We start from the raw sequence: 115,343 nt of genomic DNA, 5'->3' as shown, positions 1-115,343 counted from the left end.
GTAATCTGGTCAAGTACTTACTAAGTAGGGGGTGTAAAGTTTGGATGGAGTCATCACTTCATATTAAAAGGAGTATGGGTCTAGTACGAGGCAAGACCGATAAGATTGATGCTGAGCGGATTGCAATGTTTGCCTATACACACCAAAAAGAGGCTAAATTGGTAACGATGACACACGCTACCCTAGACAGGCTCCAGTACTTAATGCGTACACGAGTGCGTTTGATGAAAGGATTGCAGAGCCAGGAGAAGGCCATTAATGAAATGGAATACTTTGATAAGAAAGCGGGACGTGAGATGCGCATGATGTGTCGTCAGGCGCTAGAAGGTCTGAATAAATCATTAGCTAAAGTAGAGGCAAAGATGTTGGAGCTGGTGAGTATCGATAGGGAAGTACGAGCACTTTACGAATTGATAACATCGGTAAAGAGTGTTGGTAAAGTATTGGCAATAGACTTGATAGTCTATACCCATGGGTTTACTAGAATGCTAGATGGTCGGAAGTTGGCCTGCTATTGTGGTGTGGCACCTTTTGAGTATCGGAGTGGTACAAGTATTCATTCCCCGTCAGGCACGTCACAATTTGCCAATAAGATATTGAAGAGTCATTTGCATATGGCTTCAATGAATGCCATTCGTTGTCATCAGGAACTTAGGGAATATTACCTGCGAAAAGTGGAAGAAGGAAAAGGGAAAATGAGTGCTATTAACGCTGTGAGAAATAAACTACTACATCGAATAGTGGCAGTGGTAAAACGAGGAACACCTTATGTAGAGAAATTGGATAAAAAGTAGACAAACTACTTGTTTTTATCATGGATATCGCCCCTGTAAGGCGCGTTTGTTTACTTGTTTTACAAGGCATAAAACTAGCACGATTTGGGTTTAGAACCTAGTTCCACAAAATGCAGATTGAAACACCCCGTCATTACAAGTAGTCCACAAGTTAAGAGATGAAAGTGGATGTGAAATGCCAACCCAAAACGTGCGAGCGAGCCGCACCCGAGCATTTAGGACTTCGCAAGGTGAAGTCCAAATGCGCTCTTACTCCATGTTGTAAAGCGTTTTTCTTTTATCATTTAGTGGTTGACTTTGCATATGGCAAAAGTTTTTCTGTCAGACAGAAGATATAAGTGATAGGTTTTGTCGAAATGGTTTTCAGTTATTGAAGATTTAGACATATTCAAAATGTCCAGATTATTTTCACTTAAGTAGTTGTCTAGTTCAATATTCAAATAGTAGCTACCTTCTGTGAATCTTTCACTCTTCACAATTGAATTTTCCAAGTTTTCAAAAGAAATCGAGTCAATTCTAAAAATGCCGAATTGCATTAATGGTTCCAGAAATCCACTTTCCTTTCCCGAATGAATTAGGGTTGGTTCGTAAACTCTGTCAAATTCAGCTATTTGATATACATCATCAAAAAGTTTAGAGGGTTCTTGCTGACAACTGCAAAGCAAAAAAGTGAATAGTATTGATAGAATTCTGCGCATTTACTATGCTTTACAACGCCCCTGTAAGGCGCGTTTGTTTACTTGTTTTACAGGGCATAAAACTAGCACGATTTGGGTTTAGAACCTAGTCGAGATACAAGCAGCTTAAGACGCCCCGTCCTTATAAATTGTCCACAAGTTAAGAGATGAAAGTGGCTATGAAATGCTAACCCAAAACGTGCGGGCCAGCCGCACCAAAGCATTTAGGACTTCGCACGGTGAAGTCCAAATGCGCTATTACAAAATGTTGCAGAGCGTTTTTAGTCAACAATCCGAAAAAGTCCTTCTTCAGTTAAATCGTTCAGTGGAACAAGTCTAAGTGTGTCATTACGAGTTGTTATTCTATAACCGACAGTATCATAGCCCCAATTAATAATTAAGGAATCATGCGTGACCCAGAATGGGAAAGTCTCATTTGCATGTAGATAAAATACAGAATCAGAAATATAAAAGTGTCCATTTTCCTTGGGGTCACTAAACCATGCGCCTTCAATTTCTTCTGGGGAATAATCGCGCTCGTAAACTATGATTTTGGAGCTATCAATTTTGATTACTTCAACTTTCTTCTCTGTTATTTTTTCCACCGACTCGGTTACAGTATTTGAAGAATTGTTATCAGGAGATTCTTCATTATTCTCTTGTGTGTTACTACCGCAGGCAGTTAATATTGCAATTAAAAAGGATAGAAAATATTTATTCTTCATGCTCTGCAACGCCCCTGTAAGGCGCGTTTGTTTACTTGTTTTACAGGGCATAAAACTAGCACGATTTGGGTTTAGAACCTAGTCGAGATACAAGCAGCTTAAGACACCCTGTCCTTATAAATTGTCCACAAGTTAAGAGATGAAAGTGGATGTGAAATGTTAACCCAAAACGTGCGGGTTAACCGCACCTGAGCAATTAGGACTTCGCACGGTGAAGTACAAATGCGCTCTTACAAAATGTTGTATGCTGTTTTTTTAATCTATGTACTTTTCAATAAATTCACCTACTTTATTGACGTCAATCTGTAGTTTTTGAGCCTCGCGATACATTTGATTGTCTTCAGTTATAAGAGGGCATTTTTCTTTCAGTGCTATTCCAACAAATATCATATCACCAGCCTTTAACTCGATCAGTTGTTGAGGAAAATAAGAATTTACGAATTCAGTATCAATCGGAATAGGTTTGAGATTTATAGAACTGTCAGCATCGAAGGATTCCATTAGTTCTAATGGCTGACCAACTTGATTTTTTTCCATTCGTGCAGCAGAAATAATTTCAAAATGAGCATGCATAGGGAACAATACTTCAAAATTTTCCTCTTTTATGAAGTCATAAATTCTTTTTGCTTGACTATGCCGTGGTCGATGACTAAAAAGCATATCAGCAAGGACTGAAGAGTCAATAACAATATTTGCCATAAATAAAGTCCTTCAATAGCATACAACGCCCCTGTAAGGCGCGTTTGTTTACTTGTTTTACAGGGCATAAAACTAGCACGATTTGGGTTTAGAACCTAGTTCCGCATAATGCAGCTTGAAACACCCCGTCCTTATAAATTGTCCGCAAGTTAAGAGATGAAAGTGGATGTGAAATGCTAACCCAAAACGTGCGGGCTAACCGCACCTGAGCATTTAGGACTTCGCATGGTGAAGTCCAAATGCGCTCTTACATCATGTTGTAGATAGTTTAGTTCTTGGTTCTAGACCTAATAGCAGCAAATGAAAATTCAACGTATTCCTTGAACTGTGATTCTGTCAGATCTTTTCGTTTATCACCATTGTTATGAAACATGCAGTCTAATTCCAATATATTATTTAGATGACCTAAATTTTCGAATTGTCCTCCCCACCAAATATCATCATAATTTGCTTCTTGAAATACACTGGGGATTAGGGATAATTCAATTTTCGAAAGCCTTTCTGGGTATCCATTTGAACGAAAGTAAGATAGTAATTTATTTAGAAGACTAAGCCTAAAAGAACCAATATCTGAGGAGTTTTTATATCCCTCGATTAGTGTCACTACTTCTTTTTCGAAATGCATATTAATTATCTACAACGCCCCTGTAAGGCGCGTTTGTTTTCTTGTTTTACGGGTATAAAACTAGCACGATTTGGGTTTAGAACCTAGTCGAGATACAAGCAGCTTAAGACACCCCGTCCTTATAAATTGTCCGTAAGTTAAGAGATGAAAGTGGATGTGAAATGCTAACCCAAAACGTGCGGGCGAGCCGCACCCGAGCATTTAGGACTTCGCACGGTGAAGTCCAAATGCGCTCTTACGGTATGTTACCAGCTGATTTATTTTTACGTCCAACCCAAACATTACCCACTTTTTTGGAATATATAATGTCCGTCTGTCCACCTATTGTTGTTTCCTCCGCTTCGTAACCGTCTTTGATTAAATCTGCTATTTCATCTTCCTCTAGGTCTTCTAAATTTTTGAATGATAGATTTTCATCTTTGTAAAGCTGAAAAGTGAATTGACTGAGGTCAAACAGTTCTGACTTCCATTTATTAGTAGGGAAATCAGCTTGATGTTCTGCAATTCTGTAATAGTTATTTCTTTGGTCACCGTCTTTATCCACTTGAGCGCAGACAACCTGACTTCTTATAAAATTTGGTTCGTTAATCCAGAGTTGCAAATCGTAAGGTTTATTTAGTTTCTGAAATTCTTTGTCCCAAAGGTTATATATGTCAATGAGTCTTTTTAGTATCAACTTTGAATACCACATTGGAGGGTTACGTTCTGAAAGTCGATTCCATGGGTCAATTCTTATCTTAACATAGTCTTCTAATCTGGATTCGAAATGATCGAAATCAGGCTTTTTTACTAATTCAAACCAGTGGTTAATTTTACGGACTTGCTTCTTCCAACCACGTATTTTCTTCTTATTTGGATCTATGCTCATCGCATATTTGCTGGTAACGGTTAGTATATGAAAAGTAGGCGATTTGGAAGCACTAAACTTTCGGTTTAGCACAAAGTTTGAAACGAGCCACAATCCTTTTTTTACCTCTGATTCGCCTATTTTTTATATACATTGTTAGCGGTTCGGCTTTACTATTTCATTCTGTTTTGTATCCATTCGAAAAATACTTTCAAGCTCCTTGACTATTTCAAATTCAGATTTGTTTTGATTGAAAATGCTTAAGTCAGGTTGAAAATTTCGGCTTCTTACTTTTTCATTTATCATATTTACCTGGTCATCCGATATGTTGATATGGATAGTCTGGTCTCTAGACTTAACTCTGTCTAGACAAAGATTGCTATCGGCATTTATACCAATCGTTGTTACTCTAAAATCCTTTCTTAAACTCAAAAGCATTCGGTCAAAATGTTCAGTTAAACCCGTTGATTCAAAGACAAGTTTATCCGTTTGATTTAAACAATCTCTGATTCCTTTTTCAATTTCTTGAAAAACTTGTTTAAGATACGCTTCATTATCAACTGCTCTTTCTTGCTTAATTTTTTTTGCCCAATCTTCTACGCGAACGAATCGTATCCCAAAGTGCTTGTCAAATATTGACCCGATGAAGGATTTTCCGCTTCCTTTTTGTCCGATTAATAGAAAAATTTCTTTCTGGTTCACTGTTGTTTCCTTTTTTACCTGACCGCTAACGCCTCTGTAAGGCGCGTTTGTTTACTTGTTTTACAGGGCATAAAACTAGCACGATTTGGGTTTAGAACCTAGTCGAGATACAAGCAGCTTAAGACACCCTGTCCTTATAAATTGTCCACAAGTTAAGAGATGAAAGGGGAGGTGAAATGCTAATCCAAAACGTGCGGGCTAACTGCACCAAAGCCATTTAAGGACTTCGCACGGTGAAGTCCAAATGCGTATTACAGTTTGTTATGTGTTTTTATTTTGTTCCACCCGTAGCTTATGAAATGACCTAATATTATGTACAAGGAGAAGGAGGCTGGCAAGCCAACTACATAGATTGCCTTGTCTCCATAAATTCTAATTGAAAGCCAACTGAGTAAACCTGCTAGTATAAATTTGACAGTTGTTATTTTCCAATTGATTCTTGATTTGTCAAATATGACATTGCACAGATGGTTGATGCTTGAGGTTAGAAAAAACATTAATCCAGCAACAATTGACATGAATACCGCACTATCATAAGAATATTCTCTACTTTGAGTTTCTTCCAAGTAAACATAATAAAATACAGGGAATGAAATTATGACAACTATCCATTGCCATTTTTCGTCCACTTTTCCTTTGTTCTTGCTCATTGAAATTACACATAACGGCCTGGCTTAAGCCAGACCTTAGTGGGCCTTATGTTTTGTTGTGTGTAGTTTTTCATTTCTTTCCTGAACAACGTATTTGAGCCATATTGCTTCAAGTTCCAAGTCAGGTAAACTTCCAACATTGGGACTTTTTTCCAATATATCGAAGGAAAGTTTGCCAATTCCAGTTCTTAAAAATCGTAAATACCCATCTTCCATGTGGATTTCAAAGAATTGCTCATTGAATTCACACTTTTCAACTTGCCAATTTTCTGGGATGTCAAGCTTCGCATTTCCAATCTTGTTCTCAAGGAAAATGTATTGTCCCATATTCAAGTATTCATTGTCCACTCGAATTTCCACCTTATTCTCCTCTTGCTTCCACAAAGAGCCAAATTCATCAGCTTCTTTTTGTACCTCATTACTCGTGCAGCCAAATAGAACTAGTATAAGTAAAATTATAATGTAGGGTTTCTTAGTCACTTGTTTCAGTTCAGGGCGAATCGCAATTACACATAACGGTCAAGTATAAGAGCAGTAGCGGATTTCGGAGCGATTACCTGTCCGCCACCACAAAAGTTTATTAAATGTACAGACCTTGATTTTACCACTGCACCCGCTATTGCTCTTATACAATGTTGTGCTTTCGTGCTTTTTCTTTTTCTGTCCTGCGGTGGCTGATAAGGATTGGATTTCTCATGTAGTTATCCCATTCAATTTCTTCCATACCTTCTTATAATCCTCTCCTGTAAGCCTTGAACCAGTTGGTCTTACTCGATTCCATGTTTCAGTTCCTTGTTGACCTATCCAATAGGAAACTGAACTTGAAGGTTGATCGAATATTTGACCACCTACAGATGCGCTATATAATTCACCAAGACGATTAGCAATGCTTCTTGGCACATTGTTTTTCCTCATCAAAACTCCTTCATCTGTGTTTACTCCATAGTGCAAATAAGCAGGAAGGTTCGCCATCCTTTTCTTCTCAATTTCAGAAAGACTTTCCCAATCCACGCCACTCGTTGGCATCTTTTGCAATGCAGCCAGACCCCAAGTAGCAGCATTAGCTACTACCTTGTATAATGCTTTGGTAGCTCTTTGAATTGCTGCATCAGCTTCTTCATTAGGATAAATTCTTGAAGCAATGCTGGCGATATCTTTTCCATTAACCCAGTCTATTACCAAACGGGCAATGCTTGAACGATCTAGTGGTTGTCCACCGGTATTCAACTCCTCAATAGATTTCTTGATCTCGTAGGTATTGAGCATTATTCCTACAAGTTTTTGCATACTCTGATTTTGCTCAGAAAATAGCTGGCTTTTATTCCAGTCTTGAGGTGAAAGGTTTGATGAAGCCATTCTACCTATCATTTGACGTACAGATAAAGATGAAAACCCCGTCTCATCAGACATTTTCGCTTCTGCAAGAGTAAGTGTGCTTGCATATCTACGGATGTTTTCCCTGAGAAATGTTTTCTTTTCTGACGGTAACTGACTGTATCCTAATGTTCCTTGCAATTTTTGCTCAAGCTGTGCAAGAAAAACATCTTGCTGTTGTGTTTGCCTCCTTAAATGTGATATAAATTGAAGAATGGCTGACCAGCGTTCGTCAACAAAAAGCCAACGGTCAAAATCGAATTCTGCATGACGTAAGGCACTATCAATAGCATTAACCAACTGCGAATGTAAGTCCTCGGATGCCCGTCTTACATAATTGCCAACTTCCAATAAATCTTCTTCATTTCTAACTGCCAGTCCAACCCAGCCCATAGTGTCTTGACCTGCACGTCCAACTCTTCCAGCTAGATTCCAAAAATCACGAACAGGCATTGGCCCAGAGAAAGGATAATTATATGATCCCATAATTACAGCAGAAATGGGAAAATTAATTCCTTGAGCAATTGTGGTAGTTGCTACTAAAGCTTGGAGCTTTTCATTGGACATTAGGTCTTCAATCAAAAAGCGAATTTCATCTGGTAGGGCAGAGCTATGAACAGCTATTCGTCTTTTTAAGAAGCGGGCTAACGGAAAATTTTCTCCCAACTCACTTTGCACAAGCCTAATCAAAAGTTCTACATCTTCATCGTTTTCAAGGTCATTTTGTGAACTTTCGTATATGTTTTCTGCAATAGTGTATGTTTCTCTAGGATTTGCTGCTAAAACAATAATTGGAGAATCTATACTTAATAACTTACCGGAAATGCAAGAAGCCACCTTTGATTTAGAATTACTAATTTCTGATTTTGTTTGTGACGCATTCTCAAATTGAGCAAGAGGTATCGCATCTCCAATTTCATAAGTACCTCTATCTGTATGTAGTGTTCTCAGCAGTAAATTATAATTCCTTCCTCTTCCATCTACCTGTACGGCTCCAACAACTCGTTCATTGGGTTGCCACCAATCTAATTCGAGATTGATAACATTTCCTCTATCACCAGCGAGCCAAGTTGCTACTTCATTTGAATTTGAAATATCAGGAGTCATTAGAAGAAAGTTGGCTTCTTCGCAATCATTCTTAATGGTAGACAATAAAAACTCCAGGTTCAATCCCCTATTGGTTTCCTCTAAATTATGGGCTTCATCCACAACCGTAAGCACCAATGGTCGCTCTGATGTCGTGCCAAGTCCCTGACGCACTAAAAGGTTCATTTTTTCATACGTGGTAACCAAAACATCAAATTCGGTTGTGTTGCCATTTTCTTCAACCAAATGCTGTTCAAATCCATCTAATTCAATAGCACCACTTGCTTTTTCTACCTGTATGCCAATGGGTCCCAAATCCCGATATAACTGTATATAGATTTGATTAACCAATGCTTTTGTAGGTACAACATAAGCAACCCAGCCACCCTGATTTTTAAATTGGTTTAATGCCTGAAGAATACGATACTCGGCAATCATAGTTTTGCCGCTTGACGTAGGCAAATTTACTACTATAGCTCTGTGAGCTGGATTCAATAATTCCCCTTCAATGATGGACTCTCTTTGAGGATACATCAATTCAAATAAACCTTTATCCTCTTTTCTTGAAATGAACTGGTTAAAACGAGTTACCCAGTTGTTAATACCTCTTGTGGTGTACCAAATGGTATTACGAACCATTTTGACTGCAAAGGCTTCAAAATACTGGTAAAGCAAGCTTAGGCTAATATTCCCTGATTTTTGGGCATAATCACCAGATAAATTAAGGTGATAATGCAATTGTGTCTCTGGTTCCAGCGGTCTACCTTCCATTAAATATTGCCCAAGTATTTCAATGCTTTTGGCGAAATGATATAGTGAAACTAATTCTGCTGCACCATAAGGACGGCTTTCTTCATTAACCTGATTGAGAAAATTATTCTCGAAATTATTTTGCTCTCTTCTGAGTTGGTTTATTAATTCTACTGCCTGTCCAACTTCATGCCAGGAGTCTTTTTTTACCAGATTAACAACCGCTTTAAAGGAAATGGTAAGTATTCTTTTGTTCCAATCTGCTCCGGCTTCCAAGTTATTAAAGACCGATTCACTTGTTTTAAGGTATTGTTTAACAAAATGCCAATGTTCACCTAAATACCCGAAAGTAATGAGTTTGAATTGCTCAAGGATGAAATATTCACTCTCTGGATTTATGGAAACTTGACTGGTAATATCGAAATAGACAGAGCAAAGAGCTTTAAATTCAGCTGAATCTCTTTCTTCCCAAAGTTCTATGATTCTAAGCTCGCATAGTTCCTTAGCTTTCTCAAGATGTGTTGAGTCTTCATTGGTTAAGCTAACTTCTCTAAATCGTTTTGATAGTTTCCCTTTTTGAATGAGCGCACCAATCCCGTCAAGCATATCAGGATATGCTCTTTCGAGATAGTTATATTTTATCTGAATGCTCATTAATCTCTATCGTTTATTATTTCTACCCAATCTTCTTTCCGTATGGGAAGATACATTGCCAAAAGCTTTATTCCTTTTGGTTCTAAAACATGCTCTTTCAATCTCTCATAACTAGATGAAATATCCCTTCCATCAGCCTCAACATCTCTAACCAGTACACCAAAAAGATGATAATATTCAATACCTGAATAGTATGCCCTTTGACTTGCTTCAAAGTCCCTTCTGAATTGGTGTCCTTCAGGGAAATGCCGCATTTTATTTTTGAGATAACTTATCAAAATCAGCCTCTTACTTCTGTCATTGTATAAATCTCTTAACTGGTTTTCCACACCCTTTGCACCTGTCATTACCTGTGGCGGTCTATTTGCCGTTTCAGAGGACGTTTTAACTTCACCGAAAAGAAAAAGCACTTGATCTTCTACTTCAATAAATCCGACTAAGTCTGCTCCTGTTTTATTACCCTTTGGATTTCTGGTATCTCTGTTTTCATTCCAGTGAAAGCGGCAAGAAAACTCTTGTTCCAGAATAACTTCAGCATAAGCCTCTCCCACTCGGAATTGTTGCACTTCGATTTCTTCATTTTCCAATGCCTGAATATCGGCTAATAAACCATCACTTGCTTCAAACCCTGTTTCATCCCTCAGTGCTCTTAATCTATCTAAAGAATCTTGCCATTCCTGACTATCTTTTAAATTATCCCGAACGGCATTCTGCAAGTGGTGGCGACACACCTGTTCATCAATACTCACTCCCTTATAGCATCTATTCGGGGATTCTATATGTTCAAACAGTACATTCATTTAATTCATAAGGCTTATTAGCTTATTTAAGTCAAGATGGTAAAAATAGTTACATTGTTCATCCATTATCAAGCTCTTTTGTTTTTAGTGATGGATTGTGTATTGGTAAAAAACAAATGTGCTTGAATTTGCATAGTCCTTTTTTTTGCATGAAGCACAACGCACAGCTATGATGAGTGGGGATTAGAAAGCACTAACCTCTCGTCTCGCACATAGCCACGCCTTGATTTAAATTTAAAAATTGTGGTGGACTTTCCAATCCCTACGAAAATATCCTGACCGATGAAACCCCATTCATTCATAGCACATGTTATCAGCTTCTTTAGATTACTTATACCAGTCAAGATTCGGCAGTGGGATGGGATTTTCTTGATTCTGAATTTCATGGTAAATGTTAATAAGGCTCATTGAAGGATCTCTAGTTGAATAGGCAACCCAGTATTTTTTGTCCTTACATTTATCATAGTGATATGCTAGTTTGCCTAGACGACTGTTCATAACCTCACGAGTGTATTTTATGTCATCAATATAATAGTAATAAACCATATAGGAATTAGCTGGATCTCCCCACCTGTCTACACTCTCCACTCCACCAATTGTAAGTTCGTAATCCTCCTTAATAAATTCCTTGTAGTTGTGGCTTTCAATCTGGGAATAAATGATGTAAATAACTGCAGCAATTATTACAATAGAAATGAATATTGATTCGCCAAGATTAGCATTTTTAACCTTTCTCTTCTTTGTTGACGAGGAAGGCGTTTCTGAATAATCAGCTGGTTCATTAGAGAGTTCCTTGTTATCGTTTTGAATGTTTTCAGTTGCTGACTCAATATTCGTTTCGAGTAGTCGATTTGCTTTTTGAAAATCTGAAGTTAAGATATGAATCTCATAAACGTCATCATACGCTCCTCCAACAATAGATGTTCCGATATTAGGCTGAATTTTCCTAAGTTCACATGTTATTTCATTCTCGTTGAGGAGTTCAATGAGGATGTAGGCTTGATCTAGATTGGTAAATCTTCTGTAGAATTTCAGTTCACTCATCTTGCGAATTGGAGTATTGCTGATAACGACCCCGGTAAGGCGCGTTTGTTTACTTGTTTTACAGGGTATAAACATAGCACGTTATTGGGTTTTAACCTAGTTCATGTGAAAGTAGCAAAGAAACACTGCGTCCTAGTTGATCATCCCCCGTGACAGATGAAAGTAGATGTGGAAAGCGACCCATAACGTGCGGCCAAGCCGCACCTAAGCGTTTAGGACTTCGCACGGTGAAGTCCAAATGCGCTCTTACGCTATGTTACCAGCATTTTATAGAGTCCAGCCATATTCTACTGATTCCACATAATATGTATTAGCTTCTTTTGAATATTTATAATTTACTCGATAAACAGCATTGTCATAAAATGTCAAATCACCTTTAGGCCGATGATAGAGGAGAACAGGAACCATCAAAATGTCATGACTAACCTGCAAAGGTTTTACTACCATATAAAGCTGTTCGGCTTTTACTTTGCTACGTTTTCCTTTATGAACTAAAACCGAGAGATTTTTGATTTTTTCTGGAGTTGGGATTGGAAGTTCTAAAGGAAGCTTAAGTGATAATTCAGTGAATTGATTAGTCTTTATTGAGTTGAGAACAGTATCAATTGAATTTAGATAAAGGTCAGAGTTAGTATGTATTTTTTGACCAAAAGACAATAAGCTTGAGGCTGAAAAAATGAAAAACATACATACTTTAAGATATTTCATATTGCTGGTAACGCCCGTGTAGAAAACGTATGCCACACGAGGCTATAAAAAGCTAAACGTAGCATTTTCTGCTAACTTTCTCAATCTAAGCAAGTCAAAAAAGCGCAGCACTTCCAAGTTCATGCTGCGTTCTGGTAAGTTGTTCTGCTATGAAATACAAGCAGAAAATGCGGTGCGAACTGCCCCGCCCGAAACTACAAGGTGCTTTAGCATATGTTTTTCTACACCATGTTGTGGGCCGCTTTAATTCTTACGTATCATAAGTGAAATTTTATCAGTTTCAGGTGTGTAGATTGCCTTAACCAAATCCCCACTTATTTTAGTTTCTGCTTTACCACCAGGGTTAATAAAAAGATTTCCGCTGAATTTAAAATGATATTGGTCACCGTATTTTCGTTCAATTTTCATGTGTGGAACAATACTTTCTGCCATATCAAGAGTATCACTTGCGATATCCATGTATCCGAGTTTCTTTAATTTCTGACTTTTCAATTCAAATAAGTCGATTCCTATTGAGTATTCGAATCCTTGTTCACAGGCAATAATAGTAGTGCTGTCCTTAAATTTGTAAAATGTGGGTTTATAGATATAGCTTTCTCCAGCATCTTGCGATATGAACTCAATTTCATTGTCAATTAAATACAATAATTTAAGACCTTCGAATTCAGTCGTTTCCCTTGTTATTTTAGAAGCAATAACAATTCTTTCCGTGTCATTTAATAAGTAAGAGTCCCGAACGTAATAACCTTCAAGCTCAAAATTCTTGTCATTTTTGAGTTCAATGACTTCTGGTGAGTCATCAGGAATTATCAAAAACAAGAGGATTGAGATTAATTGTAACATAGTCGATTAGTGGCCCACAACGCCAAGCTATGATGAGTGGGGATTAGAAAGCACTAATCTCTCGTCTCGCACATAGCCACGCCTTGATATAAATTTAAAACTTGTGGCGGACTTTCCAAGCCCCACATCAATTTCCTGACCGATGAAACCCCATTCATTCATAGCATATGTTAGCCACTTTTTTCACCCCAATGAAGAGTATGCAGTGCGTTATGAATTTCACGAATTTCGACATGAATATTCTCCAAATCTGATGTGTTAAACTGAGTCGTTTTATTCAGAATTCCTCCTTTGATTTTTTGATAGTTGTGAAACATGTGATTGTCACGATCCTCAACGTTTGTTAACACCAAACTATGAACGACTATATTTCTTTTCTTTCTTAGTTCATCGAGTTCATCAATCAATCCAATAAATTGATGTTTTTTAGGGAGTTCCGACTCTTCAAATTCCTTCCTAATTGATTGAAGTTTTTTCTCTGTTCGACTGTCAGCAAAGAAGTCAATTCGGTTTTCACGGAAACCTAGTTCCGACAGAATCTGTGAGAGAATAAACTCAGTTCTAACGAAACCACTGATAATATCTCCAATGAGACAATTAAGCTTTGACATCAGGAGAGGATTAGATTTTTATATTTCGCCCAACCGTAAATAAACTCTCTGATTTCTTGAACTCTTGATGAAGCATTAATCTTACCATTTCTGATTCCAACTGTCGCACTTAATCCTTGTAGATAGTTAAAAACTCCAAGGTTATCAAATTGAGGATGCTCATTCGAGTCTTGATAGCCAGGATTAAGCCATTGACAGTAGATTTGGTATTCACGTTCAACGAAATAATCAATGGTTTGTCTGACATCCTCGCGATACTGCATCGAGCATAAAACTATTTTTGGCTCATTAACAGTAATAAGTTTACCAACATATTTTTGTCTTTCTTCAGGACTTCCACTAACCAAGAAAACTTTAACATATTCAGTTGAGTTCAAGTACAGATCATGTTCGTAAATGCCTGTTTTTACAGTTCTTCCAAATAATTGGTTCCAAGTTGTTGATTTACCTGAATTACTATGTCCGAGTACGGCAATTAGAAGTTTGTCCATTTTCGTTTCGCTGAATTGTGGCTAACGCCACTGTATAAATTCGTGGCTGATTAAAAGTATAAAAATTTCAGTTAACTACCGAGGCAATCCGCAGGATTGGCTTATTAAATTAATTTTCACCAATAAGGCAATCCTGCGGATTGTCGGGCCTTCTACAAAGAACTGAAGCAACAATAACCTACTGAACAGCCATGATTTATACAGAATGTTGGCGATTCGTTATTTTCTAAAAACCCAAAGTTTAGCTCTCTTAGATAGCCAAAGTAACATGACTAAAAACATTACCACAACTCCAATCAACACAAATCCAATTATTTTTTTGACTTTCGTACCACTCTGATAGACAATCTGTCCATTTTTTTCAATTTGTCTAATGAGGCGAGTTATATTTTCATGTTCTGTAATGAGATTGTTATCGTAATGTACCTTCAAGTTATCATCTATTTTGAATTTATGATTCCAATGCTCACCTTCCCTAATTGCGTTTTCTCCTGAGCCTAGAAATATTCCAAAATACTGTTTTGTACTATTAAGCTTAAATACAAAAGTGTATCTGTAGTTATTGCCTCTGTATTGCTGTTTTATCACCTCCTTGGATGTTAATTTCCCCTTTGCAACCGCTAGGTCGTCCAATGTCTTGCTAGAGTTGGAGAGCATAAAGTAGGCAAGCACAGAGAATAAAATAATGGGAGCTAGAATAATATTCCTCCGATATTTAAAATCTGATTTGGTAATCGGTCCAGTAAGTCTGTGTTTAAAGTTGCTCAATCAGAATTTGCAGTTTAAAAGGTTTAATCGTACCGAAATGATCGCCAACGCCTGGCTAGAAACTGTGCCTTACCAGACTTAAAAGCTCCAAAGTAGCGAAATCTGCCTTTATGTTCAATCTTTCTTTTTCCTTAGATGAAAAAGAAACAAAAAATCAAGCCAGAATAATCCTTCCACCCTTCATGCCCGCCCGCACCCCGGTATTCTGGCAGGCCGCCCTCCAGCCGTGTTTTTTTTGAAACGTACCCGGCAGATGTAGCGGACCAAGTTTTGCAAACCAATGCAGACAGCTACTTACAGGCATAGTTTTATAGCCCTTGTTATAGTTAGTTTTCCTTTACCGCTCAGTCGCACGAGGGCTTACTTGCAGGTCAGTGGATAAGCCTGCGAAACACAAGTCTTTCGGACTAGAAAGCACGTGGGCGGCCGTGCGGGAGTGATCCGCCAGTGTAAGAGGCATGTGCGTGAGTGGCGTGGGCGAGAACAGAGAAAGGCTAGTGGCTAGTTGCACCTCGGACTTCTGGAGATGTAGGGGAGCCGTGAGGGTGTGAATTAGGGGTAGTGCAATAGCAGATAACCACTTACCGAAACGTCAGAGAAGATACAGGCTAATCTAAGTGACCACGAATAAACAGAGACTGGCACTATGAGACTGATATCCGTTCAAATCAAACTAGCTCAGAACCAGCAACTAATGAAAACCTATAAAATGAGAGGAGAGAATACCTGAAGAAATTAACTATAACGCCCCTGTAAGGCGCGTTTGTTTACTTGTTTTACGAAGCATAAACATAGCACGATTTGGGTTTAGAACCTAGTTCCACAAAATGCAGATTGAAACACTTCGTTCCAGTAGGTCGTCCACAAGTTAAGAGATGAAAGTGGATGTGAAATGCTAACCCAAAACGTGCGGGCCAGCCGCACCAAAGCATTTAGGGCTTAGCACGGTGAAGTCCAAATGCGCTATTACGGAATGTTACCAGCTTAGTTATTAATTTCCAGAGTGGTAAAAACCAAATTTTCACCATAGCCACTTCCTAAATAACCCAACAATTCGATTTCTATTTCCTCTTTAATAAAATGCTCAAAATGGTTAATCATATCAATATCTAACCAAGTCAAAGGAAACTCATAAATTAAAATAAATTCTTCACCACTAGGAGGGTTGTTATACGTAACTGGTTCTTTGGTAATTAGTAAATAGTCATACTTAATGTCTGGAGCTGGGCGTTTATTTCTCACAATTTGGCCCTTCATTTTGATAGGATCATGATCAGGAAAACTCCCATACATTATTGATTCAATAAGTGGTTTTCTATCAGTATTTCTTTCTTGATATGAGATTATTTCCAAACTATCAATAGTTAGAACTTCTGAATCAAATGCCCATTCATTATTTGGTAAAAGTTGTCCATAAATCCTTACGTACTTACCCCAACTATCCCTTGATACCTTGGCAGACTCTAGTAAATATCTATTTTCAGTATCAGTTAAAATGAATTCAGAATAATTAAGGTGTAGTTTTTCTTTAAAACTTTCAGGAAGTCCAGATGATTGAACAAAGCCCTCAACCACTAGTTGAGATTGAGCAAAAAGGCTGTAAGTTGAAATGAAGAGTATTAAATTAAGTGCAAATTTCATTCTTACGTACATTGCTGGTAACACCCGTGTAACAGGAACAAAAGGTGCTGTTATATTTTATTAATGGGACGAATCTAATGGATTTTTTATCGTGTTCATAGCCGTGTTAGCTACGTGCGTATATATCTCCGTGGTTTTTAAGCTGTTATGCCCCAATAAAATTTGTATACTTCGTAAATCTGTGCCCTGTTCTAATAAATGCGTAGCAAAAGAATGCCTTAAGGTATGCGGCTTTACATCTTTTCGTATTCCTGCCTTCGTGCAAGACCGTTTCAACACTTTTCGTATAGATGTAGGAGAATACTGATCGCCATTTTGTCCTTCAAAAAGGTATATTTTAGGCTTATACTCCTTATAATAGGCCCGTAATTCCTCCAATACTTTTTTGCTTAATAGTGAATATCTGTCCTTACCACCTTTGGCACCCTCAATACGTAACATCATGCGAGAGCTATCAATATCTTTTACCTTTAGGTTTATTAGTTCACTAATTCTTAGGCCGGCAGAATATATAGTGCTTAAAACACACTTATGTTTCAGATTATGTGTACAATTCAATATTCTTTGAACTTCTTCTTTTGATAATACTTCGGGTATTTTTTCACGCTTCATTGGCCGCTCTATTTCGTAAAACCTATTGGGCATGCCTAACACAACTTCATAGTAAAACTTAATACTATTAATAATCTGGTTGAGCATAGAGTCAGATCGGCCAAGCTTTACCTGGTAAGACAGATAGGCCCTTATCTCATCTTCACCAAGCTCAATTAATTGTTTATCAGGAAAATGATTCATAAAACCTTCAAAAAGTGTAGTATATACTCTGGCAGTGCTATCGCTATATTTTTTAAGCTCTAACTTTTGTAAAAATTCTATCGGACAGGTTCTGTAACCAGGCGTATATGCTTCCTTTTGCCCTTTATATGTATACCTGTATCTTTCATCAACAGGGTGGTGTAAAGGTTTGTTAATGTAAAAATAACGGGCATCTATAGTCGCCACACCCTTAAACGTTTGATAAATTTTGTTCAGGTTCGTTTTCGTATTGGGTAAATAGGTCATTCCAAAGCGATTACTCCATTTAATCCCATCCATACTTTTTAAAAGGCTCTGAATTACCTTGTCAGGATAGAATTTAATACCTATTTGTCGCTGTTCATTAATAATTAGGTGCCTGAGTGAAATGCGTCTGTTGATAGATATCATACTGCAACTACCAGAAATATAGTGCTATGTCAAAATTTAGTCGTATAATTAAACGTTTTTTAGACGTATAAATAAACGGTTATGAGGACATGTCCATCGTGTGGCAAAGAATTTACCGGCCGGGTAGATAAAAAATTTTGCAGTTCGTATTGCAAAACATCATTTCACTATGAAAAAAACAAAGAAAAAGAAGACAGTCGATATTTGACTATTGATAAAATACTGAAACAGAACAGACGAATCCTTAAAGAATATAACAAGGGTGGTAAGGTAATGGTAAGAAAGTCAGTAATGCTGGAAGAAGGTTTCAACCCTAACTATTTCACACATTATTGGAAAAACAAAAAAGGTCAGGTGTATCTGTTTTGTTACGAATATGGATTTTTATCTACTTCTGAAAATGGCTTAGATAAGTACTTATTGGTACATCATCAAGATTATATGGAAAAGAGCTAAGACCTTTTAACGATTAGCAATACTTCTTCCACCAATGCTGGAAAACAATTAACCCCCAAATTTGAGCATGCACATCTCCGGGGTTGGAAGAAAATAGCTTCTTTTTAAGCTGCCGCGTGGTGCGAACATCAAAAATTCCTTGTTCTGCTACAAAAGAGTCGGAGAGGAGTTCATTCTCAATCGTATGGCGCATTTCTTTTCTAAACCACTTGAGTAAAGGCACTTCAAACCCCTTCTTCGGGCGGTTATACAATTCTTCAGGCAATATATCCCGAAAGGTATCCTGCACAATTCGTTTTCTAATGGAGCCATTAATTTTAGAATCTACAGGCAGCTGAAACGCAAATTCTACCAGCTCATGATCCAAAAATGGCACACGCACTTCTAACGCATTGGCCATACTCATTCTATCCACTTTGGTGAGCATGTCATCGGGCAGCACCAACTGCATATCAGTATAGAGCAAGTCATTAATGGTTTCCTTGTCGGGAATATGCTTGAGCAGCTCAGATTTAAAATCAGTATACTGCTGTTGATCTAGCTTGTTTTTAGACCCATCGCTCAACAACTTCATCGCATTAGATTCATTCACAAACCCTGCCCACGTCCAGTAACGTTCTTTTGGTGTCATTTTCATGCCCTTGCTAAAGCGGTGCAGTTGCCTGAATGTGTTTGTAATGCTGCTGTTTCTTGATTTTGGCAGCAAATACCATAGCGGTTGTAAAGCACCCACCATATTGGCTGCACTTCCACCTTCCAAAATTCGGTGGAATGCCGCATGCTTATTATAGCCGGCAAAGAGTTCATCGGCACCATCGCCACTCAAGGCAACGGTGGCATGTTTTCTTGTCTCTTGAGATAATATATACACCGCAATGGCCGAAGAGTCAGCAAATGGCTCATCGATATAATCCAAAATGGAATGCACATGCTTGTATAAATCATCATTGGTAAGCGAAAATACGGTGTGATCAGTTCCTATCTTTTTAGCTACCGATCGGGCATATTCTGTTTCATCGAAGAACTTCTCATCTTGAAACCCTATTGAAAAGGTATGTAGATCATCTTTATGCCTTTTAGCCAACGCAGCAATAACTGATGAGTCTACCCCGCCACTGAGAAAAGAGCCCAGAGGCACATCGGCCACCAATCGTTTCTGAACAGAACTTTCCAGCAATTCAGCCAGCTTCTTTTTCTGCTCTTCGTAATTCAGTTCAGTTGTTTTTGAGCGATCATAAGGGATGGTATAGTAAGGCTCAATGGTAACTTCTCCATTCTTTACTTCGATGTAATTACCCGGAAGCAACTTTTTTACATGCTTGAATATCGTTTTCGGAGCAGGAATGTAATTGAGCTGCAGGTAAGTATGCAGGGCTGTGAAGTCCAGTTCCTTAGTAATACCGTATTCCATTATCGACTTCATTTCCGAAGCGAAAAGTAAGCGATCATCATCCAACAAATAATAGAGTGGCTTTATGCCCATTCTATCACGAGCGATAAAAAGGCTCTTTTCCTGATAATCGAATATCGCGAAAGCAAAAAAGCCATTGAGTTTATTCAGGCATGCCTTACCTTCATTTATGTAAAGATTAAGTAAAACTTCGGTATCAGTTTCTGACTGAAACTGCATGCCTTGCGCCAAAAGCTCTTTCTTAAGCTCTCGGTAATTATAAATTTCGCCATTGAATATAATTCCATAGCGTTTGCCCATATCCCACAAGGGCTGGTGACCTTCCGGAGTCGGGTCTATGATCGATAATCTTCTATGGCCCAGTGCCACAGTATTATCATTATAAATATCCTGAAAGTCAGGGCCCCGTTTTTCAAGTGCGGCAGTAGCATTGGCCACGTTGATCATGCTTACGCGGCCAATCATATTAAAGGCGTAAATCCCTGTTATTCCGCACATAAAAGTGAACTAGGCAAGTTTCTTATACCTGATTCTTTTAGGTCCTTCGTCACCCAATCGCTGCTTTCTGTTCTCCTCGTATTCAGTGAAGTTACCATCGAACCAATACGCTTGCGAGTTACCTTCAAAGGCTAGTATGTGTGTACAAACTCTGTCTAAGAACCATCTGTCGTGGGATATGATTACCGCACAACCTCCAAAATTCTCTAGTGCTTCTTCCAGCGCTCGCAATGTGTTTACGTCCAAATCGTTAGTAGGCTCATCTAATAGCAGCAGGTTAGCACCTTGTTTCAATGCAATGGCCAGGTGCACACGGTTACGCATACCACCAGAAAGTTCTTTTACTTTTTTCTGTTGATCGGAACCATTGAAATTGAATTTGCTCACATACGCACGGCTATTAATTTGCTTACCGCCCATTTCAATCAATTCATTTCCTCCGGTAATGGCCTCCCAAACAGTATGTTCAGGGTTTAAATCGTCATGCTCCTGATCTACATAAGCAGTCTCCACAGTAGGGCCTACTTCAAACGTTCCAGCATCAGGTTCTAGCTGTCCGGTAATCATTTTAAACAATGTAGTTTTACCCGCACCATTAGGGCCGATGATTCCTACAATACCGGCTTTAGGTAAAGAGAATTCAAGGTTTTCATATAGAAGCTTATCGCCAAAACCTTTGGCAACACCGTGAGCTTCAATCACTTTATCTCCTAATCGTGGGCCTGGTGGTATGAATAGCTCTAGTTTTTCTTCGCGTTCTTTCGTTTCTTGGCTTAATAACTTATCATAAGCACTTAAACGCGCTTTAGCTTTGGCATGTCTGCCTTTTGGCGACATTCGTGCCCATTCCAGCTCACGAGCAAGCGTCTTTTGTCTTTTGGATTCAGTTTTCTCTTCCTGAGATAATCGTTTTTGTTTTTGATCCAACCATGAAGAATAATTCCCTTTCCATGGAATACCTTCACCTCTGTCTAACTCTAATATCCAACCTGCCACATTATCAAGAAAGTAACGATCGTGAGTTACGGCTATTACTGTTCCTTCATACTGCCTTAAATGCTGCTCTAACCAGTGCACTGATTCGGCATCCAGGTGGTTGGTAGGCTCATCCAGTAATAAAACATCCGGTTCCTGAAGTAATAATCGGCAAAGTGCTACTCTTCTCTTCTCACCACCAGATAGGTGTTCAATCTTCGCATCTCCCGGAGGGGTTCTTAGCGCATCCATAGCCCGTTCCAACTTACTATCGAGTTCCCAGGCATTTAATTGGTCCAGCTTTTCCTGCACTTCTCCCTGCCTTTCAATGAGCTTTTCCATTTTATCCGGGTTCTCTAAAATGTCAGGATCAGCAAATTTCTCATTGATTTCTTCGAACTCCTTCAATAAAGCCACTGTCTTAGCGGCACCTTCTTCTACTACTTCTTTTACAGTTTTAGACTTATCTAACTGTGGTTCTTGCTCCAACAGCCCAACAGTAAAAGAGCCATCAAAAACCACCTCGCCCTGATATTCTTTGTCTATACCTGCAATGATTCTTAGTAATGAAGATTTACCGGAACCATTCAGACCCAAAACACCAATTTTGGCTCCATAGAAAAAAGAGAGGTAAATATTCTTAAGTACTTGTTTATTAGGCGGATAGACTTTGCTAACTCCCGCCATGGAGAAAATTATTTTTTCGTCACTCATGGGTTTATTTCTTTATTTTTTTCGTCATTGCGATGAGCTCGATGTAATCGTGCGAAGCGGCAATCTTACAAAAAATGAGATTACTTCGCCTGAAACGATCAGGCTCGTAATGACGATAATTGAAAACAAATTTATCGTTTTGAATAACAATGCATGAATTATGTGGCGAATATATTTGATAAGAAAAAAAACTAATTATATTAAACTTTTAGAAAAGGTCAAACGTTGGTCTGACAAATAGGCGAAAGCGTGACGATTGAAATAAATTGATATAAAGTTTGAATTGTCCTTTAAAATTTTACTTTTGCAAAAAATTTTAAAGGCTTTAATCAGGAGGATTAAACTATGTATTGGACACTAGAATTAGCATCGTACCTTGAAGATGCACCATGGCCAGCCACAAAAGATGAATTGATAGACTACTCAATTCGTACAGGAGCTCCTTTGGAAGTGGTTGAAAACTTGCAGGAATTAGAAGATGATGGGCAACCATTTGAAAATATAGAGGAGATTTGGCCGGATTATCCTACTAAAGAGGATTTCTTCTTCAATGAAGATGAATACTAAAAGAAATTGAAGAAGCTGTCATTTACCGACAGCTTTTTTTATTTGTTATTGATTAGTGCTTCGGCAATAATCAAATCCTCGGGTGTGGTAATCTTAATATTCGAATAACTGCCTTCAAAAAGCGATATCTTATGACCACTTCGCTCAGCTACACTCGCATCATCCGTTAAACTTGGTTCTTCCTTAATTTCATAGGCCTTTTTTATCAAAGCCAAATCAAATGTCTGTGGCGTTTGAATCATCCTAAAGTCAGAACGGTCAACGGCCTTTGTAGTATCCTGATCAGTAATTCGGATAGATTCTTTTAGTCGAACTGCTGCTACAGCACTTTGGTGTACCGCTGCCAGCCTATACGAGGCACCGATGATATCTTTACCCACCAAAGGTCTTACGCCATCATGAATTGCCACCAGGCCTTTTTCCTCTGAAATTATGTTTAAACCATTTTTCACGGATTGAAATCTGGAATCACCACCCGTTGTTACCGTAACTTCTGTGGAGAAATCGAATTTTCTGCACAGTTCTTCCCAGATGGCTATTTCATCTTTGGGCAGCACCAATATTATTTCAACATCATTTGAATAGGCCTTAAATGCATTAATGGTATGCATTAAGATAGGAAGGCCATTAAGCTCAATAAATTGCTTTGAAATGGTTTGCTTCATTCGGGTTCCTTTACCACCCGCTACTATTATGGCGTATTCTTTCATTTATGCACAAAAAAAAGTCATCCTGAGTTAAACGAATGATCTTTCTAAGTTAAGTAGATACAATAAACTTAGGAAGATTCTTCCTGCGTCAGAATGACTTCTTTAATTATATGCTTATATGATCAGCATAGCATCGCCATACGTAAGGAATCTGTATTTTTCCTTTTTGGCAACTTCATATGCTTCTCTTATTAACTCATAACCACCAAAAGCGCTGGCCATCATCAACAAAGTAGACTCTGGCATGTGGAAGTTAGTGATCATTGCACTGCAAATCTTGAATTCGTAAGGCGGGAAGATGAATTTATCTGTCCAACCTTCTTTCTCTTTTAATCGATCGCTGGCAGAAACTGCAGATTCCAATGAACGCATTACAGTTGTTCCGATAGCACACACTTTCTTTTTGCTGTTTATGGCATTGTTTACAATGTCAACAGTTGGTTGTGCTACTCTAAAGTTTTCAGAGTCCATTTTGTGTTTAGTCAAATCTTCCACATCAACAGGTCTGAATGTTCCCAAACCAATATGAAGTGTAATACTTGCCATGTCAACACCTTTAATTTCTAATCTCTTCAAGAGTTGAGGAGTGAAGTGCAAACCTGCTGTAGGCGCTGCAACAGCTCCTTTGTGCTTTGCATAAATTGTCTGAAAACGCTCTTTGTCAGACTCTTCGGCTTCTCTCTTAATGTATTTTGGAAGTGGAGTTTCTCCTAAATCTTCAATTGTTTTGTAAAACTCTTCATCTGTTCCATCGAAAAGGAAACGAATGGTTCTACCTCTAGAGGTGGTATTGTCAATCACTTCAGCTACTAAATCGCCTTCACCAAAGTATAATTTATTGCCAACACGAATTTTCCTTGCAGGATCAACCAAAACATCCCATAGGTGCATTTCCTGATTTAATTCTCTTAATAAGAAAACTTCAATCTTAGCGCCTGTTTTTTCTTTGTTACCATATAACCTTGCAGGAAACACCATGGTATCGTTATTTACCATCACATCTCCATCGTCAAAGTAGTTGATAACGTCTTTAAAAACTTTGTGTTCAATAGTTCCTGACTTACGATCAATCACCATTAAGCGAGATTCATCTCTGTTTTCTGCCGGATATAATGCTATTAAGCCAGTGGGTAGGTCGAACTTGAATTCTGATAATTTCATATTTAATATTACGGTATTAAATTAATTTAGAGTCAATCTCTAAAATAAGGACGCAAAGATAAATATATCCGCGACATTTGAGAGATTATTACTAAATACTTTTTAAAACTCACAACTACCAATTTGCAAGTACTACGTCTCATACTGGAAAGTTTTCGATTTGCATGGAATGCCTTGAAAATGAATTTGTTACGTACAACACTTTCTCTGCTGGGCGTTACCATTGGTATTTTTGCGATTATCTCGGTATTTACTATTGTTGATTCGCTGGAGAAGAACGTAAAGCAAAGTTTCGATTTTCTTGGTTCAGGTGTAATTTATGTGGCGAAATGGCCCTTTACTGCGGACTCTAACGGTGAGTACAGGTGGTGGGATTTTTGGCAGCGACCAAATCCTAGCTATCAGGAATTTAAATTTTTAGAGGCCAATTTAGATAACCGTTCGGCTATCGCCATTTATGCCGATATGGGAAACGTAGTGGTAAAAAGGAATAGTAACAGCTACTATGAAACAGAGCTTACGGGCGGTAGCTATGGCTATAAGGATATTATTGAACTGGATATTGACAAGGGCCGCTACTTTACTCAGAATGAAATAGCCTCAGGTAGAAATGTGGCAATTATTGGACATGAACTGGAGAAAGCACTATTTCCTAATGGAGAGAATCCGGTAGGCAAAGAGGTAAAGATCAGAAATAAGAAGCATTATGTGATAGGAACGTTGAAACGGGAAGGAGAGAGCTTCCTGGGTTTCGAAAGTAAAGACAGTTATTGTATTATTCCTTACGATGCTTTTAGAACGATGTACACAACAGGTACCGGTAATTATAATGAGCGCGGTAGCACTATTGCCATCAAGGGCATGGAAACAGATATAGGTTTGGTTGAGTTGGAAGGGGAATTAACAGGAATGCTAAGAACCAGAAGGGGTCTTCGCCCGAAAGAGGAGGATAACTTTGCACTGAACAGACCGGAAGCGATTGCCAATGTAATTAGCGGTGTGTTTGATGTGTTTGGTATAGCCGGCTGGATTATCGGTGGCTTCTCTATATTGGTGGGAGGTTTTGGGATAGCCAATATTATGTTCGTATCTGTGAAAGAACGTACCAATATTATAGGCATTCAAAAGTCTTTGGGCGCCAAAAACTACTTTATCCTATTCCAGTTTTTATTCGAATCTGTTTTCTTAAGTGTGATTGGCGGCTTGGGAGGCTTAGTGCTGGTGCTATTAATTACATTTATTCCCATGGGCTCACTGGAAGTCTCGCTTACCTTGAAAAACATTGTATTAGGCCTTGGAGTTTCCGCAATAATTGGTACCGTGTCGGGCATTGTGCCGGCAGCGCTAGCGGCCCGGCTAGATCCTGTAATTGCGATTAGGAGTTAGAGTTGTGAAGTCCAAATGCGCTATTACTCTATGTTACCAAACGTTTATTATTCTTCGGGTAGTTTGTCTATTGTGTTTCCAAGGTCTTGTCGACCAATGATAGTCATGATTTCAACAACCTCTTTTTTGATTCTGTAGTAGATGCTATCAGATCCACAAACACATCGTCTGTATCCAGGTCTAATAAAATCCACTGCCTCAAATGCATATGGTCTTTGAGATATTATCTCGAAATACTTAAAGAAGGATTCGAAATATTTATCTGCTTGTTGTTCTCCAAATCTTATTGTTCCGTAATGGTGAATTCTAATTAAGTCTTCCTTGGCTACTTTACTTAGTCGGTATTTAGCCATTCAATCGATACTTAGAATCAGCTAATATTTGATCCTTGTTATCTGTAGTAAAACCACTTTTCTCAGCTTTTTCAAGTTTCAATCTAACAAGATCAATATGCTGTTGCTGTTGTCTTGCTTGTCTTATAAGGTCGTTAACAAGTTCACTTTTACTAGAATATTCTTTGCTGCTAACTTGTGCTTTTAACCATTCATCATTTGGTTCGGTAAAGGAAATACTCTGTCTAGCCATAATTTATTTTTGGTGTAATAACGCACCAAAAGTAATATTAGTTTAGATGATATCAAAAATAGGGTAGAATGTTTAGCAACGTACGTGTATAGCATTTCGTGCCGCACCCGTACTTAATGGAGGTGAAAGTAATATTTTTTTGTGTTTTGAACCAAGTTGCAATGTCTTTGGCGAAGAGCTTTCTGCTTCTGCACAATAGCGAAGTTGACTGCCCGTCCGAACGGATTCATCCGGGCGGAAGCCTCCTTCTAAATAGCCTCAAGGAAGAACTACAGACCTTAGCAAAGAACACGAAACACAAGAAATATGGCCTAGTCGCACTAGCTCTATTAAAAGTGAGTAAAGGCTTTAATGCTATATGGTGTTGTGTGTTGTTTTATTTGTTGGTACGCCTAACTAAATCCCTAGCACCATGATGAACCATTAGGATGTCAACGGTCTTTTCATCGATAATACGGTAAATTATGCGATAATTCCCCTCTATTAATTCACGAATTTCCGGTTTGTTAATTTCTTCGACAACTTTACCCACTCTAAGTTGACTAGTTAGTATTTGAGTCCGCTCGAAGATTCGGTCAATTTGATGCTGAGCGTATCTTTTGGAATCTCTTGAGATATTCGAAAATGTCGTTTAAGTCAAGTTTGGCTTCGTTGAGCCATCTTATTTCGACCATTTTGAAATCTCGTCTTTTAATGTGTCATTAGAAATTGTTTTTCTGCCTTTTTCCGAGATCTTAATTCGCTGTTCAAGTTTTTCAATAAAAACCATCCTCTCAATTAATTCGTCAATTGAAATTTCCTCATCAGGGAATTTGTCAATCTGCTCTTTAAGTTTCTCTTTAGTTATCATATTGATCAGTTTAAATGAATATACGAAAATAGAGTTAAGTTAGTACAAATTTACGACCGGAAAGTGTATGACACACAACACCCATTTAACAAGACAAAAGATGTTGTTATATTTTATTACGAAGATAATTAAAAACTCACCCCAGCCTTATTAAACATCGCCTGTATCTCTGGGTCGATAGGGAAGGGCTTTAATGGAGGAACATTGGCTCCTCCTGGGTTGCCTACTGGCACTTTACCCACGAATGATTTAACACCGCCTACTAATAATCTGGGTATCTGGCCGATAACTTCTTTAGCACTTTTAATGCGTATGCCAAATAATAACATCTTCCAATGCACGTAACTATGCGCAAATGGATAACGCTGACCAATGATATGAGCTCGTTCTAAATGATACCACGCCTTCTGTAAATGACCAGCCATCAATTCTGCCTTATAGCTGCATAATTCATCATAATAATAAGGCCTCAGACTTCTTGGAAGTGTGGTATAGAGTTTCATTCTAACGGTATTAGGCTAGTGAAACTTCGTGTTCACCATGCCATTTCTCTAACCGTTTGTTCATCATGACGAACCATAAAGGTGGTATCATGGCGATGATTATCATGGTAGAATATCCGGCTGGTAATTGCGGACTTTCATCATAATGGTCTAACACCTGGTAACGTTTAATGGCATTAGCATGATGGTCTGAATGGCGCTGAAGTTGAAATAAAAAGAAGTTGCTCACCAAATGGCTGGCATTCCATGAGTGTATTGGCGTTACCCGTTCAAACCTTCCAGGGCTCACTTCTTTACGCTGAATACCATAGTGCTCTACATAGTTTACCAGTTCTAAAAGTGTAAAAGCAAAGAAGCTCTGGGCAAAGAAGAACACTGCAACACCCCATTCAATGGTTCCGGAAAAATAACTAAGAATAGCTGTCATTACACCTGCGAATAGTATGGGTAAGATAGCAAACCATATCATGTTGTTACTTAAGCTAAAAGCGGATTTCCCTTTTCTTTTCAGGCGGTTGTTTTCTATTTTCCAGGCATGTGCATAGCCTAGAAATACTGATCGTACCCAAAAAGCATAAAAACTCTCGTTCTTTCTTGAAGTGGCCGGATCGCCCATTGTGGCTACATGTACATGGTGCCCTTTATTATACTCTATATAAAAATGCATGTAACTCACAGTCATCAAAAGCACTTTACTGTAAAAACGTTCAATTGCCTCTTTTTTATGACCTAACTCATGAGCCACAGTAATACCAATGCCACCTGTTACAACTGCAAAGCCCAAAGTAAATCCTATTAACTCATACCAGCCGCTCCACTGGCCCATCGCAATTACGTAACAACCCCAAATTACGAATGCTACCTGTACATAAGTCCAGATAAAGGTGACAAAGCGGTAAAAGTATTCGGCAGAAACTTCTTTTACTTTGTCTTCAGGCACGTTAGATTTATCAATACCAAGTAGTTGATCGATAACAGGTAGTATAACAAACGCATGTGCCAGAGCCATATAATTCCACCATCCGCCTAAATAGTATCCACCAACAACTAGCGCAGGAAATACAAATGCGCTAAAGAATCCAAGTTTTTTGAAAAATCCCATGACATAAAAATAACAATTTTGGTAGATTTTAGTTGCTGCTCACCTAACCTTAATTTCTTTTAAAAGATTCTGAAACAAGTTCAGGGTGCCTCTCTTTTTTTGAGATACATAAGGCTTAAAGCTTGTAGCTTCTAGCTATCAGCTAAAGCGGCTTAAACTGTTCGAAAGTCTCCTGGCAAGAGTTGCAATGATGAATAGATCTGCAAGCTGTTGGCCCGAAAGGCGTTTTCATTACAGAGTCAGTGCTACCACAATTAGGACACTCGGCATGCTCCAAAATATCAATGTCAACAATAAGATTGTGCTTGGGTGGTGGCGAAAGGCCAAAGTCTTTAAGTGCTTTTCTTCCTTTCTCTGAAATCATATTGGAGTTCCATTGCGTGTCGAAGTTTACATTTACTTCCACTTTTTCTACTCCATGTTTAGTAAGCACGTCAACCACATCTTGTTTCATGTAATCGATGGCGGGGCAACCAACAAATGTGGGTGTCATATTTACTTTTACAGAATTTTGCCCTATATCTACACGTGTTATTACCCCAAGGTCTACCAGAGATAGAACAGGTATCTCAGGGTCTTTCACCTCATCTAACCAATCGTAAACTTGTGGTTCGGTAATCATAGTTTAATAACAGTATAACCGCTTATAGGGTTCAGTGCTACCATTCGGCAGTTGGGTCAATTCTAAATACTTCAGACATCTCATCTAATAGAGGCTGCAAATGTTCTGTGTGAGTTCCTTTTCTTCCACCCATTTTAGGTGTGATTGATAATAAATCCGGCAATAAAAGCTGTGTTTGACTTAACACTTCCTTCACCTTCACTAACCATTTTTCTTTTAAAGCCTGCTCACCAGCAAAAATGTTTTCCTTTATTAATTCTGTTTCAAATTCAGATTCCTCAAATAAGCCCAATGCATAAGGCATTGCTTCATCTAACGAGTTCTGAAGCCTGCTAATACTTTCTTCGGTGGCCGAACCCAATTGTTTTATCCAGGTGTTAGCATGCATGGTATGGTACCTTAATTCACCCTGGATTTTCTTCGCCAGTTTTGATAATGGTTCGTAAGAAGATTTTGTCAACATTTCAAAGCGTAATGCCTCAGCGGTATCAAACAGGAAATGCCTAATTAAACTAAAGTCATACTCACCATTAGGTAGTTCCACAAATTGGCTGTTGTGAAACTGATTTGCATTTCTCGTGAAAGCAACAGTATCCGGCTCTGCTTCGCCCAACTCATGCAGCATTTGATATAACGCCTGACTTTGTCCTACTTTATCCTGAGCCATAGAAGAAAAAGCAATGTCTTCTTCTAAAAGAGGGCCAAAACCCGTCCACTCAGAATTTCTATGACCAAGTATTAATTGATCATCCGCGATTTTGTACAATAATTCTTTAAGAGCTAGTGTATTCATGACTGTTGTCTCTCTTTAAATGCTTTAATCTTATCAGCAGCTTTGTAATCAGCGGCATCTCTAAATTTCTTTTCGTGAAGCGTATCCCACAGGATTTTATCTTCTTCCTCGGTAAATAGAATATCGGAAGTTTTTACTACCCAAACATTGTATACAGGAGGTCCATCAACAAATTCTGGTTTGGCCAGTGCCAATGCATGCTGATGATTTTTAGCTGGAACTGATCCAATATGATCGTGTTGCTTACCTCTCTTATTCAAATGAAACACTTCATATTGCTCAGTAAATCCATCTTCAGGGTATTCATCGGAAATATGATTATAGATACTGTCCTTATCCTCTGTAAAACCAGTAACAAATATGTTCCTCGTTTCAACTACAAAAAGGCCAACGCACGTATTTCTGCGACTAAATTGTTCTTTAGCAAAGAGGAAAGCCATCTCTCTGTTTGGGGCATGAACAATGCCTTCGTGGCGATATTCTTTACCTTCTTTTGCTTGTACAAACACTTCGAACGTTCCAAATTGATCTAACGGCACTTTGGGTACTAATTCGCCATCTGGAATGTTTAATCTATTAACTCTTGGGTCGAGTGATTTATTCATGAATGAGTATAAAAAAATGACATCTCAAAGATGCCATTTTTGTTGATGTTCTGCAATCGTTTGTTTTGTAACGATTAGGCCAGCGGAGTTACATATTCCGTTTTAGGAGCAAGAAGTGCTTTACGTACCCATCTGCCTCTTTCTTCTGCAGTTCTTCTAACTGCGAGACGCTCGGCATTACAAGGGCCATCTCCATTAATAACTCTTTTAAATTCTTCCCAATCAGGTTCAGTATATTCCCACTTACCTGTTTCAGTATTTTTCTTCAAATTCGGATCAGGAATTGTAAACCCTAACTCCCAAATTTTAGGAACATACATATCTAAGAATTGATTTCTTTGATCATCGTTAGACGACATTTTTACCTTCCAACGCATTAATATTTCACTGTGTACAGAGGCTTTATCCGGTGGGCCGAAGAAGTGCATCATGGGTCCCCACCATCTGTTAATAGCGGCCTGCATCATTTCACGCTGCTTTTCAGTTCCGGTAGCCAAATGTATCACACAATGGTGACCATACTTTAAGTGAAATGACTCTTCAGCGCAAATTCTATCTAAAGCCCTGCAATATGGGCCATAGCTGCCTCTTGCATTAGCAAGCTGGTTAACAATAGCGCCTGCATCTACTAGCCAAGAGATGAAACATGAATCTGCCCAGGTAAAAGCTGGGTAATTAAATATGTTTGAGTATTTCGATTTTCCACTCACCAGGTCGTCAAGCATTTGCTCTCTTGGTTTTCCTAGTGTTTCTGCTGCGCTGTAAAGTAATTGGGCATGGCCTACTTCGTCTTGAACTTTAGCCATGAGTGCAAGCTTTCTTTTAAAGCCAGGAGCTCTCGTGATCCAGGTACCTTCAGGTAATGCGCCAATTATTTCTGAGTGAGCGTGCTGCTCAATCATTCTTATTAACTGTTTTCTGTAAAGTTGAGGCATCCAATCATGTGGCTCAATTTTTTCGCCTCTTTCAATACGAGCTTCAAATTCAGCTAATTTTACGGGGTCTTCATTTTCTACACCCGTTGCTTTCATTGGCTCAAAAGTATTTCCTCCTCCGTACATAGTATCAGTTTTTATTTAGTAACAGCAAAATTACCTATTTGGTTTTGATTCCACCAATTAGCATATCTGCTAATTGATTACCCACATCTTTAGGGTTAGTTAATCCGGTAGGGTCAAACCAGTTGGGCATCCAGTTTAATGACGAAAATAGGGTCATTACTGCCAATTTTGTATCAATATTTTGGAATTCACCGGAAGCAATTCCGCCTTCAATAATCTTCTTAAATCTATTTATGTAATTGATTCTCAATAACAAAAAGTCCCTTAAATATGGCTGGCTCAAATATCTGTGTTCGTTCATGAAAACTGCAGATGCAGTTAAATCCTGCGCCATCACTTCTATGTGGCCGAGGATTCCCTGCCTCAATTTTTGACTATACGAAATATCAGAATTCTCCACTTTATCGAGTGAAGCCCTGAATTGTGCTGCCATGTCAAAACATAAACTTTGAAGAATCTCTTCTTTTGATTTGATATGAGAATATAAACTTGCCGCTTCAATTCCTAGTGCGTGCGCAAGATCACGCATTGATGTAGCAGAGTACCCGTTTTTTTGAAACAGGGCAGCAGCAGCTCTGATAACTTGTTCTTTTCTGCTTAAATTTTCCACCTCTACCATCATGCAAAAATAACCATTATTGTTTCTCAAAGAAGTATTTTATTAGTTTTGAACGCCTAATGAGAAAAGTAAATTTTAAATCCCCCGAAGAATTCCATACAAAATTGGGCTTATTCTTCAGTACGACCATCGCACTACCATTATTGCCATTTGTTTGGCTATATCTGGAGATAAAACATAGTGAATTTTCAGGTTGGTTAGAAGCTGGGATGCTAACACACGTAATGGGTTATTTAGTACCCGTAATAAGCGGCTTACTAGTCATTAAAGGACATCAAATTTTTAAATCAAAGAAAAATATTGCAACCAGTGAAAATAAGCTGATTGATAAATTAGGGGTTTACTATAACGGAATTACAACCTATTATCTTTTTGTATCACTGGCGGCCTTATTACTAGCAGGTGGTTTGTATTTATCTGCCAAAGGGATATTAATTGTCTCTTATGTAATCTTATTATTTCTAATGTCTTTCTTTAGACCAACACCCAAACGGTATTGCAAAGATCTAAGCCTTGAAGGTGAGGAAAAAGACATTATTTTGAATCAAAAAGAATATTTGTTTTAGTTCAACTTAGTAATATCAATATAACTACCATTATACCCAGTATAATAGTTATGGTAGATTTATCAATAATTTTAAACATAGAACAATTGGTTTGGGTTTACATTAAGTTTATCGATTAAGCTGTTTATTAGTTTTGGCAATCCTATAAACAGCCGTAAGATGTAGACACATGTTAGATTAAAAGGGTTGTACGAGTTTTCAAATTAATTTTCCCCGGATGGTTTCAGTAATAATTCCAGTTTTAAACGAGGAAGTATACATTGGTAAATTATTATCCGCATTCAATAAAAGGTCAGATGATTTTGAGCTCATTGTGGTGGATGGAGGAAGCACAGATAATACAGAAGCGGTTGTTAAGAATTATAACCAAGTAAATTATATCAATTCAGTGCGTGGTAGGGCATCACAAATGAATGCTGGCGCTAAAATGGGTAATGGAGAAAAACTCTTTTTTATTCATGCGGACAGCCAACTTTCAGACGAGTTACTAGGCCAACTTCCATATATCAATTCACAGGCTGCTACTTTTACCCTAAAGTTTGATTCGAAGAGGGTTTTATATCGATTTTATGCATGGTTCACGAAATATAATTACAGCTTGTTTACCTATGGAGATCAGGGATTATTTGTAAGTAAAGAACTGTTTTTTAAAGTTGGAGGCTACAAAATTATTCCACTGTTGGAGGATGTTGACCTTCTGAGCAGAATTCGTAAAATTAATAAAGTAGATAAGCTACCTTATACCATAACTACATCCGCCAGAAGATTCGAGAAAAATGGAATTTTACTTCAGCAATTGAGAAACATTGTGATCATGGTCGGCTATTACCTTGGTATCAATCCTCACTTTTTGGCTCGATACTACAAGTATTGAGATGAGTATTGGCATATTTGTCAGGTTCAATGAAGAAGGTACTGATCATAACATATTATTGGCCGCCAAGTGGTGGAGGTGGAGTTCAGCGTTGGTTGAAATTTTCGAAGTATTTGCCTGAGTTCGGTTGGGAGCCAATCATTTTCACACCAGAAAATCCTGATTTTGACATGAAGGATGATACTTTATTGAATGATGTTAATCCTGAGCTTGAAGTAATTAAGCTGCCTATTTGGGAACCATATAAGCTATTTGAAAAGATTTCAGGTAAACAAAGACCTTCGCAGGGCTTAATTCAGTCGAGTAAAAAGCAGGGTATATTTACAAAATTGGCCATCTGGTTGCGTGGGAATTTACTTATTCCTGATCCGCGTAAATTTTGGGTGAAGCCATCCGTGAAGTTTCTAAAGGATTTTGTTCAAGACAATGGAATAAATACGGTAATTACAACCGGCCCACCCCATAGTATGCATCTCATTGGATTACAGTTAAAACGGAAATTAAATATACGCTGGATTGCCGATTTTAGAGACCCATGGAGCAAATGGGATATGCTGGAAAATTTTAAACTGTCATCACTGGCCAGAAGAATGCATAGGAAATTGGAGTTAAGAGTTTTGCAGAATGCTGATGAAGTAATAACTGTTAGTCAAACATGGGTCAATGAGTTTGAAGATATTCATAAAAGAACATATCGGGTTATTACAAACGGTTTTGATGACTCAGATTTTGATAATATAAAGCCTAAGAAAGGATCAGGTAAAATAGTGATTAGTCATTTTGGGTTGATCAATACATTTAGAAATCCGGTTATTTTTTGGGATGTGCTGAGAAGGTTATCTACACAAGTCCAGATAGAGGTTCGACTTTATGGTACCATCGAAGAGCCTATTAAAGATTCGGTAATGGCAGACCCAATTCTCTCAAATTTGATTGAATTTAAACCACCCGTTAGTCATGATGAGGTTCTGAGGGCTTATGCTGAATCAGACATATTGCTCTTATTACTTAACAATTCTAATAATGCTCACGGTCACATTCCGGGTAAGCTTTTTGAATATCTTGCCAGCCAGCGGCCCATTATTGCATTAGGACCAAAAAATGGTGATGCAGCGAATATTATAAACCAATGTGAAGCAGGAACTACAGTTTCCTGGAAAGATGAGGAGGCGTTGAGAAAAGCAATTTTATCTGTTATAGATGGGGAGGAATCTAAACGTGAGTTAAAAGCAATAGAGAAGTTTTCCAGAAGGAATTTGACGCAGGAATTAGTTCAGAAAGTATTAGCCAACTAGTACAGTTTTTAAAGCACTAATTATTTCATCAAAGTGATTATCTAAGATTTCGGGTTGGATTGGAAGGGATATCATCTCGTTGCATGCCTTATGTGCAATTGGTAATTCTTTACAATAGTTAGCTAGAGCAGGATGATACTTAAGTGACTTGTCGTAATGAATTCCTGTAGCTATTCCCATACCTAGTAATTGTTGCCGAACTCGATCTCTGTTTTTAACCTTTATCACAAACTGGTGGTAGACAGCATCTTCTGAAGATACTGGAAGAGTAATATCCATACTTTCCAATTCAGCTATGTACTTTCTAGCGTACATTCTTCGGGTAGCATTGTGGTCGTTCAATTCAGGAAGAAGCACACCAAGAATGGCCGCTTGCACTTCATCTAACCGACTATTTAGTCCTGTGTTTGTGATTCGATTATCCTTAATTCCATAATTTCTCAATGTTTTTATGTATTCAGCAGCACGAACATCATTAGTAGATATTGCGCCACCATCACCAGGACAACCTAGGTTTTTAGTGGGGTAGAAGCTAAATACCCCAAAATGACCAATTGAGCCTACTTTTTGACCATTGATTGTTGCACCATGCGCTTGAGCGCAATCTTCTATTACTATCAGATTGTGGTTTTTGGCAATCTCCTTAATGGCAGGCATATCGGCAGGAAATCCATGTAGATGTACAGGAATTATAGCCTTTGTTTTTTCGGAAATTGCATCTTCAATGGCATTGATATCAATGCAATGAGTGTTATTTTCAATATCAACTATTACTGGTGTTGCCCCTGAATTAATAATACCAATGGCAGTGGCAGGTGCGGTTAACCCCGTTGTTATTACCTCATCACCTGAATTAATATTTGATGCTTTTAAGCTTAATGTAATAGCATCAGTGCAGGAATTCACTCCAATACAATAATTTGTTCCAATGTATTGGGAGAAATTACTTTCAAACTTCTCAACTTGATTTCCTAAAATCAACTGGCCAGAGTTTAAAACTTCCGAGAATGATTGATTTAATCTATTTTCGAATTGTTGGAATCGAAGGCTTGGATTTGCAAAAGGGATCATTGCTTATTTAAGTCTTCAAAGGAATAATAGGTAGTATCAGAATAAGCTTTTGAAGCATAAATGACAATTAGCGCATCTGAACTAAAATCCTTGAGTGTAATATAGTGCAATTCAGGCACGTATAGCCCTTCATTTACCTTTGATAAGGTCCATATCTCACTTTTTTCATCAGCTGATTTATGTTCAACGTTGACTGATCCACGAAGGGCTAGAATAAACTGATGACAGTTAACGGCATGGCCGGCTCTGATACTTTGAAATGGGACATCAAATAAATAAAAAGATCTTATGGCGGAGAATGGCAAACCATTAGCTATCTGTTCAATAGAAAGAAGTTTGCCTCTTTTATCTGAGTGGATTTCTAATTCGATATTTCTTATATGTGATCCCTTCAACTTCAATTATATGGTATTTCTCAAATTTCTTAAATTTCTAGCAATGATCTAAATGGAGTTATGATTGAAATACTAAACCCACTTTTTTAGAAAATCAATGCCGTTATCTATTAAAGCATTAAAGTCTTCGCTCAATTGCATGAAGTATATTCCAGGTACAGTTAAAATTATAAATACAGAGCTTGTAATAGGAATATTTAACCAAACAGAGTTTGTATTGGGCATATAGAACGTGATAACAAAAGCGACAACAAGTATGCTGCATATAATAAAATAGTTTTTAGAGAATGGAGATAGATTCATTTTTATTCTGAGTATTAAGTATTTAGCTATGTTAAAAGCAATGATTGCAAAAGCTGTGGATGCAGCAGCTCCAATCAAACCATATACAGGTATGAATAAAATTTTAAGTACCACAGAGATTACGAGTAAACTCACCGAAAGAATGGTATCTAATTTATAATAATTGGAGTTAATGAGAATAGCGCCATTTACGCCCAAACCTGTATTTATAACTTTTGTTAGACCAAATAAAAAGAAAACATCATAACTGTCTGAGTAAGTGGGAGGAAGGAAACTTAATAAACTATCGTAATTAACAGCAATGAGCAAAAAAACAAGGCCTCCCAATAGCACCTGATTCAAAGCTGTTTTTTTGTAGAGGGTTTTCACCATATCCATATTATTACTTTTGAAAGCATCTGCAACCAGCACTGCTGATGTACGGGCTATGGATTGAGCAGGTGCTAGTATTACATCACTCATATACATGGCAATTGCAAAAACTGCTACTTCAGCTAACCCTAAATACTTACCTACCAACAAGACGTCAATTCTATGAATGAGGAGTAGTGATATGCCACTTACAATTGTAACAACACCAAAACTCACCATTCTTTTTAGCATTTGTAACCTCTCAGGTGAAGTGTCAAAGCCTATTGTTAAATTACCTTGCATCAAAACACAGATTAACCCCACACAACTTACTGCAACTTGTCCGCCAACGTAGTAGTTTATGAAGGCATCAGTGTCAAAAAAATCGAATGCATAAAGTAAAACAATGCCCAACCAAACTAATCTTAATAAGATAGAGTTTAGAAAAGCTGAGAAAGAATTCTTTAAGAGTACTCGTAAGTATCCATCGAATAGGTTATAAGCAATTAATGATATTGTGGCAGGAAAGAGTAAATAATAATAATATGTAAATAGACCAGCATTTTCAGCATAACTATCTATAATCCAGTCTTTAAAAAAGAACAAAACTAACCCTGAAAGAACAACACCTATAAATGAAAGAAATAGGCCAAGCGTCAGGGTGGTATTTTTAGTATCTTCTTTTAAATGTGGATGAAAACGAACAAGAATATTACCAGTACCTAACTGTGTTATTTGCGCAATGAGCGCGGCAGCTGAGAAAATAATACGGGTTAAACCGAATTCTTCTTCGGTAAGAATGTTAGGAAATATTAACACAGTATTAATGTAACCGAGCACTATTCCTATGTATAGGATGGTTAAAAACCGAATACTTGTTCTTCTAACGATTCCCATTAAAAATATTTGCTAACAAACTTATGGCGAAATTGAATATGTTTGCCCTAAGTAACTATTATTTTAATATTCAATTGTTCTGGTTTGAAAATAATCCAAAAAATAAAGACACGATTAGCAGTAATAAGCAGCCTGAGAAATAGGAATAATCTTCTTCGAAGAATGCCTAAGAAAGCTATTTGTGCTGAAATAGGTGCCTGGAAAGGTGATTTTACTTCTGAAATTCTAAGACAAACCAAACCCAAAAAACTCTATATCATTGACCCATACTTGCATGTGGAAACATACGATAAGGCATGGTATGGTGGTTTGGACAGTTCACAGGAAAAAATGGATGAAGTTTTTAAATCTACTCAGCAAAGATTTGAAAATGAGCTATATTCAGGGCAACTGGAGTTTTTAAGAGATGATTCAACAAAGGCGCTTGACAAATTTGAAGATGACCATTTTGATTGGATCTATATAGATGGCAACCATTTATATGAGTATGTAAAGCTTGATTTAGAAAACTCATTTAAGAAAGTAAAATCAGGAGGCTATATTACTGGTGATGATTACAACTTAGTAGGTTGGTGGGATGATGGCGTTACAAAGGCAGTAAATGAGTTTATTGAAAATTTCAAAGACTCAATTACAGTAATTTCAATTAAAGGAACACAGTTTATTCTACGGAAGAATTAATGTATTTTCTGTAAACTTTTTTTAACTCACTTGTTACCGTTGGACCGGAAAACTTACTTTCAATATAATTTCTGATAAACTCTGAATCATAATTTTCAAAATCAGAAAGTACCTTTTCCATAGAGTTAGCTAAATCTTTTTGATTTTGATCACATAACATTCCCAAACGATCGTCCGTCATAAAATATTCTGGGCCTCCGGACTTTGTGGCTACCACAGGAATGCCACAGCTCATGGCCTCAATGATGGCCACTCCAAATGTTTCTATCCTACTTGAAGACACGAATACTTTACTTTCATTAAATAATGCTACGAGCTCATTAGGGCTTTTAGAACCCAAAAAAGATATACGTTCTTCTAAGTTTAACTCTCTAACCTGATTAATTAACTTTTCTTTCAATGGGCCTACGCCAACAATGGCAAGCGTTGAGCTCTTGTTAGAAAGTTGTTCAAATGAGTTAATCAGTAATTCAAAATTTTTAGGTTCTCTCAGGCCACCTACCGTAATGAAATCATATTTTTTAATTACTTCTAATGGCTGAAAAAAATCAGTGTCAATAAGGTTAGGAATTACAGTTGGTTTAATGCCAAATCTCGCATTTAACGTCATACACAAATCATTACTAACCGTTATAACTTCTTTGGCTTCGTTAAAAGCATACTTAGCTAGTTTTATTAACCGATCTGAACATTCATCTCTGGAAAAACGGGTAGAATGCTCGGTTATAACATAATTGATGTTATATTCTTTTTTAATCCACCGTGCTAAAATCCCATTTTCAAAAGAGTGCAGATGAACAATATCAGGTATACCGTATTCCTTGATGTATTTTTTAAAGAGTTTTTTACCATAGAAGAGTCGCATCCAATCATTCATGGCCTTAAAAACTGGGAATGACGGAAGCTGATAAATTAATGTTGGTATTTTATCAGTAGAAATTTTAAGACCGTAGTCAAATTTCTTCTCACGCAGTAATATGTAATGCTTGATGATAATGGGGGCAATCACGCCAACTTTCACTTTATTTTTTGCAAGTTCTTCGGCCTGTACCTCAAAATAAATTCCATCTATTGGGTTATAAGTATTAGGGTAATATGATGGAATAACCAGCGTATGCATCAGTCTGTATATCCTAACTTCTTAAGTTCTGTACTTATCAATGTATCAACTTTGGTCATTTGGTCAGTACTTAAATTGGATTTCCACTTGCCAATGGAAGAAGTGTCAATTGGCTTTTTAAGATTCTCATGATGGCTGTAAACAGAATCGCCCAAAGCCTCCGAATTTCTATTGTTCTGAAGCATATTATTCTCAAATTCTACTTCCAGAAAATCACATACTTTTCTCAATTCATTTTCCGGATTAGTTACCAGAGCTTCATACCGTATTGATAGAACTCGATTTGAATTCCTTTTTTCAAATTGTTGGACAGCAATGATAGCATCCCTCCATCTATTACAAGCATCATCAATATTTTCAGCTAAGTCGGCTTTTAGGTAAGAGGCTACAACATCTCTTCCATCACGAATGATATTAATATACTTTGGCTTGTTTACTATTTTATCTATCAGTGTAAGATGGTATGTGTTTAGTGGTGTTTTATCACCCCATTTTGCTCCGGGTTTGTTTTTAAATGTGGTATAACTGGTATAGAGTGTATCTATAATTTTAAATAGAGACTGTTCACTCTTTGGTACACCTGCTAATTCTGCAAATGTGTTGGTAAGGTTAAGGTTCCAATATTGGAATTGAGGGTGAGTACTAAACTCACCCAGAATAATTTTCAAAAAATCATTCCAAGGCAATTTATTATATACTTTATACCTTTTTAATATTCTCGGTAAAACGAATGATTCAGGTGGAATCTCAACTTCATTGCTTTGATTGAGCATAGACCTGAGCAGCGTTGTTCCCGATCTGCCGGAACCAATAATTAGAAATGGCTGATATGTATCTTTAGCAGTTTTAAGAGGAATTGACTTCCGGAAAGGATTTAAAATCCTTAATCGATTATATAAAATAATCAAAGGGTTTACATTTATGCCTTTATTCACTCTTGATCAATTTTTCTATGGTGTAAGTTTAAAGATTCATCAAGTGATTTGGAATTAAACTGATAATAAGATTTTACTAAATGAAAATTGCCATGTTTCTTGATACCGCCTTTCCACCTGATTCGAGGGTGGAAAATGAGGCAATATGCTTAATAAAAGCGGGTCATGAAGTACATCTTTTTAGTCTTGACTACCAAGGTAGACCCTCGAATGAGGTAATAAATGAAATAACTGTGCACAGATATAAGGTTGATAAACTCACGTATAAACTATCGGCACTTGCTTACACCTTTCCATTCTTTCATAATCGAATTAAACCAAGCATTAAGGACTTTATTAATAAGTTAAAGCCAAACGTGTTACACATTCATGATATGGTTATTGCCAAAGCTGTAATAGATGTAAATGCTGGCAAATTAAAGGTCGTTTTAGATTTACATGAAAACCGACCTGAAATCATGAAGCATTACAAACATGTAAATGAAGGGTTAGGAAAAATTTTAATTAGTACTGATAAGTGGAATAAAGTTCAGGATAAGCTTATCAAAAGATCAGATAAACTTATTCTGGTTACAGAAGAAGCTAAAAATGATGTGATGAGCAAAGGCCTCAAAAAAGCTGAAGATATCGTGGTTGTACCTAATACGATACTACCTGAATTATTTTTGAATTACAGTATTGATGAATCGATACTTGACCGATTCAATAGCACTTTTAATATACTTTACCTAGGCGATACCAGTTTAAGAAGAGGCACTGATACGGCTATTAAGTCAATGAAAATTATCAAAGATAAGATACCGAATGCTCGACTAATTTTAGTAGGAGATAGCTCTGTAGATAATAAACTCAAGCAACTTGCTAGTAATGAGGGTGTTAATAACTTGGTAAGTTTTGAAGGCTGGCAAGATGTATCTCTATTCCCATCATATACACTTGCATCCAATATTTGTATCTCACCCCTCAAAAGAAATAAACATCACGATACCACTTTTGCAAATAAATTATTTCAATATATGGCAATGGGTAAACCGGTGGTAGTGAGCGATTCTACAACACAGGCAAATGTTGTAAGGGAGGAAGAATGTGGGTTGATCTTTCCTGCAGAAAATGAGCTGCTACTTGCTCAGCAGATCATCCAACTTTATGAAAACGATGAATTAGCTTACAGATTGGGTGAAAATGGTAAGAAGGCCGTGCAAGATCGTTGGAATTGGGATGTGACAAGTGAGGGCTTGATAGAAATGTATCAAACCCTCTAATAATTAATTTTAAAACTTTTATTAGTTAGGGCATGTAATTGATGCAAATACTGGATTACCAGAATTATCAACTGTCATTCTCCAACAATTTCCATCAGACGATTTCATAATAACTCCACTGCCTATCTCGTCTATATAGACGTCACCATTTGAGACCTGTAGTTTAGATTTAGGATCAGGATTGTTAATCCCGACATTCCCTGAGCTATTGATTGTCATTCTTTCAAAGGAAGATCCATCTCCACCGGTCCAAAATTTTATTTTCCCATTTGCATTTCTAGCTCTAATGGCAACACCATTTTCATTATTAACAACATATGTCATACCAGCAAGATCTGGTAATGCTGAATAGTTCATTGCTGTGACTGCTATTGAACCATCTGACTTATTCGCACCTGTACCACTGGCCAACCCAACCGCAGCATAAGATTTAAATGTATTATTTACATTTCTAACACTTATGAATTGTCTGTTAATGCCATCATCTCCAGTAGCATCTACATTTATTTCTAAGTGGTGCCCTGGGTTATTAGTGCCAATTCCCACTAAGCCTTCATTGAAAAATATGTTATCACTATTTTTTGACCAAGGTGAGTTAGGAGCAATTGGGTTGCCATTAACTAGCAACTCTGTGGTATTTAGAGTACCGTTAATATCCAGTGTGTAGTTAGGTGATGTATTGTTAATCCCGACATTCCCTAAGCTATTGATTGTCATTCTTTCAAAGGAAGATCCATCTCCACCTGTCCAAAATTTTATTTTACCATTTGCATTTCTAGCTCTAATGGCAACACCATTTTCATTGTTAACAACATAGGTCATACCAGCAAGATCTGGTAATGCTGAATAGTTCATTGCTGTAACTGCAATGGAACCATCTGACTTATTCGCACCTGTACCACTGGCCAACCCAACCGCAGCATAAGATTTAAATGTGTTATTTACATTTCTAACGCTTATGAATTGTCTGTTAATGCCATCATCTCCAGTAGCATCTACATTTATTTCTAGGTGGTGCCCTGGGTTATTAGTGCCAATTCCCACTAAGCCTTCATTGAAAAATATGTTATCACTATTTTTTGACCAAGGTGAGTTAGGAGCAATTGGGTTGCCATTAACTAGTAACTCTGTGGTATTTAGAGTTCCGTTAATATCCAACGTGTAGTTAGGTGATGTATTGTTAATCCCGACATTCCCTAAGCTATTGATTGTCATTCTTTCAAAGGAAGATCCATCTCCACCAGTCCAAAATTTTATTTTACCATTCGCATTTCTAGCTCTTACGGCTACACCATTTTCATTGTTAACAACATAGGTCATACCAGCAAGATCTGGTAATGCTGAATAGTTCATTGCTGTAACAGCAATGGAACCATCTGACTTATTCGCACCTGTACCACTGGCCAACCCAACCGCAGCATAAGATTTAAATGTATTATTTACATTTCTAACGCTTATGAATTGTCTGTTAATGCCTTCATCTCCAGTAGCATCTACATTTATTTCTAAGTGGTGTCCTGGGTTATCAGTACCAACTCCTATATAACCATCATTGTAATACAGGTTGCCTGCATTTATCTTCCATGGCAAGGAACTAGGGTCTACTTTATTAGCAAATAGTGCATAGGGTACGGAATTTAGTTTATTAATTCCCAATAATTCAAAATTTGTACCCCCATTGATATCCAATTCAACTTTTGCATAATGCGTTGATTCCCCCCAATTAATCGCTGAAAAATCACCAACCAATACAGTACCAGCACCTATTTGTAAAGAAACAAGACCATTGGCATTGGTTGTAACTAAATGATTTTCACTATAGACAGTCGAACCAGTTTCAGAACCTTCAATGATAGATATATTAAAATTGACTTGTTTATTGCTTAAAATATTTCCTGCTTCATCCCTAACTACTGCCTGATAATTGAATGAATTAGGAGCCTGAGCATACAGTATATTAATTGCGAAAAATAATGTGGTTACTAATACTAATCTCATTGTTTGAATACTTTAAATTTAGTTGTCTTATTTTTTTCTTGAATCATAATAATATAGAAGCCGGCTCCATAAGAGTTGAAGTCAATACTTGTATTTTGGAAGAAAGTAGTTTGATGTAACACTTTTCCGTGCATATCAACAACTATTGCTTTACGAATAGATTCTTTATTTGCGTTAATTGTGAGGTTACTATTTACAGGGTTAGGGTAAACTTGAAAGCCTGATTTTTCTGTTAGATTATTAATATTAGTAACTACTGTTAATTGTGGTTGATGAAAACCTTCACTCACATTTAAATAATTGGCTGTAAAAACTTCACCTATAGTAAAATTAACAACACCAGTGGAGTTTATCGATTCCTCACCTGCGGTAGCGATAACTTCCTGACTATAAGCTGTATTGATTGCTAAAAGACATGTAATTACTACAAGAAATTTTGTCATATAAGTAATATTAATAAGACAAATCTAAAATTAAATAGTTAATAAAATTGTAAGCTTAAATGATTTATTTCACCCTCCCCGGATTCTCTCCAACAAACGCCTTCCAACTTTTAGCGCCTGCCTTTTCGCTACCACCTTTTTGAAAATGATGGCATACTGCCACGGCCAACGCATCAGTGGCATCCAAAAGTTTAGGCATTTCCTTAATCTTCAATAATGTCATAAGCATATTGGCCACCTGCTCTTTCGAAGCATTACCATTACTCGTTACTGATTGCTTCACTTTTTTCGGGGCATATTCGGTAATCGGGATTTCTCTACTTAGGGCAGCCGCCATAGATACTCCCTGGGCCCTACCAAGTTTCAGCATAGACTGAACGTTTTTACCATAAAAAGGGGCTTCAAGTGCTACCTCGTCAGGGTTGAAATCATCAATTAGGCTAATGACACGGTCAAAGATCTTTTTCAGCTTCAATTCATGGGTGCTATACTTACTCAAGTGTATTACACCGAATTGCAATAATTTCAGCTGTTGGCCTTTCACTGATATTAACCCATAACCCATGACGCTTGTACCAGGGTCTAGACCTAGAATGATCTGTTCGCTTTGAGTATTTTTCTCTAATTTGGCCATTGCTGCAATTTACCTAAATGAATACGAAACCTTCCCAATCTTATTACAAGGTTTATCTGATCACGGCCAAATTACTTGTTCTTGGAGTAATTGGGTATTTGCTATTCGACAAGCTTAAATCACAAGATAGATTAGCCACGCAGCTTTATGAATCCACTCTACATTTAATCAAAAATAATTATTGGCCGTTGATACTTGTTATTGCATTAATGCCACTTAACTGGCTGTTGGAATCACTCAAGTGGAAAATATTGGTTAACAAAGTAACGCCCATTAACTTAATGGATTCGCTAAAGGGTGTACTTGCCGGCCTTACATTAAGCTTTGCTACTCCTCATGGTATTGGTGATTATTTCGGTAGAATTTTAACAATTCAGGAAAAAGGTCGTGAGGGGTTGGTCAGTTCCCTCTTTATTAGTAGATCAACTCAGATGATTGCAACGGCAATATTCGGATTGGTAGGTCTGGATTATCTTTATGGTTTTTGGTGGCCTTTCGCGGCTTTGGTTATCCTAATTTTTGCGATAGTCATAGTCTTTAGTCTTCTTAATTGGATGAGTCACTTTAATGTCTTTGCCAGGTACTTATCTCTAGTAAAAAGCTACTCATTTAGCACGCTTTTAAAGATTCAGTTTCTATCGATGATTAGATATCTGGTATTTGCCATGCAATTTGTCATCATTATCAAAGCACTCATACCGGCTATTAATTTCTCGTTAGCATTTGCCGGGTCAACCTATATTTTTCTTGCCAAATCTATTCTGCCCACATTTAATTTTCTAAGCGATTTAGGCATAAGAGAGTATTCGGCAATTTATTTCTTTGAGAAGTATAGTGTGGAAATTATACCAATTGTAAATGCAAGCCTGTTGCTTTGGCTCATTAATATATTAATTCCTACACTTGTGGGTATTCCCTCAATGCTTAAACTTAAATGGTCTCTATCCTCGAAACAATCAGTTTAATTATTATTGGTGTCTACTTAGTGTGGATTCTTGTTATGATTTGCTCTTTTCTTTGGATTCGTTGGACTGATCATCAATTGAATAAAGGCCAAGAACTGAGAGTGTCTGTAATTGTTCCTTTTAGGAATGAGGCAAATAATTTACTATCGCTTATTGAGTCGCTAAATCAATTGAATTACAACCGCTCATTTCTAGAAATCATTTTGGTAGATGATCATTCTAATGATAGACCTGATTTAGGAGAATTACCACAAGAGTATAAAGTATTGAGCCTACCTGTTGACATGCAAGGTAAAAAGGCAGCATTAAACTTTGGGATCAATAATTCGGCCGGAGAAATAATTGTAACAACTGATGCTGATTGTATTGTTCAACCTGAATGGATCAATTGCATCGTTAGTCAATTTCAAAAGCATCAAATTCAACTGGTTTTTGGTGGCGTAGCCTTTACTAATTCTGAAACAATATTTTCCAGATTGCAGCAAATAGAATTTGCGCCAGTAATTGGAGTAGGGGCAGCTAGTAATAATATAGGCGCTCCTATCATGTGCAATGGAGCGAACTTGGCCTTTAGAAAATCAGCATTTGAAAAGGTAAATGGCTACGAAGGTAACTTCCATGTGGCCTCTGGTGATGATGAATATTTAATACATAAAATAAGCAAAGTGTATAATCGTTCAATAGTCTATATAAAAAGCAAAGAGGCCGTTGTTCGTACACAAGCACCACCAACATTCACAGAGTTTGTAAGTCAGCGAATTCGCTGGGCGAGCAAATGGAATTCGAATAAGAGTTTCTACAAATCAAGCCTGGCAATATTGGTGGTTTTATCTTCTATCTTCCCTATACTCTGCTTAACACTCGGGATCATCCAACAATCACCTTTATATTTGACTCTGGCACTATCTAAGATAATTTTAGATGGAATTTTCACCCACTTAGTACTGAAGTCAATGAGAAACTCGTTAAACATTTTTTACTATTTGATAACGGTGATTCTTTACCCTTTGTACTGCTTATATATTGGTGTTATGGCCAATGTTAAATTCTATACATGGAAGGGACGGAAGCATAAACTTGGGTGAGAATTTATTAATAACTATATTGCTTATAAGGCTAATTAAGCCATAATAGAATAGATGGAGACACTTTCAATTCAGAATAAATACAAACTTAAAGAGCTGGAACTCAATGCTCTTCTGGAGATTACACAGTCAATAAATAATAATCTTCCGGAAGCATCATTGTACAAAATTTATGAGTTTACCTTGCGCGGTAACCTGAATGTAAAACGCATGGCTCTTTTTGTGTATGATAAAGAATGGGGTTGTAAAGTGAATTTTGGAACGACAATTAATTGTTTTGAAGAAACCTTATGCGAAGAGTTTTTGGTGCACAAGTCATTAACAGAAATTGATGATCGGGATGATGTCTTCGGAGAATTTGATTTTCTAATACCTATTTATCATAAATCCGCATTATTGGCGGTTGTATTTATTGGTGGAATTCAGGGCTCGGAAGATCAGGAAGTAAAGAAGAGTAGCGTACGCTTTATCCAGGCTTTGAGTAACATCATAATAGTTGCTATAGAAAACAAGAAACTGGCAAGACAGCAGTTAGAGCAGGAGGCACTGAGAAAAGAGTTGGAAATTGCGAGTGATGTTCAGCAATTCTTGTTTCCGGATAAACTACCCTACGGTCCGGGTTTAAAAATAGAGGCCAGTTATCTACCACACGATAGAGTAGGAGGTGATTATTACGATTACATTCCGATCAATGAAAATCAGTTTTTAATATGCATTGCCGATGTAAGTGGAAAGGGGATACCTGCCGCGTTAATGATGTCTAATTTTCAGGCATCGCTCAGAACACTGGTGAGGCAAACGCCTAACTTGGTAGAGATCGTCAATGAACTGAACTATCAGGTATTGGAAAATGCAAAAGGCGAAAAGTTCATTACCTTCTTTGCAGCAATATATGATCACAAACTAAAAACATTGGTGTATATCAATTCTGGTCATAACCCTCCATTACTATTAATCAATGGAGAAATAACTTCCCTTGATGAAGGTTCTACCGTGTTGGGGGCAATTCACCCACTACCTTTCGTTAATGAAGGCTTTATTACCGAGTTAGATGAGTTTTTACTATTCTGCTATACTGATGGACTTACTGAAACGAGTAATGAAAATAATGAGGAGTTTGGCTCAAAAAGATTAGAAGAGTATTTTAAAAACAATGATACCAGCGATTTAAAAAGAGTGCACCAAGATATTATTATAAACCTCGATGGGTTTAAAGGTGACAATGGGTATCATGATGATATAACCATGCTAACCACCAAGGTGTCGCTCTAATGTTTTTCCATCGCACGCCCCGATTTGTTCAGCAGCTATATCCATCTCTAATATGGAGAAAGAAAACAAAAGACAAAATACTCTTTCTCACCTTTGATGATGGCCCTATCCCTTCTCTTACCGAGTTTATATTGAATACGCTTCAGGAAAATCACATTCAAGCTACTTTTTTTTGTGTAGGTGGCAACTTAAAAAAGAATAGAACTATTGCAGTTCGTGCCATTGAAGAAGGGCATCAGCTGGGGAATCATACTTTCAACCATTTAAATGGGTGGAAAAACTCAGCATCAGATTATCTGAATAATATTGTAGAATGCGAACGCGAATTGCATTCACTAGATCAAAATAAAGGCTTATTTCGCCCACCTTACGGCAAATTAAAAAGGTCTCAAATCAAGTTGATAAAAAAGAATCATAAGATAATTATGTGGGATGTGCTTTCAGGGGATTACAGCAAGAGTATTTCGCCTAAGGACTGTCTTTATAACACAATCAAAGCCACAAATAGAGGTTCTATAGTGCTTTTTCACGATAATGTTAAAGCTGAAAAAAATATTAGATATGCTCTTCCGCGTTATATCGAGCATTATCAGAAGAAAGGCTATAGTTTTGGTTTAGTATGATATATTTTTTGATTGGAATAGCGTCACTTGCACTGCTTGTTGATATATGCCTTCTTGTATTATGGAAGGATGATACTCTTTCAGATACGACTGCTCCTTTAAAAAAAGTATCCGTACTTATTGCTGCCAGAAACGAAGCTGCAAATATTAAAGCCTGCCTTCAATCTTTAATCAGGCAAGACTATCCCAATGAACTTGTTCAAATACTCGTTGGTGATGATCAATCAGAAGATGAAACATACCAATTGGCTAAAGACGAATTACAGCACAATTCAAATTCTAAAGTTTTAAAAATTGAAAGGAACGTAGGTCATCAAAAAGGAAAAGCGAATGTGCTAGCCCAATTGGCAAATCAGGCTTCTGGAGATGTGTTTCTAATAACGGATGCAGATATGCAGCTTCCGGCATCGTGGGTAAGATCAATGGTTGGTAGTTTGAAAAATGAGGGGATCGTTACAGGTGTGACTTACGTGGAAGGAAATAATTATCAAAGTATTGACTGGATATTTTCTTTAGGAATCATCAAGGTTTTGAAAGATGTAGGCCAACCAGTCACAACAATGGGTAATAATATGATGATCACTAAAAAGGCCTATCAGGCAGTTGGTGGCTACGAGTCGATACCATTTTCCATTACGGAAGACTTTGAGCTTTTTAAGCATGTCCGAAACAAAGGGTTTGATATTGTGCAGTTGTTTAATCCAGCAGTTTTAGGTAAAACAAAGCCAGTATCAGGATTTATCAATCTTTTAAACCAAAGAAAACGCTGGATGAAAGGAGCAGTTCAATTGCCAAAATTGATTGTATTACTATTGCTCGTTCAAGCACTTTATTTTCCTGCCCTCATTCTATTAATTTCTTATAACCTACAATTAGGTTTATCACTAATGATTATTAAAATACTATTTCAGACCTTTTTCATTTTAAGATGTTTAAATAGTCTTGAACTAAAATATTCATTCGGGCAATTAATCATTTATGAATTTTATTCCATAATCGTTTCATTAAGTTCAGCTATCTATTATTTGCTTCCGGCTAAAGTGAGTTGGAAAGGCAGGAAATACTAATTTTGGGTCATGAGTAAAATGATTGACACGCACGCACATATTTATTTAGATCAGTTTGAAAAGGATATTGACCAAGTGCTCGATAGATCTCAGGAAGTGGGCATTGAAAAAATTTATATGCCTAATATAGATCACACTTCTATTGATGGTATGCTGGAGCTGGAAGAGAAGCATGACATGTGTGTTGCAATGATGGGCCTGCATCCATGCTCGGTAAATAAGACATTTGAAAAAGAATTATATTTAGTGGAGGAATGGTTGGGGAAAAGAAAATGGTCGGCAATAGGTGAGATAGGTACAGATTTATATTGGGATAAAACATTCTGGCCACAGCAGCAAGAAGCTTTCAATATACAATGCCAGTGGGCAGTAAAATATGATAGACCTGTCGTAATTCATTGCAGAGAATCCATTGATGAAACTATTGAGTTGATAGAAAAACTGGGGAATGAGAAGTTGAGGGGAGTTTTTCATTGCTTTACCGGAACAACAGAGCAAGCCAACAAAATCATCGAGTTAGGCTTTTATGTGGGAATTGGTGGTGTCGCTACTTTTAAAAATGGGGGTATGGATAAAGTATTGCCGGATGTTGATATCGATAAAATAGTGTTGGAAACAGACAGTCCTTATTTAGCCCCAACTCCTAATCGTGGCAAAAGAAATGAACCTTCATTTATTGAACTTGTCGCAACTAAAATATCAGAATATAAAAAAATGGAGCTGGATGAGGTGAAGGAAGTGACTACAATGAATGCCAAGCAATTATTCAAATGAAAATTACTAAGTCTAATATAATCACCTCTGCGGCCAGGCCACCTGAATCTACCATACTCATTATATATACAGGAGGTACATTAGGAATGATTCATAACGAAGGCGGAGCCTTAATTCCTTTCGACTTTAGCTCAATCATGGATCATATACCTTCTCTCCGGCAATTGGAGTTAAATATCACGGTTATGTCCTTTGAAGAACCGATAGACTCATCCAATGTAAATCCAAGCCATTGGGAGCTAATAGGAAAACTCATTTTTGAAAATTATAATGAATTTGACGGGTTTGTTGTTTTACATGGCACGGACACTATGGCTTATACAGCATCGGCTCTAAGCTTTATGCTAGAAAACTTGACCAAGCCAGTTGTTTTTACCGGAGCTCAGTTGCCTATATCGTCACCAAGATCAGATGCCAGGGAAAACCTTATTACTTCAATAGTAGTCGCTTCGTCACGAGAGAACGGCAAACCCATAGTGCCGGAAGTATGTATTTATTTCGATGCAGTATTACTAAGAGGAAACAGATCAAAAAAAGTAGAAAGCATACACTTCGATGCCTTTGAGTCAGAAAACTATCCGTTATTGGCAGAGGCTGGTGTTGAGATAAGTTATAATCACAAGTTTATTCATCAGGTTGATCATAATAAGTTAAAGTTTCATCAATCATTTGATACGAATGTGGCCGTGCTTAAACTATTTCCAGGTGTCTCAAAACAGTCGATTGAGGCTTTTTTCTCTATTCCTCAGCTAAGAGGAGTGGTAATTGAAACCTATGGTTCTGGTAATGCACCTACTTACGATTGGTTTCTTGAAATAATTAAAAAATCCATCGATAAAGGTGTGGTTGTATTCAATGTATCTCAATGCCCGGGAGGCAAAGTAGATCAGGGAAGATATGAAACCAGCGAGGATCTTGAAGCCATAGGAGTGATAGGAGGTGCAGATATTACATTGGAAGCGGCAATTTCAAAGCTTATGTTAGTTTTGAGTGAGGAGGAAGAAATACCTCAAATTAGGCATAGAATGCTTAATTCTATGTGTGGAGAGATGACGATAAATTAATACCCAATAATTTAGTTTGCGCTTGCATAAAGTGTTTTTTATTGATTTATTTGTGCTTCTTGTGAGCAGAAGGCTCACATTTGGAGAGGTGACCGAGTGGTCGATGGTGCTCGCTTGGAAAGCGAGTGTGCCCGTCAAAAGGCACCGAGGGTTCGAATCCCTTCCTCTCCTCAGTATGCGAAATAATTACTATTTAGATACAAGAATCAATCGAATACAGACTTAGAGTAGAAACTTTTAACTAAATTTAAATTTTAATATCTAATTGCTTAACTAAAACTTCTCTTAAAAAGAGAACACTTTAAAACTTGAACTATGAAAAAACTATTCACATTATTGGCGCTGGTAGGGTTTATGTCCCTTGGTTTTCAATCTTACGCTCAAGAGGAGGAAGCAGCTGACACAGCAGCGGCTATGGAAGATACTACTCAGGTAGTTGATGAGCCAGAACCCGTTGTTGAAGAACCTGTTGCTGAGCCTGAGCCAGTGGTTGAAGAAGAAGCTTCTTTCCACCAGGTGATTAAAGACAAATTCATCGAAGGTGACTGGAAATTTATGACGCCAGTACTTTTATGTCTTATCATTGGTTTAGCTATCGCTATTGAAAGAATTATTACATTAAACCTTGCTACTACTAATACTGACAAGCTTTTGGCTACAGTGGAAGATGCACTTTCTAAAGGTGGTGTAGAAGCAGCTAAGGAAGTTACTAGAAACACAAAAGGTCCTGTTGCTTCTATCTTTACTCAAGGTCTTATGAGAATGTCTGAAGGTATTGATATGGTTGAGAAATCTATCATTGCTTACGGTTCTGTAGAAATGGGTAGATTGGAAAAAGGTCTTGTATGGGTATCATTATTTATCGCACTTGCTCCAATGCTTGGTTTCATGGGAACTGTAATTGGTATGATTGGTGCATTTGATGCTATCGAGGCTGCAGGTGATATCTCTCCTCAAATTGTTGCCAACGGTATTAAAGTTGCCCTTTTAACAACAGTAGCTGGTCTTATTGTAGGTATTATTCTTCAGGTATTTTATAACTACTTGGTTTCTAAGATCGATTCTTTAGTGAACCAAATGGAAGATGCGTCAATCACGTTGGTTGACTTGTTAGTGAAGCACAAGCTTTCTAACTAATAAATAGTTATAAATAATTAAACCTGTTTAATAATGGAAAATATTATAGATATCATGCTTTATGTTTCTTACCTGATGTTCGTAGTAGCAGCGGTAGGAGCTATAGTACTTCCTATTGTAAAATCGTTGGATAACCCAAAATCTTTGGTGAAACCAGCGGGTGCATTGGTAGGTATTGTAATTCTATTTCTAATATGCTATGCCATAGCTGGAGATGGACTAAATGCAAGATTAATTGCTGCCGGGGCCACATCAGGTGTGTCTAAATTCGTAGGTGGTGGATTAATAACAATGTATGTACTCTTTATCGCTGCATTAGTGGGTATAGTATTTACAGAAATCAATAAAGCAATAAAATAATGGCACGTAACAAAGGAAGAGAGAACCCGGAAATTAACTCAAGTTCGATGGCGGATATCGCCTTCCTACTTTTGATATTCTTCTTGGTAACAACGACAATTGCTAACGACAAGGGTCTGCTCATTCCTTTACCTCCAGATCCTGATCAGATGGAGGATATTGACATCAAAATTCCTGAGAGAAACTTATTTAAAATACAGATTAACTCAGCGGATAAGATGCTTGTAGAAGGTGAACCTTTTACTGCTGATGTCAAGGAGATCAAGCAGATGATTAAAGATTTCGTTAACAATAACGGAAAAGATCCTGAGTCTTCAGATAGCCCTAAAAAGGCCATTGTCTCTTTAAAAACTGACCGTGGTACAACACAAGATAAATTTATCGAGGTACTGGATAATATCCAGGCGGCATACTACGAAATGTATGCAGATAGAGCTGGGGTAACTACAGAACAGTGGAGAAAAATAATTGATAACTTGAAGGATCCTGATAATAAGAGATTGTATGATACAGGAAGAGGACTAACACCAGAAGGTGAAATAGAATTCCCTATGCAAATCTCAATTGCGGAACCAACTAAAATAGGAGGATAAGAAATGTCAAAGTTTAAGAAAAAGGCAAATACCAAACAGGATATTCCTACTTCAGCGCTTCCTGATATTATCTTCATGCTTCTATTCTTCTTTATGGTAACAACTGTTTTAAGAGAGGTTACTATTAACGTGAAGCAACGTATTCCTGATGCTACACAGCTTAGAAAGTTGGAGAGAAAATCACTTGTTAGTTATCTATACGTGGGTGAGCCTAAGAAAACAGATCAGTGGGGAACTGAACCAAGAATTCAAGCGAATGACGTGTTCATTGAACCAAAAGATGTTACTCTTTGGGTTGCTCAGGAAAAGGATAAGCTTAATGAAGTAGAAAGAGATCAGATTACTATTGCTTTAAAAGTAGATAAAGAAGCAAAAAGAGGTTTGATTTCAGATATTGAACTACAATTGCGTAAAGCAAACGCAAGGAAGTTGTTGTATTCAACTATCCTTGAAGCACCAGAATAGTTTTATTAAGTGAATAATATATAATTTAGAAGGGTTTCTGTTTTTCAGAAACCCTTTTTTAATTAACCGTCCACAATGGAATTAAATAACTCAAGAACCATTAATGCATGGTGCATGTATGACTGGGCTAACTCAGTCTATTCGTTAGTAATAACATCGGCCATATTTCCAATTTATTATAATGCCGTAACCACTGCTAGCGATGGTAGTGATTTGGTGAATTTCTTTGGTTGGAATGTGTCCAACTCGGTATTATATTCTTATTCACTCTCCTTCTCTTTCTTGTTCGTTGCAGCCATACTTCCAATCTTATCCGGTATCGCTGATTACGGTGGTAAGAAGAAATTCTTCATGAAAATCTTCGTGTATATTGGTTCTTTTGCTTGCATTGGTCTTTATTTTTTTACCGGAGATAATATAGAATGGGCCATCATTTGCTCTGTTCTAGCAAGTATTGGCTACTCTGGAAGTCTTGTTTTTTACGATGCTTTTCTTCCTGAGATAGCATCTGAAGATAGGTTTGATAAAATAAGCGCAAAGGGATATTCCTTAGGTTATATTGGTAGTGTTATCTTATTGGTTCTGAACCTTGTTATGATAGAGATGTATGATGTATTTGGGTTTGCAGACAAAGGAATAGCTACTCGATTTGCATTTCTTACTGTTGGTGTATGGTGGTTGGGCTTCTCCCAAATTACTTTTTGGCGTGTTCCGGATAATGTTTTTAATCTGAAGGAGCGAACTAACCTTTTTACTGAAGGCTATAAGGAACTTAGGAAAGTTTGGAGGGCTGTAAAAGATGAAAAAATGACAAAAATATTCTTGCTTGCTTTTTTCTTCTACAATATGGGTGTGCAAACCGTCATGTATTTAGCGGCAACATTCGGTGCTAAGGAATTAGAGCTGGAATCATCGCAATTGATCATAACTGTCCTGCTTATTCAAATAGTTGCTATTGCTGGCGCTTATGCCTTTGCTCATCTATCTAGTAAAAAAGGTAATAAGTTTTCGCTCCTAACGATGGTGTTTATATGGATATTTGTTTGTCTTGGTGCGTATTTCGTATACAATGCAAATGAATTTTATCTTTTAGCTTTTGTGGTTGGGTTAGTAATGGGAGGTATACAATCCCTGTCCAGATCAACCTTTGCAAAACTAATACCTGAAAACACTATTGATCATGCTTCATACTTCAGCTTTTATGACGTTACCTATAATCTGTCAATAGTTGTAGGTACTTTTTCCTACGGCCTCATTGACCAAATAACTAATAGTATGCGAAATAGTACACTGGCATTAATGCTATTTTTCTTAGTGGGCATGGGGTTCTTACTTTTGCTTAAATTACCCGACCATCTAAAAAGACGTGCTTAAATAGGAAAAACTTGTGGGTAAAGAAGTGCTATACCTAAAATTACTATTGCTAAATAGAGACAGGTAACAGGCACCCCAATTTTCAAGAAATCCTTAAAATTATATCCACCTGGGCCATAAACTATCAGATTAGTCTGATACCCAATTGGTGTGATAAATGCGGCAGAAGCTGCAAAAGCTATGGCTAAAAAGAAAGGAGCACCCTCAATACCAAGGTCATTTATAATACCTAATGCCAAAGGAAACGAAATGGCAATGGCACCAACATTTGTAACAAATGAAGTCAATACGGTCGTTATTAGAACCATACCTATTAAAAGCCCTATATTTCCGTAAGGCATCAATAATTCTACCACCTGATGGGCGACTATTGTTCCAGTACCTGACTTTATCATTGCTTGACCAATTGCTAAGGAAAGCACTAGGATTATGATCATATTTATATCTAAATCCCGCTTTATATTCTGCAAGGTTATAAGCTTCATGCCCACCATTACGGTCGTTATAATCAGCAATGAAGTAAATAGGCTATAAGATTGAGTGAATAGAAGGCTTACGATTACAACTGTTATTACAACTAATTTTAGCGTATCAGTTTTTTTGGAGTTCCTGATTTCCTTTAAATCACCAGAAATAATATATAAGTCTTTATAAACATCAACTTTATTGTGAAATGACTTACCCACGTACATTAGCAAAACATCACCAGCCTTAATCTTGATCCGCCCAATTTTGCCACTTAATTTCTCCCCATTACGGTGTATAGCTACAACTGCTGCATCATAACGTTCTCTGAAGTTAGACTCCTTTACTGTTTTTCCTATTAAGCTATTATTAGCACTTATAACTCCCTCAACTACTTGTAAGTTTTTACCACTACTAGGTTCAAGATTCGATGGTAGCTCAATACCCACATTTGACAAGGTCAAATCAATAATAGTATCAGTATTCCCAGCAAATATCAAAATGTCGTTCGGTTCAATAATTTCATTAGGATTAACCGGTGAGATAATTTGATCTTTTCTAACGATCTCCACAAGATAGACCCCTTTAAGGTTTCTCAGCCCCCCTTCTTTAACTGTTTTTCCTACAAGATCAGAGTCCTGACTGAGTCTCTTTTCTATTAAATACTCCCTTTTAGAAAGTTCAAATTTTTCAATGAGGTCTTGACGAGACGGTAAGAGTTTATTTCCAATTAATAGGATGAATAATATACAAAAAATGGTAATGCAGCCCCCAATATAAAATAAGTGTAATGCATTAATCGTCACTAACCCATTTTTCGCTAAAAAACCATTTAGTACTAAGGTCGTTGATGTACCGATAATGGTAATCATACCTCCGAAAATGGTGGCGTAACTTAGTGGGATTAATAATTTTGATGGCGATATTTTGTTTTTTCGCCCCCAGTCAAACACGTATGGAGTCATTAGCACAACTACCGGAGTGTTATTAACAAATGATGAAAGTATAGCGACTTTAGCCATCATAAGACCTAAGAAGTACCTGTATGACTTAGCCTTTTTAAAAAGACTATCGAGTAAACCTTCAACATTAAAATTAGATCTGAATCCAGCTGTAATAAGTATCAATAAAACGATACTTATAATTGATTCATTAGCCAGGCCATCTAACACATCTTTAGGAATAATAACACCACCTATAACAAGAACCAACGTTGCAAATAGAAATGAAATTGCAGGTTTGGTTATTTCTGTATAGAGAGCTGTAAAGAGTAATGCTATTACCCCAAGCACAAAATATGGCTGAATATCAATCGGTAACAATAGTTGTAGATTAGTATCTAAGATGTTTAACTGAATCTCCGGAATTTATTAATTCCATCAATGCGTCAATACCAATTTTTAAATGATTTTTAACAAAATCAGCAGTTACTTTCGCATCACTTTCAGAAGTTTTAACACCATCTGGTATCATTGGATTATCTGACACTAATAACAAGGCTCCTCTGGGTATTTCATTTACAAAACCTACAGTAAATATGGTGGCTGTTTCCATGTCAACACACATGGCTCGCATCTTTCTTAACTTCTTCTTAAATTCTTTATCATGCTCCCAAACTCTACGGTTAGTAGTAAATACTGTTCCTGTCCAGTAATCGAGTTGGTGCTTTTTAATCATGGAACTAACAGCTCTTTGTAAACTAAAAGATGGCAATGCAGGAATTTCTTGAGGCATATATTCGTCACTAGTTCCTTCGCCTCGTATTGCAGCAATGGGTAATATCAAATCACCAAGTTTAGTTTTCTTTTTGATACCTCCGCATTTACCCAAAAATAATGTTGCCTTTGGTTCCACTGCCGCAATAAGATCCATTGCAGTAGCAGCCATGGCACTACCCATTCCAAAATTTATGATGGTAATATCATTTGCAGTAGCTGTTTGCATGGCTTTACCTTTACCATATATTTCACAGCCGAATTCTTCTGCAAACATTTCAACATAGTTGAAAAAATTAGTGAGTAAAATATATTTTCCAAAGACTTCCAATGGCGTGCCAGTGTATCTTGGAAGCCAGTTTTCAATAATTTCCTTTTTAGTTTTCATATTGTTAACTCAATTTAAGTTTATTTGAATTATGATAAAACTCAACCTTCCTGATTTCGATTGCAAATTGAGAAAAAATGCAGGTAAAACAGAAGTTTTTGACATCATTCGAAAAAAATATGTCGTGCTACAGCCCGAGGAATGGGTAAGGCAGGGTTTTATTCATTTTCTAATTAATCAAAGTGATTTTCCTAAGTCGCTAATTAAAATAGAATCTGGTTTAAAATATAATAGACTGGATAAAAGGTCTGATATTCAAGTCTTAAATAGTGATGGCACAACTTTCATGATTGTGGAATGTAAATCATTTAAAGTGAAACTCGACCAAAAGGCGCTTGATCAACTCACAATGTATAATAAAACCATCAACGCAAGATATATTGTGTTAACTAATGGTATTAACCATTTCTGCTGTGAAATGATGAATCAGAGCAAATATGAGTTTAGAGATCAAATTCCTGTATATAGCAAAAATGCCTGAGTTATTCTCAGGCATTTTTGTTTTAGCACTCAACCAGTTTTAGTTAAGGTATTTTGATACTTCAGTGTATGGTAGGTTAAAAGCTTCAGCAACAGCTTTATAAACAACATCACCATTTATAATATTAAGACCTAACTCTAGTTCTTTGTTTTCTTTACAAGCCTTCTTCCATCCTTTGTTTGCTAGTTGTATAGCATACGGAAGAGTAGCATTTGTTAAGGCTAATGTTGAAGTGTAAGGCACAGCGCCAGGCATATTAGCCACGCAATAGTGCACCACATCATCAATTATGTAAGTAGGGTTTTCATGAGTTGTAGGCTCGCATGTTTCAATACATCCACCTTGATCCACTGCCACATCAACGAGTACTGTACCAGGTCTCATTTCCTTAAGCATATCTCTGGTAATAAGATTAGGAGCTTTAGCACCAGGTATTAATACAGCACCAACAATTAAATCGTGTGTTGATATTAGCTCACGAATGTTGTATTCATTTGACATGAAGGTATTAACGTTTGCCGGCATAATATCATCAAGATATCTTAATCTAGGAAGACTTAAATCCATGATAGTTACATCAGCGCCCATACCAGCGGCCATTTTTGCAGCGTTCGTACCAACTACGCCACCACCTAATATTAAAACTTTAGCTGGTCTAACTCCGGGAACTCCACCGAGCAAAATACCTCTGCCTTTCAATGGCTTCTCTAAATATTTCGCTCCTTCCTGAATTGACATTCTTCCAGCAACCTCAGACATTGGAATCAATAGCGGAAGGCTTCGGTCACTTTTTTCAACTGTTTCATAAGCTAGACAAATAGCTTTGCTATCGATCATAGCATTTGTTAAAGGCTCATAAGAAGCAAAGTGAAAATAGGTAAATACCAACTGATCTTTCTTAATAAGATTGTATTCAGGCTCTATCGGTTCTTTTACCTTCATTATCATTTCCGCCTTTTCATATGTGGCTTCGATAGTCGGTAATATTTTGGCTCCAGCCTCTGTATATTCCTCATCCATAAAACCACTACCTTCACCGGCAGTAGACTGAATGAATACTTCATGGCCTCTTTTAACTAATTCCTGAGCTCCCGCAGGCGTAAGAGCCACACGGTTTTCATTGTTCTTTATTTCCTTGGCTACTCCTATAATCATTTTTCAAACGTTTGAATCAAAAGTGCACAAATATACTAACATGGTACAAATGTAATCTTCAAAATCAAAATATTCTTGCGATGGAGAATGTGTATATTATGAAATAAAAATATAATTCCGAATAAATAAATTTGTCAAAATATAATATTGATGATGGAAGAAATTAAGGCTAAAGATTTTGAAATTATTACAAGATTTAGCACCGCAATTGCTCTGATTACAAACCTAATTTGAAAGCTTACCTCATTTAGTTAATTTTGCAATCCTGCAAATAGAGTTTTGGCAGGAATCCATCACTAAACTTTGACATCTTGAATACTACAAAATTGACCAGGAAAACAAAGAAGAATACCGAAGTACTTAACGATTATAAGCTTGCATGCGAGAGCAGAGAAGCAAGTTTGCTAGGAAGGAAAGAAGTATTTATGGGTAAGGCCAAGTTCGGAATTTTCGGGGACGGGAAAGAATTGGCTCAAATAGCCATGGCCAAAGTTTTTCAGAATGGTGATTTTAGGTCAGGGTACTATCGCGATCAGACTTTTATGTTTGCGATAGGTCAGCTTACAATTCAAGAATACTTTGCACAGTTATATGCTCATACAGACGTAACGGCAGATCCATCTTCAGCTGGCAGGTTGATGAATGGACACTTTGCAACAAGGTTGTTAGATGAAAATGGCGATTGGAAAGATTTAACCAAAGAAAAACATAGTAGCTCTGACGTTTCTCCTACAGCATCGCAAATGCCACGGTTGGTAGGTTTGGCCTACGCCTCGAAACTATACAGGGAAGTACCTGCCTTAAAGAAGGTGAAAGGTTTTAGTGTGAATGGTAATGAAGTAGCGTTTGGCACGATAGGAAATGCGTCCACATCAGAAGGAATGTTTTACGAAGCCATTAATGCTGCGGGCGTTTTGCAGGTACCTATGTTAGTTTCTGTGTGGGATGACGAATATGGTATATCAGTACCAAAAGAATATCATACTACAAAGGGTAACATATCGGCTGTTTTAGATGGATTTAAAAGAGATAAAAAACATGCCGGCTATGAGATTTTTACTGTTAATGGGTGGGATTACGAAGCACTAATTGATACCTACGAAAAGGCTGCGGCTATTTCAAGAGAAGAACATGTGCCTACATTGGTTCACGTTCAACAACTTACTCAGCCACAAGGTCATTCAACATCAGGATCTCACGAAAGATATAAATCAAAAGAAAGGTTGCAGTGGGAAGCAGAATATGACTGCAACATTCAGTTTAGAAAGTGGATTTTAAGTGAAGGCTTGGCTGATGCAGAAGAATTAGATGGAATTGAAGCTGAAGCGAAAAAGTCAGCAAAAGAAGCGAAAGAGGCTGCGTGGAAAGCATTTAACGGTTCATTAAAAATTGATTTTGATGCTGCATTGGCTGCAATTGAGGAGGTGGCTAATAATACGAATAAAAATACTGATGAACTGAATTCGATTAAAGAGGAGTTATCTAAAACGGTTAACCCGATAAAATTAGACAGTTACAGAGCTGTTAAAAAAGCGCTGAGAGCGTTGAGAACGGAGCAAAAATCTGTGAAAACGCCCTTGACTAATTGGCTAAAAAACGCAGATGAAACTTATTTCGATCAGTATAACTCGAAACTTTATAGCACAAGCAAAAATTCTGCTTTAAACGTAGAAGTTGTGGATGCCATATTTGATGATGGTGCGTCACAAGTTGATGGGAGGGAAGTGCTACAGGCTTGTTTTGATGAGGCCTTGAAAAGGGACCCAAAAGTATTTGCTTTTGGTGAAGATGTAGGGAAAATAGGGGATGTGAATCAGGCATTTGCTGGCTTGCAGGAAAAACATGGCGTTAACAGAGTAACGGACACTGGAATTAGAGAGTGTACAATTATAGGTCAGGGAATTGGTGCTGCTTTACGCGGGCTGAGGCCAATTGCTGAAATTCAATACTTAGATTATCTATTATATGCTATTCAGATATTATCTGATGATCTGGCTTCATTGCAATACCGAACAAAGGGCGGACAGAAAGCTCCATTAATAATAAGGACAAGAGGTCATAGATTGGAGGGCGTTTGGCATTCAGGTTCGCCAATGGGCATGATCCTTCATAGCTTAAGAGGTATTTATGTGTTAACTCCTAGAAACATGACACAAGCGGCTGGTTTTTATAATACCATGCTTAAGTCAGATGATCCTGCTTTAATCATCGAGTGCCTTAACGGATATCGACTAAAAGAGCAGATACCATCAAACGTTGGGGAATTTACTGTGCCACTTGGTAAAGTGGAAGTACTAAAAGAAGGTACTGATGTTACAATAGTTACTTATGGTTCAATGTGTAGAATTGTGATGGATGCTGCTGATCAATTAGAGAAGTATGGCATTTCTTGTGAGGTGATAGATGCTCAATCATTAATTCCTTTTGATTTGAATCACGACATTGTAGAATCTGTTAAGAAAACCAATCGCTTAGTAGTAGCGGACGAGGATGTTCCTGGTGGCGCCTCTGCATTTATTTTACAGAAAGTGTTGGAGGAGCAAGGTGCCTATAAGTATCTGGATTCGAAACCAACAACAATTACAGCAAAAGAGCATAGGCCAGCATATTCATCTGATGGTGATTACTTCTCCAAACCGAATATTGAAGAAGTATTTGACAAGGTGTATGATCTTATCGCTGAGGCTGATCCGGAAAACTACCCGGATATTTATTAATCAATTTCTGATAACCTAAAAGGAGGGGTTTCTATTCTGTTGCTATAGTTACCTCTCCTGTCAATTATGGTAATAGCAAGTTTAACTTGCCTATCACCTAATACTGTTTCAAATCCAAATGAAGGCATACCATAACGTATAGTACCTTCAATGGCTTTTTCTTTACCTGACTCATTTAAAATAGGAAATCTTCCATCAAAACTTGGTGAACAATCCCCTGATTCAATTCTCCAATCGTACTCTTCAAATCCAGAGCCATTATCAATAAAAAACTCCACCAAAAAATTATAATGCCGTTCGTTAAACTGAAAATATACAGTGTCCTTTAATTCTGTACCATCAGGAAGGAAAATATCAGGACTGGTGTCCCAATATAAACATTTTGCATCGCCAACAAAGTCAGGAAGTGTGTCAATTTCAGCTCGATTAGCAAATCTTAATAAATCACCTAATGTTTCATTGCCAAAGTCGAAAAATTGGCCGGTTTTGTTGCTGAAATAATTTTTTTGATTGAATGGAGGTGTTACTTCTTCTGATCCAAGACCTAAATCCCCATCCCCATCTTCGAAATCTATTAGTACAATTAGACTGTCAGCGTCATCACCAAGATCCTTAAAAATTATATTATTAAATTCTATTTTTGGAGTATTGGGAAATTCCGGAGCTTCAGAGCATGCAAATGCTAATAGACTAAAAAGTAATAAATTAAAAAGGGTCTTTTTCATAAATTCACAGCCTTAAAGTACACAACGATTGGACATTGATAAAAGTTTTGAGCAAAAATTAATCCAGGCTTCTGACAAAGAATTCGAAAAGTTGGCACTTCAGGTTTTTCAGTACCAGTACAAAAATAACGCTATTTACCATCAATATATTTCTTCTCTGGGTGTAAATGTTGAAAATATTAATCAATTAGAAGAAATTCCATTTCTGCCCATCCAGTTTTTTAAGAGCCACTCAGTAAAATCTGGTACATGGAATGAAGAAGAGGTTTTTGAAAGTAGTGGTACAACTGGCCAAATTACTTCTAAACATTATTTGAAATCCTCTGCATTTTATAGGCAGAATGCTCTGAATATTTTTAATCAGTCAATTGGTAATCCATCAGATTATCACATAATGGCTTTATTACCGTCATATTTAGAGCGCGGTAACTCTTCACTTGTGAAGATGGTGAAATTCTTCATAGATGAAAGCAGGTCAGAGTTCTCTGGTTTTTATTTAAACAACCATAAAAAGTTAGTGGATGATATTAATTCGGCACTGAAAACGGAAAAAAGAATTTTGTTAATTGGAGTAACTTTTGCATTACTAGATATTGCTGAAAAATTTAATATTGACTTAGCTGGTCATATTATTATGGAAACTGGTGGCATGAAGGGTAGGCGCAAAGAAATGACTAGAATGGAAGTTCATACTGTACTAAAAAAATCTTTTAATGTCGCCACTGTTTACTCGGAGTATGGAATGACTGAACTTTTATCTCAGGCTTATTCTGCGGGCAATGGGCTTTATAAATCACCCGATACTATGCGCATATTATTGAGGGATTTGTATGACCCATTCTATATTTCTAATTCTGTAAGACAAGGAGGTATAAATGTTATTGATTTAGCGAATGTTCATACTTGCTCATTCATTGAAACTCAGGACATTGGCAGAATATCTGGGGAATTTTTTGAAGTGTTAGGACGTTATGATAACTCAGAACTAAGGGGATGTAACCTGATGATTTAGATTAATTATTTGTGATCAATTACATTTTCTTTTGATTTAATGATTATTGTTTAATACTTTTAAGGTATCTTTTGGCTTTAAAATAAAACCACTACGTGATGAAATTAAGATTTGCTTTGTTCCTTTTAGTAGTTTTCGGAATGTCCGCTTGTACGCAGTACACCTGTCCGACTTATTCTAAAAAGGATGTAAAAAAGAAAGAAGTGGCAATAGAAAAGGAAAGAATCTAAGCGTCTTTCCTTTATCCATTTCAAGTATTTTTAGTGACGTCCTGCTCACTAATTTCATCACCTCCCATAATTACTAATCTTTCGACAACATTTCGTAATTCACGAATATTGCCTGTCCATTCTAATTTTTGAAGTAAGCTTACAGCTTTAGGGGTAATAGATTTTGGTTTAGTGCCGTACTCTGCGGCAATATCATGGAGAAATTTATCAGTAAGTAGAGGAATATCTTCTGCCCGATCTCTTAATGGTGGTACTTTAATTAGTATTACACTTAATCGATGATATAAATCTTCCCTGAAGTTTTTATTGGCTATTTCTTCTTTCAGATTTTTATTTGTAGCGGCAACAACCCTAACATTTACCGATATTTCTTTATCACCACCAACACGAGTTATTTTATTCTCTTGTAATGCTCTTAACACCTTTGCCTGAGCAGAAAGACTCATATCGCCAATCTCGTCTAAAAACAATGTACCATCATTAGCCAATTCAAACTTACCAATGCGCTGTTTAACGGCAGAGGTAAATGATCCTTTCTCGTGGCCAAAAAGTTCACTCTCTATTAATTCTGATGGAATAGCAGCGCAATTCACCTCTATCAGAGGACCTTTTGAACGAGAGCTCATTTCATGCAACTGCCTGGCAACTAGTTCTTTACCAGTTCCATTTTCGCCAGTTACTAAAACTCTGGCATCAGTGGGAGCTACCTTTTGGATGGTTTCTTTTATTTCAGATATAGGTTTGGAGTCTCCTACAATCATCGATCCTTTGGAAACCTTTTTCTTTAATACTTTGGTTTCTTTTACCAAAGTAGATTTGTCCATGGCATTGCGAATTGTAACCAGGAGTCTGTTGAGGTCTGGTGGCTTTTGAATGAAATCATAGGCACCTTTTTTAGTGGCTTCAACAGCAGTTTCAATTGTTCCATGGGCAGAAATCATAATGAACTGAGTATCTATACCTTCTTCAATGGCTTTTTCAAGTACTTCTAAGCCATCCATTTTCGGCATTTTCACATCACAAAGAGCTACATCAAACTTCTCTTTCATTAAAAGTTTGAGACCTTCCTCACCATCTTTAGCCTCTTCAATGGTGTATTTTTCGTATTCTAAAATTTCTTTGAGTGTATTCCTGATGCTCTGTTCGTCATCAATAATTAGAATTTTAGCCATTAGATCGTTTTATGATGATAAAAAAATGTAAGTCTATAAGCCGGGTTCTGTATCCACCAAAAGGTGGATTCTTGCCATTTATCTAGCCCTGACGTCACCATCAGGATCAAACGACCTACCCACTGATTTGGACGAGCAGCCCTCAAATACCAGCTTATTTGGTCTTTCAACTCGTGAGGTTTACCTAGCACCAGATATCACTACCTAGCCGGTGAGCTCTTACCTCACCTTTTCACCTTTTCCCTGACAAGTCAGGGTAGTTTGTTTTCTGTGGCACATTCTGTTGCTGATTGCTCAGCACCTTCCTGTTAGGAAGCACGATGCTCTATGTTGCCCGGACTTTCCTTATCCCGGTATAACCGGGACACGGCAAGACGACTTACTTTGCAAAAGTAGTTAATTCTATGATTTATGAAGTTCTTAGATAAGTTTTAGTGAACGTCTGCTCCAGTTAATTTGAATTCGTATTCATCAGCAACATTGGCAACTTCCTGAATAATTTCTTTCAGTAATTCTTCTGTAGCTGACTCAACAAAGCTTGACGCTTCTACATGAATAAAATCTTCTACAATGGCGAATTTAGCATGATTGAGGTTTGCATTTTCGCTAAGTAACAATTTAAGATCTAATCCATCTTCAAACTGACATACCTTGGAAGAAAACTCAATTCCAAGCCTATCGTATCGTGGGCTGTGCTTTAGCTTACCCAAAACGGTTTGAAAACGCTCATCAGGTAGGGGAACAATAATAATTGAAGTTCTAATATCGTATTCGGAATAGGTGCCGCCTATCTCTTCGGCATAACTCTCCATAAATGCATTAAGATCCATTTTTGGTTGGTTTTAGTTTGATTAGGTAAGTTAATTAATTGCAATCAATAATAAAATGAATGAAAATAGAATTTACCATTTCTCAACTCCAAGGTAGGACCGGGTATTTTTACCATATTCACAAAATATATTAGGGTATTTAGTGCTTTTGATCGGGTTTTATATTCATTTAAATCAAGATCTAGCCCGATGTAAAACTGTCTTTGAGGATTGAATCCTGCCGATTTATTTGAATCATCATTGGCAAAAATCATATCATTGGCACCATAACCCATTGCAATATTCAACCATTTAGGAAGCTTTGCATTGAATTTTGATAAATCGAAAGAAAGCCAGAAGGTTTGGGCATTATAATCTTTCAACAATTCTTCACTAAGGTTTTTGCCTAAAGTCTCTGGTCTGAGTTCAGCATAAGGACTTTGGCTAAATGAATATTTAGGGTGTACCCGAATTTCTCCCCAGGTTTTTTGTTGCCCATAAAAAAAGAGGCCGCCAGCTGTATTTGCTATAAGGTCGCCATAAGATGCGCCATATTCCGATGAAAAACCATCAAATATCTCAATAGGTGTTAAAGCAATTACGCTTGCAATGCTTCCCCAAAAAATAGATTTATCTTCATCCATATACGCCCAACGCAGTAATTTATACGAGGCGTTACTTATGTGAAATGCAGAATAAAAGTGGCCAACTTTATCTACTTGTTTCCATTCTCTATTGTCGTTGAAGAAGTGAAAACCTTTGCGCTCAAAATCTGAATACCATAGTTGGTCGAGCAAAACTAAGCTTGTAACATATGTAGCGGAACTAGCTATAAGAAGAGGTTTGAGACGGTTTTGGGTAGAGTCTTGAGTATAAGACTTACCTGAAATAGTTATGATTAAAAGAATGAGGATACCTATCTTATTCAGCTTCATCTTCTTCAGGCATAACGGCTTTCGCGTTTATATCTTCTTCCTCACTTTCTTCCTCCTCATTTTCTTCTCTGGCATTCTCACGGCTCTTTTTAAACAAGTCTTTAATTTCATCAAAACTTTGAGTGTGAATTAAGCTAAAGCCGGTGGTTACAGTATTTTGATTCTCTTCTGTAGGGTTGATAGGATTATAATTTGTTCGGTTGTACATTTTTACTTTAAACTTTCCGTTTTCTGTTAGTAGGTATTCCACCGTCCAATCTCCGGCAATACTTGAAACATCAGCTCTGTTTGCCTGATTTGTAAAGCCTCCATCTCTGGTTACGCGCAATCTCCCATCAAAAAACGAATAGGATAAACGCAGCTGAAATGTGTTAAAGGCCTCTTGATCTAACTTTCCAAAATCAACATCTATTTCCAGATTTTCATCTACTTGCGTGATCCAATAGGAAAGTTGATTTGATAATAGTTCACTCACACTACTTGTAATGGAACCGCCCGTGTTAAATGATTGTAAAGGCGAGAATTTTCTAAGGACAATGAGACTGAAAACTTGTCTTTTTAACTCCTGTTCGTCAATACTATTTTTAAATTTTAAAAACTCGAATTCTAAATCTACAGGGTCGCCATTAGGCAACTGAATGTTTCTTGGTAGCGTACCCGTTGTAATATCAAAATCAACACTTGGTGACAATAAAGCCCCATCTATCTCCAGAAGAACATTCACAGGATATTTCCTTCTTAATTCAATAACATCATTTAGGTCTGTATCGCCTCCTAGCTGTTGATCGGACAATAACGGCAAGAATGAAGCTAGCTGGCTGTAAGTAGCATTAATATCTAAAATACCTTGATAAGGGTCGCCATACCAGGATATTTTACTTCCTGGAAGAATTTCAAATTCCTTATTAATGAGATTATAAAGTGTGAAATTATAGCCGCCTTCTTCAATATTAAAATCGCCAAACATGTTGAATTCTCCTTTGGTGTCTATTTCCATTTTAATATCACCATTACCTCTACCTCGAATAATATCACCGGACTTTATGTCGAATATAATTTCACAATAGGCATCGTTTGTAATGTCCAAATCAAAATCAAGTTTAATCCCTCGCAAGTCAACGGATTCAATTTCATCTTGAATAAGTGTATTTAGGTCTTTGCCAAAATCAACAAAGTTGATATATTCCTCTTGCTCTATAGTTTCCGTATCGCCAATAGGTATATATATTTTTGTTCCTTTTTCTGTACGAGCATTCGCAGTAATGTTCATGTTGTTAAGTGGGCCATAAAATGAAATGGTACCTGTAGTTTCTCCATTTCCATAAAAAAGGCTATTGTCTTTGCTCGTTGTATTCAGTATTTGAAAGTCTTGGAAATCAGCATTCATTGAAATACCCATATTTTTAAAGTAGTCATGGGATATGTAGCCATTCAAACTCCCACTTTGTCCTTCTATATCTGTTAGTTTAATATTTCTAAAGCCTATTTTGTTTGAACTTAAGTAGAACTCACCGTCAAAGTCATAATCTGTATTGAGGTAATTCACATGAAGGTGCGCATTGTCAATTGTGCCATTACCATTAAAATTAGGTTTATCAGGGGAGCCAGTGATAAGCACCTCTCCGTTTAAGCTACCTGAAATATTAGTAAAGAAAGAAGATAGAAATGGTTCTATTATTTTAAGCTCTGTACCATTTAAATAGGCTTTTAACTTTAGTTGATTTGAACTGTAAGGGGAGTAGGTTCCGTTTAAATCTAGAATTTTATAACCTAATCTATTAAGCGTGCATTTTACCTGGCTTTCTTTTCTATTGTTATCCCAGTTCATTCTGGAAATCACATTCCCCACTAAAAAATTATCAATACTTAATCCATCAACAACTATGTTATTATCTATAAGTAAATCTGAATACACATTTTTAATACTTGCATAGCCATTCACCTTTCCTTCGATATTTTTATTGAGAATGGTGTTTAGGTTATCCAACTCTAGACTATCGATATTTAATTCTAATATAGCGTCTGGAGACTCGGCCACCTTCCCTATTAATGAGATGCTCTGGTATTTACTATAAAGTTTGATGTTTTCGAAGGAAATAGATTTGCCTGATAATGTGATCAGATTATTTTTTTCAATACTCCAGCTTTCATCCAAAATTTTCAAATCGGCATGGCTAAATCTAAACTGGACAGAATCTCTTAAGAAATCTACCGAACCTGTTATCAAGGCATTGTTGTCATAATCTGATTGTTCAATTTCAAAGTCATATTCTATATGACGGTTATCCCAAATGCCTTCAAAAATCATATCATGACTTCGCACTTTTGAAAATTCTTGAGTTTTAGAAGCCGCATACACCATAGCGAGCACATTGGTGCTATCCGATATCTTAGAAATGTTAACTTGCAGGTCGTTATTGGCAAATACATTGTTGTCTATAATAAGGCTATCAAAACGAGATTCTAAAGCTATGATGGATGTGTAGCCGCCAGTGATGCTACCGTTCAATTTAGTGGAGGGCGATATGTAAACATTGGGTGCAAATACTTCTAAAAGAGGATTCAAATCTTTAATGTTGATATTAAACTCAACATTATAATCCTCGTTTTTTACGTTTTTAGCCAGGTAATACTTTTTAATTTCATCACTGTTATTTCTCAGGCTTAACCTATATTCCTTTAAGAGGTTTTTCAGGCTTGTATATAGTTGAGTGATTTCAAATTCCCCTGATGCAGTGGCATTTAACAAGTTTGTTTTTAACAGTATTATTCTTTGTTCTTCGTCTCTATCAGATATTAATGACAAAGAATCTATCTGGATCGAGTTATTTCTATATTTCAGATAGGTCTTGCCCAAATTCGCTGCGCCTAATATCTCATCAATTTTAAGGCCTCTGGCATTTACATCAGCCTGACTTTTTATGAGCATTTCCTCTTCTGTGAGATTTAAGGCATGTAGATCGGTGGTATCAATTTTTGCTTTAATGTTAAAGAAGTTTAGGCCACCTCGAAGATCAATAGCACCAGTTAAGTCCAATTTAAGATTTGGATCATCAACCTTTAGACTACCTTCAAAAAACTCTTTGGCAAACCGGGCATTGGTTACAATATTTTGATAATCATAATTATTTATTCCAACAGTTTCAACAGTCCCGTTTAAGTTGAAGTCTGCTGTTTCGAGTGTGAATCCTGAACCTTTTATATTTCCGTTTACGGACAGGGCACCAAACAGGTCATTGTTGGTATAACCGCCTAAATCGAAGTTCTGCATCGATAAACGCCCACTGTATGATGATTTACTAATGTCCTCAGAAATTTTCAGGTTAATATCTGAGTCAATTCTACCATATTGTGTGTAAAAGGTTCCTAGTGCTACAAAATCACTGGGAAAACCTAAAAACTCTGCTGTAAAGCTTATGTGCTCTAAAGGTTGAAGACGTTTAAATGTTTTCTCTTTTACGTAGGGTTTTATATCAGTTGTGGTGATGTATGAATTGTAAAGGTCAAAGTCAATAAACGTTTCATCAAAATCTGGCAGACCTGTCATTCGAATCTTTCCTCTAATTGTGGTGCCGCTTCCAAATGATATAGAGGCTTTACTAAATAGAAAGGACCTAACTAGTCCGTTGAAATTCCCAGACACCGTATATTTCTCATTGAATTTTCTGAGTTGAGGTACAAAATAAGATAGGTCGTTAGTATGAATGATGGAATTATTCAGAGAGGCATTTACAAGCACTTTGTTATTAAAATTGCTCATATCCGCAGTACTGTTATAATCAAACCTTACAGAGTCTTTAATTATGCTCTGGCCTACCTTAAGCTCTAAATCATCAAAAAGCATAGCACTTTGTGAAACTGCAAACGAAGTTTTCATTTGATCGATCTTCATCTTCGTTTTTTTATCGTACCCCTTTAGAGAATTAACTTTTAACCCGAAGGTGTCGCTAACAGAGTAAATATTTTCAAAGCGCCCGTTAATACTGTCAATTTCAAAATGATAGTAATCAAAACGATCTGTTAGAGAATCTCTTTGCTGATCATTATAGCTGAAGTTTGACTTAAAAATATTAATGTTATCACAGGAAATATATGCTCTGGATTTGGCGCCTTCTTTTCGTGTGGCGTCTTTAATTTTTTTTATAAAATCATTGATGTTGAGTGTGGTCAGTGAGTCAGTATCGGTAAATACTTTTGTGAGGTAGACGTTGGCTTTGTTTATCACAATATCATCTAAATGATGATTTTCTTTATCAAGTAAATTAGTGAGATCAAAATCTAACTCAATTTTAGCAGCACTAATCATCGTGTTACCTTCAGGATCAATTACTTGTACACCTTCAATATCGATACTATCAAACCACCAAATTGAAATGTGTTGCAATGAAATATTATAGCCTAGCTTTGTAGATATTTTCTCGTTTAAATAATTAACGAGTTTTGTTTGAACATAGGGGAATTGTATTGCTCCTGCTGTGGCAAATAAGAGTAGCAATAAAGACAAGGCTAGCCATAAAACTGTCTTGACAAATCGATTTTTGATAACTTGCGCCAAATTTTAAAAAATGAACCCTATTATACTCGCTATAGAATCATCTTGTGACGAAACTTCCGCTGCTATAATCAAAAAGGGCAAAGTACTTAATAATATTATAGCAACGCAATCTGTACACGAAAATTATGGCGGAGTAGTTCCCGAATTGGCTTCAAGAGCCCATCAGCAGAATATTGTACCAGTTGTTGAAGAAGCCTTGAAAGGTAGCGGTGTAAATAAACAAGACTTGGATGCGGTGGCATTTACTAAGGGGCCAGGCTTACTTGGTGCCTTATTGGTTGGTTCTTCTTTTGCCAAATCATTAGCCCAAGGGTTGAATATTCCTTTAATAGGTGTTAATCACATGCAGGCGCATATTTTAGCCCATTTTATCGATGACCCAAAGCCAACCTTTCCATTTTTATGTTTAACTGTTTCCGGGGGACATACACAAATTGTGTCGGTAAAGGATTACCTGGATATGGAGATTGTGGGTGAAACACAAGACGATGCTGTGGGTGAAGCATTTGATAAATCTGCCAAACTATTGGATTTGCCTTACCCGGGAGGGCCACTGATTGATAAGTATGCACAGAATGGCAATGCGCATGCTTTCGATTTTCCTGATTCTGAAGTTGCTGAACTTGATTTCTCTTTTAGTGGTATAAAAACAGCGTTTTTATATTTTTTGAGAGATAGACTGAAGGAAGATCAAAACTTTATAAAGAACAATCTGAATGATATATGTGCGAGTTTGCAAAGATGTTTGGTTAATATGCTCACCAAAAGATTAATTAAGGCCTCTAAAAAATACGGTATTAAGGAGGTTGCAATTGCAGGAGGCGTATCGGCTAATTCAGGCTTGCGTAAGAGGCTGGATGAACTCGCTAAAGAGTATCATTGGAACGTGTACATTCCGGATTTTGAATACTGCACCGATAACGCTGGTATGATTGCCATGGCGGCTCATTATAAATACCTGGCAGGTGACTTTGAACCATTAACTACTTCACCAGATCCAAGAATGAAATTTTAGTTATGTTGGAGGGTTTAAAAATAGGAGAGAAGGCAACAGTAGAATATAAAGTTAAGCCAACTGATGTACCAAATTTTGATGGTAAGGATGTTCATCCTGTTTGTTCTACTTATGTATTAGCCAGAGAGATAGAATGGTCGTCCCGCCAATTTGTTTTAAAATATAAATTGGATGATGAGGAAGGTATTGGTACTAAATTAACTATTGAGCATATAGGGCCGGCTAAGGTTGGTGAGCTAGTATCAATTACGGCAGAGGCGATGGAGATAAAAGGTAATGAGCTGATTTGCAATTATATAGCTAAAGTGAGCGATCGTATCATTGCCAAGGGAACAACAGGACAGAAGGTGCTAAAAAAGAATGTGATCGAAAAGATTTTCTCTAAATTTGACGGCAATGACTAAGAAAGAGAAGGGGCGGTTTGCCAACGATATTAACATAAAAAATAAGCGGGCAAAGTTCGAGTATGAATTTATAGATAAATACCTGGCTGGAATAGTTTTAAAAGGCACGGAGATAAAATCTATTCGTGAGGGTAAAGTTAACTTACAAGATGGCTATTGCTATTTTAAAGATGGTGAGTTGTTCGTAAAAAATGTGCACATAGCACCATATGCACAGGGTTCATTTTATAATCATACAGAAGATAGAGAAAGGAAATTGCTCCTTAGAAAACAAGAATTAAGCAAACTTGAAAGTAAACTCAATGAAAAGGGTTTAACCATAATCCCAATAAGGCTATTTATCAACGACAGAGGATTGGCTAAAATGGAAATAGCTTTAGGCAAGGGTAAAAAATTGCATGACAAGCGCGATAGCATTAAAGAACGTGATGTGAAGCGGGAGTTGGATAGAATGAAGTTTTGAAAATGGAGATAGGTAATAAGGGTATAGCAAGGCTAAGTATTGTTCCGGTTCGTTCAGAGCCTAAAGATGCTGCTGAAATGGTGACCCAACTACTTTTTGGTGACCATTATACAATTACTGACATATCTGACAATAAGCAGTGGTGCAGAATAAAAATGTACTTCGATGGTTATGAGGGCTGGATTGATGCAAAGCAGCACCATGCCATTTCGAATGAGTATTTTGAACAAATCAATAATTCAGATTATAAAATTTGCACAGACCTATCTGCTACTATTCTCTTCAATAAACATCAAACCAATATTGTAATGGGCAGCGTATTGCCTATTTCAACGAATGAAATATTTAAGGTAGAGGAGCAGCTTGCATTTAATGGTGAAGCAAAAAGTTTGAGTTCGAAAAGAGACGTAGAGTTTTTAATACAGACTGCTAAGAAATATTTGAATGCACCATACTTATGGGGTGGTCGTACTCCTTTTGGTATTGATTGCTCTGGTTTTACGCAAATTATTTTTAGAATGAGTGGCTTTAAACTGCCTAGAGATTCTAAAGACCAAGCCCTTAAAGGTGAATTAATTGAGTTTGATAAAAGACAAGCTGGTGATGTGGCGTTCTTTGCCAATAAGGATGGTAAAATTATACATGTAGGCGTTTTAATCAATGAGAACGAAATCATTCATTCTTCCGGCAAGGTAAGAATTGATTCATTTACACAAGAAGGAATAATACATTCTGATAGTCAGCAGAATACTCACAAACTTCATTCTATTAGAAGGATTATCAAATTGTAAAATAACGATACGCCTCTTATCGTTTCTTGCATACCCCATCATTACGGGGTATCTTAAACGGATGAATAGGAAGGTTTTAGTACTTAATCAGGATAATAGCCCCATTTCTGTATGTACAGTTCAGAGAGCTTTTCTACTGAATTACCTTCGAAAATCGGAGTTGGTTCAGCCAGCGAATGGCTACAAATTGAGGTCAATTACTCAGTCTTTTCCAATGCCGGCAGTTATAAGGCTCAATAAATATGTGAATGTACCATATAAAGGAGTTGCACTTACACGACAGAATATTTTCAGAAGAGACAATTTCCAATGTCAGTATTGTGGGCAGTCAAAGGACCTTACCTTAGATCATGTGATTCCTCGCTCAAAAGGAGGAAAATCAGTATGGGCCAATCTCGTAACAGCCTGTAAGCGTTGTAATACTAAAAAAGGTGATAATTCTCCTGAACAGGCTGATTTATTATTAAAAACCAAGCCATTTAAACCTTCATACGTACTGTTTCTTCGAGATTTCTCAGGGATGTTTTGCGAAGAATGGAAGCCTTACCTTAAAGTTAAAAACAAGTAGTTAGAAGTTAAGTGAAAAGGCTGTTCCATGGCCTAGTTCTGAATCTACTGTTAGAGTGCCATTATGTAGCTGCATAATTTGTCTTGATAAGCTTAGTCCTATTCCGCTTCCCGTAGGTTTTGTAGTGTAAAAAGGGATAAAAATTTGCTCCAATGCCTCGCGCGCGATACCGGAACCATTATCTGATACTACTATTTTAGGATTATTCGAGTCGTTATAGCTGACGGAAATAATAATTCTTGGGTTTTTGATTCCTTCCATAGCCTCAATAGCATTCTTAACTATGTTAATAAGTACTTGCTCAATCAGCTCTTCATCGCCATTAATGATAATATCTTTTGATACTATGGCCGTTTCAATGGTTACATTGGCCTTTCTTAGCTCAGCTTTTAGAAGCTGTAGTAAATGATCTATCAGGGCATCGGCATGTATTGGTTGAATTTTAGGTAATGGTATGGAAGTGTAATCTCGATAGGCATTGATGAATTTAATGAGCCCCTTACTTCGGCCCTCAATGGTTTCAATGCCATCATGTAAATCATCTACAGCATCTTCATTTAAATGATATAAATCTCCTTTTTGCACCAGATCTTCTATTAGCACATCTTTTAAAGTGGAGGTAAGCGATGCAATAGGAGTGATGGAATTCATGATTTCATGGCGTAGTACTTTGGTAAGATTCTGCCATGCTTCTAATTCTTTCTTCTGTAATTCAGGTTGAATGTTTTGCAGTGCAACTAATTTTACTTTTTTGCCTCTTAACACAATTTCAGTGGCTGTAACCGATAATTGAATTTCGCCTTCAAGCCTGAACAGCTCGCTTTTGCCTGTAGGAAGATCGAAGAGTACTTTATAAAGCCTAGACTGTGTTTCAATCAGCTCTTCAATATTTCTGAGTGTGTCGATTTTCAAAAAACGTTTAGCTGTTGCATTTATTAACTGTACATTTCCATCGAGATCGAAAGATATTAATCCGGTGGTAACATGCTCTACTATCGTGTTTAGGTAAAGCAAGTGTTCCTCTTTTTCACTTCTTGCTTTTCTAAACGCTTCTAATACCTGGTTGAATGCCAGGTTCAACTCCTTAAAACTTTTACCCAAGCTATCATCGGCAGAAAAGCCTGAAACAAAATCAGAGTATTTTACAGACTCTAGGAAACGGGTAAGTTTTCTGTTTGTATTTGATATAAACCGAAATAGCTCTGCAAGCTGAAATATAACTACCAAACCTAATACAGCGGCCGTTACATACATATCGGGCGTCATGGCGCAGAAAATAGTTACCGCCATGGTGAGCCCTAAAAGAACTACACGGGAAAGCGTACGAAACCGAAAGTCATTAAAGACCATATTTCTCTAATCTTCTATAGAGTGACGATCGTGTAAGCCCAAGTTCAGAAGCAGCCTGAGTAATATTGCCATTATACTTCTTCAATACTTTTCTAATCAATATTTTCTCTACCTCCTCCAATTTAAACTGATCGAGCATCACATTTTCTGCATCATTATTCGATGGCTGTCCCTGATTGGTAAAGTTGAAATCCTCAGGCTGTAGCACTTGCGAATTGCTCATAATCACTGCTCGTTCAAGAGAGTGTTGCAGCTCACGAACGTTACCAGGCCAATGATGCTTTTGCATTCTGGAAAGGGCTCCTTCACTAATTTTGCTCACACTTTTGGAGTACTTCTTATTGTAGTGATCCAAAAAATGATTGGCTAATAGAGGAATGTCCTCTAACCTGTTTCTTAAAGAAGGCAGTTCAATTTCAATAGTATTGATTCTATAGAGTAAGTCTTGTCTAAACTTATTCTCCTTTACCATATCATACAATGGCATGTTAGTAGCACAAAGTAATCGAATGTCAATGTTAATTTCTTTATTCGAACCCACTCTGCTTACCTTCCTATTTTGCAGAACTGCCAATAATTTAGCCTGTAAAGGCATACTTAAATTCCCAATTTCATCAAGGAAGAGCGTTCCGCCATTGGCAATTTCAAACCTACCAGCCCGATCTTCTTTAGCATCTGTAAAAGCGCCTTTTTTATGGCCGAATAGCTCACTTTCAAAAAGGGTTTCACTTACTGAGCCTAAATCAACATTCACAAAAACTTTATCTCTCCTTGGTGAATTATTATGAATGGCACGTGCTACCATTTCTTTACCTGTCCCGTTTTCCCCAAGAATCAACACATTGGCGTCAGTAACCGCTACACGATCGATCGTCTCAAATGTTTTTCTAATAGCTGGGCTTTGGCCGATGATGTTATCGTACTTATTGTTGATCTGAAGGTTTATCTCCTTCTGCTTGGATCTTAAATCTTCAATTTCCAGCTTAGATTCTCGCAATCTCATGGCTGAGTATAAAGTGGCGAGAAGTTTTTCATTCTCCCATGGCTTTAATACAAAATCAGTGGCTCCGGCCTTAATAGCCTTGACAGCCATTTGCACATCGCCATAAGCTGTTATAAGTACAACTACAGCTGAAGGATCCATTTCTAAAATTTGCTCCAGCCAGTAATACCCCTCTTTTCCACTACTCACATCCTTTGTGAAATTCATATCCAACAGAATCACATCGTAATTTTCATTATTAATGAGTGAAGGAATGGCTTCAGGGTTCTTTTCGAGATCTACCAGTGCAAAGTGCCGCTTTAAAAATATCTTCGCTGCTTTTAGTAAGTCTTCGTTGTCATCTACTATCAGAATCTTCCCAGATTTCGTATTTTTTTCAGTCATAGTTGAGTTTTATGGATATGTACTCGCTTAATATCAAAGTTGATACCGAATTGTTCTTAAATGGTTCTATATGAGAGTAGAAGCCCAAAAAAAGGATTGAGTGGTACATATTGTTGTTAATGAGATTAGGCAAGTATACGATAACTTTTCTGAAATGTTCGCATACGGACAGTTTCGTTCATCAATGAACGGTATCGGACTCTGACATGTTCGAAAATGCCCAATTATCGATAAAATTACATTTGGCACACTTGTTGGCATTCCACTAACCACATAAAATACGCGACTACAAATTGCATGGATAAGAAAATCAAAAAGAAGAAATGGACGGTTAAGCGAATCTCTACTATTGGAGGCGCTACTCTACTGGTAGTATTTGTTGCTTACCAACTACTGTTTGCGGACAGGAGATCGAAATTAAATGTTGAAAAAGAAAAAATTACGATCGCTGAAGTGAAGAGAGGAGTATTTCAGGAATTTATACCTCAAACCGGAACGGTAGAACCAAGTGTCACTTTTTACCTTGATGCCATAGAAGGCGGACAGATTAAAAAGGTTTACAAAGAAAGTGGAGCTATGCTGAAAAAGGGGGATGTGATAATGGAACTCTCCAATTTAAATAGAGAACTAAGCGTGTTAAGCCAAGAGGCTTCTTTGAATGAGAGTATTAACCGTTTAAGGCAAACCCGTTTGCAATTGGAGCAGAATGATTTGCAACAGCAACAAACACTAGCTTTAATTGAGAACCAGCTCGAGATATTAGAACCACAATATAAAAGACAAAAGGCACTTTATGAGAAGGAGCTTATTTCTAAACAGGATTACGAGCAAACTAAAGCTAATTACGAATACAATCTTAAGAGAAAGGAAATTACTTATAAGAGTTATAAGAATGACTCTTTATCCAGGGTAACACAGTTAGTACAACTAAACGAGTCAGAAAGACGTATGATGACTAGTCTAACAGGTGTTGCTCAAATTTTGGATAACCTAACAATTAAATCGCCAATAGATGGATTGTTAACTGCCCCTCAGATGTATGAAGGGCAAACGGTGAATCCGGGACAGAGAGTAGGGCAGGTTGATAAAGTAGGCAGTTATAAGGTAAGCGCTCAGATAGATGAGTTGTATTTACCTAGAATATCAACAGGATTGAAAGCTACAACCAGTTTTGCTGGTGGAGACTATGAATTAGAGATTACTTATATTTATCCTAATATCAATAACGGTAGGTTTCAGGTAGATATGCAATTTTTAGGAGAAGCCCCTGAAGGAATTAGAAGAGGTCAATCGCTCAGATTGAGAATAGAGCTAGGGCAATCTTCTGAGGAGCTATTGTTGCCAGTGGGTGGTTTCTATAAAGATACAGGCGGCAACTGGGTGTTTGTGGTTGATGATTCAGGAGCAAAAGCAGAGAAGAGAGACATAAGACTGGGTAGAAAGAACACTGAACACTTTGAAGTATTAGATGGGTTAGATCCGGGAGAGAGAGTAATTACTTCATCGTACGACAACTTTGGAGATAACGAGGTACTCGTATTACAATAAAAAAGGTCAAAACTTAAACAAGAACTAAACATTACTGAAATGATTAAAATCAAAAACTTACAAAAGGTTTACACTACTGATGAAGTAGAAACAACAGCGCTAAACAGTATAAACATCGAGATAAAAGAAGGGGAGTTTGTAGCGATCATGGGTCCATCTGGATGTGGAAAATCTACCTTATTGAATATTCTTGGTTTGTTGGATAACCCAACAGACGGTGAATACCACTTTGGTGAGCATGAAGTATCTAATTATTCTGAAAGACAAAGAGCTCAGTTAAGAAAAGGATCTATCGGATTCGTTTTCCAGAGCTTTAACTTAATTGATGAACTAACTGTATTTGAAAACGTAGAGCTACCATTATTATACTTGAAAGTACCTTCTGCTGAAAGAAAGCAAAGAGTGGAGGAGGTTTTAGAGCGTATGAACATCATGCACAGAAGAAACCACTTTCCGCAGCAGCTTTCAGGTGGTCAGCAGCAAAGAGTGGCCATAGCCAGAGCTATTGTTGCCAAGCCAAGAGTAATATTAGCCGATGAGCCTACTGGTAACTTAGATTCAGCGAATGGTGAAGAGGTAATGAAGCTTTTAGCTGAATTAAATGAGGAAGGAACAACGATCATCATGGTTACACACTCACCTTACGATGCAAATTATGCACACAGAGTGATTAACTTATTCGATGGTAAAGTAGTAACTGAGAACATCAAAGAGCAGTTTCATATTTAAGTGAACTGTAAATAAAATTGAATCCCGATGCAACCCATCGGGATTTTTTGTCGTAAGGTACTATGCAATGCAAGGTAACTTGCAAAAAAAATCAACTTTAGGTGCAACCTTTTCTTAAAAAGTGCATCTAATGGAAAAAGGTCAAAAACTCAAAACAACAACCCATGATTAAGAATTACCTCAAACTCACCTTCCGGAGTCTTTGGAAAAAAAAGACATTCGTAACTATTAATGTACTTGGTTTAGCCATCTCAATAGCGTGCTGCATTGTCGCATATCTCAATTATGACTATGATGCGAGCTTTGATGTAGAGCACACTAACAAAGAGAATATTTACAGGCTCAATAGTCTTAGGAATTTTCAAGGTAGAATTACCAAACACGGCATCATTCCTAGACCCCTCGGTGCCTTGGCTGCAGAAAATGTTTCTGATTTTGATAAAGTAGCCAATTATATCAATCCTAATGAGAAGTTTAGAATAGAAGATGAGCTATTTAACACCAATATAGTTTTTACTGAACCTTCATTTTTTGAAATATTTACTTTTGAGCGAGCTCAGGGTCAATTGGATATCACTGAAAATGCCAATATTGTCATCAGTGATGAGTTAGCTCAAAAGTATTTTGGAGATGAAGATCCTCTAGGCAAAGTAGTTACGCAAGTTTTAGATAGTGGTGTTCGTGACTATAAAGTAGCAGGTATCTTTAAAAAGAAGCCGCAAAACTCAAGTTTTGGTGGAGTAGAGGCCTTTGCTTCCTTCGAAAACTATTACCTCACAGACCCTGAAAGAAAAAAAGATGATTGGACGCGTTGGACTACAACTTTCGCGCTTTTAACTGATAATTCAAGAATTCCGGCCATTGAAAATCAATTAAATGAATACATCTCGCTCCAAAATGAGGCAAGAGAAGATTTTCAGATAACTAATTTTTATTTAGATCCTTTGGTGGGTATGGCATCCAGAGCTTCCTCTGATGATGTGAGTGGCTGGACCTGGCAGGCCATGCATCCTATGGCTGTAATTGCACCAGCTATAATGGCCGGACTGCTTCTTTTATTGGCTTGCTTTAATTTTACGAATACAAGTATTGCTATGGCTGGCTCTCGATTAAAAGAGATTGGTCTTAGGAAAGTGATGGGTGGTATAAGGCTTCAATTGATAAGGCAATTTATGCTCGAAAGCCTTGTGCTATGCTTTATTTCATTAATACTTGGAGTAATTATAGCTGAATTATTAGTGCCGGCTTACGCTCAATTATGGGAGTTTGATTTACAATTAGTGTATTCTGAAAATCTGGGGTTATTTGGATTTTTAGGTGGAATGCTTGTTTTAACAGGATTACTCGCTGGTAGTTACCCCGCATTTTACATTAGTAAGTTTGAGCCGGTTACAATTCTAAAAGGCACCCAGAAATTTGGTGGTACAAGCCCGTTTACAAAGGTGTTACTTACCGGTCAATTGATCATCGCTTTACTGGCTATTATCGCAAGTATATCATTCATACAAAATGCCAAGTATCAGAAAGAGTTTGATATGGGCTATAAAGGTGACGGTATCATTCACGTTGCCTTTGATAACTACGATGAATATGAAGTCTATAAAAATGCTGCTGTAAATGATGGCAGAATTATTTCCACGACAGGATCACAAGATCAATTATTTGAAGCCTACAGAAATGATCCAATTAGATTTGAAGATCATCAGGAGGAGGTAGATATTTTAAAAGTAGATGAGAACTATCTCGAAACTATGAATATCAGACTGGCAGAAGGTAGAAATTTTGTAAAGGATAGTGAAACGGACATAAAAGAATCGATTCTGGTTACAAAAGAACTTGTGAAGCGCTTTAAATGGGATAACCCAATTGGCAAACGATTAGTTTGGGCAGATACTGTTCAATTGTTCGTAGTAGGTGTGATTGATGATGTATATACAAGATCGTTATGGAATCCATTAGAACCGATGATTTTAAGAATGTCTGCAAAAGAGGATTACAGATTTTTGACAGTAAATACAAGACCATCTGAAGTGGTTGAAGTGAATGAATATTTGGAAGCAAAATGGAAAGAAATATTTCCGGATAGGTTGTATACTGGCGAGTATATTAATCTTGAAGTTACCAGTGCCAATAATGTGAATAAAAACATTGTAACAATGTTTACCTTTTTAGGCTTAGTTGCCACGATACTATCTGTATCAGGATTATTTACACTTGTTTCATTACATATTCTTAAAAAGCTTAAAGAAGTGGCTGTACGTAAAGTATTGGGTGCGTCCGTTAGTAGTGTGGTGCTGAAATTAAACAAACAGTTTTTCATCATCATGCTAATTGCTATAGTGATTAGCTCAACTATCAGTTACTTCATGATTGGTGGATTAATGAGCTCTATCTGGGCGTATCATGTTGAGTTAGGAGCTTTCGTATTCTTAACATCAGGCTTAGTATTCTTATTAATTTCTACCCTAACCGTGGGAACAAAGGTGTATAGTGCAGCAGCATCTAATCCTGTTAACTCGTTAAGGAATGAATAAAAAATACGTGAGACTGTAACATTTGGTCATAATTACAGTCTCATACAATATCAAACAACAACACTTTCAAGGTCATGCTTAAAAACTATTTTAAAGTTGCCCTGCGCAACATCCAGAAACAGAAATTCTTTTCTATTATTAACATCTTAGGTCTTTCTGTAGGAATGGCCGGTGCCTTGTTCATTTCATTATATATTTATGATGAACTGAATTTTGAAAAATTCAACGAAAAAGTGGACAGTATTTATCGAATTAGTTTACACGGTAAATTATCTGAGCAAGAAATCTATACTACTAATTCATGTCCTCCTTTAGCTCAGGCGTTGATAGATGAGATTCCTGAAGTAGAAGAATCAGTACGTGTACGCGACATGGGCGAGTGGATCTTTAGAAATGGTACTTTGGCCTTTAATGAAGAAAATGTTTACGCAGCTGACTCCAACTTCTTTAGTGTATTCAGTTTTAAGATGCTGCATGGTAACCCGCAGACTGCTCTAGTTGAGCCTAATACAATGGTTCTATCCTCAGACCTGGCCATTAAATATTTTGGTAGCGAAACAGCGGCTCTGGATCAGATCATGAATATTGGTAATAATAAGGGTGAATATAAAGTGACTGGTATCATGGAGAATTCCAGACCTGATTCACATTTCAATTTTGATGTGATTCTGTCTATGCGGTCAATTCCCTGGTTGAACAATAGTAACTGGTTGAATAATACATTATTGACATACTATGTGCTAAGACCAGGCGGAGATCCAAAAGCTGTTGATGAAAAATTAGAGCCAATTATGGCGCGTAATGTTACTCCGATAATGCAGCAATTTGTGGGTAAATCTTTAGAGGAGTTTAGAGAAGAGGGTGGTATTTACGAGTATTTCAGCTTTCCTTTAAACGACATTCATTTGTACTCTGATTTTGAAGATGAACCAACACCAACTGGAGATATTTCTTATATCTATATCATGACAGGAATTGGCCTTTTCATAATCCTGCTTGCATGTATTAATTTTATGAACCTTACAACGGCCAGATCTGCCGGACGAGCCAAAGAAGTAGGATTGAGAAAAACATTGGGATCTCTAAGACAAACGCTTATTGCTCAATTCTTAGCCGAGTCTATGATATATTCTGTGTTTGCAGGACTTATTTCTCTATTAGTGGTTTACTTGTTACTACCTTCTTTCAATTCTTTGGCTGGTAAGTCTCTTACGTTTGTAGGTATTTTAGAACCTACAATTTTGTTCACTTTTTTAGGTCTGATTCTTATTGTAGGTATTCTCGCAGGCAGCTATCCGGCCTTTTACTTAACTAGTTTTAAAATAACAGAAGTACTCAAAGGAAAGCTGAGAGCAGGAATGAAATCCGGTGCAGTGAGAAGTGTACTAGTAACATTCCAGTTTTGGATATCTATTGTGCTGATCATTTGTACAGCCATAGTTTTTCAACAGCTTGCATTTATTCAAAACAAAAACTTAGGTATCGATAAAGAGCACATTTTAATTATCGAAGATGTAAGTCGTTTAGAGAATGATGTTCAGGCGTTTAAAAATGAATTGGTCACTAATTCTTTTGTAATGGGTGCAAGCTTTTCTAATAATACTTATCCTGGTACAACTAATAATACTGTTTTTAAGACAACAACCTCTGATCAGGATTATCTGGCGGCAACTCATTTTTCAGATTATGATCATCCTAAAACTTTAGGCTTTAAAATGGTTGAAGGGAGATATTTCTCAGAAGACTTTCCGGCTGATACTGCGGTAGTGGTTGTAAATCAAGCAGCCGTTAAAATGTTTGGTTGGGAAAATCCCTTGGAATCAAAAATCATCAACTTCAATTTCGATGAGCCCACTGAAATGGAGGTGATAGGGGTTACTGAAGATTTTAGTTTTGAGAATTTAAAAATTAATGTAAGGCCATTGATTCTATTACTAACCAAAGAGGCCAATACACTTTATTTAAGATATTCAGGTGAGAAACCGGAAAATGTGTTGAATGCTCTTCAAGGCACATGGGATAAGTATGCCAATGGCGAGCCTTTACAATATTCTTTCTTAGACGAGGAGTATGACGAGGCATTCAGAGCAGAGCAGCGTCTTGGTCAGGTATTTACAGTGTTCACCATAGTGGCCATTTTCATTGCTTGCCTTGGATTGTTTGGTTTATCAGCGTTTATGGCAGAACAACGAACCAAGGAAATTGGAATTAGAAAAGTGATGGGGGCCAGCGTATGGAAAGTTACCGGACTAATGTCAAAAGACTTCTTAAGATTGGTAATCATAGCCTTTGTTCTTTCAATCTATCCGGCATATTACGCCATGGATCAATGGCTCAATGACTTTGCCTTTAGGATTGACATTAGCTATTGGGTTTTTGCAATAAGTGGAATTGTTGCCATTGGTATTGCCTATTTAACTGTAAGCTATCAATCGCTTAAAGCAGCCAAAGTAAATCCGGTGGAGTCTTTGAGATACGAATAATTTGCATGGAGCAAAGAGCAAAGAGCAAAGAGCAAAGAGCAAAGAGCAAAGGGCATAGAGCAAAGAGCATAGAGCATAGAGCAAAGAGCAAAGAGCAAAGAGCATAGAGCAAAGAATAGATTAAATACTCTGAGCCCCGTGCCCTTTGCTCTAAGCCTATACTACTACATTCACAATCTTATTCGGAACCACGATCACTTTTTTAGGGTCTTTACCCTCCAACCATTTTTGGATTATTTCAGAAGCTAATACCTGCTTCTCAATATCTTGTTTTGGCATATCCAAAGGAAAGCTCATTTTGGCTCGCATTTTTCCGTTTACAGATACAGGATACTCGTGTTCACTTTCTACCAGGTATTTTTCATCATACTCTGGGAAAGTAGCTTTTGTTACACTTTCTACATGGCCTAATTTGCTCCATAATTCTTCAGCTATATGCGGTGCATAAGGTGAAAGGGCAATTACTAATGGTTCAAGAACCTTAAACTTGTTGCACTTCAATGAAGTAAGTTCATTGGTGCAAATCATAAATTCACTTACCGTGGTATTGAATGAATAGTTCTCGATATCCTCCTTCGTTTTCTTAAGAGTTTTATGAAGTACTTTTAACTCTTCTTTGGTAGGCTCTGCATCACTTACTTCAAACTGATCCTGATCATTATGGAAGAGGTTCCAGAACCTTCTCAAAAATTTGAATACACCATCAATTCCATTTGTATTCCATGGCTTAAACTGCTCTAACGGCCCAAGAAACATTTCATAGAGTCTTAATGTGTCTGCTCCATAACGTTCAATGATATCATCAGGATTTACCACGTTGTATTTGGATTTTGACATTTTCTCTACTTCTGAGCCACACAAGTACGATTTGTTTGCTTCAGGTATGATAATAGCATCAGCCAGTTCTGGTCTCCAAGCTCTAAACTCAGCTATTTCAAGTACATCATTATTAACTAAGCTAATATCTACATGCCTTGGCGTGATTTTATAGTCGGTTAATTTGGTGAACGACCATGAAGTATTGTTCTTTTTGTTAAATGACTCGATACCTTCATTAATTAGTCGCTCAATGATATCACTTTCAGCCTTGGTGATGTTTGATTTCTTTATTTTGTCAACAACACCTTTCGAGAGATAAATCTCAGGGCTTGCATCGGCAGAATCATCGGTTTTGATATTCAAGCGATAGACAAAGCTCGAAACACCCTGAATCATTCCCTGGTTGATTAATTTCTTGAATGGTTCATCAACGGTAACTAGTCCTAAGTCATATAAAAATTTAGTCCAGAACCGTGCGTACAATAAGTGACCGGTAGCATGTTCAGAACCGCCAATGTACAAATCAACATTTTCCCAATAGGCTTGTGCATCTTTGCTTACGAATTCCTTTTCGTTGTGAGCATCCATATAACGGAAGAAGTACCAGCTACTGCCAGCCCAACCCGGCATTGTGCTTTTTTCAATAGCATCACCTTGTTCTGTTTCCCAGTTAGTTGCTCTTCCTAATGGTGGTTCACCATCTTCTGTTGGTAAATATTTATCCACCTCAGGTAAAACCAAAGGCAGCTTAGATTCATCCATGAGGTAAGGGATATCATTCTTAAAATAAACAGGCAATGGTTCGCCCCAATATCGCTGGCGCGTGAAGATGGCATCTCGCATTCTGTAGTTTACCTTACCGCTACCAATGCCTTTCTTTTCTAATTCTTCTATACCTCTTTTTATTGCTTCTTTTGGAGATAGGCCATTTAAAAAATCAGAATTAATGATTTTCCCTTCCCATGTAGGATCAGCTTTCTCCTCAATGTTCATTGCATCATTAATGGCAGGGATGGGCAAATCAAAATGCTTGGCGAAATCATAATCTCGCTGATCACCAGAAGGTACTGCCATTACTGCACCCGTCCCGTAACCTGCTAATACATAATCTGCTACCCAAACTGGCACTTTCTCTCCGCTGAAAGGATGAATCGCAAAGGTTCCGGTAAATGCACCTGTAATGTGCTTTACATCCATCATACGGTCTCTTTCCGATCTGTTTTTAGCCACTGATACATATTCTTCTACCTCTGCTTTTTTATCGACAGTGGTTATTTTCTTAACTAGATCATGCTCTGGGGCAAGCGCTAAGTATGTAACACCAAAAACAGTATCTAACCTGGTGGTAAATACTTTAATTTTTTCCTCATGGCCATCCAGCTCAAACTCAAATTCAGCACCGATTGATTTACCAATCCAGTTGCGTTGCATTTCTTTAACTGGCTCTGGCCAATCAATTTTTTCAAGACCTTGCAATAAACGCTCGGAGTATGCAGTAATCCGCATCATCCACTGCATCATGTTTTTGCGAATAACGGGGTGGCCACCTCTTTCACTGAAGCCATCTTTTACTTCGTCATTAGAAAGTACTGTACCCAAAGCCGGGCACCAGTTAACTGTTGTGTTTGCCAAATAGGCCAATCTGTATTTTAGAAGTATTTCCTGTTGTTCTTTTTCGGAAAAACCATTCCAAGTACTCGCATCGAATAGAGGAGTGTTATCATCGCATTTGGCTTTGATGTTTTTGTTACCTTCTTTCTCAAAAGTTGAAATTAGGCTAGCTATCGGCTGAGCTTTATCGGCTTTCTGATCATACCAGCTATCAAAAAGCTGCATAAAAATCCATTGCGTCCATTTATAGAATTTAGGATCGCATGTTTGAACCTCTCTATCCCAATCAAACGAGAAACCTATATTTTCAAGCTGCTCTTTATATCTTTTGATATTTTGTTCGGTAGTAATAGCTGGGTGCTGCCCGGTTTGAATTGCATACTGTTCTGCCGGTAATCCGAAAGCATCAAAACCCATGGGATGCAGAACGTTGTACCCGTTCAATTTCTTAAATCTCGAAACAATATCAGAAGCGATATAACCTAGAGGATGGCCTACATGTAATCCTGCTCCTGACGGATAAGGAAACATATCTAACGAGTAAAATTTTGGTTTGTCGGAATTGTTATCAGCCTGATAGCACTTGTTCTGCTGCCAATACTTTTGCCACTTTTTCTCTACTTCTCTAAAGTTATACTCTGCCATTGCTTAAAAATTAAGCTGCAAAAATAAAATTTTAAGCTGTTAGAGTTTAACTAATGACTATTAAATTATCGAGGAATTAGTTTATAAGCTCTTGTCTAATTTTTGCAGCAAGTTTATTGATATCTACTTGCTCAATAGGGTGCTTAAAATCTGCAAATTCAATGTATTTGGCATTGGGAATATCATGTGCAGCAGATTCAGACTCTTCTTTACTTACCATATTATCTAGTGTGCCGCGTGTAATCGTGACAGGGATGGTAATTTCTTTAAAAGTATTGGTGGTAAGAAGTGGATTATTACCCAGATTGATCATTAAATCAGCCGTTCTGTGCATTACTTCTTTCCAGTCTAAAGGGAAATGTCTCTCCGCCAACGCTGTGGCAAATGCAGGAACTTTTTCTTCAATTTTCGCAGGGTTCAGCATCTTTATTTCATGAGCTGCTGATTCTGGTGACCAATGAAATTTTGTCCCTAAAGTGAATACGCCTGATATTTTCTTACTAGTACGAGCAAGGTTAAGTGCTACATAGCCACCCATACTATAACCGAAAATAAGAACGTCTTGTAACTTGTTTTCAGAGAGAAACTGATCTAGTTCAAGTGTGAATTGGGGAATTGAGAAGTTATTACTAAAATCTTTACCACCATGACCTGAAAAATTAAAAGTATGAACCTGAAATTCAGAGCTTAATTCAGATTGTAAATTGAAGAATTGTTTTTCTGACCCAAGTGCCCCATGTAATATGATGAGATTAGGTTTGCTCAATTTAATGCCTCTGTAAGAGCTGTTACATCCGCTGATAAATGAGCCAAATCTTTGGTTTGATCTTTTAAGGCGCTAATTAAGTAGCCAGGTACCGGTTTTTCAGCGACCACTTTTGAAAGTATATCCTTCAATAGAGTTTTTAACTCCGTATTTTCTGCAGACACTTTAGGAAGCATTTTATTGATAATGGTTATAGCTGGATGTTCAGTATTCTTGAGTTCTGCTACTTCGAGGTTACGCTTCATTGTATTTTTTTCAATGCATGCATTGTATCTGTCAATGATCTCATCCAGGTCATTTTTCTTTAGTTTCTTTTCTTCTATTGCTTCAGACACACCATCGCAATCGGAAAGAAATTCTGTGAGTTGCTTTTTAAAACTGATGTTAGGTACGACTAAACCATCCCCATCAAGTTTTTCTAAATAGCGGGAGCCAAAGTCATAGGATTCATCCTCACGGAAGTAATAAAGGCTCAAATACCCCAATTTTTCCACACGCATAATTCTGTATTTATTATTGAGCCTTACGGTATGATACAACTCATCATCTTTCGTGAAACCGGTTATTTCATAGGCTTTATACCGAGTTCTTCCTTCATCGTTTTTAAGTACCACATCTTCAAAAAGCATTTCAGGTAACTCGATAATAACTTTTCCGGTGAGGGTATCTCCGTCAAGTATAAAAAGCTTATCCTGTGCCGAAAGTGAAAAACTGGCGAGTATAAAAACTAAGAATAGGAATCTATGCATGGCTGTGTCATTTGCTGGCAAAAATAATATTATTTATCACTTTGTTCACCTTTTTTCAGCCTTCCGGCATCTTTTAAGGCTTTGTTGATAATCCACTCAATTTGGCCATTAACGGACCGAAATTCGTCAGCAGCCCACTTTTCAACAGACTTAGCGAGTTCCGGGTTTAAACGTAACACTATTGGCTTTTTTTTGGCCATCAGTTATTATCCTTTTTATTCATCAATTTTTGCATTGTATTGGCAACTTCATCAGGAAATTGTGTTCCAATAACTATTAACTGGTTTTGAATTGTTTTTATGAATAGCGCAGTATTCCCTGAAGTATTAACAAGTAATTTTCCGCTTACTTTTCTATATCCCCAACCTCCAAATTCTGTGATCGGATTAAATTTTTTTACTTCAAAATGTTGAATATCAACTATTGGTATGTTTTTCCACTTGCCCATGAATGGGTTAAATTTAAAACTGACACCATCATTTTCTATTCGTGTGTGTAATCGGCTAAAGAATAACAACAGAGTTATACCGGCCAGCAGAAGGATTACAAACATGCTTAATAAAATTAATCCAGTGTTAGAAATGGGATTATTTCCTATGGGTATTCCTAAATACAGTTGATAATATACAGCTTTGGCAAAAAGGGTTAAGAAAACAGTATCTAATGCTATAATCAACACCCATAACCATATCTGATTAAATCGTTGAGTTTCAACAAAAACCCGCATGTTAATGATTTAAGGTCCCTGAATTTACGACAGGCGATACGTCCTTATCGGCACATAATACCACCATTAAATTGCTCACCATAGCGGCCTTTTTCTCTTCATCCAAATCTATTATTTGTTTTTTAGAAAGTTGATCCAACGCCATCTCTACCATACTTACTGCACCTTCTACAATCTTATGGCGGGCTGCTACAATTGCAGTAGCTTGTTGTCTTCTCAACATTGCACTAGCAATTTCAGATGCATAGGCCAAGTATCCAATTCTTGCTTCAATTACTTTAATACCTGCTATTTTAAGACGTTGAGTAAGGTTATCCTCTAAGGCACTGTTCACTTCATCTAAACCTGATCTTAATGTTATCTCAGCCTCATCATCCTCAAAATTATCGTATGGGTATTGTCCTGCCAGTTTCCTTACGGCTGCATCGCTTTGTACTTTCACGAAGTTTTCGTAGTTGTCTACTTCAAATGCTGCTTTAAAGGTGTTTTCTACCTGCCAAACCAGGATTACTCCAATTTGAATAGGATTACCCACTTTGTCATTCACTTTCACTCGTTCACTATCAAAATTCCTTGCCCGTAACGAGATTTTCTGTTTAGAGTAGAATGGATTTACCCAAAAGAAACCGTTCTTTTTTACTGTGCCTTTGTAATCACCAAAGAGTACCAACACTCTGGATCCATTAGGATTGACAAAGAAAAAACCGGGTAAGAGTACTAATGATAATGCAAATACTAAAAGTAACAACGGAAATTTAGTGAAGGCAAATACTATGATTGAGCCAATGGTCAACACTGCTACAACCAATAACATTAAGTAGCCTGAAATGGGGGAATAATTTTTTTCTGTATTCATAAAAGTGATATTAAAATGATATCATAATGGTACTAATATAAATTATAACGGAGTAATATACAAAAGGTTGTGTTTCACAGGTCTGCCTTTCAAGAATGCTTTGATCTTAAATTCATGTATAGTTTATTTGCCGTTATATTTAATTCGATAAAATGGTAAAATACGACCCTAAAACCTGGCTTTCATTAATATTTCATTCTTACAGCAGACAAGTAATGAAAACGCTTTTTCCTGCATTGCTTGCAATGGGCCTTTATACTTCAGGGATAGTATTTTTGTTTCTAGAGGTGTTTGATTTTAGGTTTTCGAGTACGCATGTAGTGCACTCGTTGCTAGGTATTGTGCTAGGTTTGTTCCTTGTATTCAGAGTAAACTCCGCTTATGATAGATGGTGGGAAGGCAGGAAACTTTGGGGTTTATTATTGAATAATTCACGAAACTTAGCGGCCAAAATATCTTCATTCATATCGAAAGATGATGACGTTAACAGAAGATTCTTTGCTCAAATGATTCCAAATTTTGCAATGTCTATGAAGGAGCATTTAAGAGAAGGGGTAGACTTGGAAGATCTGGATATTGTGGAAGATGTGTTAGACAGAGTGAAAGGCAAAAATCACATTCCAAATACGATTTCTTTGATGATTTATGAGCGTATTACTCAAATGTACAATGAAAAGAAGATTACAGGAGAGCAGTTTTTTGTTTTGGATAAAGAAGTAAAGGAGTTCTCTGATATTTTGGGCGGTTGCGAGCGAATAAGGAATACGCCTATTCCATATTCATACAGCATGTTCATTAAGAAGTTTATTTTCACCTACACGGTAACATTACCATTTGCCTTCCTATTTGATTTCTTATACTGGACGGTGCCTATAGTTTTAATGGTGTTTTTCATTTTGGTAAGCGTGGAGCTTATTGCGGAGGAAATTGAAGACCCATTCGGCAGGGATGTGAATGACTTACCAACAGACGATTTGTGTGAGAAGATTAAAAATAACGTGAGAGAGCTATTAATTCATTGATATAACCATATAGATTACATAAAATATGATCATAAAGATCATAACGGCATACATGACTAAGTCAACACGAACATATTCTTTGTAGTCATTATACAACTCCCTGAGCCATTTCATAAAGCAAAGTTAGTAGTTCCTTCTACTAACTTTCTTTTTATTAATCAGAAGTTCTAAATTCATGTATGAGTCTGATCAAACAAACGAAGGCTAACTTCGGAACAGCCCCCGTATTTTTTACTGCAATATCTACCATTCTAGGAGCCATCATGTTTCTGCGATTTGGTTATGCCGTAGGCAGTGTAGGTTTTATTGGCACTCTAGGTATTATACTTTTTGCACACATGGTCACTATATCAACTGCCATGGCCATTGCAGAAATTGCTACTAACCAACGTGTAGAGGGCGGGGGAGAATACTATATCATATCACGTTCATTTGGTATAAATGTGGGTGCTGCTATTGGCATTGCACTGTATTTATCGCAGGCAGTAAGTGTTGCCTTTTACATTATAGCTTTTGCAGAGGCCTTTGGTCCGCTCATTGACTATTTGTCGGCCAACTTTGGAATTGAACTATACGATAAGCGGCTGATAAGCATACCCTCCGTTATTCTACTCTGCATCTTAATCATAAAAAAAGGAGCCGCTTTAGGAATGAAAGCGCTTTATGGGGTAGTTGCTGTTCTGTTTTTGTCTCTTATTATGTTCTTTCTTGGTTCCACTGAATACCAACAGAGTGCATCAGAGTTTGACTGGAACAATACTGTTCCCAACCCGGATAGCTTTTTTATGGTTTTTGCCATTGTTTTTCCTGCTTTTACTGGTATGACGGCTGGGGTTGGGCTATCCGGAGATTTGAAGGATCCGAAGAAATCCATTCCGATGGGTACGTTACTTGCTACAGTAGCAGGAATGATTATTTACGTTTTTATAGGCTATAAAATGGCTAATGCTGCTTCACCAGAAGATTTGGTTAATAATCAATTAATAATGATGGACATAGCCATTTGGGCACCGATAATACCAATTGGTTTAGCCTGTGCTACCATCTCATCAGCCTTGGGTAGTATTTTAGTAGCACCAAGAACGTTGCAAGCTTTAGCGGGAGATAAGGTGTTTCCACTCATGAAAATTAATGCCTATTTAGCGAAAGGTAAGAGCGGCACAAATGATCCTGTGAATGCTACTATTATTACGGGTGTAATTGCATTACTATTTGTAGGAATTGGAGATGTAAATGTAGTAGCAGAGGTCATCTCCATGTTTTTTATGATTACCTATGGGTCGCTTTGTTTAATTTCTTTTCTACAACATTTTGCTGCAGACCCATCATATAGACCATCTTTTAAATCAAAATGGTACATATCACTACTGGGTGCACTATTGTGTGTTTATTTAATGTTTAAGATGAATACTCAGTATGCAATCATTTCAATTATCGTGATGACTCTGATTTATATTTTCATCACTCAAACCAGTAAAAGCAAGGAAGGTTTGGCAAAGATATTCCAGGGAGTAATTTTTCAGATTAGCCGTCAGCTGCAGGTTTTTCTTCAAAAAGTTGACAAGGGAGAGGAGAATTGGCGACCTTCTATGATCTGTATTTCAGATAATTTTTTTAATAGACCCTCGGCATTTCAGTTGATGAAATGGTTGTCACACCGCTATGGGTTTGGTACCTATATTCATTATATCAATGGATATCTATCAAAGGAAACGAATGAGAAGTCGCGCATCGAATTGCAAAGGTTATTGAAAGCAACAGGTATAAGTAGAAGTAATGTGTATGTTGATACACTTATTTCACCATCATTTACTAGTGCGGTGGCCCAATCGATGCAGTTGCCCAGTGTTTCAGGTAAGGAGATTAATATGATTTTGTTTGAATACTCTAAAAATGAACCTGAAGACCTGAATCATATCCTCGACAACTTTACGATGGTGAAGGCCGCTGAATTTGATATTTGCTTACTTGGCTCATCGGATAAAGAGTTTGGGTTTATGCATGAAATACATATCTGGCTAACCCCTAACGACCTAAAGAACAGTAGTTTAATGATTTTATTGGGTTATATAATTATGGGGCATAGAGATTGGCGCGATGCTCAGATTAAAATATTTGCAGTGGTAAGTAAGAAAGAAATGGGTTCTGAAGAGGAAAATCTTGTGAGCATTATCAAAGAAGGACGACTGCCTATTTCACCCAATAACATTAAGTTTATTCAGCATGAAGATGATGTGGTCATTAAAGATATCATTAACGAGAAGTCAGTAGATGCTGACTTAACCATTTTAGGATTTAGAGCGGAAGCGATTAAGCAATTGGAACATAAGCTCTTTGAAGGCTATGATAAAATTGGTAATGTGCTATTTGTTAATTGCTCTAAAGCCAAAGAGATTGAATAAACCTTAGCCTCTAAACCCTTTATTGAGTTTAACGGGCTTACCTTTTTTACGCATTTTGATGTTGATCATTTCTACGACCAGCGAGAAGAACACTGCAAAGTAGATGTAACCTTTAGGTACATGATGCCCCAATGCTTCAATCGAAAGCATAAAACCTATTAGTATGAGAAAAGAAAGCGCCAGAATTTCTAATGTGGGATGGTCATGAATAAACGCACTGATTTTACCAGAAAAAAGCATCATAACAATCATGGAAATAACCACTGCAAGAATCATCAAAATCAAATGCTCTGTTAAGCCTACTGCAGTTAAAATGGAATCAAAAGAGAAGATAATATCTAATAATATTATTTGAGCTATTACAGTAGCCATTGAAAACTTTTTGCTGGACCCACCATTTTCACTTTCTACACCTTCCATTTTATGGTGCACTTCCATCACACTTTTAAAAATTAGGAATATTCCACCTCCAAGTAATATCAAGTCACGGCCACTGAACGGGTGGTCAAATAGCGTAAATAAGGGTTCAGTAAATGTGATAATATAGGTGATGCCCATTAATAGCCCAACTCTGAAAATTAAGGCCATTGAAAGGCCTATGTTTCGGGCTTTAGCTTGTTGAGCCTCCGGTAGTTTGTTGGATACAATAGAGATGAAGATGATATTATCAATCCCTAGTACAATCTCTAAAAAAGTAAGCGTGAGTAAAGCCACCCAGGTGGATGGTTCTAAGAATAATTCCATGTTTTCAAATATAGCAAATACGAAATAATAGAAACGTGTTTAAATTTTAATATCAATTAGTATCTTGTTGCTTAATCTGAAATTATGGAACCAACTAATTGTATTAATTGCGGTGAGGAGCTAAGAGGAGAGTATTGCCACAAATGTGGTAATCCAGTAACTAACAATAGACTCACTTTCAAGACAGTTTTTCAAGAATTTTACCAGCGTGTATTTGGGTTTGATACTAAGTTTAGCCGTACTTTAATTCATTTATTCACTAAACCTGGAAGAGTAGTAAATACTTACATCAACGGAAACAGAACCTACTACATGGGGCCTGTTGCTTATATTTTTTGGATGCTCACCGTTTTCGTTTTACTAATGTCTGCGTTTGAGATTGACATGCGTGATCTAACACAGAGCACTCAGGAGCTTATGGCCCAAGATCAAAAACTAACAGCAAAGCAGGAGCAATTAAATGAAGACTTGATGAACTGGATATCAAATAATTTCAGGCTTATGACCTTTGCATTATTTCCTGTGATTGCGATTCCACAGCTCCTGTTTTTTAGGAAAAAGGGCTTTAATTATATAGAGCATTTGGTGGTCTTAGTATACAGCAATGCTCAGGTATTTGTCTTTTCAATATTATCCTTATTTCTATTGTACTATTTCGCTTATTCAATACAAACTGAAGTGGCATTAATTAATTTCATATTTTTTGCCTATGTGTGTAGCATGACATATGCGGGTAATAAATGGTGGAATTTTTTTAAAGGCTTATTCTCGTATTTAGTTGGGTACTTGCTATTAATTTTTGTTACAGGTATAACAGTAGCCATTTTTTATATGAGCTAGACTTTCTTGTACAAAAAGAACTATACACTGAGGTTGTTGAATTGGAGAATTATCGTTTTAATCCTATTTTTTGGGTTATAATAAATGATTCTTACTATCAAATGAGTGCATGCTAATGTAATAATCGTAATACCCAGCAGAACTAAAAATATTGAAGTGGTCGACCAATCAAGGTTTAGTTGTAAGTACAAATTAAAACTGAGACTGAGCGTGAGTAATGGAGTAATAATGTAATACGCTAAGCAATATCTTTTAAGATAGTTATAAGTTTTTTGAGCGTTTTCAATAACACTCAGGTTTGGATTAAAGACATTAATTAATCGGTATTTTATTTTATAGTGGACGAGCAGTATAGCCGCAGCACCTATAATTTGGCTACTTACCACATACCTACTCTTCAATCCCAAATAAAAAGTAATTAGAACAAGCAGAGCGGTAAGACCAATCATTACTAGAGCGTCAATCAACATTGTTCGGTTAATTCGCTGAACGGCAGATTGCGTTTTTATCTTAAAAATATCTTCCAGCTCAGACTTGCTATAAGACACATCAGTTTCTAATATTTTCCCTTTTAATTGCTCTAATTCCATACTCAAGTCATAATGGTTTTTAACTTTTGCTTAATTCGGTTAAGCTTCACTCCAACATTACTTTCGCTAATACCTAAAATATCCGCCATTTCCTTGTAGCTCATATCCTCTAAGTACAACACGACAAAGGCTCTTTCAGATTCTGATAACTTTTGAATTGCCATTCTCAAAAGCTCTTCATCCGATTCAGTTTCTTTTTGATTGTCTGCTTCGGAGAAGCTAATATGCTTAAGGGCTTCTCTTCCTCGCATCACCTTTTTTATGTACGTTATCGCTGTGTAAAGTGCTACGCGGTAAATCCAGGTTGAAACTTTAGATTCAAAATTAAATCGCTGATAACCTTTCCACAACTGCGCTAAAATCTCCTGAAACAAATCTTCGTGCTCAATTGTATTATCAGTATACATACGACATACACTATGAATAACACGTTGATACTTATCAACCATTTCAAGAAATTCTTGCTGACTCTTGCTCAATTATCTCCCTTAGTTTGCGTGAATTGTATGTTTAATTTCTGTTTTCTTACAAAGGATCGCTATTTTTTTAATATCTTTCATCATCCGAAATCAGAACTACCATTGTAACAAAGCTAATTTAAGGGTACTTTTACACCTTACAAATCTTATGATTTCGACTAAATCTATATTAAACACATTCTTTTTAGTAGTTGGTTTACTACTTACAACCAGTGTTTTTGCTCAAGTTGACGATCCTGCTGCTTCAAATACCAGATTTTATTATTCAGGTAGTTTAGGAAGTAATGAAAAGATAGAATTAAATATTCAGCTAACGGGATATTTAATTTCAGGATCATATATGGTTATAAACTCAGGCGACATTTTCCTTATTAGAGGTAGATTATCTGCTGACAAAGCAGGGTTAGGTGTGATCGTTTATGATTCTGAAAACAACTATGTGGCGGCCGTGGAGGCTAGAGTTGTTTCTGAAGAGTTGGATTTTGCCAGAGAAATTCGTGGTGTATGGAAAAGCCCGGATGGAAATCTAATTAAAAACTTACGATTGAATAAAGTGGCAGAGTTTGCCAGAAACAATGCTGAAGAAAGTACCACTTCTTATTTTGAATAGAATACCCACCAGGCAAGCTGGCAGGTATAGTATTCACAAAACAACATCATTCATTTTTTAAATTACTCGCAGGGTTCATCTTTCCTGTTTTAATCGTCTGAGAACCTATAGTAAGTGCGCTTATTATCAACAATATAAATGTGCCTGATAGTATAATCTCTGGTGAGATTGTAACCCGATAGGCGATGGATTCTAACCATAAGTTATTGACAACTATCGTTAGCGGAATAGCAACTACGATAGATATCAGTAATAGAGTCCCAAAGCTTTTTGAAAGTATATATATCACCTGATTATCTGAAGCGCCTAATGCTTTTCTAATAGCTATTTCTTTAACTCTGGTTTGTGTATTATAAATAGCCATACCCAATAGGCCTAAACTTGCAATTGATAAAGCAAGGAAAGAGAAAACCCCTATTATCTTAGTGAGATCACCAAAGGTCATATCATAAAACTCGTTAATATCTTCCTCCATATATCCATAGGTAAATTGTTTTAGCGGATTCACGGTTTTCCAGGAAGCTTCAATTTGGGAAATACCAAGTTCCTGGTTCTGGGAATTAATTTTTACATGAGCCAGATGAAACCTTGTAGGAATGTGCCTTAAAGCCATGGGCTTAATTTCTGCCGTTAAATTTTGGTGGTTATAATCTTGAATAATGCCTACAATACTAAGTTCTGAAGAGTCTTCATCATAAATTACTTTGCCAAGTGCATCGTGTTTATTTTCAAAGTTGAATGTTTCAATGGCTCTTTCATTAATGATAATTTCATGCTCATTTTTCAAATTAGCCTCTGGGTTAATATTTCTACCCGCCACTAATTTAAGACCCATAACATCGATATAATTTTCATCTACAACATAATAAAATAGTTCAGATTCTTCGTTAGATAGATTTCTTTTGAAGCCTTCGCCATACGTAGTGCCCGCAGCCGGTAGGTGAGAAGCTAATGTCACTTGCTCAATGGCTGATTGTTTCTCCAGTTCAGTTTTAAAGGCTTCACCATCAGTTCTTACAAGTGGAATATTAATGATATTCTCTGTTTTAAAACCTTTGTCGGATGAAACCAGAATATTTAGTTGTTTGTAAAGTATTATTACTGATAGTATAAAGAAAAGAGATAATGCTAGTTGACCTGTAAGTAAAACTTTTCTTAAGCCCATTTTGGACATAAGCTTCATGGAGCTTAAATCTTTCAAAACTCTGATCGGCTGAAAAGCTGATAGAAGAAATGCGGGAAGCAAACCTGCCAAAAGCCCTACTGCTAATGCGAAAGCCACTGAAGTGGCGATTACAGCAGGACTGAATGAAAGATTCCATTTAAGCATAGTAGCCAGACTTAAACTGCTGAAGGCCGGTTCGATGATTACCACAAGCGCATAAGCTACAATTAAGCTGAAGAGTGAGATTAATACAGATTCGATTATAAACTGAGCAAATATTTGACCTTTAAGTGCACCAGATACCTTTCTAACACCAACTTCTTTAGCACGACTAATTGATTTAGCAATGCTTAAGTTAGTATAGTTGAAGCAGGCCGATATCATAACAATGAGTGCTAGTCCGCCTAAAAAGTAAACAAACAGCATCGGCAAGCCAGGGCCAATCTGGTTGCCTAATAACGGACCGGGATTGATAGCAGTAAGGTTTTGAAGTTGAAAACGATAATCTACATCTTCATTTTCAGAGTAATACTTTTCATCTATTTCAGCTAGATAGTTTAGAACCTCTTTAGCATTTTTTCCCTCTTCCAGTTCAATATACGTCCAGCCGGAGGTATTAACCTCCCAGGTGTCGTTAGACTTGTTCATCAATGAGTCTTTTTCTAATAACTGAGTAGTAGAAAAGGAGGCTAATGCTTCGTAAATGATGTGGGATTTTTCATTATTATCTTTTATCACACCGGTAACCTTATACTCACCAATTCTATCCATATCTATCACTTGTCCGATAGGATCGTTGTTGCCGAAGAGCTTAATGGCTGCCTTTTTAGTGAGTACTACTGTGTTAGGTTCTGCCAGAGCAGTGGAAGCATTTCCAGCCTCAAGTTCTAGTTGGAATATTTCCAAAAATGATGGTGATACAAAAAAACCACCTAAAGGAATGTTTAGGTCATTTTCTATTCCTACCCAATCATTACCAAACCCTCTTCTGATCTTACAGTAATTCTTAATACCGGAGTAATTTTCTATCAGCTCATTGCCCAGTGGTATAGGTGTAGTGGCCAGTACATTAAAGGGGCCAGGCTCATGCAAACGCTGCATGTTAATGCGATAAATATTATTAGCTTTTTTATTATATCGATCCATACTCATCTGATCGCCTACAAGCATAATTATGATTAAGCATACAGCCATGCTTAGAGATAAACCAAAAATATTGATGGCTGAAAAAGCTTTATTCTTAAAAAAGCTTCTGAATGCGGTTTTAATGTAATTTCTAATCATGGCTTAGTTGTTTTCTTCATCGGACATTCTTCTGGCAAGTACGAAGTACACCAAGAAGCCAATCGACACGGAAATAGCGAAAATCCCAAAAGGTAAAGTAGACTCATCTTTAAAACTCACGCCATCAATAATTACTAAACCTATACCGGCAGATAGTATCAACAATCCCCACTTCAGCGAACTGAGTTTATTGGCATTACTGTGTTTTTTAAGTAGTACATCATTTTCAGGATTTACATATCCCTTTTCAACCATCTTCTTTCTTAGAAAATAGTCAGTTAACGTTTTTGTAAATAATACTGCACCAACACTCATACTTCCTAAGACGGCTATTGGCATTAAAACTTCATAAATATTCATATCCTTACGTTTTTCGTTGTATCTGCCCATAAGACATGTGTACCTCAAATGAATGTTGCAGTTAAGAGTAAAATTTTTTAAAAATCTTTTACTAACTTATTTCTTGAACCATGTGCAACATTGAAGATTGTATTGCAGTCTCACCATTGAATGAATGATCAGGATTTAGTTCGGCAAGTACTTAACGGTAATACCAAGGCTTTTGAGTATTTGGTGGATAACCATAAAACGTTAGTTGCGCATATGGTAGGCAGGGTTATTCAGAGCCAGGAAGATCACGAAGAAGTATGTCAGGATGTATTCATTAGGGTTTATAATAGATTGGATGAGTTTAACTTTCAATCAAAACTCTCTACCTGGATAGCAACTATTGCATTTAGGATGAGTGTTGATTTTATTAAAAAGAAAAAGAGGTATGTTGATCTGAACGAATCTAAAATTGATGATGAGTCAGTAGCATCAGTGGAGGAGGAGGCAATTAGGATAGACTCAAAAGAATATTTAAACAAGATTATTAATGTACTTCCTGTGCATTTCAGGACTGTAATTACACTCTACCATCTAAAGGAAATGACATATCCTGAAATAGTAGAAGTAACAGGGTTACCGGAAGGCACAATAAAGAGCCATTTATTTAGGGCTAGAAAACTATTAAAAGAAAAATTAGAGCAGTTTTTAAAAAAGGAGGAGTTATGACTGAGCAAGAACTACAGGAGTTAATAGATGCAGGGCTTATCGATAAGGAGAAGGATAAAGAATTGTATGAGCATTTATACAAAGACCTAAGCAGTGAAATTAAAGACTATAAAGTCTCGACACATTTCATTAAAAATCTTTCCGGTGAATTAGAAAAAGCCAAAAAACAGTCGAGAAGAGAAATGCTGATTCTTTATTCTGTTGTTGGTTTTATGGGGTTAGTGGCGCTGGTTCTGTTTTTAATTTTAACCAAACCAAGTATCAACTCAGGATTAAGTAATTGGCTTGCATATACCCTTATTTTTAGCGCACTCTATTTTGTGTTCAGAGCAATTGAGAAAAAGTACATTGCCAAAGAAAGCTAAGCGCCTTTTTCTGCTCTTAATTTTCTGGCAACAAAAATGGCAATGATACTAAAGAAAACAGCAACATAGCCTACATTTTCATAACCAATAAGTGCTTTTGCCCCTTCTGTTACTTTTGATGGGGTTTCAGTAATTAGGGCACCAGCTAAGAGTGCAGCTAATCCAGAGGAAATTTGTTGAACGCTCGACCTAAGACTCATAAAACTACCTCGATTTTCGGGTTTGATAACTGAAGTTACCATGGTTGTAGATGGCACCATTCGGCCATTTGCCATTATAAAAAACACACCTGTTACAATGAGTGCCTGCCATAGTGGAACAGGGTTTAAGTGCGTGATAACTAATACTGGAATAAGTACCAAAATTCCGAAAATGGTAAATGTTTTTAAGCGGCCATATTTATCGGCAAATTTTCCGACCATGGGAGAGGAGAAGATGGTTAAGCCACCACCAACAAGATAAATATATGTTAGTTCTTGTTCTGTGAAGCCCACATTGCCTACCATATAAGGCGCAATAAAGGGGATTACAGTGAAATGCCCAAGCATCAGTATTGATGTGAATAATAATCCCATCAATGGATTTTTTTTACCCAACACTTTTTTAATAATCTCAAGCGGATTCTGTTTTGAGTTTTCACCTTCCAGATGGTCTGACATCATGGGAACATAGTATATAATGAATACCATAACAACCAGGCTAAAACTCCCTAAAAATAAAAATGGTGCATGCCAGCTAAATAGCGTTGCTAAATAAAGTCCAAAAGGAACCCCGAATACAGATGCTACAGAGAAAGAAGCCATTACAAAACCAATTCCTGCAGCCCTTCTCTCTAATGGAATTGCATCGCTTACAATGGAAAGAATTAATGCGCCTAACACACCTCCGAAAGCTCCGGCTATTGATCTTGTGATTAATAATACCTCATAGGTGGGGGCAAAAGCACATGCAAGCGTGCCTAGCGCAAATCCGGTATACACAAAAATGAGAAAGACTTTTCTATCAAATCTGTCAATTAAAAAAGCTGCAAAGAACCCTGAGGCGCCTGCAGCAAAGGTATATGACGAAACCAAAAAACTAAACTGCTGAGGAGTGATATCAAAAAGCCTCATTAATTGTGGTCCCAGTGGCATCATGATCATAAAGTCCATGATGTGAGAAAATAGGGCAGAGGCCAGGACTAATAAAAGGATTCTTTCTTTCGTCATTTACTGGCCGTGAAGATAGGCCTTTTATGGCCATTAATGTTTAGCCATTAATAAAAAGAATCTATACCACCATTCATCAAACTGATGAATTACTTCACATCCTTTATATTGTAAGTGCGGCCATTTACAGTAACATTCATTCCAGCACTTTTACCAATTAGTTCCTGACCAATCGGTGAATTAGGAGCTATTGCAAATACTGAAGAATTTTCAATATCTATTTTTCCTAAGCCTATACTCATATAAAATATACCCATATCGGTAATGATAAGAGAACCATTTTGAATGATTTTGGTATCTTCTGTTGTTAAAGCATTCAGGATTTCAAGCTGGTTACTCAACTCAGTGTATCTGGTCATTAGGTTTTCCTGCTCTAAATGCACCATAGCTCTACCTGTTTCATACTTATCGCCCATGGCACTTTTAGAATCTTCATTGGCAGATTCCTGCAAGTCCTTTATTTGATTCTTTAAATCCGCTAGCTTAGATGTTACCGCCTGTTTACAAGCAGCTAATACTTGTTTCTTCATTGTTAAAAATTGGCTGCAAATGTATGTACTCTTAACATTATTTAGTGAGATTACTATGTTTTACTTTTCAATTTTGGTATCTTTTAAACATCACAAAACCGAAAAAACATGCAAAAAATATTAGTTCCAACAGATTTTTCAGAGTTATCTGAAAGTGCACTTAAACTAGCTGTTGATATTGGCAGACGTGCGGATGCCGAAGTGTATTTAGTCAATTTCATGGATCACCCTTTTGGGCCAACATTCTCCACCACTGGTGAAATAGATGCTGGTGGTTCAGAAAACGATCTTTACACGTTAAAATTAGCCAGAAAAAACCATCAGCGCTTGGCGGAAATAGCTTCTAGACATGGGGTTTCTGTGAAAGTAAATTACCAGGTTTATGATGAGGATTTTGAAGATGGGTTTAAAAAATACATAAGAGAACAGGCTATAGATTTAGCTGTTATTGCTACTTCAGGGGAAGAAAGTGCAGATGAGTTTTTTAGTGGAAATCACACCGAACAAATGATTGTGGGAGCTTCCTGCCCGGTAATTTCTGTAAAAGGTGACTATAACGATAACGACTTTAAAAAGATTGTAGTAGGTATAGATTTAGAGCATGATGACGAAGATAATTTTCTTCAAGCTGCTAAATTCTTAAATTCTTTTGCTAAGAATGTTTCAGGGAAGTTACATTTAGTTCATGTAGCAGATCTTGATAGCGATAAAGCGGCTATTGAGAAAAAAGTGAAATCATTTGTAGATAAATATAAGTTTGAAAACTATACACTTAAAGTCACTCAGAATGATGATAAAGAGCAAGGGCTTATTGCATACTGCTTAGGAACGGGTGCTTCTATGCTTGCATTACTTACTCATGCATCAGGAGGACTATTAAGTATATTCACTGAGAGTACTACTGAGGAATTAAGCAAGCGATCGAGTATTCCAGTAATGGCGATTAACTTACATAATATCTAACCTAAAGCTGCAGTAATACAGTATTATAATCCGAAGCAATAGTGACAGAACCATCTGTTACTATTGCTTTTTTATTGGAATAATAATCAGTTACTTCCTGTCCATTTTCGAATACCCCACCTACATGAATGGTCTTTTCTCCAGGCTGAGCCTCTAAAGCAATAACAACGTTATCAGACCCTAACTTCCGAGAAAATGTATAGGGGCTTTCATTCAACATGGCGTGTTCACCTCTACTAATTGCTGGATGCATTTGTCTGAACTTACCTAACTTTTGCCAATGAGTTAAGATGGCTTTTGTCTCCGCTTGCTTCAGATCATCCCAATTCATAAATGATCGTAAAGTTGCATCCCCTTCGGTACCTTCAATGACTAACGAGCGTGCAGTTTCATCTCCATAATAAATTTGAGCACCACCGGGTGTTAATAACAATTTGTTAGCAGATTCGTAAGGTTTTTCTCTGGCGCCATCATAAGGATTCCCATCATCGTGGGAGTCAATATAATTAAGTATACCAATATTTTTCATCTCTTCAGTAGCTAAAATACTGTCGTACTTGCTAAATAATGCTTCGTATTCCATTTGCTTGCAATCCCAAACAAACTCAAAATTGATAAGGCTTTGAAAACCGTTGTCAAAGTAGTTTACCACACTATCACCAAAATTAAATTGTTGTTTACCTGATATGCCATAGTTATATACTTCTCCTAGCATAAAAAATTCTTCATCGTCTAAAACCGCATCAGAATTAGCTTTTTTCCAATCTTCAAACGCTTTTTGGGCAAGGTTAGCTAGTTCATCAAATACATCTTCTTCTACATGTTTTACCGTATCTACCCTAAAACCATCAATACCATAATCTTTGATGAGGTCAATTAACCATTTTATGATATAGTATTTTGGATAACGCGGAAACCCTGTAGCATTGAAAAAGGCATCCAGTTCTGCTACCTCTTGTTCATACCGACCTTCATTTCGCCATTTTTCAGCTAATTGTAATGGTATTTCAACTTCTTCCTCAGAATCTGTGAGAACATCAGGCAAGTTTTTAACTAAGGTACAGCTTACAGTAGTTTCATAGCTTTGATAGGTGCACTGTGGTTCAGTTCTAACCCAATCAGCAGGCCACACAGGATCTTTATCAGTTACTGGTCCTGTATGATTGATAATTACATCCATTAATACACGTATTCCTTTCTCATGCGCGGCAGCCACCATTTCTTTAATGTCTTCTTTTGTTCCGAAGTTAGGTTCAAGAGCTGACCAATCCTTAGGCCAATACCCATGGAAGCCATAGGTAACGCCTGACCCTTCATCTACATACCCGCGTATTTGCTCAAACACAGGACTAAACCAAATGGCATCAATGCCGAGATTGGTGAAATATCCATCCTTAATTTTTTCGGTGATACCTTTTACATCACCTCCCATAAAGTCCCTGAGTTTACTAGTTTCTTTAGTTCTATTGAAGTTTATGTCATTAGTACTGTCACCGTTATTAAACCTGTCAGTTAGCAGAAAATAGATGGAAGCGGTATTCCAATCAAATTTTGATGATTCTGCCTCATCACTCAACTGCTGTGAGCTTTCCTGGTTTTGTTTCGAATAGTCACAACTCGTAATACAACAAAAAGTTGTAATGATTATCAGCCCTAATATTCTCTTCATTGTATAGCTTCTTTAACTTACCTAGATTGGTGCAAGTAGCACATCTTTAATTTATTCAAGATTTTACCATGTAAATTAAGTGTTTTTACTTATTTCATCTCAATGATTGAAGTGCCAATTTGCTTCTATAAAGTTGGCGGATATGATATCACCAGAAAGAGTTCAGGTTAAACAATTAAAAGTTGGTTCTAAGTTTAAAATGGGTTTAAACGAGCGGGAGATTCTCATTATCAATGAATTGGATAGTCAGGTAGCTTACTGTTCCCATTTCTTAGGAATTTATGTTCTTCCCGTTGAAAGGTTTGTATATAAGGTGGCGTAGTAAACCTTTTACAGGAAAGCAAAAGGCCTGTCGTTTAGACAGGCCTTTATTATTTCTCATTTTTTTGATTCTACCCAATTATTTACTAGTTCCTCTAACGTATTAAGAGGAATGGCTCCACTTGTAAGAACGACTTCATGAAATTCCCTTAAATCAAATTTATCACCTAGCTTTTCCATTGCCATAGAGCGTAAGTCCAATATTTTAAGCATCCCTATTTTGTAGGCAGTTGCCTGCGAAGGCATAACTATATGTCTTTCAACCATTCTAACACATTCACGTTCACTGCCAGATGTATTGGTCATGTAGTATTCAATACCTTCTTCTCGAGTCCATTTTTTAAGATGGATTCCTGTATCTACAACCAACCTACATGCACGCCATAATTCCATAGCTAACCTTCCAAAATCTGAATATGGGTTAGCATATAATCCCATTTCTTTAGGAATAAACTCACTGTAAAGTCCCCAACCTTCTACATAGGCCGTGTAACCACCAAATTTCCTAAACTTAGGAATGTCTGTAAGCTCTTGTGCAATACTTCTGTCCATATGGTGGCCGGGAATTCCCTCATGGTAGGCTAATGCTTCCATTTCGTATTTAGGCATATTTTTGGTGTTAGCCAGGTTGGCATAATATGTTCCAGGTCTCGATCCATCAGGTGCCGGAGCTTGGTAAAATGCTTTGCCTGCTGAGTTCTCTCTAAACTTCTCCACTCTTTTTACTTTAATACGAGCCTTTGGTTTGGTGATAAATAATTCATCCAATCTGCTTTCCATATTATCGATAATAGCCTTGGCACTATCCAAATATTGTTCTTTCCCTTCATCCGTGTTAGGGTAGTAAAACATTGGCTCTTCACGCATAAACGTAAAAAATGCTTGCAGATCTCCTTTGAAGTTTACCCGCTCCATAATCTTGCGCATCTCACCATGTATTCTTTCAACCTCATCTAAGCCTATTTGGTGAATTTCTTCTGCTGTAAGATCAGTAGTGGTAGTGCGTTGCAGTGCAACATCATAGAACTCTTTTCCTTCTGGGAATTTCCAAGCTCCATCTTTTGTAGTTGCACGTGTTTCTTGTTCTTCAAGGAATGAGATTAGCTTTTCATAGCCTTGTTTAACAGAATTGTTAAGAGCAGATTTAGCCTCTTCAATCAATTTCTTTTTAGTAGCATCATCAAGTTCAAGTGCTTCAACCTTTCTGGTGAAATCGGCAAGTATGGTACTTGGTTCACCTTTTTCAAAAGGTGCACCTTTTAAGATATTTTTAGAATCTTCAATGGCATATGGAAAGACAAATTTTGGCGGTACAATACCCTTTTCTTCTCTTGTTTTAAGACCAGTAACTAATTGATCAAATAACGTTGAAACGCCATTGAGCCTTGATATGTATGCGGCTGCATCACTTGAATCGGATACCTGATGTATATTGATTAGAAATGATGGTACTTGCGAGTGCATACCGAACATTTGGTTTACGGGGTAATTATGAAAACGCCATTTAAAATCAGCTATCTCATTTTCAGCATCCTCTTTAAATAGCTGATAGCTAATTTTGGCTTGCTTATCTAATGCATCGGGGTTAATAGAGTCGAGCAAATATTGAAGCTGTTTTTTTGTAATCTCTAAACCTTCCTGAGCATGTTCGTCTGATAAATCATCCCATTGGCCATAGTCTGTTTTAATTCCAAGGTAGCTCTGCTGCATAGGAGATCTTTCCAAAGCAGTTTGAAATGCTTCCTCAAAAAATTCATTTGCTTTAGCCGTTTCTTGCTTTATTTCTTCCGCACTGTAAGTTTTCTCTTTCGTTTCTGGGCTTTGGGTGCAGGCCTGAATTACGAATGAAAACAGAGCAATGCTCAATAAAAGTTTAATTCTCATATATGTTGGGTTTGTTTAGGGCGATGAAGCTAGTCAATCGTGCTTGAATAGGCAAATGAGCACATAAAAAAAGCCCTGATTCAAACTTAAATCAGGGCTTTTAATTCCGGTTGGAAAGAATTACTCAGCTACTACTTTAATAGAAATTTCGTGCTGAACATCTCTGTGTAAATCTATCATTGCTTTGTAGTCACCTACTTGCTTGATAGGGTTGAAAGAGATTTTCTTTCTGTCAATGTCAAAACCTTTGTTCTTTAATCCTTCAGCTACCTGAATAGTAGTGATAGCACCAAAGATTTTACCGCTCTCGCCAGCTTTTGTTCCGATTTCCAAAGTAAGATCGCCCATTTTATTAGCGATTTCTTCAGCATCTTTCTTCAACTTTTCAGCTTTGTGCGCAGCTTGCTTAATATTCTCTTCAACTACTTTTTTGTTAGCCTCGTTAGCGATAATAGCAAAACCTTGAGGAATTAAGTAGTTTCTAGCATATCCTGGCTTTACAGTTACTGTATCATTCTTATAGCCAAGACCTTGTATGTCGTCTTTTAATATTACTTCCATAATTCAGATCTTATTTTAGTGAATCAGTAACGTAAGGTAATAATGCCAAGTGTCTTGCTCTTTTTACTGCCTGAGAAACTTTCTTCTGGAATTTCAAGCTAGTACCAGTCAATCTTCTTGGTAAAATTTTACCTTGCTCATTTACAAACTTCAATAGGAAGTCAGGATCCTTGTAATCAATATACTTAATGCCATTCTTTTTGAATCGGCAGTATTTCTTTCCTTGTTCGCCTCTGTTAATAGGCTCGTTCATTAATGTCATGCTACTGGCTCCTCCTTAGCTGCTTTCTTTTTGTCTTTACGGAATGCTCCGTTTCTTCTTTTGTCATTGTACGCAACAGCGTGTTTGTCTAAAGATACTGTTAAGAATCTCATCACTGCTTCGTCTCTTCTGAATTCTGTCTCCAGTTTATCTACTGCTTCAGAGGCTGCCTCGAATTCGACTAGGTTGTAAAAACCAGTAGACTTGTGCTGAATTGGGTAAGCCAATTTCTTCAAGCCCCACTGCTCTTCATTGATCACTTTTGCGCCTGCATCTTTGATCACCTGTACGAACTTCTTGACAGTATCCTTCATCTGCTCTTCAGATAAAACGGGATTTAAAATGAATACCGTCTCGTAATTGTTCATAATTGTATTAGTTAAAAAATTTGAGGTGCAAACTTAATCAAATATCTACTAATTGTAAAAAGAGTTTAAGAATTAATCGGATTGGTTGAAATATCTGATATGATATTAACAAAGTCATTGGGCAGACATTGTATCGTTTTGATGTATCAGTTCATCCGAAATAGTCGTAAAATTGATACATGAAGCGCTTTCATTACATTTTATTATTATCGATTATTCTGTCTACCACAGCCGGTTGTAATGCCAACAAACGAACTGATGTAAAAACAAGTCCACCAAGTCATAGTTTATTCAATAATGTTTTAGATCAGCATGTAAAAGGAGATATGGTTGATTATGACGGCTTAAAAAAGAACCAGCAAGAACTTTTAGAATATCTTCATATTTTAAGTGAAAACCCGCCAACAGAGAATTGGTCTAAAAACGAAAAACTTGCTTATTGGATTAATGCGTATAATGCATTTACGCTTAAGTTAATTATTGATAATTATCCTGTAGAAAGCATTACTGATTTACATCCTACTATTCACATTCCTTTGTTAAATACTGTTTGGCATAAGAAGTTTTTCAAAATTGGGGGTTTGGAAATGAGCCTCGATGAGATTGAACATAAAATTCTAAGAAAGGAATTCAATGAACCTCGAATACATTTTGCTATAAACTGTGCATCGGTTTCATGCCCACCGCTAAGAAATGAGGCTTATACTGCCGAGCAGCTAGATAAACAATTGGATGAGCAGGCAAGAGCGTTTATCAATGACAAACAGCGTAACGTCATCACTGAGAATAACCCCAGGGTTTCAAAAATATTCAGCTGGTTTAAAGGTGATTTTAAGCAAAGTGGCACATTAATATCTTACCTAAACAAATATTCAAACATTCAGATTAATGAAAATGCTGATGTCGATTTCCTAGATTATGATTGGGGTTTAAATGATGTAAAGTAGATTCAAGAAATCACTTTATTTCAAACTTACTAGAACCCATTTTGTAGTCATCAGTGTAAACTTCAAGCGTGTAAAGCCCTTCTTCATATTCGGAGCCTTTAGTATACTCAAAAGTTAAACGCTGCTTAGAGTTGTCGAATAATATCTCCTGGTTGGCAGTGTAAAACTCTTCTTTGTTATTGTACATGAATGTACCTGAGCCTTTAGCCACATCGAAAATAACCTGACCTTTCTGGTCAACTATTCTTACTAATATGTTCTTTCCTTCAATAGGAGCTACATTATTTTCAGCAATATTAAAGGAGACCTTAATTTTATCCACCTGACGGCTCTTGGCGGGCATCTCACGTTCTTTACCACGATCGTTAACAGCCAATATTTGAAAATTCTCTGCTTTAAGTTGAGATGCAATTGCTACTTTCGATTCAAGTGCTTCCTTCGATTGGTTGATCTCTCGAATGGTAGTGGACAACTCGTTTTTCTCAGTTTTTAATGTGGTATTTTCGGTGAGTAATTCTTCATTGAGCTCTTTCAACTTCACAATCTCTTCATCTTTTAACTTTAGTAACTCCTGAAAGCCTTCCACTTTATCTTTTAAATCTGCAATGGCCTGTCGGTCTCTTTTTCTGGTTCTGTTAAGCTCAGCTTCTACATCGGCCTTAGCCTTCTGTAACTCTTCAACATCGCCACCTAACTTCTCAATTTCAGCAATTTTTTCATCCAATTCAGCACTAATATCTGTGAGCTTTTGCATGGTAGTGGCAAGCTCTTCTTCAGTATTAATTAGCTGATTTTCCTGCTTCGTGTTTTCTTGATGATCTAAATAAATCTTAATGGCCTGAGCAATTACTATTAGAGAGAGCACGATAACAATAATTCGATTCTTATTGCTCTTGTTCTCAGGTAGTTTATTTGAGGGCTGATTTTGATTTTCTTTTTGTTCTTCCATTGTCAGTTTCGTAATCTGAGCAAAAATATTGTTTATTAAAGACTATTCAATAGTTTAACAATCAATTGTAATTATTTAATGTTAAATGGCACCTGTACACTTTGAAGAGGACTATTGGTCGAATCGTTATGTAAATCATCAAACTCAGTGGGATATCGGCTCTGTATCCACTCCACTGAAAGAGTATTTCGATCAGCTTGCCAACAAAGAATTGAAAATTCTTATTCCTGGTTGCGGCAATGCCTATGAGGCAGCCTACTTGCATGATTTGGGATTTAAGAATGTTTATATCCTAGATATTAGTCTGCTTCCATTAGAAGAATTCAAAAGGAAAAACCCTGAATTTCCATACAAGCATGTTATACATGGCGATTTTTTTTTATTGGATGATACTTTTGATTTAATAATCGAACAGACTTTTTTTTGCGCCTTGCACCCATCAGAAAGAATTAAATATGCCGAGAAAGTAAAGAAGCTGTTATCTTTGAATGGAAAACTTGTCGGATTATTATTTGATGACCCTTTAAATGATAATCATCCTCCGTTTGGAGGGAGTTTGGAAGAGTATAAAAGCCTTTTTAGCAAGTATTTCAAAAACGTATCAATCGAACCTTGCTATAATTCTATAAAACCTAGAGATGGGCGAGAGTTGTTTATAAGAATTGGTCATTAAGATCGTTCACATCTTAATATTTCAATTTTGACAACTTTCTCATATGTCTAAGTAGGTTATGCAATATCATTGTGGTTTATATTATGTCTAATTATTTATTCGCGTTCTCTATTGCTTAGATCAACACTCATATTGCTAATACTTCTTATGAGTGCCTTAGTTTTTGCACAACGCAAAGGCAAGGTTGCTGGTACAGATAGTATCCATGTAAAGGGTAAGTCTTTCCTCGTTCTCAGCGACACTTCTATTTATGTAAAAAGAGATACAATTTTTTACTTGCCTGATTCCGTGGTGGCTAAACTTAAAAAAGACAGAGAGGGACGGAGTGCTGAATTCTATAAAAAATTAAAGGAGAAACTATCAAAAAGAAAAGTTACAAAAGAGCTGTATGATTTGTTTTTCAACGATACCAGCAAACCTAAATCATCTATAAAGTCATTTGATGGACCAACTGATGATTTTGAATTATACAATGGTAGGGTAATAAATAAAATACAAATTAAAAGGTTAGACCCTTTTGGCACTAAAGTTACTGATACAACCAGCAGCGCAAAAGATACCTTTTCAAAACTTGGAAATAGAACTCATGCCACTACTCGTGAGTTTGTTGTGAGGAATAATTTACTAATTAAAGAAGGTGACGAGGTGGATGAGGAGATTCTTCGCGATACAGAACGTATTTTGCGTAGGTTGCCTTTCCTTAGAGATGCCAGGGTGTATATTGTGCCTATTAAAGGAACATTTCAAGTAGACATACTAGTGATCACCAAAGATGTATGGAATATTACTGGGTCAGCTTCTTACAGCGATCCGGAGAATTTTGATTTCACCATTACCGACAGGAATTTTTTAGGTTTAGGTTATGAGTTTGAAAATGAGTTTCCATATACAACTGATGGCAAACCAAATTTAGGCTATTTAGGTACATACAGAGCCAATAATATCAAAGGTACTTTTATTACTGGCGAGTTGACATTAGGCCGGTCGTTCGAATTCGATAGAAGAGGAATTGAGTTTTTTAGGAACTTCATCACACCTGAAACCAAACATGCGGGTGGCATAGAAATAGCACAGGAAAGAAGGCTTAACGCAAGAATTTTTATCGATACAACTATTGTGTTTAATACGCGACTTAGTTTTCAGGACTATTGGTATGGTAGATCTTTTTTGATTCATGAAGATGAAGATGGTAGCAGAACCAACTTTCAGGTGGCAGGAGCTTATGTGGTAAATGATTTTATTGAGCGCCCAATCACTACTCCGGACACTAATCAGGTGTTTGTTGATAGCTATACAAGATTATTGTCTGTAGGTATTGCAAGAAGAAAGTTTGATAGAAGCAGCCTTATATTAGGCTTCGGTAGAACCGAAGATATTCCATTGGGATATTTAGCAGAACTTACGCTGGGTAGAGAAAACAATACATTTACTACCAGAACCTATTTTGGTTCTCAATTGGCATACGGTGAGTATTTTGATCGTGTCGGGTTTATTCGCCCTAGTATTACATTCGGTAGTTTTATTGAGAATGAGGAACTTGAACAAGGTGTTCTGAAAGTTCAGGTAGATTATTTCAGCTTTCTGTATCGCATACGAAGAACCAATCTAAGGCAGTTTTTCAGATTCAAATACACGTATGGCATCAACAGATTTAGTACCGAGTTTATCGATATTAATGATGAAAGAGGAGTGCGGGGCTTGGGTGATGTTACACTAAGAGGTACTAAGAAAATTAGTTTTCAAATGGAGACAGTAGCATTTACCCCTATTTACTTTGCTGGATTTAGAATGGCTGTTTTTGGATTTCTCGATTTTGCCATGGTTGATAATACTAAGGAAAGACTATTTGATAATACCTTATATCAAGGGTATGGAGTTGGTTTAAGGTTTAGAAACGAGAACTTGGCTTTTAATACCTTTCAAATTCGATTTGGGTGGTATCCGAATACACCAGCTTATGTCGCTAACTATGATTTCGATTTTTCGGGATCCAGAAATTTGGAACTCAACGGCTTTAGAGTTAACCGTCCGGAGGTTATTACTTTTGATTAGTTGACAGCCTGCAGAAGTAAATAAATCACACCTTTATTATTTATAAATATTCTAAATTAGAAATAAAAATAGCTTTTTTGGCGCAAAAAAAGCTATTTTAAAAAAGCACTACGGACTAGTATGGCTTTTTGTTTCACCTGTGGAAAAATGGGGTTGAAAATATGTTTGAAATAAAATATTCCAATATTAGATTTGTGCCGAGTTAAAGGTAATGTAAGGTTGCATTACTTGATTTAAAACTATTCAATAACATGACGCAAAATAGATTGTTTACACGCGTTTTAATTCTTCTTACTCTTTCACTACCCCTATTATTTATTGGCTCTAGCTCATATGGGCAAGATGAAATACCTACTGAACCGGAGAGAATCAGTGAGGGGCAGTCATTATTTAATGGAAATTGTAAGACTTGTCATAAAGTACACGAAAAGCTTGTTGGTCCGGCATTAAAAGATGTGTATGATAGAGCTCCTTCTATCGACTGGATCGTAAATTTTGTTCAAAACTCTTCTAAAGTAATAGCAAGTGGCGATGAGTACGCCAACGCCCTTTATGAAGAATACAACAAAACACAAATGACTGCTTTCCCTTCGTTTTCAAGGGATCAGATACTTTCAATTTTAGCTTATATTAAAGATGAGACTGAAAAAGGTCCTGCAGTAGCAGCAGTTCCTGCTG

At 37.0% G+C, this 115,343-nt stretch carries 115 protein-coding genes, 1 tRNA gene and 1 other RNA gene (2 of these 117 cut by a window edge); 47 read left to right on the top strand and 70 right to left on the bottom strand.

Features of this window, described 5'->3' with window-relative positions; all coding sequences use genetic code 11:
• A protein-coding gene (locus JR347_RS16785; protein WP_205721738.1) for an IS110 family RNA-guided transposase crosses the window boundary here: on the top strand, positions 1-794 show its 3' portion. The gene continues 232 nt to the left of window position 1, outside the view; only the last 794 of its 1,026 coding nucleotides appear in the window; its start codon lies off the left edge, out of view; its stop codon occupies positions 792-794.
• A 284-nt stretch (positions 795-1,078) separates the two neighbouring features.
• Here JR347_RS16785 and JR347_RS16780 read toward each other — a convergent pair whose 3' ends face one another.
• The 17 genes from JR347_RS16780 to xerA all read right to left on the bottom strand — a co-directional run bounded on the left by JR347_RS16780 (position 1,079) and on the right by xerA (position 17,695).
• Positions 1,079-1,492 (bottom strand): hypothetical protein, encoded by a 414-nt coding sequence (locus tag JR347_RS16780; protein ID WP_205721737.1) that lies wholly within the window; start codon positions 1,490-1,492, stop codon positions 1,079-1,081.
• A 260-nt stretch (positions 1,493-1,752) separates the two neighbouring features.
• Positions 1,753-2,196: a hypothetical protein gene (locus JR347_RS16775; RefSeq protein WP_205721736.1), complete on the bottom strand. Its 444-nt coding sequence runs from the start codon at positions 2,194-2,196 to the stop codon at positions 1,753-1,755.
• A 255-nt stretch (positions 2,197-2,451) separates the two neighbouring features.
• Entirely contained in the window at positions 2,452-2,895 is a 444-nt protein-coding gene (locus JR347_RS16770) for a type II toxin-antitoxin system VapC family toxin (RefSeq protein WP_205721735.1), read from the bottom strand.
• An 860-nt stretch (positions 2,896-3,755) separates the two neighbouring features.
• On the bottom strand, positions 3,756-4,460 hold the full coding sequence (locus JR347_RS16765) for a hypothetical protein (protein WP_205721734.1): 705 nt from the start codon (positions 4,458-4,460) through the stop codon (positions 3,756-3,758).
• Between the two features lie 63 nt (positions 4,461-4,523).
• The gene (locus tag JR347_RS16760; RefSeq protein ID WP_205721733.1) at positions 4,524-5,069 is read right to left on the bottom strand and encodes a nucleoside/nucleotide kinase family protein; all 546 of its coding nucleotides are present in this window, start codon (positions 5,067-5,069) and stop codon (positions 4,524-4,526) included.
• 251 nt (positions 5,070-5,320) lie between these two features.
• A complete protein-coding gene (locus JR347_RS16755; protein WP_205721732.1) occupies positions 5,321-5,719 on the bottom strand; it encodes a hypothetical protein in 399 nt (132 codons plus the stop codon).
• 36 nt (positions 5,720-5,755) lie between these two features.
• The gene (locus JR347_RS16750) at positions 5,756-6,199 is read right to left on the bottom strand and encodes a hypothetical protein (RefSeq protein WP_205721731.1); all 444 of its coding nucleotides are present in this window, start codon (positions 6,197-6,199) and stop codon (positions 5,756-5,758) included.
• Between the two features lie 213 nt (positions 6,200-6,412).
• Positions 6,413-9,583, bottom strand: a complete 3,171-nt coding sequence (locus JR347_RS16745) for a DEAD/DEAH box helicase (RefSeq protein WP_205721730.1) — start codon at positions 9,581-9,583, stop codon at positions 6,413-6,415.
• Entirely contained in the window at positions 9,583-10,383 is an 801-nt protein-coding gene (locus tag JR347_RS16740; RefSeq protein ID WP_205721729.1) for a hypothetical protein, read from the bottom strand. Before JR347_RS16740 ends, JR347_RS16745 begins: the two co-directional genes overlap by 1 nt.
• Positions 10,384-10,710: 327 nt before the next feature.
• Complete coding sequence (locus JR347_RS16735; RefSeq protein WP_205721728.1) at positions 10,711-11,427, bottom strand: putative signal transducing protein; 717 nt, start codon at positions 11,425-11,427, stop codon at positions 10,711-10,713.
• A gap of 267 nt (positions 11,428-11,694) precedes the next feature.
• The gene (locus JR347_RS16730) at positions 11,695-12,135 is read right to left on the bottom strand and encodes a hypothetical protein (RefSeq protein WP_205721727.1); all 441 of its coding nucleotides are present in this window, start codon (positions 12,133-12,135) and stop codon (positions 11,695-11,697) included.
• Positions 12,136-12,378: 243 nt separating this feature from the next.
• The gene (locus JR347_RS16725) at positions 12,379-12,978 is read right to left on the bottom strand and encodes a hypothetical protein (RefSeq protein ID WP_205721726.1); all 600 of its coding nucleotides are present in this window, start codon (positions 12,976-12,978) and stop codon (positions 12,379-12,381) included.
• Positions 12,979-13,148: 170 nt separating this feature from the next.
• Positions 13,149-13,589: a hypothetical protein gene (locus JR347_RS16720; protein WP_205721725.1), complete on the bottom strand. Its 441-nt coding sequence runs from the start codon at positions 13,587-13,589 to the stop codon at positions 13,149-13,151.
• Positions 13,589-14,080 (bottom strand): hypothetical protein, encoded by a 492-nt coding sequence (locus JR347_RS16715; RefSeq protein ID WP_205721724.1) that lies wholly within the window; start codon positions 14,078-14,080, stop codon positions 13,589-13,591. Before JR347_RS16715 ends, JR347_RS16720 begins: the two co-directional genes overlap by 1 nt.
• A 219-nt stretch (positions 14,081-14,299) precedes the next feature.
• The gene (locus JR347_RS16710; protein WP_205721723.1) at positions 14,300-14,848 is read right to left on the bottom strand and encodes a hypothetical protein; all 549 of its coding nucleotides are present in this window, start codon (positions 14,846-14,848) and stop codon (positions 14,300-14,302) included.
• Positions 14,849-15,832: 984 nt separating this feature from the next.
• Complete coding sequence (locus tag JR347_RS16705; protein ID WP_205721722.1) at positions 15,833-16,489, bottom strand: hypothetical protein; 657 nt, start codon at positions 16,487-16,489, stop codon at positions 15,833-15,835.
• 60 nt (positions 16,490-16,549) lie between these two features.
• Positions 16,550-17,695 carry a site-specific tyrosine recombinase/integron integrase gene (xerA, locus tag JR347_RS16700; protein WP_205721721.1) on the bottom strand — a complete coding sequence of 382 codons (1,146 nt, stop codon included), beginning with the start codon at positions 17,693-17,695 and terminating at the stop codon, positions 16,550-16,552.
• An 81-nt stretch (positions 17,696-17,776) separates the two neighbouring features.
• On the opposite strand from xerA, the gene JR347_RS16695 reads away from it, so the two are divergent.
• Complete coding sequence (locus tag JR347_RS16695; protein WP_205721720.1) at positions 17,777-18,151, top strand: hypothetical protein; 375 nt, start codon at positions 17,777-17,779, stop codon at positions 18,149-18,151.
• A gap of 13 nt (positions 18,152-18,164) precedes the next feature.
• On the opposite strand, the gene asnB is transcribed toward JR347_RS16695, so the two are convergent.
• On the bottom strand, positions 18,165-20,060 hold the full coding sequence (gene asnB / locus JR347_RS16690) for an asparagine synthase (glutamine-hydrolyzing) (protein ID WP_205721719.1): 1,896 nt from the start codon (positions 20,058-20,060) through the stop codon (positions 18,165-18,167).
• Between the two features lie 9 nt (positions 20,061-20,069).
• Entirely contained in the window at positions 20,070-21,749 is a 1,680-nt protein-coding gene (gene ettA / locus JR347_RS16685) for an energy-dependent translational throttle protein EttA (protein ID WP_205721718.1), read from the bottom strand.
• Between the two features lie 345 nt (positions 21,750-22,094).
• On the opposite strand from ettA, the gene JR347_RS16680 reads away from it, so the two are divergent.
• Positions 22,095-22,316, top strand: a complete 222-nt coding sequence (locus JR347_RS16680; RefSeq protein ID WP_205721717.1) for a DUF2795 domain-containing protein — start codon at positions 22,095-22,097, stop codon at positions 22,314-22,316.
• A 38-nt stretch (positions 22,317-22,354) separates the two neighbouring features.
• Here the strand turns inward: JR347_RS16680 and JR347_RS16675 are convergent, their stop codons facing one another.
• Together JR347_RS16675 and queA are read right to left on the bottom strand one after the other, a co-directional pair.
• The gene (locus tag JR347_RS16675) at positions 22,355-23,026 is read right to left on the bottom strand and encodes a 2-C-methyl-D-erythritol 4-phosphate cytidylyltransferase (protein WP_205721716.1); all 672 of its coding nucleotides are present in this window, start codon (positions 23,024-23,026) and stop codon (positions 22,355-22,357) included.
• 114 nt (positions 23,027-23,140) lie between these two features.
• Positions 23,141-24,187, bottom strand: a complete 1,047-nt coding sequence (queA, locus tag JR347_RS16670) for a tRNA preQ1(34) S-adenosylmethionine ribosyltransferase-isomerase QueA (RefSeq protein ID WP_205721715.1) — start codon at positions 24,185-24,187, stop codon at positions 23,141-23,143.
• Positions 24,188-24,310: 123 nt separating this feature from the next.
• Here queA and JR347_RS16665 point away from each other — a divergent pair, with 123 nt between their 5' ends.
• Complete coding sequence (locus JR347_RS16665; RefSeq protein ID WP_205721714.1) at positions 24,311-25,573, top strand: ABC transporter permease; 1,263 nt, start codon at positions 24,311-24,313, stop codon at positions 25,571-25,573.
• A 47-nt stretch (positions 25,574-25,620) separates the two neighbouring features.
• Here JR347_RS16665 and JR347_RS16660 read toward each other — a convergent pair whose 3' ends face one another.
• The 11 genes from JR347_RS16660 to JR347_RS16610 form a co-directional block, all read right to left on the bottom strand.
• Positions 25,621-25,926: a type II toxin-antitoxin system RelE/ParE family toxin gene (locus JR347_RS16660; protein WP_205721713.1), complete on the bottom strand. Its 306-nt coding sequence runs from the start codon at positions 25,924-25,926 to the stop codon at positions 25,621-25,623.
• Positions 25,919-26,158, bottom strand: a complete 240-nt coding sequence (locus JR347_RS16655) for a ribbon-helix-helix domain-containing protein (RefSeq protein ID WP_205721712.1) — start codon at positions 26,156-26,158, stop codon at positions 25,919-25,921. The genes JR347_RS16660 and JR347_RS16655 overlap by 8 nt, the downstream gene beginning before the upstream one ends.
• 376 nt (positions 26,159-26,534) lie before the next feature.
• The gene (locus tag JR347_RS18475) at positions 26,535-26,729 is read right to left on the bottom strand and encodes a type II toxin-antitoxin system RelE/ParE family toxin (RefSeq protein WP_394369454.1); all 195 of its coding nucleotides are present in this window, start codon (positions 26,727-26,729) and stop codon (positions 26,535-26,537) included.
• 90 nt (positions 26,730-26,819) lie between these two features.
• A complete protein-coding gene (locus tag JR347_RS16645) occupies positions 26,820-27,008 on the bottom strand; it encodes a hypothetical protein (RefSeq protein ID WP_205721711.1) in 189 nt (62 codons plus the stop codon).
• Positions 27,009-27,136: 128 nt separating this feature from the next.
• Positions 27,137-27,511, bottom strand: a complete 375-nt coding sequence (locus JR347_RS16640; protein WP_205721710.1) for a DUF3703 domain-containing protein — start codon at positions 27,509-27,511, stop codon at positions 27,137-27,139.
• A 10-nt stretch (positions 27,512-27,521) separates the two neighbouring features.
• Entirely contained in the window at positions 27,522-28,613 is a 1,092-nt protein-coding gene (locus JR347_RS16635) for an alkane 1-monooxygenase (protein ID WP_205721709.1), read from the bottom strand.
• Between the two features lie 142 nt (positions 28,614-28,755).
• Positions 28,756-29,235, bottom strand: coding sequence for a 1,2-phenylacetyl-CoA epoxidase subunit PaaD (paaD, locus tag JR347_RS16630; RefSeq protein ID WP_205721708.1), 480 nt, complete (start codon positions 29,233-29,235; stop codon positions 28,756-28,758).
• A gap of 37 nt (positions 29,236-29,272) precedes the next feature.
• Positions 29,273-30,028 carry a 1,2-phenylacetyl-CoA epoxidase subunit PaaC gene (paaC, locus tag JR347_RS16625; protein WP_205721707.1) on the bottom strand — a complete coding sequence of 252 codons (756 nt, stop codon included), beginning with the start codon at positions 30,026-30,028 and terminating at the stop codon, positions 29,273-29,275.
• Positions 30,025-30,633, bottom strand: coding sequence for a phenylacetic acid degradation b (locus tag JR347_RS16620; RefSeq protein WP_205721706.1), 609 nt, complete (start codon positions 30,631-30,633; stop codon positions 30,025-30,027). Before JR347_RS16620 ends, paaC begins: the two co-directional genes overlap by 4 nt.
• Positions 30,634-30,707: 74 nt before the next feature.
• On the bottom strand, positions 30,708-31,694 hold the full coding sequence (paaA, locus tag JR347_RS16615; RefSeq protein WP_205721705.1) for a 1,2-phenylacetyl-CoA epoxidase subunit PaaA: 987 nt from the start codon (positions 31,692-31,694) through the stop codon (positions 30,708-30,710).
• A gap of 34 nt (positions 31,695-31,728) precedes the next feature.
• Complete coding sequence (locus JR347_RS16610) at positions 31,729-32,343, bottom strand: TetR/AcrR family transcriptional regulator (protein ID WP_235689702.1); 615 nt, start codon at positions 32,341-32,343, stop codon at positions 31,729-31,731.
• A 29-nt stretch (positions 32,344-32,372) separates the two neighbouring features.
• Between JR347_RS16610 and JR347_RS16605 the strand changes: the two genes are divergently transcribed.
• The 3 genes from JR347_RS16605 (at position 32,373) to JR347_RS16595 (ending at position 35,048) form a co-directional block, all read left to right on the top strand.
• Complete coding sequence (locus tag JR347_RS16605) at positions 32,373-32,879, top strand: hypothetical protein (RefSeq protein ID WP_205721704.1); 507 nt, start codon at positions 32,373-32,375, stop codon at positions 32,877-32,879.
• Positions 32,880-33,096: 217 nt separating this feature from the next.
• Positions 33,097-33,753, top strand: a complete 657-nt coding sequence (locus tag JR347_RS16600; RefSeq protein ID WP_205721703.1) for a TIGR04283 family arsenosugar biosynthesis glycosyltransferase — start codon at positions 33,097-33,099, stop codon at positions 33,751-33,753.
• A gap of 29 nt (positions 33,754-33,782) precedes the next feature.
• Positions 33,783-35,048, top strand: coding sequence for a glycosyltransferase family 4 protein (locus JR347_RS16595; RefSeq protein WP_205721702.1), 1,266 nt, complete (start codon positions 33,783-33,785; stop codon positions 35,046-35,048).
• Here the strand turns inward: JR347_RS16595 and JR347_RS16590 are convergent.
• The 3 genes from JR347_RS16590 to JR347_RS16580 form a co-directional block, all read right to left on the bottom strand.
• The gene (locus tag JR347_RS16590) at positions 35,037-36,119 is read right to left on the bottom strand and encodes a DegT/DnrJ/EryC1/StrS family aminotransferase (RefSeq protein ID WP_205721701.1); all 1,083 of its coding nucleotides are present in this window, start codon (positions 36,117-36,119) and stop codon (positions 35,037-35,039) included. The genes JR347_RS16595 and JR347_RS16590 overlap by 12 nt on opposite strands.
• Positions 36,116-36,520 (bottom strand): sugar 3,4-ketoisomerase, encoded by a 405-nt coding sequence (locus tag JR347_RS16585; protein ID WP_205721700.1) that lies wholly within the window; start codon positions 36,518-36,520, stop codon positions 36,116-36,118. The genes JR347_RS16590 and JR347_RS16585 overlap by 4 nt, the downstream gene beginning before the upstream one ends.
• A gap of 66 nt (positions 36,521-36,586) precedes the next feature.
• Entirely contained in the window at positions 36,587-38,065 is a 1,479-nt protein-coding gene (locus JR347_RS16580; protein ID WP_205721699.1) for a lipopolysaccharide biosynthesis protein, read from the bottom strand.
• Positions 38,066-38,227: 162 nt separating this feature from the next.
• Here JR347_RS16580 and JR347_RS16575 point away from each other — a divergent pair, with 162 nt between their 5' ends.
• Positions 38,228-38,746: a class I SAM-dependent methyltransferase gene (locus JR347_RS16575; protein ID WP_205721698.1), complete on the top strand. Its 519-nt coding sequence runs from the start codon at positions 38,228-38,230 to the stop codon at positions 38,744-38,746.
• On the opposite strand, the gene JR347_RS16570 is transcribed toward JR347_RS16575, so the two are convergent.
• Positions 38,727-39,866, bottom strand: coding sequence for a glycosyltransferase (locus JR347_RS16570; protein ID WP_205721697.1), 1,140 nt, complete (start codon positions 39,864-39,866; stop codon positions 38,727-38,729). The two genes, JR347_RS16575 and JR347_RS16570, sit on opposite strands and share 20 nt — an antisense overlap.
• Complete coding sequence (locus tag JR347_RS16565) at positions 39,866-40,801, bottom strand: sulfotransferase family protein (protein WP_205721696.1); 936 nt, start codon at positions 40,799-40,801, stop codon at positions 39,866-39,868. Before JR347_RS16565 ends, JR347_RS16570 begins: the two co-directional genes overlap by 1 nt.
• A gap of 80 nt (positions 40,802-40,881) precedes the next feature.
• Here JR347_RS16565 and JR347_RS16560 point away from each other — a divergent pair, with 80 nt between their 5' ends.
• A complete protein-coding gene (locus tag JR347_RS16560) occupies positions 40,882-42,063 on the top strand; it encodes a glycosyltransferase family 4 protein (RefSeq protein WP_205721695.1) in 1,182 nt (393 codons plus the stop codon).
• Positions 42,064-42,084: 21 nt separating this feature from the next.
• Here JR347_RS16560 and JR347_RS16555 read toward each other — a convergent pair whose 3' ends face one another.
• The 3 genes from JR347_RS16555 to ruvC form a co-directional block, all read right to left on the bottom strand.
• A complete protein-coding gene (locus JR347_RS16555) occupies positions 42,085-44,061 on the bottom strand; it encodes a hypothetical protein (RefSeq protein WP_205721694.1) in 1,977 nt (658 codons plus the stop codon).
• A complete protein-coding gene (locus JR347_RS16550) occupies positions 44,058-44,504 on the bottom strand; it encodes a T9SS type A sorting domain-containing protein (protein ID WP_205721693.1) in 447 nt (148 codons plus the stop codon). The genes JR347_RS16555 and JR347_RS16550 overlap by 4 nt, the downstream gene beginning before the upstream one ends.
• Positions 44,505-44,568: 64 nt before the next feature.
• On the bottom strand, positions 44,569-45,138 hold the full coding sequence (ruvC, locus tag JR347_RS16545; RefSeq protein ID WP_205721692.1) for a crossover junction endodeoxyribonuclease RuvC: 570 nt from the start codon (positions 45,136-45,138) through the stop codon (positions 44,569-44,571).
• Positions 45,139-45,155: 17 nt separating this feature from the next.
• Here ruvC and JR347_RS16540 point away from each other — a divergent pair, with 17 nt between their 5' ends.
• The 13 genes from JR347_RS16540 (at position 45,156) to JR347_RS16480 (ending at position 55,917) form a co-directional block, all read left to right on the top strand.
• Positions 45,156-46,103 carry a lysylphosphatidylglycerol synthase domain-containing protein gene (locus tag JR347_RS16540; RefSeq protein ID WP_205721691.1) on the top strand — a complete coding sequence of 316 codons (948 nt, stop codon included), beginning with the start codon at positions 45,156-45,158 and terminating at the stop codon, positions 46,101-46,103.
• On the top strand, positions 46,073-47,188 hold the full coding sequence (locus tag JR347_RS16535; RefSeq protein WP_205721690.1) for a glycosyltransferase: 1,116 nt from the start codon (positions 46,073-46,075) through the stop codon (positions 47,186-47,188). The genes JR347_RS16540 and JR347_RS16535 overlap by 31 nt, the downstream gene beginning before the upstream one ends.
• Positions 47,189-47,242: 54 nt before the next feature.
• Positions 47,243-48,460, top strand: a complete 1,218-nt coding sequence (locus JR347_RS16530; protein WP_205721689.1) for a GAF domain-containing SpoIIE family protein phosphatase — start codon at positions 47,243-47,245, stop codon at positions 48,458-48,460.
• The gene (locus tag JR347_RS16525) at positions 48,460-49,083 is read left to right on the top strand and encodes a polysaccharide deacetylase family protein (protein ID WP_205721688.1); all 624 of its coding nucleotides are present in this window, start codon (positions 48,460-48,462) and stop codon (positions 49,081-49,083) included. The genes JR347_RS16530 and JR347_RS16525 overlap by 1 nt, the downstream gene beginning before the upstream one ends.
• On the top strand, positions 49,080-50,150 hold the full coding sequence (locus JR347_RS16520) for a glycosyltransferase (protein WP_205721687.1): 1,071 nt from the start codon (positions 49,080-49,082) through the stop codon (positions 50,148-50,150). Before JR347_RS16525 ends, JR347_RS16520 begins: the two co-directional genes overlap by 4 nt.
• A gap of 9 nt (positions 50,151-50,159) precedes the next feature.
• Complete coding sequence (locus JR347_RS16515) at positions 50,160-50,924, top strand: TatD family hydrolase (protein WP_205721686.1); 765 nt, start codon at positions 50,160-50,162, stop codon at positions 50,922-50,924.
• Positions 50,921-51,988, top strand: a complete 1,068-nt coding sequence (locus JR347_RS16510) for an asparaginase (RefSeq protein WP_205721685.1) — start codon at positions 50,921-50,923, stop codon at positions 51,986-51,988. The genes JR347_RS16515 and JR347_RS16510 overlap by 4 nt, the downstream gene beginning before the upstream one ends.
• 82 nt (positions 51,989-52,070) lie before the next feature.
• Positions 52,071-52,159, top strand: a tRNA-Ser gene (locus JR347_RS16505).
• A gap of 144 nt (positions 52,160-52,303) precedes the next feature.
• Positions 52,304-53,125: a MotA/TolQ/ExbB proton channel family protein gene (locus JR347_RS16500; protein WP_205721684.1), complete on the top strand. Its 822-nt coding sequence runs from the start codon at positions 52,304-52,306 to the stop codon at positions 53,123-53,125.
• A 33-nt stretch (positions 53,126-53,158) separates the two neighbouring features.
• Positions 53,159-53,485, top strand: coding sequence for a hypothetical protein (locus tag JR347_RS16495; protein WP_205721683.1), 327 nt, complete (start codon positions 53,159-53,161; stop codon positions 53,483-53,485).
• Positions 53,485-54,078: an ExbD/TolR family protein gene (locus JR347_RS16490; RefSeq protein ID WP_205721682.1), complete on the top strand. Its 594-nt coding sequence runs from the start codon at positions 53,485-53,487 to the stop codon at positions 54,076-54,078. The genes JR347_RS16495 and JR347_RS16490 overlap by 1 nt, the downstream gene beginning before the upstream one ends.
• Before the next feature lie 3 nt (positions 54,079-54,081).
• On the top strand, positions 54,082-54,543 hold the full coding sequence (locus tag JR347_RS16485; protein ID WP_205721681.1) for an ExbD/TolR family protein: 462 nt from the start codon (positions 54,082-54,084) through the stop codon (positions 54,541-54,543).
• 75 nt (positions 54,544-54,618) lie between these two features.
• Positions 54,619-55,917: an MFS transporter gene (locus JR347_RS16480; RefSeq protein WP_205721680.1), complete on the top strand. Its 1,299-nt coding sequence runs from the start codon at positions 54,619-54,621 to the stop codon at positions 55,915-55,917.
• Here the strand turns inward: JR347_RS16480 and JR347_RS16475 are convergent.
• Positions 55,914-57,704: an SLC13 family permease gene (locus JR347_RS16475; protein WP_205721679.1), complete on the bottom strand. Its 1,791-nt coding sequence runs from the start codon at positions 57,702-57,704 to the stop codon at positions 55,914-55,916. The genes JR347_RS16480 and JR347_RS16475 overlap by 4 nt on opposite strands.
• Positions 57,705-57,714: 10 nt before the next feature.
• Positions 57,715-58,485 carry an AMP nucleosidase gene (locus JR347_RS16470; RefSeq protein WP_205721678.1) on the bottom strand — a complete coding sequence of 257 codons (771 nt, stop codon included), beginning with the start codon at positions 58,483-58,485 and terminating at the stop codon, positions 57,715-57,717.
• Positions 58,486-58,516: 31 nt separating this feature from the next.
• Between JR347_RS16470 and JR347_RS16465 the strand changes: the two genes are divergently transcribed.
• The gene (locus tag JR347_RS16465) at positions 58,517-58,966 is read left to right on the top strand and encodes a type I restriction enzyme HsdR N-terminal domain-containing protein (RefSeq protein WP_205721677.1); all 450 of its coding nucleotides are present in this window, start codon (positions 58,517-58,519) and stop codon (positions 58,964-58,966) included.
• Positions 58,967-59,005: 39 nt separating this feature from the next.
• Here the strand turns inward: JR347_RS16465 and ald are convergent, their stop codons facing one another.
• Positions 59,006-60,121: an alanine dehydrogenase gene (gene ald, locus JR347_RS16460; protein ID WP_205721676.1), complete on the bottom strand. Its 1,116-nt coding sequence runs from the start codon at positions 60,119-60,121 to the stop codon at positions 59,006-59,008.
• A 311-nt stretch (positions 60,122-60,432) separates the two neighbouring features.
• Here ald and JR347_RS16455 point away from each other — a divergent pair, with 311 nt between their 5' ends.
• On the top strand, positions 60,433-62,838 hold the full coding sequence (locus tag JR347_RS16455) for an alpha-ketoacid dehydrogenase subunit alpha/beta (RefSeq protein WP_235689701.1): 2,406 nt from the start codon (positions 60,433-60,435) through the stop codon (positions 62,836-62,838).
• Here JR347_RS16455 and JR347_RS16450 read toward each other — a convergent pair.
• The gene (locus JR347_RS16450) at positions 62,835-63,563 is read right to left on the bottom strand and encodes a hypothetical protein (protein ID WP_205721675.1); all 729 of its coding nucleotides are present in this window, start codon (positions 63,561-63,563) and stop codon (positions 62,835-62,837) included. The two genes, JR347_RS16455 and JR347_RS16450, sit on opposite strands and share 4 nt — an antisense overlap.
• 28 nt (positions 63,564-63,591) lie before the next feature.
• On the opposite strand from JR347_RS16450, the gene JR347_RS16445 reads away from it, so the two are divergent.
• Positions 63,592-64,575, top strand: coding sequence for a LuxE/PaaK family acyltransferase (locus JR347_RS16445; protein ID WP_205721674.1), 984 nt, complete (start codon positions 63,592-63,594; stop codon positions 64,573-64,575).
• A 98-nt stretch (positions 64,576-64,673) separates the two neighbouring features.
• Positions 64,674-64,805 (top strand): hypothetical protein, encoded by a 132-nt coding sequence (locus JR347_RS18425; protein ID WP_262897027.1) that lies wholly within the window; start codon positions 64,674-64,676, stop codon positions 64,803-64,805.
• Between the two features lie 20 nt (positions 64,806-64,825).
• Here JR347_RS18425 and JR347_RS16440 read toward each other — a convergent pair whose 3' ends face one another.
• The 5 genes from JR347_RS16440 to JR347_RS16420 all read right to left on the bottom strand — a co-directional run bounded on the left by JR347_RS16440 (position 64,826) and on the right by JR347_RS16420 (position 72,216).
• Positions 64,826-65,977, bottom strand: a complete 1,152-nt coding sequence (locus JR347_RS16440; protein WP_205721673.1) for a sigma-54-dependent transcriptional regulator — start codon at positions 65,975-65,977, stop codon at positions 64,826-64,828.
• A 20-nt stretch (positions 65,978-65,997) separates the two neighbouring features.
• Positions 65,998-66,363, bottom strand: an RNA gene (gene rnpB / locus JR347_RS16435) — RNase P RNA component class A.
• A gap of 45 nt (positions 66,364-66,408) precedes the next feature.
• The gene (locus JR347_RS16430) at positions 66,409-66,807 is read right to left on the bottom strand and encodes a type III secretion system chaperone family protein (RefSeq protein WP_205721672.1); all 399 of its coding nucleotides are present in this window, start codon (positions 66,805-66,807) and stop codon (positions 66,409-66,411) included.
• A 44-nt stretch (positions 66,808-66,851) separates the two neighbouring features.
• On the bottom strand, positions 66,852-67,721 hold the full coding sequence (locus tag JR347_RS16425) for a DUF2279 domain-containing protein (RefSeq protein WP_205721671.1): 870 nt from the start codon (positions 67,719-67,721) through the stop codon (positions 66,852-66,854).
• Positions 67,708-72,216, bottom strand: a complete 4,509-nt coding sequence (locus JR347_RS16420; protein WP_205721670.1) for a translocation/assembly module TamB domain-containing protein — start codon at positions 72,214-72,216, stop codon at positions 67,708-67,710. Before JR347_RS16420 ends, JR347_RS16425 begins: the two co-directional genes overlap by 14 nt.
• Positions 72,217-72,286: 70 nt before the next feature.
• On the opposite strand from JR347_RS16420, the gene tsaD reads away from it, so the two are divergent.
• The 5 genes from tsaD to JR347_RS16395 all read left to right on the top strand — a co-directional run bounded on the left by tsaD (position 72,287) and on the right by JR347_RS16395 (position 75,517).
• Positions 72,287-73,291, top strand: coding sequence for a tRNA (adenosine(37)-N6)-threonylcarbamoyltransferase complex transferase subunit TsaD (gene tsaD / locus JR347_RS16415; RefSeq protein ID WP_205721669.1), 1,005 nt, complete (start codon positions 72,287-72,289; stop codon positions 73,289-73,291).
• A 2-nt stretch (positions 73,292-73,293) separates the two neighbouring features.
• Positions 73,294-73,695 carry a thioesterase family protein gene (locus JR347_RS16410; protein WP_205721668.1) on the top strand — a complete coding sequence of 134 codons (402 nt, stop codon included), beginning with the start codon at positions 73,294-73,296 and terminating at the stop codon, positions 73,693-73,695.
• The gene (smpB, locus tag JR347_RS16405) at positions 73,688-74,158 is read left to right on the top strand and encodes an SsrA-binding protein SmpB (protein ID WP_205721667.1); all 471 of its coding nucleotides are present in this window, start codon (positions 73,688-73,690) and stop codon (positions 74,156-74,158) included. The genes JR347_RS16410 and smpB overlap by 8 nt, the downstream gene beginning before the upstream one ends.
• A gap of 2 nt (positions 74,159-74,160) precedes the next feature.
• Positions 74,161-74,949: a C40 family peptidase gene (locus JR347_RS16400; RefSeq protein ID WP_205721666.1), complete on the top strand. Its 789-nt coding sequence runs from the start codon at positions 74,161-74,163 to the stop codon at positions 74,947-74,949.
• Positions 74,950-75,010: 61 nt separating this feature from the next.
• Positions 75,011-75,517, top strand: a complete 507-nt coding sequence (locus JR347_RS16395; RefSeq protein WP_205721665.1) for an HNH endonuclease — start codon at positions 75,011-75,013, stop codon at positions 75,515-75,517.
• On the opposite strand, the gene JR347_RS16390 is transcribed toward JR347_RS16395, so the two are convergent.
• Together JR347_RS16390 and JR347_RS16385 are read right to left on the bottom strand one after the other, a co-directional pair.
• Positions 75,518-76,807, bottom strand: coding sequence for a sensor histidine kinase (locus JR347_RS16390; RefSeq protein ID WP_235689700.1), 1,290 nt, complete (start codon positions 76,805-76,807; stop codon positions 75,518-75,520).
• Between the two features lie 49 nt (positions 76,808-76,856).
• The gene (locus tag JR347_RS16385; protein WP_205721663.1) at positions 76,857-78,254 is read right to left on the bottom strand and encodes a sigma-54-dependent transcriptional regulator; all 1,398 of its coding nucleotides are present in this window, start codon (positions 78,252-78,254) and stop codon (positions 76,857-76,859) included.
• Between the two features lie 297 nt (positions 78,255-78,551).
• Here JR347_RS16385 and JR347_RS16380 point away from each other — a divergent pair, with 297 nt between their 5' ends.
• From JR347_RS16380 to JR347_RS16365, 4 genes are all read left to right on the top strand, one after another.
• Positions 78,552-79,802, top strand: a complete 1,251-nt coding sequence (locus JR347_RS16380) for an efflux RND transporter periplasmic adaptor subunit (protein WP_205721662.1) — start codon at positions 78,552-78,554, stop codon at positions 79,800-79,802.
• A 39-nt stretch (positions 79,803-79,841) separates the two neighbouring features.
• The gene (locus tag JR347_RS16375; protein ID WP_205721661.1) at positions 79,842-80,531 is read left to right on the top strand and encodes an ABC transporter ATP-binding protein; all 690 of its coding nucleotides are present in this window, start codon (positions 79,842-79,844) and stop codon (positions 80,529-80,531) included.
• Positions 80,532-80,695: 164 nt separating this feature from the next.
• Complete coding sequence (locus JR347_RS16370) at positions 80,696-83,065, top strand: ABC transporter permease (protein WP_205721660.1); 2,370 nt, start codon at positions 80,696-80,698, stop codon at positions 83,063-83,065.
• A 74-nt stretch (positions 83,066-83,139) separates the two neighbouring features.
• Positions 83,140-85,548, top strand: a complete 2,409-nt coding sequence (locus JR347_RS16365) for an ABC transporter permease (protein ID WP_205721659.1) — start codon at positions 83,140-83,142, stop codon at positions 85,546-85,548.
• Between the two features lie 156 nt (positions 85,549-85,704).
• Here JR347_RS16365 and JR347_RS16360 read toward each other — a convergent pair whose 3' ends face one another.
• The 6 genes from JR347_RS16360 to JR347_RS16335 all read right to left on the bottom strand — a co-directional run bounded on the left by JR347_RS16360 (position 85,705) and on the right by JR347_RS16335 (position 91,721).
• On the bottom strand, positions 85,705-88,623 hold the full coding sequence (locus JR347_RS16360) for a leucine--tRNA ligase (RefSeq protein WP_205721658.1): 2,919 nt from the start codon (positions 88,621-88,623) through the stop codon (positions 85,705-85,707).
• Positions 88,624-88,699: 76 nt separating this feature from the next.
• On the bottom strand, positions 88,700-89,389 hold the full coding sequence (locus JR347_RS16355; RefSeq protein ID WP_205721657.1) for an alpha/beta fold hydrolase: 690 nt from the start codon (positions 89,387-89,389) through the stop codon (positions 88,700-88,702).
• Positions 89,386-90,138, bottom strand: a complete 753-nt coding sequence (locus JR347_RS16350; protein ID WP_205721656.1) for a hypothetical protein — start codon at positions 90,136-90,138, stop codon at positions 89,386-89,388. The genes JR347_RS16355 and JR347_RS16350 overlap by 4 nt, the downstream gene beginning before the upstream one ends.
• 29 nt (positions 90,139-90,167) lie before the next feature.
• The gene (locus JR347_RS16345; protein ID WP_205721655.1) at positions 90,168-90,338 is read right to left on the bottom strand and encodes an Arc family DNA binding domain-containing protein; all 171 of its coding nucleotides are present in this window, start codon (positions 90,336-90,338) and stop codon (positions 90,168-90,170) included.
• The gene (locus tag JR347_RS16340) at positions 90,338-90,865 is read right to left on the bottom strand and encodes a DUF6141 family protein (protein ID WP_205721654.1); all 528 of its coding nucleotides are present in this window, start codon (positions 90,863-90,865) and stop codon (positions 90,338-90,340) included. The genes JR347_RS16345 and JR347_RS16340 overlap by 1 nt, the downstream gene beginning before the upstream one ends.
• 1 nt (position 90,866) lies before the next feature.
• On the bottom strand, positions 90,867-91,721 hold the full coding sequence (locus tag JR347_RS16335; protein ID WP_205721653.1) for an SPFH domain-containing protein: 855 nt from the start codon (positions 91,719-91,721) through the stop codon (positions 90,867-90,869).
• Between the two features lie 152 nt (positions 91,722-91,873).
• Here JR347_RS16335 and JR347_RS16330 point away from each other — a divergent pair, with 152 nt between their 5' ends.
• Both JR347_RS16330 and JR347_RS16325 read left to right on the top strand, forming a co-directional pair.
• Positions 91,874-92,743, top strand: coding sequence for a bestrophin family protein (locus JR347_RS16330; RefSeq protein ID WP_205721652.1), 870 nt, complete (start codon positions 91,874-91,876; stop codon positions 92,741-92,743).
• A 179-nt stretch (positions 92,744-92,922) separates the two neighbouring features.
• Positions 92,923-95,145, top strand: a complete 2,223-nt coding sequence (locus JR347_RS16325) for an amino acid permease (RefSeq protein ID WP_205721651.1) — start codon at positions 92,923-92,925, stop codon at positions 95,143-95,145.
• A 3-nt stretch (positions 95,146-95,148) separates the two neighbouring features.
• Here the strand turns inward: JR347_RS16325 and JR347_RS16320 are convergent, their stop codons facing one another.
• Positions 95,149-95,889 (bottom strand): TerC family protein, encoded by a 741-nt coding sequence (locus JR347_RS16320; protein WP_205721650.1) that lies wholly within the window; start codon positions 95,887-95,889, stop codon positions 95,149-95,151.
• A gap of 84 nt (positions 95,890-95,973) precedes the next feature.
• Here JR347_RS16320 and JR347_RS16315 point away from each other — a divergent pair, with 84 nt between their 5' ends.
• On the top strand, positions 95,974-96,729 hold the full coding sequence (locus JR347_RS16315; protein WP_205721649.1) for a DUF3667 domain-containing protein: 756 nt from the start codon (positions 95,974-95,976) through the stop codon (positions 96,727-96,729).
• A gap of 20 nt (positions 96,730-96,749) precedes the next feature.
• Here JR347_RS16315 and JR347_RS16310 read toward each other — a convergent pair whose 3' ends face one another.
• Positions 96,750-97,325, bottom strand: a complete 576-nt coding sequence (locus JR347_RS16310; protein WP_205721648.1) for a hypothetical protein — start codon at positions 97,323-97,325, stop codon at positions 96,750-96,752.
• Entirely contained in the window at positions 97,322-97,798 is a 477-nt protein-coding gene (locus JR347_RS16305) for an RNA polymerase sigma factor (protein ID WP_205721647.1), read from the bottom strand. The genes JR347_RS16310 and JR347_RS16305 overlap by 4 nt, the downstream gene beginning before the upstream one ends.
• 148 nt (positions 97,799-97,946) lie before the next feature.
• Between JR347_RS16305 and JR347_RS16300 the strand changes: the two genes are divergently transcribed.
• The gene (locus JR347_RS16300) at positions 97,947-98,408 is read left to right on the top strand and encodes a hypothetical protein (protein WP_205721646.1); all 462 of its coding nucleotides are present in this window, start codon (positions 97,947-97,949) and stop codon (positions 98,406-98,408) included.
• Between the two features lie 46 nt (positions 98,409-98,454).
• Here JR347_RS16300 and JR347_RS16295 read toward each other — a convergent pair whose 3' ends face one another.
• Positions 98,455-100,857 carry an ABC transporter permease gene (locus JR347_RS16295; protein WP_205721645.1) on the bottom strand — a complete coding sequence of 801 codons (2,403 nt, stop codon included), beginning with the start codon at positions 100,855-100,857 and terminating at the stop codon, positions 98,455-98,457.
• 3 nt (positions 100,858-100,860) lie between these two features.
• Positions 100,861-101,247 (bottom strand): DUF6249 domain-containing protein, encoded by a 387-nt coding sequence (locus JR347_RS16290; RefSeq protein WP_205721644.1) that lies wholly within the window; start codon positions 101,245-101,247, stop codon positions 100,861-100,863.
• A gap of 120 nt (positions 101,248-101,367) precedes the next feature.
• Between JR347_RS16290 and JR347_RS16285 the strand changes: the two genes are divergently transcribed.
• Positions 101,368-101,913 (top strand): RNA polymerase sigma factor, encoded by a 546-nt coding sequence (locus tag JR347_RS16285; RefSeq protein WP_205721643.1) that lies wholly within the window; start codon positions 101,368-101,370, stop codon positions 101,911-101,913.
• Positions 101,910-102,278 carry a hypothetical protein gene (locus JR347_RS16280; RefSeq protein ID WP_205721642.1) on the top strand — a complete coding sequence of 123 codons (369 nt, stop codon included), beginning with the start codon at positions 101,910-101,912 and terminating at the stop codon, positions 102,276-102,278. The genes JR347_RS16285 and JR347_RS16280 overlap by 4 nt, the downstream gene beginning before the upstream one ends.
• On the opposite strand, the gene JR347_RS16275 is transcribed toward JR347_RS16280, so the two are convergent.
• A complete protein-coding gene (locus JR347_RS16275) occupies positions 102,275-103,486 on the bottom strand; it encodes an MFS transporter (RefSeq protein WP_205721641.1) in 1,212 nt (403 codons plus the stop codon). The genes JR347_RS16280 and JR347_RS16275 overlap by 4 nt on opposite strands.
• 89 nt (positions 103,487-103,575) lie before the next feature.
• Complete coding sequence (locus JR347_RS16270; protein WP_205721640.1) at positions 103,576-104,016, bottom strand: 3-oxoacyl-ACP synthase; 441 nt, start codon at positions 104,014-104,016, stop codon at positions 103,576-103,578.
• Positions 104,017-104,124: 108 nt separating this feature from the next.
• On the opposite strand from JR347_RS16270, the gene JR347_RS16265 reads away from it, so the two are divergent.
• The gene (locus JR347_RS16265) at positions 104,125-104,979 is read left to right on the top strand and encodes a universal stress protein (protein ID WP_205721639.1); all 855 of its coding nucleotides are present in this window, start codon (positions 104,125-104,127) and stop codon (positions 104,977-104,979) included.
• Position 104,980: 1 nt separating this feature from the next.
• On the opposite strand, the gene JR347_RS16260 is transcribed toward JR347_RS16265, so the two are convergent.
• Positions 104,981-106,648, bottom strand: coding sequence for an alpha-amylase family glycosyl hydrolase (locus tag JR347_RS16260; protein WP_205721638.1), 1,668 nt, complete (start codon positions 106,646-106,648; stop codon positions 104,981-104,983).
• Between the two features lie 142 nt (positions 106,649-106,790).
• Here JR347_RS16260 and JR347_RS16255 point away from each other — a divergent pair, with 142 nt between their 5' ends.
• Positions 106,791-106,970: a hypothetical protein gene (locus JR347_RS16255; RefSeq protein ID WP_205721637.1), complete on the top strand. Its 180-nt coding sequence runs from the start codon at positions 106,791-106,793 to the stop codon at positions 106,968-106,970.
• Between the two features lie 56 nt (positions 106,971-107,026).
• Here JR347_RS16255 and JR347_RS16250 read toward each other — a convergent pair whose 3' ends face one another.
• The 4 genes from JR347_RS16250 to rpsF form a co-directional block, all read right to left on the bottom strand.
• Positions 107,027-108,853, bottom strand: a complete 1,827-nt coding sequence (locus tag JR347_RS16250; protein ID WP_205721636.1) for a DUF885 domain-containing protein — start codon at positions 108,851-108,853, stop codon at positions 107,027-107,029.
• 120 nt (positions 108,854-108,973) lie between these two features.
• On the bottom strand, positions 108,974-109,414 hold the full coding sequence (gene rplI / locus JR347_RS16245) for a 50S ribosomal protein L9 (RefSeq protein ID WP_205721635.1): 441 nt from the start codon (positions 109,412-109,414) through the stop codon (positions 108,974-108,976).
• Between the two features lie 10 nt (positions 109,415-109,424).
• On the bottom strand, positions 109,425-109,676 hold the full coding sequence (gene rpsR, locus JR347_RS16240; protein WP_205721634.1) for a 30S ribosomal protein S18: 252 nt from the start codon (positions 109,674-109,676) through the stop codon (positions 109,425-109,427).
• Positions 109,673-110,044, bottom strand: coding sequence for a 30S ribosomal protein S6 (rpsF, locus tag JR347_RS16235; RefSeq protein ID WP_205721633.1), 372 nt, complete (start codon positions 110,042-110,044; stop codon positions 109,673-109,675). The genes rpsR and rpsF overlap by 4 nt, the downstream gene beginning before the upstream one ends.
• A gap of 179 nt (positions 110,045-110,223) precedes the next feature.
• Between rpsF and JR347_RS16230 the strand changes: the two genes are divergently transcribed.
• Positions 110,224-110,991: a DUF547 domain-containing protein gene (locus JR347_RS16230; protein ID WP_205721632.1), complete on the top strand. Its 768-nt coding sequence runs from the start codon at positions 110,224-110,226 to the stop codon at positions 110,989-110,991.
• 10 nt (positions 110,992-111,001) lie between these two features.
• Here JR347_RS16230 and JR347_RS16225 read toward each other — a convergent pair whose 3' ends face one another.
• On the bottom strand, positions 111,002-111,940 hold the full coding sequence (locus JR347_RS16225; protein ID WP_205721631.1) for a chromosome segregation protein SMC: 939 nt from the start codon (positions 111,938-111,940) through the stop codon (positions 111,002-111,004).
• A gap of 85 nt (positions 111,941-112,025) precedes the next feature.
• Between JR347_RS16225 and JR347_RS16220 the strand changes: the two genes are divergently transcribed.
• The 3 genes from JR347_RS16220 to JR347_RS16210 all read left to right on the top strand — a co-directional run.
• The gene (locus JR347_RS16220; protein WP_205721630.1) at positions 112,026-112,613 is read left to right on the top strand and encodes a methyltransferase domain-containing protein; all 588 of its coding nucleotides are present in this window, start codon (positions 112,026-112,028) and stop codon (positions 112,611-112,613) included.
• A gap of 147 nt (positions 112,614-112,760) precedes the next feature.
• Complete coding sequence (locus tag JR347_RS16215) at positions 112,761-114,665, top strand: hypothetical protein (protein WP_205721629.1); 1,905 nt, start codon at positions 112,761-112,763, stop codon at positions 114,663-114,665.
• A gap of 251 nt (positions 114,666-114,916) precedes the next feature.
• A protein-coding gene (locus JR347_RS16210; RefSeq protein ID WP_205721628.1) for a c-type cytochrome crosses the window boundary here: on the top strand, positions 114,917-115,343 show its beginning. 821 nt of this gene lie beyond the right edge of the window; 427 of the gene's 1,248 nt are visible here — the first part of the coding sequence; it begins with the start codon at positions 114,917-114,919; its stop codon lies off the right edge, out of view.

This window comes from Fulvivirga lutea (assembly GCF_017068455.1).
GTDB lineage: Bacteria > Bacteroidota > Bacteroidia > Cytophagales > Cyclobacteriaceae > Fulvivirga > Fulvivirga lutea.
Note: the sequence above shows the minus strand (reverse complement) of the source record. Positions and strands in the feature narration are given on the sequence as shown.

Bases quoted from the DNA above. Each gene is read 5' to 3' on its own strand.
- JR347_RS16780 (WP_205721737.1), bottom strand. From the start codon at position 1,492: ATGCGCAGAATTCTATCAATACTATTCACTTTTTTGCTTTGCAGTTGT.
- JR347_RS16775 (WP_205721736.1), bottom strand. From the start codon at position 2,196: ATGAAGAATAAATATTTTCTATCCTTTTTAATTGCAATATTAACTGCC.
- JR347_RS16770 (WP_205721735.1), bottom strand. From the start codon at position 2,895: ATGGCAAATATTGTTATTGACTCTTCAGTCCTTGCTGATATGCTTTTT.
- JR347_RS16755 (WP_205721732.1), bottom strand. From the start codon at position 5,719: ATGAGCAAGAACAAAGGAAAAGTGGACGAAAAATGGCAATGGATAGTT.
- JR347_RS16745 (WP_205721730.1), bottom strand. From the start codon at position 9,583: ATGAGCATTCAGATAAAATATAACTATCTCGAAAGAGCATATCCTGAT.
- JR347_RS16740 (WP_205721729.1), bottom strand. From the start codon at position 10,383: ATGAATGTACTGTTTGAACATATAGAATCCCCGAATAGATGCTATAAG.
- JR347_RS16735 (WP_205721728.1), bottom strand. From the start codon at position 11,427: ATGAGTGAACTGAAATTCTACAGAAGATTTACCAATCTAGATCAAGCC.
- JR347_RS16730 (WP_205721727.1), bottom strand. From the start codon at position 12,135: ATGAAATATCTTAAAGTATGTATGTTTTTCATTTTTTCAGCCTCAAGC.
- JR347_RS16725 (WP_205721726.1), bottom strand. From the start codon at position 12,978: ATGTTACAATTAATCTCAATCCTCTTGTTTTTGATAATTCCTGATGAC.
- JR347_RS16720 (WP_205721725.1), bottom strand. From the start codon at position 13,589: ATGTCAAAGCTTAATTGTCTCATTGGAGATATTATCAGTGGTTTCGTT.
- JR347_RS16715 (WP_205721724.1), bottom strand. From the start codon at position 14,080: ATGGACAAACTTCTAATTGCCGTACTCGGACATAGTAATTCAGGTAAA.
- JR347_RS16705 (WP_205721722.1), bottom strand. From the start codon at position 16,489: ATGAAATTTGCACTTAATTTAATACTCTTCATTTCAACTTACAGCCTT.
- xerA (WP_205721721.1), bottom strand. From the start codon at position 17,695: ATGATATCTATCAACAGACGCATTTCACTCAGGCACCTAATTATTAAT.
- JR347_RS16695 (WP_205721720.1), top strand. From the start codon at position 17,777: ATGAGGACATGTCCATCGTGTGGCAAAGAATTTACCGGCCGGGTAGAT.
- asnB (WP_205721719.1), bottom strand. From the start codon at position 20,060: ATGTGCGGAATAACAGGGATTTACGCCTTTAATATGATTGGCCGCGTA.
- ettA (WP_205721718.1), bottom strand. From the start codon at position 21,749: ATGAGTGACGAAAAAATAATTTTCTCCATGGCGGGAGTTAGCAAAGTC.
- JR347_RS16680 (WP_205721717.1), top strand. From the start codon at position 22,095: ATGTATTGGACACTAGAATTAGCATCGTACCTTGAAGATGCACCATGG.
- JR347_RS16675 (WP_205721716.1), bottom strand. From the start codon at position 23,026: ATGAAAGAATACGCCATAATAGTAGCGGGTGGTAAAGGAACCCGAATG.
- queA (WP_205721715.1), bottom strand. From the start codon at position 24,187: ATGAAATTATCAGAATTCAAGTTCGACCTACCCACTGGCTTAATAGCA.
- JR347_RS16660 (WP_205721713.1), bottom strand. From the start codon at position 25,926: ATGGCTAAATACCGACTAAGTAAAGTAGCCAAGGAAGACTTAATTAGA.
- JR347_RS16655 (WP_205721712.1), bottom strand. From the start codon at position 26,158: ATGGCTAGACAGAGTATTTCCTTTACCGAACCAAATGATGAATGGTTA.
- JR347_RS16645 (WP_205721711.1), bottom strand. From the start codon at position 27,008: ATGATAACTAAAGAGAAACTTAAAGAGCAGATTGACAAATTCCCTGAT.
- JR347_RS16640 (WP_205721710.1), bottom strand. From the start codon at position 27,511: ATGAAACTCTATACCACACTTCCAAGAAGTCTGAGGCCTTATTATTAT.
- JR347_RS16635 (WP_205721709.1), bottom strand. From the start codon at position 28,613: ATGGGATTTTTCAAAAAACTTGGATTCTTTAGCGCATTTGTATTTCCT.
- paaD (WP_205721708.1), bottom strand. From the start codon at position 29,235: ATGATTACCGAACCACAAGTTTACGATTGGTTAGATGAGGTGAAAGAC.
- paaC (WP_205721707.1), bottom strand. From the start codon at position 30,028: ATGAATACACTAGCTCTTAAAGAATTATTGTACAAAATCGCGGATGAT.
- JR347_RS16620 (WP_205721706.1), bottom strand. From the start codon at position 30,633: ATGAATAAATCACTCGACCCAAGAGTTAATAGATTAAACATTCCAGAT.
- paaA (WP_205721705.1), bottom strand. From the start codon at position 31,694: ATGTACGGAGGAGGAAATACTTTTGAGCCAATGAAAGCAACGGGTGTA.
- JR347_RS16605 (WP_205721704.1), top strand. From the start codon at position 32,373: ATGAGAAAAGTAAATTTTAAATCCCCCGAAGAATTCCATACAAAATTG.
- JR347_RS16600 (WP_205721703.1), top strand. From the start codon at position 33,097: ATGGTTTCAGTAATAATTCCAGTTTTAAACGAGGAAGTATACATTGGT.
- JR347_RS16595 (WP_205721702.1), top strand. From the start codon at position 33,783: ATGAAGAAGGTACTGATCATAACATATTATTGGCCGCCAAGTGGTGGA.
- JR347_RS16590 (WP_205721701.1), bottom strand. From the start codon at position 36,119: ATGATCCCTTTTGCAAATCCAAGCCTTCGATTCCAACAATTCGAAAAT.
- JR347_RS16580 (WP_205721699.1), bottom strand. From the start codon at position 38,065: ATGGGAATCGTTAGAAGAACAAGTATTCGGTTTTTAACCATCCTATAC.
- JR347_RS16575 (WP_205721698.1), top strand. From the start codon at position 38,228: ATGCCTAAGAAAGCTATTTGTGCTGAAATAGGTGCCTGGAAAGGTGAT.
- JR347_RS16570 (WP_205721697.1), bottom strand. From the start codon at position 39,866: ATGCATACGCTGGTTATTCCATCATATTACCCTAATACTTATAACCCA.
- JR347_RS16560 (WP_205721695.1), top strand. From the start codon at position 40,882: ATGAAAATTGCCATGTTTCTTGATACCGCCTTTCCACCTGATTCGAGG.
- JR347_RS16555 (WP_205721694.1), bottom strand. From the start codon at position 44,061: ATGAGATTAGTATTAGTAACCACATTATTTTTCGCAATTAATATACTG.
- JR347_RS16550 (WP_205721693.1), bottom strand. From the start codon at position 44,504: ATGACAAAATTTCTTGTAGTAATTACATGTCTTTTAGCAATCAATACA.
- ruvC (WP_205721692.1), bottom strand. From the start codon at position 45,138: ATGGCCAAATTAGAGAAAAATACTCAAAGCGAACAGATCATTCTAGGT.
- JR347_RS16540 (WP_205721691.1), top strand. From the start codon at position 45,156: ATGAATACGAAACCTTCCCAATCTTATTACAAGGTTTATCTGATCACG.
- JR347_RS16535 (WP_205721690.1), top strand. From the start codon at position 46,073: ATGGTCTCTATCCTCGAAACAATCAGTTTAATTATTATTGGTGTCTAC.
- JR347_RS16530 (WP_205721689.1), top strand. From the start codon at position 47,243: ATGGAGACACTTTCAATTCAGAATAAATACAAACTTAAAGAGCTGGAA.
- JR347_RS16525 (WP_205721688.1), top strand. From the start codon at position 48,460: ATGTTTTTCCATCGCACGCCCCGATTTGTTCAGCAGCTATATCCATCT.
- JR347_RS16520 (WP_205721687.1), top strand. From the start codon at position 49,080: ATGATATATTTTTTGATTGGAATAGCGTCACTTGCACTGCTTGTTGAT.
- JR347_RS16515 (WP_205721686.1), top strand. From the start codon at position 50,160: ATGAGTAAAATGATTGACACGCACGCACATATTTATTTAGATCAGTTT.
- JR347_RS16510 (WP_205721685.1), top strand. From the start codon at position 50,921: ATGAAAATTACTAAGTCTAATATAATCACCTCTGCGGCCAGGCCACCT.
- JR347_RS16500 (WP_205721684.1), top strand. From the start codon at position 52,304: ATGAAAAAACTATTCACATTATTGGCGCTGGTAGGGTTTATGTCCCTT.
- JR347_RS16495 (WP_205721683.1), top strand. From the start codon at position 53,159: ATGGAAAATATTATAGATATCATGCTTTATGTTTCTTACCTGATGTTC.
- JR347_RS16490 (WP_205721682.1), top strand. From the start codon at position 53,485: ATGGCACGTAACAAAGGAAGAGAGAACCCGGAAATTAACTCAAGTTCG.
- JR347_RS16485 (WP_205721681.1), top strand. From the start codon at position 54,082: ATGTCAAAGTTTAAGAAAAAGGCAAATACCAAACAGGATATTCCTACT.
- JR347_RS16480 (WP_205721680.1), top strand. From the start codon at position 54,619: ATGGAATTAAATAACTCAAGAACCATTAATGCATGGTGCATGTATGAC.
- JR347_RS16470 (WP_205721678.1), bottom strand. From the start codon at position 58,485: ATGAAAACTAAAAAGGAAATTATTGAAAACTGGCTTCCAAGATACACT.
- JR347_RS16465 (WP_205721677.1), top strand. From the start codon at position 58,517: ATGATAAAACTCAACCTTCCTGATTTCGATTGCAAATTGAGAAAAAAT.
- ald (WP_205721676.1), bottom strand. From the start codon at position 60,121: ATGATTATAGGAGTAGCCAAGGAAATAAAGAACAATGAAAACCGTGTG.
- JR347_RS16450 (WP_205721675.1), bottom strand. From the start codon at position 63,563: ATGAAAAAGACCCTTTTTAATTTATTACTTTTTAGTCTATTAGCATTT.
- JR347_RS18425 (WP_262897027.1), top strand. From the start codon at position 64,674: ATGAAATTAAGATTTGCTTTGTTCCTTTTAGTAGTTTTCGGAATGTCC.
- JR347_RS16440 (WP_205721673.1), bottom strand. From the start codon at position 65,977: ATGGCTAAAATTCTAATTATTGATGACGAACAGAGCATCAGGAATACA.
- JR347_RS16430 (WP_205721672.1), bottom strand. From the start codon at position 66,807: ATGGATCTTAATGCATTTATGGAGAGTTATGCCGAAGAGATAGGCGGC.
- JR347_RS16425 (WP_205721671.1), bottom strand. From the start codon at position 67,721: ATGAAGCTGAATAAGATAGGTATCCTCATTCTTTTAATCATAACTATT.
- tsaD (WP_205721669.1), top strand. From the start codon at position 72,287: ATGAACCCTATTATACTCGCTATAGAATCATCTTGTGACGAAACTTCC.
- JR347_RS16410 (WP_205721668.1), top strand. From the start codon at position 73,294: ATGTTGGAGGGTTTAAAAATAGGAGAGAAGGCAACAGTAGAATATAAA.
- smpB (WP_205721667.1), top strand. From the start codon at position 73,688: ATGACTAAGAAAGAGAAGGGGCGGTTTGCCAACGATATTAACATAAAA.
- JR347_RS16400 (WP_205721666.1), top strand. From the start codon at position 74,161: ATGGAGATAGGTAATAAGGGTATAGCAAGGCTAAGTATTGTTCCGGTT.
- JR347_RS16395 (WP_205721665.1), top strand. From the start codon at position 75,011: ATGAATAGGAAGGTTTTAGTACTTAATCAGGATAATAGCCCCATTTCT.
- JR347_RS16390 (WP_235689700.1), bottom strand. From the start codon at position 76,807: ATGGCGGTAACTATTTTCTGCGCCATGACGCCCGATATGTATGTAACG.
- JR347_RS16385 (WP_205721663.1), bottom strand. From the start codon at position 78,254: ATGACTGAAAAAAATACGAAATCTGGGAAGATTCTGATAGTAGATGAC.
- JR347_RS16380 (WP_205721662.1), top strand. From the start codon at position 78,552: ATGGATAAGAAAATCAAAAAGAAGAAATGGACGGTTAAGCGAATCTCT.
- JR347_RS16375 (WP_205721661.1), top strand. From the start codon at position 79,842: ATGATTAAAATCAAAAACTTACAAAAGGTTTACACTACTGATGAAGTA.
- JR347_RS16370 (WP_205721660.1), top strand. From the start codon at position 80,696: ATGATTAAGAATTACCTCAAACTCACCTTCCGGAGTCTTTGGAAAAAA.
- JR347_RS16365 (WP_205721659.1), top strand. From the start codon at position 83,140: ATGCTTAAAAACTATTTTAAAGTTGCCCTGCGCAACATCCAGAAACAG.
- JR347_RS16360 (WP_205721658.1), bottom strand. From the start codon at position 88,623: ATGGCAGAGTATAACTTTAGAGAAGTAGAGAAAAAGTGGCAAAAGTAT.
- JR347_RS16350 (WP_205721656.1), bottom strand. From the start codon at position 90,138: ATGCATAGATTCCTATTCTTAGTTTTTATACTCGCCAGTTTTTCACTT.
- JR347_RS16345 (WP_205721655.1), bottom strand. From the start codon at position 90,338: ATGGCCAAAAAAAAGCCAATAGTGTTACGTTTAAACCCGGAACTCGCT.
- JR347_RS16340 (WP_205721654.1), bottom strand. From the start codon at position 90,865: ATGCGGGTTTTTGTTGAAACTCAACGATTTAATCAGATATGGTTATGG.
- JR347_RS16335 (WP_205721653.1), bottom strand. From the start codon at position 91,721: ATGAATACAGAAAAAAATTATTCCCCCATTTCAGGCTACTTAATGTTA.
- JR347_RS16330 (WP_205721652.1), top strand. From the start codon at position 91,874: ATGGTAAAATACGACCCTAAAACCTGGCTTTCATTAATATTTCATTCT.
- JR347_RS16325 (WP_205721651.1), top strand. From the start codon at position 92,923: ATGAGTCTGATCAAACAAACGAAGGCTAACTTCGGAACAGCCCCCGTA.
- JR347_RS16320 (WP_205721650.1), bottom strand. From the start codon at position 95,889: ATGGAATTATTCTTAGAACCATCCACCTGGGTGGCTTTACTCACGCTT.
- JR347_RS16315 (WP_205721649.1), top strand. From the start codon at position 95,974: ATGGAACCAACTAATTGTATTAATTGCGGTGAGGAGCTAAGAGGAGAG.
- JR347_RS16300 (WP_205721646.1), top strand. From the start codon at position 97,947: ATGATTTCGACTAAATCTATATTAAACACATTCTTTTTAGTAGTTGGT.
- JR347_RS16295 (WP_205721645.1), bottom strand. From the start codon at position 100,857: ATGATTAGAAATTACATTAAAACCGCATTCAGAAGCTTTTTTAAGAAT.
- JR347_RS16290 (WP_205721644.1), bottom strand. From the start codon at position 101,247: ATGGGCAGATACAACGAAAAACGTAAGGATATGAATATTTATGAAGTT.
- JR347_RS16285 (WP_205721643.1), top strand. From the start codon at position 101,368: ATGAATGATCAGGATTTAGTTCGGCAAGTACTTAACGGTAATACCAAG.
- JR347_RS16280 (WP_205721642.1), top strand. From the start codon at position 101,910: ATGACTGAGCAAGAACTACAGGAGTTAATAGATGCAGGGCTTATCGAT.
- JR347_RS16275 (WP_205721641.1), bottom strand. From the start codon at position 103,486: ATGACGAAAGAAAGAATCCTTTTATTAGTCCTGGCCTCTGCCCTATTT.
- JR347_RS16270 (WP_205721640.1), bottom strand. From the start codon at position 104,016: ATGAAGAAACAAGTATTAGCTGCTTGTAAACAGGCGGTAACATCTAAG.
- JR347_RS16265 (WP_205721639.1), top strand. From the start codon at position 104,125: ATGCAAAAAATATTAGTTCCAACAGATTTTTCAGAGTTATCTGAAAGT.
- JR347_RS16260 (WP_205721638.1), bottom strand. From the start codon at position 106,648: ATGAAGAGAATATTAGGGCTGATAATCATTACAACTTTTTGTTGTATT.
- JR347_RS16255 (WP_205721637.1), top strand. From the start codon at position 106,791: ATGATATCACCAGAAAGAGTTCAGGTTAAACAATTAAAAGTTGGTTCT.
- JR347_RS16250 (WP_205721636.1), bottom strand. From the start codon at position 108,853: ATGAGAATTAAACTTTTATTGAGCATTGCTCTGTTTTCATTCGTAATT.
- rplI (WP_205721635.1), bottom strand. From the start codon at position 109,414: ATGGAAGTAATATTAAAAGACGACATACAAGGTCTTGGCTATAAGAAT.
- rpsR (WP_205721634.1), bottom strand. From the start codon at position 109,676: ATGACATTAATGAACGAGCCTATTAACAGAGGCGAACAAGGAAAGAAA.
- rpsF (WP_205721633.1), bottom strand. From the start codon at position 110,044: ATGAACAATTACGAGACGGTATTCATTTTAAATCCCGTTTTATCTGAA.
- JR347_RS16230 (WP_205721632.1), top strand. From the start codon at position 110,224: ATGAAGCGCTTTCATTACATTTTATTATTATCGATTATTCTGTCTACC.
- JR347_RS16225 (WP_205721631.1), bottom strand. From the start codon at position 111,940: ATGGAAGAACAAAAAGAAAATCAAAATCAGCCCTCAAATAAACTACCT.
- JR347_RS16220 (WP_205721630.1), top strand. From the start codon at position 112,026: ATGGCACCTGTACACTTTGAAGAGGACTATTGGTCGAATCGTTATGTA.
- JR347_RS16215 (WP_205721629.1), top strand. From the start codon at position 112,761: ATGAGTGCCTTAGTTTTTGCACAACGCAAAGGCAAGGTTGCTGGTACA.